We start from the raw sequence: 115343 nt of genomic DNA, 5'->3' as shown, positions 1-115343 counted from the left end.
TAGCCTCAAGATGCCTCCAAATCCAACTGAAATTTCTAATGGCATAATATCCGACTAGATTGTAGGCATTTTGAACCCATACACCGATATCCCTTAAGGTTTCTACAAATAACTCTTCACTCAGTCCTCTTTCAGCATACGTCTTTTCGGCAAGAGGCAATCTTTGCAATGCTGCATGCAGATAAAACAGGGAAGCCGAATTTCCGAGCACTTCTTCCACATAAGTATCTATAGCTAGCGGTTCCCAAACAGTCGTCCAATAGCCACTTTCAATATTTTTCTTATAAAATTCCATGTAAATATCCAAAAGTTTTGGATCATTATTTATTTGATCTACGATATTCATCAAGATTTCGGTTGCGCCTTCGGGCATCAAAATTTTTCGGCAGTACTGCTGTGTCACGTCTTTCTTTAATAACAAAAATTCCATTCTTGTACTCCTTTCAGATTAAACAATTGCTACCTAAACAATTATAACCGATTGTCTTACGGATAGTAATTCCGTTCACATATTCAGCGCCGCGGATTGTTATTTGCTAACCATTCTTCCAAGTTTTTATTAGACTTTTCAGCTCATCTACGGTGTCATTAATAAACAACTTCACAATGTCATCCGTGATATAAATGGGTACAATACAAGGTTCTTTTTCTTCATTTCTAAGATTCTGCATGATGTGTGCACGATACTGCGTAATTTCTTTGATAGTGAGTAGGTCAGGAACTGAATATTCTCTAGCTTTTAGCAAAGAATCGAAAATCTTATTTGACCAAGCTTCATTCCTATACAAATTATAATCAATTTGACAAACCTCTATATTGTATCGACTTTTAATAGATTCATTTTGTCCGTCTATCACAGGTTTCATTTTATCGACATAATCATTCCAAACGGTCTCCGTCCATTTTAAATCAGCATACAGATGTGAGACATATCCAAGTATAAATTGATCATTATCATGGTCATTGTGCGTTATATGTCGTTTACAAAAATCAGAGAAGGTTTGAAGATTGGGCATCGTGCCGTTATCCTCACACAAATGAGTTCTACCTTTATCTTTCCTAGTCGTATTCGCTCTCATATGAATGGCATCAGGTGCGATACTCCCAAGCAAAAATTCTGGCGATGGATCATGATCAAAACATTTTTCCGCAATGCTAAAATGTACCATTGGCCAAGGCATGATAAATCACTCCACGTATCAGTTTCACAACATTCAAGCATCATAAAGACGCCAGAAAGTGGAAATTAGTTCAGATGTACTTGTATTATCGCTTTGTACGCGGGAAGAGGCTATATCACCATTAATATTTGATTTTTATGATGATTGTCATGATCGTTAAATTCGTGAATGATGTACAACAATGAATAAGGTGTGCCGGTGTGTGGGCAATTTTCAATGCCATTCACGGTAACATGTTTAGCAACAATTTCGGTCTCTGCTAACAAAATGTCAACCAGCTTAAGACGCGTCTGCTTGAATTCCTCGAGCAAGCGGTCTATGGAAATCCCCGATCTGGCATATTCATAAGCTAATCTGTTGAACGAATCGAAATCCGGAAACATCATACCTTCACCATTTGTAATTGCTGGGATAATCGTCGAGATTAAGTAAGAATCCCAGTTTTGAAGATGCGATACGATTTCTCCTATGGATGCTTTTCCTTCAGCAATAGGCTGTAACCACATACTCTCGGGGACTTCGCGTAACGTATCTGTCCAGTTTGTAAATTCTTTATATCGAAGAATCGTACTTGTACCCAAGCTACTCATATTGGAATCTCCCATTTCATTATGAAATATTACCCTATTCCAATAATACCGAATACACGTTCGTAAGTGAAGGTGCAATTTTAATATGTGCAAGTCCCTCACATACACGGAATCTTAACGATCACCGTGGTTCCGTAACCAATCTCACTTTCGATCCCTACCCCATAACCTTCTCCAAACAGCAGCTGTATCCTGTTATTTATATTGGAAATCCCGATACTATTCCCAACAAAGCTGTTTTCCACTCTCTCCGAATAGGCCATATTCAGCTTCGCTTTCATGCTTTCGAGCTGATCTTTACCTATGCCTTTTCCAGAATCCGATATTTGAAAACAGACATCGCCACTCGCATCTATCTGTCCGCTCACACGAAGATGTCCTCCGGCGTCCATACTTTCAAGTCCATGATAGACTGAATTTTCAACAATAGGCTGCAAGATCATTTTAGGCGTTTTCATTTCCAGAATCTTTTCATCCACATCTATTTCCATATCAAACTTGTTTTCATACCGAATTGAAATAATTTTCAGATAGGCCTGGATGCATTGAATTTCTTCACTGATCATCACAAGATCGTCTTTTTTAATACTATATCGAAAAATCTTTGACATCGATGAAGTGATCATCGCTATTTCCTTGCTGCCATATTCAAGCCCGATACTGCTTATACAATTCAATGTATTATAAAGGAAATGCGGATTTATTTGACTTTGTAAGGCTGAGAATTCAGCCTGTTTTTTGCTGAGCTCAGACTCATATAATCTTGCCTGTGTGTGGAATATATTGCTTGTCATCTCTTCCATTTTGTCAATCATGCTATTGATATCATAAGCCAACACGCCGACTTCATTGGTTGAACGCACCTTCACTCTAAACCCTACATCTCTTTTACCAATTTTCTTCATATCTGCTATAAGACCCATAACAGGTCGTGTCAGGTTATTTAAGAAGAAATAACCCAGAATAATCATACTCAGAATGATACCAATGCCAGCTATAATGCTAATGTTTTTAATAGCATACATATCAGTTGTCAACTCTTGCACCGGAATAATACTTACAATACGCCAGCCATCAGCCTGTTCCAAATCTTTTTCCTGGACGATTACCTCTTCATCATTAATTGTCGTTTTTACCCCATTAGTTAAACGGTTCCGATCTACAGAAAGGATATCCTCGTACAAAATACCGCGGAAATTTGCATTATTGGATACAATAACCTCATTTTGGCTGTTTAAAATGTATAACGTTGAGTTAGGCGTTAATTCCGTATTCTCAACCAGTTCTTTCAACTTTTCCGTGTTCACCATAATAGAACAATAGCCTGTCCTCTGAGAGAATTGAACCCCGCCAATCGATTCAATAATGGGTGCTATATAAAAGAAATAATCGTTTCCTGTTTTTTCGTCTTTTAGAAGGTTTGTAAACTGTCCTGTTTCAACTGAATCCCCATCATTTTTATAGCTACTAATAAATTCTTCGTATTTTTTCGAATAAAAAATATCACCGTTTCCAGTACTATGGACTCGTCGTCCTTGATTATCATTAATAACAATGCCATTCACATAGGAATTAAAGGATCTCATATATTCCATAAGTTCAATTACATAGGTACCTATATCAAAACTCCGCTTATAATCATCATCAGCGATCGTAAATTCTTGTATCTTTTTATTATCAACAGCTATTTTGGTACTAACTTTTATATCGTTAAAAACGGAATTTATCTTTTGGCTTGTTTGTTCAATGATCTTATTCCCATAATTCGCAGCTCTGTTCTGCGTCAGATTATAGAAACTATAATAGGAATAAAACTCCATAATTGAGAAAATGATAACCGAAAATAAAAATATCAGTAAGATCTGATGCTTTAGTTTCAGTCTACTAATCTGCAAATTCCTCACCCCGACCCTCAACTCTTTCTGAACTTCGTAGGCGTAATCCCACTTTGTTTCTTAAATACTTTGTTGAAATAATAGTAATCCATATAACCTACTTTTGCTGCAATTTCATCAATTGACAATTCGGTATGTTTCAAAAGCTCACAAGCTTTCTTAATCCTCAAATCAGTGACATATTCTGAAAAGGTTTTACCCAAATTCTTCTTGAATAGTTGGCAACAATAGACTTGATTGATTAGAAACTTCGCAGATAAATCTTTGAGGTACAGTTCACTCTGAAAATGAGTGTCAATGTATTTCACCATTTGGGCAAAATAGAAGTTTTTATCCCCTTCATTCGCAGATTGATGGTTCAGTTGCTTTACGTACGTCATAATGTCAGTTAAAAAACTGCACAATGACTCAAAAGTTTCAAAACGCTCCTTCAGTTCAGAGTAATTCAGGAAATCAAGTTCCATATATTGCAGCTCTTCGTAATAGCTGCCCACTAAGCTACTCACCAGTTGATTCCATAAATAAACCACCTCTCCCATCCCTAAATGATGTTGATGAAAGAAAACCATGAGTCTATCCATGATGTCATTCATTTCTTCAAACTTTTTCTCTTGAATAATAGAACAAATACCATCTATATACGGTTTAGCCAAATTAAGCTTTTGTTCATACTCAAAGATACCATTGGCTTCATTTATAAATACGGTTGACGCAGCGATATCTGCTTCTTTAATAAGCTTTGTCATATGATCATATTGATTCGAAATGCTACTGATTCCTACCGCTTTTATATCTAAATCACTGAAAACAGCTGAATCAAAACGAACATCCAAATCCATTCTATTCTCACTTTTGAGAATATATAGCGTCTTTCTTGATCCCAAATCAACTGTCAATGTAGGTTTAAAATTGAAAGCACTTATGTCATGATCATGCTTTTTCTCACCATTTGAATACATGATAATTACACGGAAGTAGTAGTCCGTTGAATGATCAAATAACTGAGTTAAACGATTCAATTCACTTTTATCCGATGAGGTTAGCGCCTCTAAGATCTGGTTATTTTTTATACCTCTCTTCGTAGAAAAGTGCAACGCCAGTTTCTCTATTAATGGATCTGCCATCTCAATATCTAAAGGTTTTAGGCAATAATCCAGCGCACCATACCTTAGGGCTTCCTGCGCATAAGCAAACTCAGCGAAACCGCTTACAACAACAAATTCAACATCCAATCCCATGTCTTTGGTCTTTTTCATAAGATCAAGGCCAGAAATCTCAGGCATTCTTATGTCTGTAAAAACCAGATCAGGACGATCCTCACAAATAAAATCAAATGCTTTATGGACACTGGTAAATTGGCCAGTAATTTCAAACCCGTATTTCGTCCAGTTAAATGCGTTCCGTATTCCTTTTATCGCCCATGGTTCGTCATCTACAATAATAACACGATTCATAAGTACCCCCTGTGTCAGCTTATTTGATCGTTATAAAATTTTAACTCTTTGGTAGCGAGATAACAAGTTGACAACTGTAGACGTTCCATAATAAGAGCCTATGGATATAACGCCGTTATGTCCATAGGCTTTGTACGCTATAAAGCAAATTTATTATTTCTTAGTTGTTTGCATAGCCTTGTAGATCTTCACATTCTCATCCATAACGGCCTGCCCGCCTGCTGCCATATATTCTGCAACGAGCTTATCGTACAAACTATCGAATTCTGCTGGCTTACAGACGATTAGCTTATCCGTCATTTGTTTGTTCATATCCCCAAGCGTTTTGCCAAACTTAATATTGGATTCACTTGGTGTATCAAAGAAGTAACCCGTGTACGTGTCCGTCGTATTTATTTTGTAGGATTGTTCTGCAACAGCTTCGAGTCCCGGAGCCGATGCAGCTAATGCTTTGATATTCTTCTGCTGATCACCAAGCTCCACACCATTTACAATCAATGTAAGATCTAGATTTAGATAGCTGGTTTGCATATTGTCACCTGTTTGATTGATAACCTGTGGAATACCATCTACCATCTTATGATTAACCCCTTCTTGACCGTATTGCAGAAAGAATAATACTTTGGGGTCGGACATCCAGTTTAGATATTTAATAGCCAATTCTGCATTTTTACTGCTCTTAGGGATAAACACATTCACGCCATTTTCATTGTACGCAATTTTCTTATATTTCCCTTCATAATTCTTGAAAACATCAATAGGTACAAAGTTTGCGCTAGGCACATTTGTTTTTAAAGGTACACTGATATTTTGACGTAATGGATAATCCCAGTTTGCACTGAAGAATCCGACTTTACCGTTCGTAACATCTGCATCCGCTTGCTTGGCTGTTTTGTCTAACGCAAAATCAGGGCTAATTAATTTTTCATTGTAGAGCTTGTTAAGAAACTTAAGTGCATCCTTATTTCCAGGTTTTAACCAGTTCGGAGCTGTAACGAATTCTTCCTCTGATTGTTTCCCCCAGTAAGATTCACTTAGATTTCCAGTGTTGTAATTAAAACCTGTTGCTGCCAATCCCCATGGAATCACACCATTCACGCCGCCTGGATTTTTATCTCGGAACGCAATTAGCGTATTATATAACTCATCCCTCGTAGTAGGAATCGGCATCCCTAATTTATCTAGCCAATCCTTTCTAATAAACATACCACCCCATGCCAGTGAAGTTCTTTTAGCAGGGATCGCCATCTGTTTCCCATTAAAGAGTCCATAAGAAAGAACCGTCTTACCTAGATAATTCGTTAGTTCCTTACCCTGCTTAGCCAACAAATCATCCAATTGAAGAATACCATTCACCTTAGCGTATCTTGAGACGGTCGGACTGTCATAGGTAAACGAAATATCTGGTGCCTCATTGGCTGCCATCAATACATTGAGCTTATCAATTTCCTGGTTCCTAGGAACTGGTATAAATTTAACAATAGCATTATTTTGCTTGCCAAAATTATCATTAATATACCTTGTCCACGTATTATTGTTTAGATCAGGCTGCCCCTGAATGCCTCTATCAAATATTTCAACCGTTAGTGTAGTCGGTGGACCTGAAGGCTTAGCAGATGGGGCTTCTGATGTAGTCGCCGCTGACGTTGCTTTGCTTTCATTTTTAGTATCGCTGCTACATCCGGCCAATGCACTTGTTAGGAGTGTTAATACTGGTAATATAACCAACATTTTTTGTATTTTCATTGTTCAACCTCACCTTTATCTTATAATTATTTCGAGTTTCGTTCACATAATGATCTAATCGTAGCTGATCGGTAACTGAATCACCACCTTTCATGCTTTTCAAAAAATAACTTGCTTGAGCAACCTATTTCTCAACCTTTAATGGCCCCCGTCATGACACCTTCAACAAAATATTTTTGAAGTTTAGGGTACACCACTAAGATAGGAACTGTAGCAAACATGACACTTGCAGCTTTCAAGGATTCCGGAACAATATAAGCACCAACACTACCTTCACCTTGCTGGGTATCTAACTGTTGATTTGCCGTAATGATTTGGTATAGCTTTAATTGCATGGGATACAAATTCTTATCGGTTATGTAAAAGAGAGCATCCTGGAATCCATTCCATCTGTCTACCGCGTAGAAGAGGCTTAAAGTTGCGATCGACGGCAAAGAAAGCGGAAGAACAATTCGAAAGAGTATCCCTAGTTCGTTACAACCATCTATAGAGGCCGATTCTTCCAAACTTTCTGGAAGTGATGAGAAAAATGTTTTTAGAATAATCAAATTGAACACACTCATCGCACCAGGCAATAGTAAGCTCCATATGGAATTCATCATTCCTAAATTTTTCACCAACAAATAACTTGGAATTAATCCACCGCTGAAGTACATGGTAATGACCAAAATCGATAGAAAAAAGCTTCTTCCCTTCAATCTCTTTTTTGTAAGCGGATACGCAGCACATATCGTTAAAAACATACAAATGAGTGTATATACAATGGTAAGCACAATGGAATACCCCAGCGTATAGATCATTTCTACATCACTTAAGATCGTTTTATAGGTCTCAAGTGTGAATTCTACCGGCCAAAGTGTTACCTTCTGTGAAACAATGGCACTATTGGAACTCAGAGAAAGCGCAATCATATATAGAAATGGAACAAGGCATGTAATAGATACACCTATAATGAATACGATAATAGCCATATCAACGAAATTAAATCTCATCTTCTTGCTCAACACACTCACACTCCCTACCAAATTCCCTGCTCACCAATTTTTTTGGCAATAAAATTCGCTGTCACTAAAAACACTAACCCTACAACCGATTGAAACAATCCAACTGCTGTTGCTTGCGAGAAATCCCCAGACCCAATTCCTATTCGATATACAAATGTACTGATAACATCGGAGTATTCACTTACCAAAGAATTCCCCATGACAAAGGGTCGATCAAACCCAATCGAGAGCATCCTTCCAATTTGCAAAATAAGTAAAATAATAATGGTCGGTTTTATGCCAGGCAAAGTAATATGCCATATTTTACGAAGCCTGCTGCACCCATCCATATCTGCAGCCTCATATAACTCCTTATTGATGCCAATGATGGATGCTAAGTAGATGATTGTACCCCATCCTGCACTTTGCCACACCCCAACCGCTAGATACATGATTAGCCAGTTGTTTTTTTGTGAAAGAAACTCCATGTGACCAATACCAAGGCTAGATAAGACGCTATTCGCCATGCCTCCGGAAGAAAACATCAGGTAGACCATACCGCCAATAATGACCCAGGATAAAAAGTGCGGTAAATATAGAATGGTTTGAGTCACTTTTTTAAATCTGACATGCCGAATTTCATTCAACAAAATAGCCAGTATAATGGGTGCCGGGAAACCTGCTACTAAATCCAGAAAGTTTAAAACAAGTGTGTTTTTAAGCGCACGGTAAAAACTACTTTGTTCAAAAATGAATTTGAATACGTCAAGCCCAACCCATTCGCTCCCGCTAATTCCTCCGAAAATGTTATAATCCTGAAATGCCATCACTACACCGTATATTGGCGCATATTTAAAAATGAATAAGTAAGCCATTGGTAATAGTAAGAGCAAATATAGTAGAAAATCTCTTTTTAAATAATATACGATACTGTTCTTTCTTCTTAGATTCATGTTGTCCTGATACTTTCCTAAAACCGCTTTCAACGATATCATCCCTCCCACTACAAAGTTGTTTTCTCCAGCAATTTGCGCTACAAATCAGGATATCTCATGTAAAAAATTATACTCGCCAGAATTTTTAATAAAATGTATTAATTTAAATTAATTTTGTAATAATTTAATCTCTGGAAATTCGCATAAAGAATGCGTCAAATAGCCCCCACCACGTTGCCGTGTTGGGGGCCGTAATATATCGAAATGGATTATTCACATTTTTTGGAGATTCCTTCTCTCAACAAACTGTCTCGGGCTGCAGCCGAAATGCCTTTTAAACAACTGATAAAACTGGGCAGGGCTTGTAAACCCGACTCTACCGCTTATTTCTGTTACCGACCATGTCTCTGTCAACAGGAGTTGTTCCGCTCGTTTCATTCTACGCATTTGCACATAGGACGTAAACGTCATCCCCATTCCTTTCTTAAACAGCTTGGCAAAATAACTGCTATTGTAGTTCAACTTAGAGCTAATATCTGTGATCTGGCAAGGCGATTCTAACAGCTGCTCAATATAGGCTAACGCTGGGCGCAATTTGAGGGCTAGTTGATGATCCATCGGTTCAATAATTTGCTCATCGTCAATTTGAATCAGTGTGTATAGGAGCTTTTTCAAACTAGCATTTACGGCAAGCTCGTAACCTCTCCCTTTATCCGTTATTTCTCGAAGCATCTGAATAAGGAGCTCATGAATGAGTTGAATGCTTAACGGATATTTCCTCAACGCGTCACTCAACCGTGTTAAATTGGCTGATCTACCAGTAAATGCGGCCAGATAGGATAGCAACGATGGGTCCATGAAAGCGGACATATCGACATGGCAAACAATATATCAGAGGAGATTGTCCGTATTTGTGAGATCGATGAAGCTCGTTCGAGCCTAACATCACCACATCGCCGGCTTGCAACATGTATGTTTGCTGTGTCGTCTCAATGGTCATCGTCCCCTTCAGAACCGTGATCCACTCCACTTCCTCATGGTAGTGCCAGGGACCATATTGAATGGTCGCTTGAATTGGATGACAATTAGTCCATATTTTAATCCGGAAATTCGGGTCTGCATAATCGACTTGTTCGTTATCGTAAGCGGTCAAATTTACGGCCATTTTGTTATTGTCCTTTCTTTCATATACTCCTGCTATCATATCACGAATGTCCGTATTCAAGATAAATTGATCCGCTATCAAGAGGCTTTTCGACTTCATTTATTTTAAAATAAAGAGAATATGACATCTGTTAAAGGAGCGATACTTCATGCACGAATTTGACAACCTCACCACTGATCATGACCTTAGACTCCCTGCTTGGGGACCTTACACCAAACAATACATGGGTATCTCTCATATTAGTGATCCAGCGAGAGGGTTACGATTTGATCTGAGTTTTATGCCTGGGTTCTATCGAAGAAAAATAGATATTCCAAGTGTCTTGTGGGAATCCGGCTATCATCCTTGGGAAGCTACACCGGATTACAGCTTCTTTTCCCACCGCCATGAGCTGGAGTGGAAGGATCGTGTCTACGCTGATATTTCGTTCAGTCGGATTGACGATCATAGCCGTCTCATCCGTGCTGCCTTGGCCAATCACACGGAGCATCCACAGAATCTTGTGCTGCACTGGATGGCTTCCCTTCAGCCGCCTCGGCTTCCAGGACATGGTGAAGTTCATGTATACGCGGATGCACAGCTTCCTGAGGATGTAGCGTGGGTGGATGCGTTAGATTACAGCGAATTGACATTCGCCCAACCGCGACCATCCGATGGATTGGTCTATGACGGATTTGCACGTGGAGAGATTCGTGGACAGCATTATACAGGCGGATCGGCAATCGGATGCCAATTCGGAGATGATGTTGGTGACATGCTGCGATATGAAGTAAATGTCACAACCCCCTTACAAGATGGTGTGCTTCTGTTACGCTATCAAGCGGCGCAAGGCGGGGAGCTTGAGATTGGACTTGAACAGGTGAGACATAGTCTTCTCTTGGAGCCGTCAGGCACATTGATCGTTGCAGAACTTCCCGTGGGGAAACTTTCTGCTGGCAAGGTCACTCTTAGCTTGCACAACACTTTGGGCTCTAGTCCAATGATCATTGACGGATTCGCACTCCTTGAGCGCAGCGCATGCAAAGATGTCGCTTTCATTGATCGTCCTTGGCATATTAAGCCTGAATTACTACCAGGTCCCGTTCCAAGAAGTCTCATTCTTCGATATCCAGACAGTCCCTGTCATTATGGCCTCCTGTGGAATTATTCAAATGCCCAGATTCGTCAGATCAGCAATGACGAATTGGATCGCTTTGCCCGCCATACCGTGCATAATCATGTCGATGACATTTTGCAGGGTAATGGAAAGGGTCATTACACAAATGTGTTTATGCGTCCTATTCATTTACTCCCGGATTCAACCATGATACTTCACGGCATGGTTTGCTCGGGGACTTACGAAGAAGTGCTTGGCTATATGTCCAACTTTACACTTGACTATGGGAAGTGCGAGTCGATCTATCAAGCTGAACGTACCAAGTTGAATCCGCCTCCTTCCTATCCATCCGGTGATCGCTATGCGTTCAGCCAGCAGCTCATGCGTGCTACTTTGCTAACGAATACCGTCTATCCCGTCTATACGAAACGAACATATATAAGGCACAGTACACCTGGCCGATGGTGGGATTCGCTGTATACATGGGATTCTGGGTTTATCGGACTCGGCTTCTCGGATATCGATACTCAGCGAGCAATGGATTGCTTGAATGCTTATATGACGGAACCTGGTGACCCTCAAGCCGCCTTCATACATCACGGCAGCCCCGTACCTGTGCAGCATTATGTGTTCCAAGAGTTGTGGAATCACGGACAATCTCCTGACTTCCTGCAACATTTTTACCCGCGATTGCGGCAATATTACTTGTTCTTCGCTGGCAAAACCAGCAGTTCAACGACCAATACACTACGTACCGGCCTACTGAAAACATGGGATTATTTCTACAACTCAGGGGGCTGGGACGACTATCCACCACAGAAATACGTGCATGAGCACGATTTGGAAGCTACAGTTGCTCCCATCATTACAACGAGCCAAGCGATTCGAATCGCCAAGATACTTAAGATGGCAGCGGCAATGTCTGATGATTGGCAAATGGATATTCGGGGATACGAAGAAGATATTCGGCTATGGAGCGAAGCGTTGGAAGCCCATGCATGGGATGAAAAAGCAGGCTACTACGGTTATGTTGTACATAATCAGCAGGGCGAATCTGTGGGCCATTTGCGTCATCCCTCTGGTGCCAATTACAACATGGGAATGGACGGCCTCTACCCGCTGGTTGCCGGTGTCTGTGACAGCGATCGTGCAAACCGTTTAATTACCGCACTGTTTGATGAAGCACGCTTATGGACATCAATTGGCTTATCAACCGTTGACCAAAGTGCACCTTATTATCGAGCGGATGGTTATTGGAACGGTGCGGTCTGGATGCCGCATCAGTGGTTTTTCTGGAAAACAATGCTCGACTTGGGTTTCCCTGATCATGCTTTCCGCATAGCCAATACCGCTCTAGAATTATGGAAACGCGAGACCGAGGCTACCTACAATTGTTACGAACATTTTATCGTACAGACAGGGCGTGGCGCTGGATGGCATCATTTCGGCGGTTTATCGGCCCCTGTCATCAATTGGTTTGCTTCCTACTATCAATTAGGTAAAGTTTCTACTGGCTTCAACGTGTGGATGCTGCAACAACACTTCAATAAAGAATTCACGGAATACCGTGCGGAATTTCACTATGCCGGGGAAGCTGAACAGACATTTAGCATGCTTATCAATTTAACTGAGGGAGTACCATATATGGTTGTTGGCACGGGGTGTAACGTACAAAGCTCGCTTCAAACCAGCGGAGGATTGGCGTTGATAATAACTGACTGCTTGCCACGTGCGGAGATATCGATTCAACCTGTTCAATCATAATGGATAGGCAACGCGGAGAATCTGGTTCACAGGTTCTCCGTTTTAACCACTCCCTAGCAAATGCTATATATCATCTTTTCTAATATTTGTGCAACGCCGTCATTATCATTGGTTTCTGTTATTTCATTTGCTAATTCCTTTAGCTCCTCAACCGCATTCATCATCGCAACAGAATACGCAGACATCTTAAACATTTCGAGGTCATTGTAATCATCGCCAAATACCACAACGTCAGCCATATGTATGCCATAGAACTGAATTAATTTCATTACGCCAGTGGCTTTGGATACGGACTTATTCATCATCTGAATGAGTTTGCCTTGATCTGTTAATACAAAATGCACATTACCTTCAAAAAATATCCGTAATTCCTCAGGAATTCTTATCCGAGTTCAGTAGCGTTCCATCAAGATCAAGTACAATTGCTGACAATCCTAACCCGTCTACCTCCATTCAATAATAAATACTAGTATTCGATCTGAAATGATCCACTTTTGAATCTCAAGAAATTAACTCATTTCCTCTAAAAATTCCACACAAAATGGATGATTTTCTTCATGTAAACAAAACGCTATTCTCTGCCTGAAATTTAGAAAAGTTACCATTTCCAATGCTTGTTCAATTGGGAAAAAGCCTACTTCGAGAGACTCAGAACTCGTTGTTAACTCTCCTCCGACTGGTCTACCTAAAAACAAAGTGTTACAAATAGACTGCGTGACATTCTGGAAAACACCACAAAATTTGGTCACTTCTATATCAATACCACTCTCTTCCTTCGTTTCTCTAATCGCTGCGTGTATCAATGATTCGCCTTCTTCAACCACGCCACCGGGCATTTCCCAACCTCGTTCAGGGCCTTTGATTAATAAAATTTCGTTACGCTCATTAAGTACAATGGCTGCTGCTGAAAGAAAATGTTTTGGCATCATCTTCGTGTCCTCCTATGGATTTCATAAATTGAAATTATCATCATTGACCCCTAACCGTAGATCTCTCTCACCTATGTCGAGATCTATTTTCCCTAATCATCCATATACCCGAAATCAGGTACATAACTGAAGTAATACCAAAAATTTTAAACATACTCGGGGTCATTGCGGTGTATAGACTTATAGGAAGTGACCAAACAAATGCAATAAACATAAGCGAAGGCCTTTTAATAACGGCCCCTAGCAGTGCTACACAAGCTGGAATAAAAAGCGTAAATAATGTATTTATTAAAACGTCATTGTCGACACGCTCATGAGTGTATGGATTGAACAAAGCAAATATGATCCAAAGTATCATTGAACCAGTTGAAGCGAGTACACCAATGAGTTTTGGTAATTTCATCTTTCATTTACCTCCATGATAAACCTCATTATTAGACTTCACTAAAATATTGCTCAATCATCTTCACCTTTATGTCTTTTCCAAACTACGTTATCTAATTCATAGTAGGGTATGCTGTGTTTTCGTGATAAATTTCTAGCAAGGGTGGTTTTATTGATTCCGACTGAGCCTATGATATGTATTTCCTTCGGAATATTCACGTTCAGATGGAGCACCCCACTTTTGTAAAATGTGATATTCCTTAATTCTCTCTAGCAGCTTCTAATTCCTTCCATCTGTTCATACGACTACCGGTAATCATACATCCTGATAACTATAAGGGGAATGTAGCGCCGCTATTTCGTCTCAAATGATCCGTTCCCCTTCGACCACAAACACGCCATTTCTAAACAAAAAGTCCATACCGGAGTATGGACCATGGTTAAACATATTTCTAGACTAAGTTCGAATCACCAAACTCATTTATTATAGATTCTATAGATGATTACAGCTGCTTCGGCTCTTGTTGCATGACCATTTGGATTTAACAAACTTCCGTTGCCTTGAATAATACCTTCCTTGCTCATTGCTGCTAGATCTTCAACGGCATATGCAGATACATCGGACTTATCTGTAAACGCATTAAGATCAGCGCTTGTGCCGACGGTATTAAGCTTCTTCGCTGCTCGCATTGCTCTAGCCGCAATAACCATCATATCCTGCCTGGAAATCGCAGTATTCGGGTTAAATTGGTTACCTCCACTACCCTGGGTAATGCCGAGGTTTTTCGCAATAGCCACAGCATCATAATAGTATGAAGCCTTGCTGACATCCCCAAAATTACCATCGATATTTGCCGTCAAACCTAACGACTTAACCAAGAGTAACAAGAAGTCTGCCCGAGATATGTTTGCAGCAGGCTCAAATGTTTTCTCGCTTGTTCCATTAATGATCCCTTTGGCTGCCAATACTTCAATGGCATCTTTAGCCCATCCATATTGGGCTAGGTCATCATAATTTTTGATCACATATGCTACGGCATATAAGCTAAAATGTGTTGTAGTAAAGCTAATCGTTCCAGTTTCTGCGTTGTATCGACTATTTGGAACAGCCAACGCTTTACCAGAACCGTCAATGTACCAGATCACAAGGTGCTCAGGATGTCTTAGTTCTTCCGCAGTAGGTGTGTAAGGGATGGTTACCTCAACAACTGCATCTGGATTATTGAACGCTATTCGTTTCCCATCCGCCGTAGCATGCAGCTCAATAACAGGTCTGTTTCCCGTCTGCGCCTTCACGGCATCAGGCAGTGTAACAGGGTCTACAACGCCTATCGTCAATCCGATTTCCTTCACACCGTCCGTATTGACATGAGCAAACATATTGGTAGGAACTACAACATTGGCCGCGTCCGTTTTAAACTCAAGTTTCTGAGTCGTTTTATCATCCGTTAGTACCGCTGATGGAAGAAGTATCGTGTAAGCCGTTGCACCTTCCACCTTCGGAACATCGATCGATATACGTTTCGTACCCGTCGTATCTGCCTTCATCTGTTCCAACACATTAAGAATAACTTTCGGCTCCATGGTTATCTTGGCCTCACCGGTCTTCGTGTCAAGGATCGGCTTTTGAATGATTGAATCACTTGGCCTTGGTCCCGTTATTGTACCAGGATTTTGTGAATTCCCCGAATCGTCGTCCTCATCGTCTGGAATAGTCACAGGATTCGTTGGCACCGTATACGCCACTGTCTCACTCGCTGTTGATAGGTGTCCCCAGTTATCATAGGCCACAATCGTATAGTGATAGGTTGTACCAGCTTCAAGCCCATTATCTGTAAATGCGGTAGTAAAGGTTCTGCCTACTTCCAGACCATCCCGATAAACGATGTAACCCACTTGTCCGGGATCTTCGTCTGTCAATGCTGACAGAATGTGCACTTCATTCTTCAGGCTTTTCGATTCCATCACTGCTACAGGCGTGCCAGTTGTAGATGCAGTCACTTGATTGGAGGCATCGGAAGCTGCCGTACCTTTTACCGCAGCAACTTTATAGTAGTACGTTGTTCCGCTAGTAAGCCCATTATCGGTAAAAGTCAGATCTGTACCCGCATACACCTGCTTGTAGCCTTTGTCTGGACTAAGGGACCGGTACAGCTTGTAGCCAGCAGCTCCAGCGGAAGCCCCCCAAGTCAATTTAATACTTGAAGCCGTATTTGCACTTGCTGTCAGAGACGTTGGTGCAAAAGGCTTGAAATACGCTTTGACATTGTCAAAATCCACGCTGCTCACATTATCAGTTGCTACCTTCACGCCGTAAACGGAGGATGTGGCTGTTCTAAAGCCAAACTGACTCGCGGATGCTGTTGATGAATCATTGACAAATAAGTCGAATTTATTCGTGTTGGTATTCAGAACAATTTTGGTTTTATACCATGTTCCATCGAAGACAACCGGAGAGAAGACCGATGTCTTAGAGCTGCTGCTAGAGGACTTATAGGCAAAAATTTGGCTGGCACTAAAATAGGTGTGTACAGCTGCAGCGCCGCCAGGTGCAGTAATAACAGGTATGTTTTTCCAATTAGAATTTGTAGGCAGGACATCTGTTTCTACCGTTACGATCCCTTGAACCCCTTGGGCATCGCCAAAGGTTCTTATCGCACTTGTCTCTTGAGCATTGCCGCCAGTAAGTCGAACTGCGTGACCAGGTGCTGCAGCATAAGTGGCATTTACAACTGTCACTGGCCTTCCTGTATCTTCCACAATCGTCCAACCTGCTGGATCCGCACCGAGCGCATCGCTATCAAAATTGTCGTTGATCAGTGTTTGCACAACATTGAACGAAGATGAAACGGGGTTTGAATCCGGTGATTCTCCCTCTTCGTTAACGGCAACGACCTTGTACGTATAGCTTGTGATCCCATCAAGTCCCGTATCCAGAAAGGATGGACTGTTCGTCGTACCAACAAGTTCAAACTGATCGCCACTTACCGTGGATCTGTAAACGGAATAGCTGGCAGCATCCTTGCTTGCCTTCCAGCTTAACTTGATTGAAGTGCCCGTGTTATCGCTGGCAAACAGAGCTTCCGGTGCTAGTGGTAACGTCAGACCCGATGCATTTGTTGTGGCTGATGTTAGCAGGCTTGACTCTGCCGAAATCGCACCGCCGCTTAAGGCTACCATTTTGTAATAATAAGTTGTTTTGGCAAGTAAACCACTGTCCGTATAGGAATTGCCTGAGGGCACCTCTACCGCTAATTTAAAGCCCCTGTCTGGTGCTTGAGAACGATAAATTCGGTAACCTGTAGCTCCTGCAACCGGCGTCCAGGATACTTTTAAACCTGACCCAGATTGTTCGCTTGCTGTTAGATTCGTCGGAGCAAGCGGTACATAAGAGATCTTGACTTGATCCAACTTCATAGAGCTGGCCGTACCGCCTAATGCAAATATGATGGTATTGAGATTGTTAACCGGACTTTCTCGGAAGTTCCACTGGTTGCCTACAAGTTGATCATCGACATACATATCGAATTTCTTGGTTGCCACATTAACAACCGCTTTCAACTTATAAGACTTGCTTAAATCCATCGGATTCAAAAGATCAACTTTGGAAGAACCGCTGTACCCCCATATCTTGTTGCTCTGCATAATGATGTTGACGGCGCGTTTGTTTGTAGCGCTATCTCGAAGATCAAGCACGGTCTTGTACTGAATGTCATCCGCTTTCACCGTAACTTCCGCCGTCACAATGGCGCCGGCAGGTATACTCAACGCGTGGCTTACGGAGGGATCCCCTTGATAATTGCTATTTTTCTTTATATAAACATAGGCGTGCGTCGGTGTCTCTTCCTCCACCGTTGCCTCTGTTCCCGTTGGAAGGGTTGTCACCCAGTTTCGTTGGCCGTTCAGTTCACCTCGATTGAAGTCATCGAAATTATCATCAATGGCAGACGCCGGTACGTTAAAGATGGTTGAAAGCGGAGCAGAAGAAGCAGATTCACCGCCTGGATTTAATGAAACAATCTTGTAATAGTAATTCGTCCCTTCTTCCAAACCGGAATCCGTATAACTAGTTGATGTGATGCTCGTACCTGCACCTGTCACCAACTCGAAATCACCTGTTAATGAAGCTGACCGATAGAGCTTATATTCCGTAGTGCCCGGTACTTCATTCCAAGTTAATGTTAGCGTAGTACCCATATTATTTAAGACTCTCAGTCCAGTTGGCGGTACAGGCACTGTCCAAGCTGAAGTGATCTCTGAATAAGCAGATATCCCTTTATTGTTTACAGCTATAACTTTATAGAAGTACTGCATGCCGCTACCCAGATTTGTGTCTGTATAGGTCGTGTCTCCAGGTTGAAGATCAAGAATAGAGTAGTAATCTCCATCTTCCGAATTAGACCGGTAAAGCCTGTAGTCCGCTGCACCTTCTACCGCATCCCAATTAACAGTCAGGCTATTCACAGTGTTCCCGCTGATCGTTAGGTTAGTAGGAGCCACTAGTGGAGCATCCGCTCTGTCTACGGCATGCCAAGTTAATTGAACACCATTGGCACCTGATTTGGCGGCTGTAAGTCCAGTTGGCGCAGCAAGTGCCTGCTTTTTCCCGGGCAAGCGGAATTTAACTTGAAACGTCTTTCCTTTTGCCTCTTTGACATTAACGGAAATTTTGGCTTTACCATCTGCATGGTTCAAGGAAACGCCTGGATCAATCGTAACGATATCGCCGAAATCCGTATCTAAAACAAGATCAATTGTCCCTGTATTAGCCATCGTAGGATCGGAGACGGATATTTCCATATCCTCTTCCGTCTTCTTTAGCATGACCGAAGCTTTTTTGTTACTCGTAACCTGATCCACAGTCTTCAATCCATCATTCCAGAAATTAATCCCTGTAATTCCTAATTTCGTTTCTTTGACAGCTTGCGCTTGCGGGGAGTTCTCAATGACCTCGATATCGGGATGCGTAGAATAATTCCCTACGTCCTCGCTGGATTTACCCGGCAAGAGCACATAGGAATAGTTCTCATCCTGCGGATTCGTGCCATGATCAAACCATAAATTCATATAAGAACGGGTGGAATTGGTTTGAGTTCCTCCTACATTCGTACTGAGCCATTGATCCGTACGGCTCTCACGCAATACGTTAACAGATCCTGCAACCGGGAAGTAGTAACCAACGTCTGAACCCGGCACTTTACCTTGCAAGTGAGCCCAACTCACATTTGGCAACGTTTCACTAACGCCAAGATTCTCTGGATGTTGTTGGCCGTTAATTGTGAGGACATTGTCTCCGTTATCATTTAACTTGCGATTCTCAATGATCGTCTCAACATCCTTATTGTCGTTGGATGAAATACCTGCACCGAGCGCAACGATTTCATCATCGAACATAAACCAAGACTTATTGGCTTCAAGTGTAGCCCCTGGGCTTCTGAACTGCATGCCGGATACACCGTACAGTCCGGAGATTTCAGTTCCACCTACCCAGTTATGAGGACTTAACTGACCTGATGTATTCTCCGAGTCATGATTTACCGTTGTTCCCGGAAGTCGGTAGCTGTTCACTGTCGGCCAGAAATCATCATCGAATTGACTAGCATCTGCGTTGTATAGATAGGTCATGCCATCACCGGTGTGCCAACCCTTCAAATTTTCACCATTAATCGATTCATAGTTCGCAATACGGTTCGAAAACATGCTGATGCCAAATCCATAGCCGTTACCCAGATGCACCGTACGATCCATGCTCGGGTACTGTTTATGCGTAATGAGCTCGCCTCTCGGATTAACCGAGTTGTCCTGCATCAGCTTCTTGAGTTCAACAATGAGGGAAATTGAAGACAACGTCGGATAAATGTCATCATACGTGTCTTGCTCAACCCAATACTTCACCATACTTTTATACGCTGCCGCTTCTTCAGCAGGAGCAAGGATAGCTAATCTTACCAGGGATCCGATGACGTTATGTCCAGCGTGCCCGTTCCCTCTGGATATATATCTGCCTCTGACCATGTCCATCATCTCGCCGTCATAAACAAAGGTCTCGAAGCCGTCAGACACATGTTTATAAAATACAGTTAAATTCGGGTCAATGATCTCCCATGTGGATTGGCTAAGTACATAAATCATTTTCGATAAATTATCGAGCATGCTTATTCCGTAACCGCCATTATACGCATACGTGTGATGCTGGATAAAGGAACCGTCCGAGTAGAAGCCATCGTCAGTCTTTACATCCGCCAGCACTCTGCTAACGCCATTTCTGGCATTGAAGAGAACCGCGGAATTTTTACTAAGCACGCCATGTATCATCGTAATATTACAGAATGAGATTTGATTAGCACCGGTAGAAGCCGGATTGTTCAAATCAGGCAGCATAAACTTCACTTGCTTCAGAATGATAGCAAGCACTTCAGGCGAAAGCGCATCATTGAGCAGAACGCCTATGTTATCTAAGCTTGTTGGCGATGCGATTTCCCAGTCGAACCAGTTATCGTACCGCTGTGTTCGCGTCGGAAAACTTTCGTTATATCGGTTGAAGTACATCCATTCAAGTCCACTTTGAATATCTGCCAATAGCTCCGAGTTCCCTTGAAGACTGGACCCCTTCGTACTGTAGGCGATAGCCATGCTTTCAAGTCGTTGGAAGCTGCCGGATACGTGTGCGGAAATAGGCTTTTCAATTTCAGCAGTACTCGGATCATCAACAGTATCTTTAGAAGAACTTAAATCACTCCATAAATAAGTCCTGTCTGTTTGTTTAGTCATCGTGCTCCAAGCATTTTGAGCGGTTGTTGTGATGATATCAATTTTGGGACGAATATCTGCATCGTCAGGATCAAATGCGGGTCCGCCTGTGATCATATCAAATAGTCTCTGTCTCAGGACATCGAACTCATCTAGTTCAGCTGCCTTGGAATAATTAGGAACCAGCATAAAGCACATTAGCAGTACCATCGCCCATATTCCTGTTTTACGTAAACGCTTTCTTCTCATCATTTACCTCCTTGATTGCACGTTTAATTAGAATGTCTCCCGTTACCTACACAACCTTAATTCGATTTAACCGAAGCCGCAATATACATTTTTTATGATGATTAACATGAATGTTTAACAATTATTTGTTTGATTAACATATCTCTATTTGCAACAAAATGTATCACCATCGCTTGCCTCACATTCTATGAACATAAAATCGGCATTTAATTACGAATTCCCATCAATTTAAGCATTCATTTGCACAAATTTCGCAATGAAAACGATTTCGTTATACCTCAAAATAAAGAAGAGATCCATATCGAGGACTATCGAAGGAGTACCATCCCCATGACGAATCCTAAAAAGTTAAATTTATTTGCTATTACATGGCCTTTATTTATTGAATCGTCACTTCTCGTGTTTATGCGAACCTCTGATACGTTCATCGTCAGTCATGTGTCGGATGAAGCCGTCGCCGCGGTAGGCGTCAGCAACCAGCTTATTATCTTTTTATTCTTGCTGCTCCAGGTGGTTTCAACCGGTTCAGCCATCGTCATTTCTCAATATTTGGGAGCAAATAAGCTTAGAGATGTCAAGAAGTTTGCCGCTGGGGCCATCTCGCTTAATTGTATATTCGGCTTCTTCATAAGTGTATGTATCGTTTGCTTCAGCAAACAGCTGCTGCAGCCCTTCGGCTTGCAACCAGCGACACTGGAGCAGGCGCGCATCTTCCTATCGATCGTTGGTTGTTCCTTATTTATTCAAGCCATCAATCTGACCATTTCGGCCATTACTCAGGTGCATGGTTATACGAGATACACAATGACGGTCAGCTTGGGAATCAATCTCGTCAATTTGACCGGCAGTATTTTATTTATTTTCGGTCCTCTCGGCTTTCCTAAGCTCGGCATACCAGGTGTCGCCATATCAGCCGTATTCAGCCAATTACTCGGACTAGTTATTTATAGCATCATTTTAACCAAAATCGTTCGATTGAACTTATCCTTCCGTGACTTTTACAAAGCGAGATTCGCAGAAATAAAAAAGATATTAACCATCGGTATTCCCACTGCCGGGAGCCAGCTCATTTACTCCATCAGTCAACTGATGACGACCTATTTTATCACTCAACTAGGCGCTGAGATGCTTTCCACTCGGATTTACACCCAAAATATCATGACGTTCATCATGGTACTGGCCATTTCCTTGGGACGCGGGACGCAAATCATCATTGGTCGATTGGTGGGTGCAGGAGAAAAGGAAGAGGCCTACAAGCAATTGTTTCGTAGTTTGATACTTAGTTTATTTCTATCACTTGCCGCGGTTACATTGACCGTTTTGTTCAGAAAACAATTGATCGGTATGTTTACGGATAACGTCGAAATTATCACATTAGGTGCGTTTTTATTGACCTACGGTTTCCTTCTAGAGCCTGTACGCTGTTTGAATATTGTCATTGGAGAAGCTCTTCGAGCTACTGGTGACGCGAGATTTCTTCTCTTTGTCGGCTCAAGTGTCATATTGGGACTGTGCGTCCCGCTAACTTATTGGATAGGTGTCCATCTGGGGTACGGGTTGGTAGGGATGTGGTGCGTGTTCATCATGGACGAAGGGGTGAGAGGATTTCTGTTATTATTACGCTGGAGAAGTAGAGCGTGGGAGAAGAAAGTCTTGGTGAGTAGAGAGGAAATGGCTTAGTTTGCAAAAAATCAACATTAGTCTGCTTGAGAAAAGGCAACCAATCCGTCTGGACTGGCTGCCTTTCATATTTTTATTGAAATCTCGTTTCTCGTTACCAAAGCTTGAATCTGAGCAAATGCTCGGTCAAATGTTCTTTCTTTAAGATTTCAATCTGCTTGTTCCCTATTAGATCGTAATGTGGATATTCTTCACGAAAATGTATGTAAGCTGGATTCAAACCATTCGCCAAGCACCATTCCTTCAATCGTTCTAGATCACAGCAGCCCACCTTCGTGATCGTCTTCACTCCTGGAAAACGAGGCTCGACCCAATAATGCGTCAAAAAGGCAATTTCCCCCTGTGAGCATTTGCTTTTCCATTCATTCAGTTCATGTCTGGATATTCCGAAAGCCATGTCATCTATCTCCTATTCGGTGCAGACGTCCGATTGCACTACTATTTATTTTAATTAATATAGCCTGCCTCCAACAGAGCCTGGACATAATAAAGAAATTCTTGATTTTCTAGATTACATTTATCTGAATCGATTCCTTTAAATATAACAAGCTCATTTAATAATTTATTACTTCTTCCTTGAAGTGTAAAACCGCTTATATAAAGGAATACAAATTTGCCTCCATTAAAAATTCTCCTTTTTCACTTAAATTATTCCTATTTGCCATATAGCCCATTGAGAAGTTTATACAATCAATAAAAAAAGCCGCGTATTAAGCGACTTTCGTTTTAACGGTGTTCTTGTCACTCGACAGCATCTTACTTCCATTTGTGGTAAATATCTCTACTTTGCTAATTCGTTAAATTCTCTACTGGTTTATCGCAAAAAGAAAAATCTCAGATACGACTCAAGAGAATCTTAAAGTGGCTAAACGCTCTTCCAAAATTACGCGCAGTTCATCAGGAATCCGCTCGAACTCGACCCCTTGCCCCAAAAATAATAGCCAATCCGCATAATACGCCAGCGCCTCAACATCGTTCACATCCAACTGAACATTGAAAATCCCGCTCGACTGAAACATCCCAGTTAAAGACAAAATTATCCCAGGCGGGTGCATACGCTTAAAGCGCTGAATCCCAATCGTATCAAGTTTCACAACAAGATTGGATTCACGTGCACGAAGCAGTTTCTTATTTAAAATCTCTTGTTCAGTCCACTTCATCTCCTGCTTAGAAATTGCTGAATCCCGCAGCATCTCAACAGGTAGATAAGTAAACTCATCCGTATCAAAATTATAAACCTCGACCAGCCACTGAGCGTTCGAGTTAAATATATGAAGCAAATAAACGTCCAGTAACTGTGGCCAGCCAAGACTCACCTCATAAGTCACACGTAAATGTTTATCCCGCACAGCAAGTGAAATCAGCTGGTTTAGCTCTGCAGGCGCCGCGTCATCGAGCTCCAAAAGATGCGGATTGGCGGGATTCGTATTTTCGAAAAGCAAGATATTATTCAACTCAATCAGCTCGTCTTGCTGGGTTTGCGATGCGATGCCGATAAGTTTCTCAGTGATTGAGCGGCGATTTTGCAGATAAGGCAGCTGTGAATTCTTCGAAGCGATAAAGCTGATAAAAATCGCCTTCAGCTCATCTGGCGTGAAGCGGGCGGCTGGCAAATATTGATTTTGCATGACAAAGTATCCACCACCGCGCCCAAGCTCGGACGTCAGCGGAAAACCCATCGCCTGAATCTCGTTTATGTCGCGGATCGCCGTCGCGCGGGAAATCTTGAACTCTTGTTGAATCTCGGCAATCGTAAAATGTGCGCGGTTATTAATGTAACGCATAATCAGGTTCACTCGTTCTGTTTTCTTCATGATTTTATTATATCAAAAATGTAGCATAAAATGTCAGCACTGACGGATTTACATTTTTGCTTTCCGATAATAAGTATCAATTTTTGATACATTTGAAGAATAGAATCAGTCTTGTAAAGATTAAATCCCACAAAGGAGAGAACAATATGTCTAACTACTCAATCAACACAATCTCAGAAAACTACAAAATGACTGCTTTCGGTGTTTCATTTGACGACTACAACGACTGGGCAGGTAATGCAGCAAAAACAGCAGCGAAAAAAGCTGAAATCACTGAAAATGGCAAGCTTGCTGAACTTCTCGCACTCGCTGACGGGCAAGAATATCAAATCAACTACAACCTCGACCGCAAGCCTTGGCGCGGCTTCGGCGTAATGGGTGAGTTCAACGTGGAAGGCGCGGTTGTCCTCGATTTCCTCGCTGGCGATTACCTCGTCGTGCCTGGTACAGGCGCTGACAAAGACCGCCTTGCTGACGAAATCACAGGCAAAGTTTTCGGTGGCCTGATCCAAGAAATCACAGAATACAAATACGTTGGACCTGGTAACTCTACGTTCGTTAAAGCAAATGAAACAGGTGAATTCTACGGCGAAATGTGGCTTCGTGTAAATAAAGTCGAAAAAAACTAATCCTTGTCAAATCCACCAGAAGTTATACCGATTAAAGGAGCATGCACATGGCAGAATACACACTTGAACACAAAAAATCATTCACATTGACCGCTTATGGTTTTTCAATCCAGTCGAATTTTCAAGACATGCCAGCTTTGCAAAAAGAGAAAACCGAATTTTGGGACAGACTCAAGGCAGACGGTCGTTTTAATAAGCTCAAAGGCGCGGCAAAAGATGATCGCGAATGGTCAGTCAATGAGGTTTATCAAGGAAAACCGTGGAATTATTTCGCTGTAGAAGCTGGCAAATCAGTGGCTGACGCAACGCGCATCATCGAGTTTCCAGAGAGCGAGTACATCGTGGTCGCAGGGAATGGCGACAAGGAAACTTTGTTTGATAAGCTGACTTACCGTGCTTTCGGCGAAGTCCTGACCCAAATCACAGATTATGCTTACATTGGTGGTCCAAATGCGACTTATCGCAAAGATAACGGCGACGGCACTTTCTATGGCGAATTTTGGGTGCCTGTGGTTAAAAAATAAGGGGATTCGGAAGACAAGAAGCCCGATGAACGAATCATCTGCTGCCTCTCTTGTACGAAATTGCGGAATTTTCATCTCATGAAAAATACGACAAAACTATCTCCACAAATGGAAAAGAACCCTGTTAAATCAAGGTTCTTTTTGTGATCTTTATGTCGTTGTACTTTTTTTAAATGTAACCTATAAATGTACTTGTCATTGCAGACATGGTAAAAAACGGCTACTATTCCCCTGTTCGTTTTCATTCCGCTGAATATGAGGAGCAACGGGCTGGAGGTCTAAGTTTATACTTCTTGAATCCGGAACCAAGGGTCGCCCAGAGTCACTTATTTATTATTCAGTTGTTCCGCCAAACCGATTAGAATCCCTTCATTTCCACGAATGTAGCAGAGTCGATACGAGTCCTCGTACTGAACCACTTCGCCAACGAGCTGAGCACCATGCTTAGTGATGAGTCTGGATACCATTTCGTCAATGTCTTCAACAGCGAACATGACGCGAAGATAACCGAGGGCATTTACAGGAGCAGTTCGGTGATCTGATATAGTAGGTGGGGTGAGAAATCGCGAAAGTTCAATTCGGCTGTGGCCATCTGGGGTAACCATCATAGCGATTTCTACACACTGTGTACCCAGCCCGGTTACGCGACCAGCCCATTCACCTTCGACAGTAGCTCGCCCTTCGAGCTTCAAGCCAATCTCCTCGAAGAAAGAGATTGCGTCTTCAAGGGATTCTACAACGATGCCAACATTGTCCATTCTTAGTAATTTGTTTTTTGCCATAGTTTTATCTCCTTATGTGTACCAATTTATTACCTGATCAACTTCATATTTATTCTATCAAGAATTACCGATTCCTTCCAAACGATTAACATCTTGTCACAGTTCATGAGATAAGTCACAGTATAGTAAAATGTGAAATTTGGTTTTCGGATAAAAACTTATATTTCAACAAGGAATGGAAACCCTGACTAGGGAACAGATAATGAAGTCCAAATCTAGGAGGAAACCATGGGAAGAATTGTTCATTTCGAAATTCACGTTACTGATATGGAACGTGCCAAAACTTTTTACGGAGAGATCTTCGGTTGGGTATTTGAGGATTGGAGCCAGTATGCCGGCATGCCTTATTTTGGCGCCGTCACTGGCGATGCGGAGGAAATGGGCATCAATGGTGCGCTTATGCAGCGGCATGGCCCTGCTCCAGATCCCGGCCAGCCATTGAACGGTTTCGCATGCACCATCGGCGTCGGAGACTACGACGCTGCGGAAGTGGCAATTCTCCGTCTCGGCGGCACCATCGCTATACCGAAATACGCGCTTCCCGGCATGGCATGGCAGGGATATTATATCGATACGGAAGGAAACATTTTCGGTATTCATCAACCGGATAAGAATGCCGGATAAGAATGCAAAAAGGCTCCCCGCCTATTTTGCGGAGCAGCCTTTTTCTCTTCAATCGGGCAGCATTTATAGTTAATTAAACATAAGTTATTAAAATATGAATTTCATCTTTCATATCGATCAATGATTTCTGCTATCGCGTTAATGCTGATCGGCTTGCTGATGTATGCATCCATACCTTCAGATAGATATTTCTCACTGTCGCCTTTAATGGCGTGAGCTGTCACTGCCACAATGTACGGGCGTTTCTTACCGTTTAACATGTCATTGATTAATTTCGTAGCTTCTAATCCATCCATCCAGGGCATTTGAATATCCATAAAGATGATATCATAAGGAAAACGCTTAACAGCTTCTACGGCTTCTTTTCCATTATGTACTAAGGTCGTTTTGTGCCCAAGTTTCTCTAACATTTTCTTTATGACAACTTGATTCACTTCATTGTCTTCTGCAATTAAAATTTTCAAGGAGTGTTCCGTTGAATTTTCGACAATGTCATCTTGTTGGGGCCACATCTTATATTGCGATGAGTCTACATGATTCGATTGGACACGCAAGTTAGCCGTGAACAGGAATGTTGATCCTGGTTGATCTTTGGAAGCTTCATGCCAGATTTCACCGTCCATGAGCTCAACAAGCTTTTTACAGATAGCTAATCCTAATCCGGTCCCCTCTGTTCTCCGAGTCATAAAATGATCAACCTGATAAAAGGGTTCAAATAAACGACCTACCTGTTCCTTCGGTACACCGATACCTGTATCCTTGATTGCAAATTGAAGACGCACCGAATTCAGTTCTTGCGACACATTATCAACACTGATCGAAATCGCTCCGTTTGGCGTGAATTTGATGGCATTGCTGAGTAAGTTCATCAATACTTGTCTCAATTTCGTAATATCTCCGTAAACCAAGCTAGGAACCTTAGGACAGACCGATGTCGTGATCTCCAGATTTTTCTCAAGAGCTTTAGACATGACTAAATTAAGCGTTTCTGATAAAATATCTTTCACATTCAAAGGTTCTTCTATTAATTCGGTCTTACCGGATTCGATTTTGGAGAAGTCCAGAATATCGTTGATAATCATGAGCAACGTAGCGCCGCTCTTTTTAATAATTTGTACATATTCGATCTGCTCTTCATCCAATTCCGTCTCTAAAAGTACATCCGTCATACCGATAACCCCGTTCATAGGCGTACGGATTTCATGACTCATCATGGCTAAAAACTCGCTTTTAGCTTTATTCGTCTTTTCAGCGGCTTCTTTCTCAATGATCAACTTCTTCTGTTCCGTCATGTCTTTCGCTATGATGTAAAAGCCCATAGTCTGAGACTGGATGATAATTGGAGCTAGCGTCACCAACACTTCAACGGAATAACCATCCTTGTGTTGAATGAAAGTAATGTCTTTTTCAACTTTTTCAATTTCCAAATGATCGTTTAAAGCAAAAAGCAAATGCGTTGAACTTTTTTCGCCAATTAATTTAGACATTCCACTACCAATTAGCTCTTCAATGAGATATCCAGTCATCTGTTGCACCATATTATTGCCATTGATTATAATGCCGTCCAAACCAAAAGAAATTATAGCATCGTGGTTGTATTTCTTTAACGACGTATACCGTTCGATACTTTCTTGCAGCTTTAGTTCCGCTAGCTTGTTCTTGGTTATATCGATAAATTGGGTAATAAAATACAAAGGCTTCCCGTCGATCTCATCACGAACTAATGAAACATATACGGAGGTCCAAACAACCTTACCATTTTTATTAAAATACCGATTTTCTAATTGAAATGAAGGGATGGCGCCATCCAATAATTCGGTTAGTAACCCCTTAGACTTGTTACAATCCTCTGGATGTCGAATATCTTCAAGTGAAAATTTCATGAATTCTTCTTCTGTATAGCCGAAAATGCTGCAAACCGCCGGGTTAACATTCATCCATTTGCGATCCAAAGAGATTAAAGCGATCCCAATCGGAGCATTTTTATATAAGTGTCCAAATAAGGCTTCGGGGTCAAATAACTTTAGATCCTGCATTAATGCATTCCTCCTTTAGACTTAACGCAACAGCTCCCTCTTGTTTTTCCCTTGGCAGCTACTCCTATATTACCATAAAATGAGTACCTGTCCGTTAGCTTAATCTATGTAGGTCTATCTAGTACCTCAAATACGCATAAAGTTGTGCCCAATGGCCTAGCCCCATTTGTGAGAGTACCCGATATCCGCTCTGTTGCAGCTCCATTCCTCCTGCATTATGTTGGGCAACTCCTGTCAAAATACCATCGGGTGTCAAATAAGAAGATAGCTTCAGGAAATTATGCCGGGCAAGCGTCATGTACCCGTTCGGTAACAAGTGATGACTAGCCGCCAGTGCAAATGCGGCAGAAATCCCTGCCGATCCCGAGGTATCAATTCCTGTAGTGGCATCATCTAGGAAACAAGACCACAACCCGTCAGGCTGCCTCCACTCCACGGCCACCTGAGCAATGCGGATAATTTCCGCCTCTAACTCAGCCACTCCTGCCAGATTCGCGAATTGAGAATCTTTCAGCTCGATGCAAGTCTTGACCAAACCTAAGCAGTACCAAGCAAAGGCCCTCGCCCAGCTGCGAAATGTATGTTCTTGTGAATTCCGATGATAGCGCAGGAACACATGCTGCTCGCGTGCCAGGCAATCTCGACGTAGCTGGATCTGCGCGATGGCTTGATCTGCCATATCTTGACGGTTGAATTGCCTCGCCATAACGGCAAGCGGATACGCCACCGTATACGAGCCTTCTGCTGTGACCACGTCCTCATCAATGACAGCGCCACCGTTCCTGCGACCTGCAGCTTCAAAAAATTCAAGCGCTTTGAGAATCACAGGATGATCCATACGGTATTTCGCAATGACAGCCAGCGGCAGAGTTGCTTCAATCGTTGTAAACGTACCATCGGACTGTTGACCGTGTAAATCCTCATAGAGCAAATCTCCTTGAGCGTTAAAAAACTGGCTGAAATGCAAATCCAGGATGGGATTCACACGGTCTTCCCCCAGAATCGACTGTAAACTATGCACCCCATCCAACACGCATCCCTCCATCCAGCCAAAGGGTTGTAACGAGGATAGGGAAAGCATCGTATTCAAAGCTTCATCGATACGTGAATCTGGTTCTCCCATCAACAAGTGAGGAACGAATAGCACACGTTCCGCCATATCATCCTGAGTATCAAATACCCAAAGCGGCTCCTTACCACCTATGAGCTCCAATCGCACCCCCTCATTCAGCACGGCTGCAGTCTGTTCCGCCGTTAGCAGAAGTTCAAAGGGCTGAAATACATAAGCGTACCGAATATCTATGGCTCCGATTCTTTCATTGGATTGAAGCAAGATCACATCAACCTGCTGGGCATCCCGATAATCTAATGCGACGGTGATCCGCAAACGACTGCATTGTCCAGCTGATTGCTTTAACTGATCCCCTTGCAGCTGCCATGTCAAGGAAAGTTGCTCCTGACCTTCTCCCAGGTGTACCGCACGCCACCCTCTAGCAATATGTTTACCCTCAGGTAATAGAGTCCTCGACTCGCTGATAACGAGGGCCGGAAAATAATGAACTTGTCTCATCTGCGATCCCTCTCCCTATTTGAATTGTTCACGATATTGGCTCGGTGTTACTTGTACAACCTTTTTAAAATTTCGATTGAAGTTTGAAGGAGTGCTGTATTGCAGCCTTTCTGCAATATCCGCAATCTTCATATCTGTCTCTTGCAACCAGCGTTTAGCAACTTCTATGCGGTGGTTCGACACATACTCAGAGAAATTAACACCTGTATCCTTTTTAAACACACGGCTAATATAACTAGGATGGTAATGAAACCGCGCGGCAAACATCTCAACACTTAAATCCTGATCAAAATGTTGCTCAATCTCTGAAATAATCAGATTAGAAATGTTCACATCCTGCTTACGCTGACGCTCCTCAGTCCATGCAAGAAGCGGTTGAATAATCTGTTTCCAGAACCACTCCTCAATCTGCTTAGCCGAATGCATGCGAATTAATATTTCCGAGGTAAAAATCTCCTTTTGGAAAACTTCTTGTACCGATTCACCTGCATCCTGAACAAGCCCAGTTAAATTGTTAAATAAACGTCCGATAAAATGCTGATAATCGTAGTGATTCATCTGGTTTTTCAGAAAATCAGCAATAATAGCCTGTAATCTTTCCTGCGCCTGCTCTTCATTCGACTGCTTGATAGCCTCCATAATCTGAAATTCAAGCTCTTTCGGATAACGGAACATCTGTGCTTTATTAGGCTCCACCTCGTCAATGAACAGAATGGACTCAGACCCCAGTCTAACGCGATACGCCAATGCATCCAGACTTTCTTGATGAGCGAGCGGCGCATACATAAAATTCGAGTACCTCCTGCTAATCCCTATGCTTATTTTCAAATTCAAATATTGCTTAATGCTATTGCGTATTTCTTCCGATTTATTAAAAACCTGCACTTTGAGTGGCGTATCATCTTCTAGACCGCCACCTAAGAACAGAACGACTCCTTGGTTCTGAACAATCGAGCTGAACCGCATGGACTGAGGGACAATCTCTTCGATCATATTATGAATGGCGTAAAGCATGAGATCCATATCCTTTTCGGAATAGCGCGTCCCTTCCAACGTATCAATTTGTAGGGCCAACACACACCAACGATCCCAATGTATTGGAAAATCATGGCGTTCTAATTGATCTTCCATCGACTCCAGCCGAATATCGCCAGATAGCAGCTTAAATACAAAAAATTCACGCGTCTGACTATGCAGAAATACCATTTCCTCTTTTAGCTTCGTACTTGATTTCGTCAAATGATTCAAATGCTCACTGATATAAGTCAACTCATTGTTCTGCCTCTGTTTGTGATCCGGCTGAATAGAGCGATAAATCCGATGAATCGGTGAATACAACTTATGCGAAAAAAAGAACGATGTGGTGATTACAAGCGTGACCAAAATGGCTACAAAAATAATCGTATATAGCTTGATGCCATTCGATTTGCTCATCACATACTCCAAAGGGGTGATCGATGCATAAATCCAATTGTTATATAGCGCATGATTATAATGAATGACAAAATCCTGGCCATCCTGTTTATAGAAGAAAAAACCTTCCTGCTCACCGTTTGTGAGAATTTGCTGATAATAGCTCTCGGCCTTCACATTCGTTCCGATGTCATGTTTGTTCAAACTGGCTACGACAGACCCTAGCTCATCAATAATCAAGGTACGTCCTTTACTGACATCACCAGCGAGACGCTTACTGAGCTCTTGCAAGGGAACATTGATCGAGATAATGCCATCTGGGTTAATCGCATTCAGCGGAATATGCTTAATAAGCTTAAACACATAACCGGATTTCTCATCCTCTGTCATCTTCCAATAAGAACGACGAGAATCATCACGATAGGAGATCAGTAATTTTTGCAAATCATATAAACGTTTATCATGCGTCTCGATCAAGGGACGATCTTTCATCGGATAAACAGCACCACCCTCAACAATCCAATCCTGACGGTAGCTCATCAAATTGACATCTTGAATACCCAATTCAAACACTTGAATATGGACAAGCTCATAGAGCAGTTTCTCGAAGAGATCATGGTATTCGTAGTCAAAAGGCACATCTAATACCGTCTGCATGGAAATCGCATTCGTCATGACAGTTCCGCTAATCGTTTGCGTCGCTAAGGTATCAATGGTTTTAAGTAAATATTCGACTTTCTCCTTGTTCTGCTTCAGGATGAGTCGATTGCTGGCGATGATCTCTTCCTCCAGAATGGCTGAGGATTTATTAAAGGAGAGATAGCCAAGAAGCACAACAGGCAGTATCCCGATAATGCAGCTAAGCAATACCAAGTTTTTGAAAAATCTGGATGTCTGGAATCTACTCATCATAAGCCCCTCGCTCTTCCCCATATTCCTTACACCATTCATCATATCATGGAAGGGAGTAAAGGGGCTGCATCCTTAGATACGCCCCTCTATGCCTTGCTTACTTTTTCTTATAAAGCTCGGAAAGTTCTTTGGCTACTTGATCGCCGCCAACTTTTTTCCATTGTTGGACAGCCGCATCGAAGCCGGCATCATCGATTTTGCCCATAATATACTGTGCCCGCGCATCAATGAGGAGGGTTTTCAACTGCGCATCCTTCTCTGTTTGGGTTGGCGAAATCAGACCCATGGATGGATCCTGAACGCTTGCGGCAGCAAGCTCTGTCATCCGTTTTTTTAATAATACATCGGTATCTGTCGTACCTGTTGGGTACACAATCGCATCCGTTGTAATCAAGTTTTTGAGGTCGTCTACATTAAATTGCTCTGCCGCTGGCTTTTTGTCATTCTCTTGGGAAATACGTACAAATTCTGCTTTTGCTTCATCACTATTCTCTGTATTGAAATAGCGAAGAACTTCACGAAGTTCTTTTTCTGTCTTCACACTCGTTTTCGGAATCAAAGCACCGCCGAAATGGCCAGCAGCCGCATACGATTTACCGTTGATAGGCGGACTTACCGTCATTGGATACTTATTTTTCGTATCTGCCATTTGGAGATAGTAGAACGGCACAACAGCATCAATGGATTCGATACTGAGACCCACTTTATTGTTGTATAAATCTTTTCTAGCTTCATTCCGCACGACGATCGCAAAGTTTTTATTAATTAAATTCTCATTATACAATTTGCGAAGGAAGGTCAAACCTTCACGATACTCTTTGGTTTCTACATCTTTGACGAAATTCCCACTTTTATCTACCATCCAGTTATTCGGTGCACCAAACCATGCGAATATATCTGCTGGGATACTATTTTCATAGAGCATGAGGCCATACGTATCATTAACACCATTTTTATCCGGATCCTTCTCTTTAAATGCTTTCAGCACGTTGTAAAATTCATCGATCGTCTTCGGTTCCGTAAGACCCACATTATCCAGCCAATCCTTGCGGATAATCGTACCTATCCGTACAAGGGGACGTGGACGCGGAATCACATAGTATTTCCCATCAATAGCGAGATTGTTTAAGATGTTCTGATCGTATTTTTTCAAATTTGGAAACTCATTCAAGTATGGTGTTAAATCCCAGAACATGCCGGACCGTACTCCGTTAAGAACCGAGGTAATGAATGGGTTTTCTACCATAATCGTTTGAGGCATCTCACCGGAAGTCATCGTAACATTTAATTTCTCGCTGTATACATTGAACGGTACATACGTAATATCCAGCTTCGCATTCGCGATGCGCTCTGTCTCTTTGACAACAGGCCCATCTGCTTTCGGAGCCGTGTTGGATAAATACACATTCAACATCGACACTTTAGCAGGTCCTGTCGGCGTAGCCGGGCTCGCTGCAGGTCCGGAACTCCCACCTGGACTTGGACTTGATGTCCCCGACGTGTCTGTTGATGTTGTACAGCCCGATAGTATAGCCGAAACAGCTAGAACCATCGTGAGTGAGAGCCCCCATGACTTAACCACTTTTTTGCTTTTCACATTAACTCCTCCTTAGTTGTTGAACATGTCTATTTAAGGCGGCTGTATGTCTAAGTATAGCCGCTTTGACACCCTTATACCCACATATAAATGCCATCTGTCTGTAAATCCAGCTCTGCCTTCTCCAAACTTTCCTGCCCCGCGCTTGTGAAGTCCAACTTTCCTTGACGAAGCTTGGTCTGAGGATCAACCAGGTGCTCGCCTGTCATCAGATCGAATTCCCAACCATGCCAAGGGCATCTGACAATCTCATTTTCACGCCCAAGCTTATACTCGTAGACAAGAGATGGTAGACGCGTCCCCGTTATGACTCCCTTACACACGGGAGCACCGAAGTGCGGGCACGCATTGCGCCATGCGTAATATTCGCCCTTCACCTTATAAATGCCGTATTCGGCATTTTTGACTTTAACCATTTTACAGGTACCTTCCAAGATCTCATCTTTTGCAGCTACCCAAACCTTTTCCATTAGATCGTGTTCCTCCTTTCGACTATCCCTTCACAGAGCCAACTAACGCACCCTTTGCAAAGTATTTTTGTAAAAATGGATAGACGACTAAGATCGGCAAAGTTGCCACCGTGATCACGGCCATTTTCACTGTTTCTGGGGGTATCGCAGATTCCCCGGCTATCGAGCCCTGCTCGACAAATCCTGCCTGAGAAACCATGACAATCTGTCTAAGCAGCACCTGGATGGGCCATTTCTCCGTATCGTTAATATACAGAATGGCATGCATGTAGGTGTTCCATTGAAGCACAGCGTAGAACAAAGTTAGTGTGGCAATCGCCGGTAAGGAAAGAGGAATAATAATTCGGAAAAGCATCCGTAAGTCCCCGCATCCGTCGATTTTGGCGGATTCCTCAAGCTCCTCGGGAATGTTCTTGAAGAAATTAATCATGATAATGAGATAGAAAGCAATAATCGCCCTTGGCAAAATCAGCGACCAATAGGAATTCAGCAGGCCAAGCTCTTTCACGACAAGATAATCCGGAATCATACCGCCTTGAAAAATCATCGTCACAACAATGAGAAACATGATACTACGTCGGAAGTGAAAGCGATTCCTCGATAAGGGATACGCAAACAACGTCGTTAACAATAAGCTTGTCAGTGTACCTGCAACGGTTATCCATACGGTAATCCCTAAACTTTTGGGAAGCGCATTGGTTGTAAAAATGTACGAATAGGCCTTCAGGGAGAACTCCGTTGGAAACAGCAGGAACGATCGTGAGTTATACTCGGCAACAGAGGCAAAGGAACTGGAAATCACATGGATAAATGGCACAACCGTAATTAATGCAAACAAGGTAAGCAGAATGATATTGACTCCATCAAACAAATAATTTCCCCAACGTTTATCCGTCATTTAGTAGAGACCCTCCTCGCCTGATTTCTTTACAAGCCAATTTGCTAACACGACAAGAATGAGGCCAACAACGCCCTTAAATAGGCCAACTGAAGTCGCATAGCTGAGCTGCCCGTTAACTAAGCCCACGCGATACACATAAGTATCGAATACCTCCCCGACATCACGCGTCAGCGAGTTGACAATATTGAAGACATGATCAAAACTTGTTTCCAAGATGTCACTTATTTTTAGCAAAAGCAGGATCACAATCGTACTGCGTATACCTGGCAATGTGATGTGCCAAATTTGACGGAAGCGTCCAGCGCCATCCATTTTGGCTGCCTCATATAACTCTGGACTTATTGCCGCCAGCGCAGCTAGATAAATAACGGTTCCCCATCCGCTATCTCGCCAGATGACTTGCAGAATGTACATGGGACGGAAAAATTCGGGATCCATCATGATCGAGAACTTTTGGAAACCTAGCGATGCAAGCAAGGATTGGAATAAGCTTTGTTCGGATTCAAAGATAACGAAAAACATCGCGACAACAACGACCCAAGACATAAAATGCGGAATATAGACGAGTGTTTGAATCCAGCGTTTGAACCACTCGCGACGCAATTCATTCAGCATTAAGGACAGTATAATTGGCGCCGGGAAGGCAAAGACCAATTGATAGAACGAAAGCATTAACGTATTGCGCAACAGCATAAAGAAATCAGGATCTGAGAATAAGCGATGAAAATGCTTCACTCCTACCCACTCGCTTCCGAAGAAACCAGTGAATGGTTGGAAGTTCTGAAAGGCAATAATGATGCCGCCCATTGGCCAATATTTAAACAAGATAAAATAGAGAATACCTGGCAAGGCCATGATATACAGCCAGTGATCACGTCGTATATCTTTGAGCAATGTTAATCTGATTCTGGATGCCTTCACCGATAATCCCCCTCACTTCAAATTCTCCTTCTTATGCAAACCGTATAAGGCTGCCGCATTTCCGCCTTGAACTTTCTTTCGAAGCTCCTTTGGAAAGGCAGAAAGCACCATCTTGGGATGATCGAAATCCCAATGCGGATAATCACTCGAGTAGAGGATCCGATCCTCCATTTTACACATCTGAATAATTTGCACGAGATGCTCCGGGGCGTCCGGTTCCTCAATCGGCTGCGTCGTTACATAGACATGTTCCCGAATGTACTCCGAGGGCAGCTTTGTCAGCCATGGCGTCGTATCCCGCAGCGCTTTGTAGTTCTTATCCATTCGCCACATCAGATGTGGCAGCCAAGCGATACCGCCTTCGATCGCGACCACTTTTATGCCTGGAAATTTCTCAAAAACCCCTTCGCACACCAAGCTATTCACATGTGCCATATAATTGGTAGGTAAAATATTATGCCATTCCATGTAACGCGATGGATAACCCGAAGGTGTCGGCGCTCCTGTCATACCGCGTCCTTCCGTCCCCGGATGGATGGCGATCGGCAAACCCATCTTCTCTGCTGCTTCATAAATAGGATGAAAGAATCGATTCCCATATAAACGCGTACTGCCGCTGCACATGATGACTTGAATAATATCTGGATGTCCCCCGATTCGCATAATTTCCTTTGCAGCGTACAAGGGATCCGAATGGTTAATCACCATAGCGCCTTTATAGCGATCATCTTTAGATAACCAACGATCAATTAAATAGTCGTTATAGGCGGATATTACCGCATTCCCATAATCGCTATCTGGATTGAGCGACATTTCCAGCACATTTTGCCCCGTTAAAATAACATAATCAAAGCCATAACGTTCAATGTGATCCTTCACCATAAAAACCGGATCACTGCCAGAGCTGCCGCCGTCATCGGGAATTGCATCTCTTCTTAACACACCTACTGGTGAGTAATACGGTTGTCCTACACCAGTCCCAACGCCGATCCACTGCTTATGCCACGGCTTATCCATATAAGGAAGCAAATCGTGAGGGTCTTTAATCCCGTTGTGCACATCGGTATCAATGAGCATCGACTGTGTATGTCCGTGTTGGATATCTTTGTGATCCATCTGTTTTCACCTTTCTTCGTCATTGTTGTGTCCTGCTTGCTATTTATCTTAGCCCGTCGTTTACTTACCGCCTATAATCAATACCTGACAGTCCAGAAACGTAAGCGGCATAAGGTTTTGTAGATGTAAATAATCCCTACCTTCACACAGATAATCATTACGTGACTACATGACATCTAAGGAAATTTATTTTGGACATAACAAAAAGGGCAGCTATAGTCATCTGCCCTTCCGGTTACTTACATAATGAGAGTATGTTATTGAATCACATCCGCCGTCGGCAAGGGAATATAGACAGCAGACCTGGCTAATGGAACTCGCTGCCAGGTCTTTTTCTTATATATCGATAGGCTTTACTTGATTTGTACTTTTTAGAATCATAGACTTTTTATTTGTATCATATCTAAAATGATAGACGTTAATGAAATCCTGTCCCGCACCATATCCGCCAGTTACAATAAATTCGCCATTGGCAACTTTGAATGGATGGTGTGGCAATTGGCTTATAGAAGCCCAATTCACTCCAGGTTCTATCTCAAACGTAATCGGAAAAGCCGTCCTATTACTTACTCCGAAAAGGTAAGTTTCGAGACCATGACAATCGGTGTAACGAGGAACATAAGCGAATATATCCATATCTTCCAAGGTAAATGGCTGCATGATGAAGGGTGAGTCATTTTGCTGTACAATTTCGAAGTCTATTGGAAAAGTACTGATTGGGGTTGCAATTCCCTCAGATTTGGATTCCCATATCGCCTCATAGTCTCCTGTCCAATGGAGATCAGTCTCCATCCCATAACAGCTAGGTGCCCCCAAAGGAGCTACGCTCGCTTTGTTCGCAGGTTTGACGAGTAGTCGTCCATCCAAATGCGTACCTATTGCTCTGATGGAGTCATCTTCTATCGCTGAGTTTGCCTCTGTAACTAGCGGAGACGATACTGGCGTTGAGCTGGGAGGAGACTCAGATGCTGCTGGCATTGGGGAAAGGGACGATACAGACGTATCTGCACCATTTCCCTTATCCCCACATCCAATGAGCATAAGGAGGAGCAATAATAACCCAAGTGGGATCATGTTTTTCATTCTAATAGCCTCCTCTAGCTGCTGGACGCATTCGACCCGAAATAACGCAATATTAATGGACGGTTCCTAAAAACGATACAAACAGTTCTTTCTTCTTGTGGTATTCAGGGGAATCAGAGGGTAATAATCCACATGCATACTCTATAACTACTTTTCGACCCAACAGCGTTTTTTCTGATGTTTTAACACCACAATCTTTGCAGTTAAACCCACATCCGTCCTGTACGTTTTTCCACTGGTCATTATAAGCATTTATAGCCCTCTGTTTTGCAAAACCTTCAGTTACCCACGGTGAAAATAAAAGCCCTGAGACGATAAGAATAAGTCCCGCCACGATAAATATTATTTTTTTCACTGATTCCCCCCCTTACATTATCTGACGTACTCGCTATGTATTTGTTTCGTTAAAATTTAACATTCCTGCACGTTAGATTAAAAAAGCCACCGATCCACCGGCAGCCTTGTTTATGTCATCTCCTAGATACAACTCAAAGAATTTATTACAAATTAATTTGCCAATCCCTTTCTCCTATACTTCACAATCCATTCTCCGTATTCATTTCAAGTATTTCATTAAACTCAGATAATTCATGAAGAAACAAACCTCGTTTTTCATAACCGCCCATTACATAGACTTCAATCCAGAAATTTGGCAAAGCGTTCCGTAATTTGGATGCCTCTGTGCCAATCAGTTCCTCCATCTTCAATCGTCCAGCATGCCTCCAACACACCTCGTGCCACACCCCACATCGCGATCCGGCGAGGGTCAAGACCAAGGCGATCGGCCATTTTCTCTACTCGGTCCCGCAGCACTTGCTCACAGTCACCCCCCCGATCCTCGTAGTTAAGCAGATATTGGATCGTATCAAAATGGATGTCACCGATGATTCCTTTGGGATCAATGACGGCCCATTTATCTCCGTCTTGGCGAAGAATGTTATCATGATGCAGATCGCCATGTAGTAAGACATTCTCATTCGTGGTCGCGATGAGATATTCCAGACATTCTTCCGCATTCTCCACCCAGCTCGGAGGAAGTGGTCCTTCAACTTCCATGTCTTTGATTCGCTCTCGGTATCGCTCAATTGCCGAAAAATGCTGCTTCATTGACGGGTACAGACTCCCCGTTGGTGGCGAAAGGTGAAGGCGGTGAAATACTTCGCAAAAGATATCCGTCGCAAGTGCATCATTCTCAATTGACGACAATGGTATGCCAGGCACGGCACCCTCCAGTAGTGCAACTCCCCATTCCTCGTCTGCATCAAGCACATGAATCGCCCCTCGGCCCTCAAAAGCCCGAAGAACACTAACTTCTCTAGATAGCTCACCCTTCATGAAGGATAATTTAAGAACGACTCGTTTCCCGTCGCTGCGGGTTGCGCGGAGCACAAAGTTATAAGATAAATTAGAAAATGGAACTTCAGGGCTCAAGTCGAAGCGTCTTGCACAGTCGGCGACTAGCCTAGGCAGCGCCTCCAACCAGGCGACACCTTGCTCACCGTGGAGTTCATGCATTCTTTTAATAAATGTATCGGGTATCACAAACATGCCGGAATGGCTCCTTTCAGGTTAATGATGTGTACTAAGCTCGTTAATTATGTCCAATGTCGTACGGTTATTGCAAATTTCTTTCGCGAATGGCTTCTTCCGTGCGTGGTACAAGAAACTCTACGCCAAATTTTGCCGCGCTCGCTTGCACTTCCTCGATAAATGGACGGAAACTCTTATTATATTCTTGGAACGCAAGTTCGAAATCGCCATGGCATTTTTGGAAAGCATCAGCCAAAGCAGCCGCCCCATCTATTGCGAGTGATCCACCCATGCCAGCAGCCGGAGAGGCGCAGTATCCAGCATCACCGACTAGTGCTACCCTGCCTTTTGACCATGTCGCCATTTTCATTTGGCACAGCTTGTCAAAGTAAAAAGTTTTCGAGTTCTTGACTTCTTCCAGCAATTCCGGGGTTCGCCAGCCTAGCCCGGAAAACTGATTCACAATTATATTCCGCTGCTGTTCTTCATTTCGGTAGTCGTAGGGGATTTCCTTCTCTGAGAAAAAACAGAGGACGATATCCGTTTTATTGTTGTAGGCATTCAAGAAGACCGCCTTGCCCGGCTCATTATACATCTGTGTCGTATTCTCCCGGATCAACGACTTATTTACGATCGTGATAGAGAAATAAGTTTTAAGGAAATGCGAAAATTCCGCCTCCTCACCGAAGCAATATTTTCTGACGGCGGAATGAATACCATCGCAGCCAAATACCAGGTCAAACGAGCGCTTTTGCCCCCCTTTGAAAGCCACGTCGACGCCATTACTTTCTTCCTTTAACGATGCTATGCTATCGCCAAAAATAAACTCGACATCATCTTTGACAGCTTCGAGCATCATATTCAGCAATACATCTCTTTCGATTTCGTATTCAGCTTCACCTAGCTGCTCATTGTCATTTTGAATGATGTCCAACCGTTCAGTGACATCATCAGAATTTTTGATTTCCATCATTTCCATGGTTATTCTGTTCGACTGGATTTGGTCGAAGAGCCCCATACGTTTCACGATGTCGATGGTATTTCCACGGATATTTACAGGCGTCCCGCCTTTTTTAAGACCTTCGGCGATCTCAACAACGGTCACGTTGTAGCCCAACTTTTTCATCCAGTAGGCTGTTGAGAGGCCGGCGAAACTCGCTCCGCTTACTAGGATACTTTTATTCATATTCGTTCCTCCCGTGATGGTTATATTCGTGTTTATTAATGACTTTTTGTATAGAATAAAATAACTTTATAAACTGAATATATACACGCCCTTTTCCCCCAATTCATATAGAAAAGCTGCGTAGAATTAAATTCTACGCAGCTTCTCTCATCTGCCTCTCAATATTCATGTTGTATAAATGATGTACAGACTGCTGTTGCTTATTAGGACTCCGCCATTTGCAAGAGCTCACTAACCGTTACAAGTTGATAACCTTGTGCTGTTAATTCCTTTACCAAAATTTGAACAGCCTCTATCGTTTGAGAACGATCTCCAAAGCCATCATGAAAGAGTAAGATGCTCCCGCATCCGACTTGTTCTCGGGTTACCTCAAGAATGTGGTCTACGCCCGGCATCTCCCAATCCCTTGTGCCTCCGTTATTGGATCCAATGACAGGATAGCCCATTTTGTCAGTAATCGCCTGAATCTCCTCATTGAAATCCAAGTAAGGTGGACGCATGACAACTGGCTTAGTTCCTGTTACCTGTGTAATTAATTCGTCCGTAACAAGAAGTTCTCGCTCACATTCCTCTAAGCTAATTTGGGTCATAAAAGGATGAGAGTACGTATGATTCCCAATTTCATGTTGCCTGATGTGCACATCGAGCGCAGTCTCGGGATAAAGTTCGATTTGTTTTCCCATCATAAAAAAAGTAGCACGACCGGAAACCTCATCGAAAATATCTAGCAATTGAGGCGTATACTCAGGGTTAGGGCCATCATCAAATGTAAAAGCAACAGCTTTCTGTGTTGTTGAAACTTGTTGAATGATATTCATGCGTTTAGCCCCCTATCAATTTGATCTCTGAATTTCGTTCGACGATAAAGTTGCTCGATTCATGCAGTCGCAGTTATGGCAATACCAGCTTCAACTCTCCAAATGCAGACGTGCTCGACCAGTTATTGGATGTTCCTGCCCATACCGTCTGACTATGTCGACCGTTTCCATCGTCCTCGTCATTGTTCGCTATGTCGAAGCCGATCATCATACCGGCGGATGGCTTAATACCGAGGGAACTCCATGGAATCGCCATTTCTACACTGTATCCAGCCGCCGTCGCAGCCCATGCATGTTGCACCCCATTCGTGAGGCTCCGCGCCTCGAATAGGGAATTGTCGTTCCAACCTTTGATAAACTGCCGGTCAAAGCTATCATAGGTCGCTCCCTGGTTATGATCTCCGTCGATATAAATCTCGACGGAATCATCGGAGTAAGGCTCCGGCGAATTGTTGTACAAATTTCCGTCGGAGACGGTGACCCCGACATATAAGTAAGTATTATCCCATATTACACCAAATTGTGTTGTATTGTTAGAGGTTGCGAGTACGTTTTTGTTCGCTTGATACGTTATGGCCCATACTGTTTCATCCAGCAAGCCATCGACTTGGATGGCTGTATTCGTTTTGGTAACAGGGATCAGCGTGTAGGACGCATCCATCGTGACACTGACCGTGTTGCTCGCTGCCGACACATTGTTTTCCCCATCTTTGGCTTTTACCGTAAAAATGTAGCTAGTTCCCGGCGTTAACCCAGTGACCGTATAGGTCGTCGAAGTTACCGTTGCAACTACATTTCCGCCATGATAAATTTCGTACCCGGTAACACCGACATTATCCGTAGATGCAGTCCAAGACAATACTGCGGTCCTGTCCGTGTGCGAAGGCGATGTCAAATTCATCGGGACTGAAGGCGGCTGCGTATCCCCGATTGAGACGGAGGAAAGTTGCAAGCTCCCGAATGCGGACGTATTCGTCCAGTTATCGTTCGTTCCGGCCCACATCAGCTGGCTTTGCCGGCCATTGCCGTCGTCCGTATCATTGTTCGCTACATCGAAGCCGATGGTAGTGCCAGCGGTCGGTGTTAGACCCAGCGTGCTCCACGGAATCGCCAGTTCCACGCTGTATCCGCCTGAAATCGGGGCCCATCCATGCAGAACACCGTTTGGCATTACTCTCTGCAGCCATAGCGTGCTGTCATTCCAGCCCTTGATATACTGTTGATCATAGCTGTCATACGTCGTACCCTTATTGTTGTTACTGTCGATATAAATCTCGATGGAGTCATCATAATAAGGCTGAACAGAAGTATTATACAGATTACCGTCGATGACTTTGACGCCTACATATAAATAACTATTGTCCCACAACGTGCTGAATTGGGTCGTATTGTTCGGAGTTCCGACAATCCCTTTCTTAATCTGCTTGAACGTGGACCAACCTTGTTCGTCAAGGGATCCGTCAACGGAAATGGCGGCGATTGTTTTCTTCGCTTGAACGAGATACGGGTCTGTCGTGACGCTTAGCAGGGCGCTCGCTCCGGACACGTTGCCTGCTGCATCCCTTGCCTTTACACTGAACGTGTAATTGGTATTCGCTGCAAGGTTGGTCGCGGAATATGTGTTCGACGTTACGGTTCCTATCAAAGTTGAACCATGATACACCTCGTATTGGGTTACACCGGTATTGTCCGAGGATGTATCCCAAGTCAAATCTGCCGTGGTCTCGCTTTTGGACAATAAGCGCAAGTTTCCAGGAGCCGTCGGCGGTGTGAAATCGCGATCATGAACGACTTTCACATTATCAAACTCAACACTCGTTTTGAAGGCATATAGACCTATTTTTCCCGAGGCATGACTTGTATCCGTAACGGTTAATTCCTTAAACCCATTCACATATAATTCGAGTGTGCTGTTGTTTAATACCGCAGTGAACGAGTAAACTTCATTCGTCGTCATCGTATAATTTTTCTGAGTCAGGATCGTGACGGCGTTGTTCACCGACTTGCCAATCTGCAGCTTGCCTGCTTTGATTCGGAAATAGTAAAAATTGTTCGGATCTTGATAACGAGCCGTTATACCAGCTGCTAGGTCGATATCGTTCTGGGTAAGTTTGATATTCGTTTCCACACTATAATTGGTATATGAGCTGGTATCGACTGTGCTGAAAGCATTCGTCGAAAGCCAAGAAGATTGCTTGTAAACCTTGGACCCGCCTGATGTTACGACAGCCCATGTTCCGTTCGCAGGTGTCCAGCCATTCGCCACTCCATCTTGAAAATCGTCACTGAAGACGAGTGTGCCCGGGCCTGCCGCAGTCGTTGCAGCTAGCGTATTGCTAGCTCCCGACGTGCTGCCTGCGGCATCTACTGAACGAATCGTAACCGTGTACGTTCGGTCAGGCAATAAGTTCGTGAGTGTATACGTCGTACCTGAGGCAGCAGCCACCTGCTTGGATCCGACGTAAATGGTATATCCGACTACGCCAGAGAGATTGGATGGCGGACTCCAACTCAGGCTGAGGCTCGTGAGCGTCGCCGATGTTGTTGTCAGATTCGTCGGCGGCGCCGGCGGAGGTGCCGTCGTCACACTCAGCGAATTGCTCACAGCCGAGAGATTGCCCGCTCCATCTTTGGCTTTCACCGTAAACGAATAGGTTGTGCTTGGCGTTAAGCCGTTTACCGTATAGTTTGTACTCGAAAAAGTTGTCGTGGCTCCGACATAGACGCCTCCGTTATAAATGTTGTACCCCGCTACACCGGTGTTATCGGTTGAAGCTGTCCAAGAAAGGTTAACGCTCGTAGATGTATGCGATAGAGTTGACAGGTTCGAAGGAGCTGTCGGAGCTTCCGTATCGGTTCCTTCGCTCATCAAGGTGTCACCGTAGAAAACACCGGTTCCGTTCGTTCCGATATAAACGCGCCCCCATGTTTGACGGTCGCCCTCCATCGTATTGGCTTCAGCGCCAATCGCCGGATCGATGACGTCAATCTTCACCCAGGTCGTGCCGAAATCATCGGACCGGAAAATACCCACACTATTATCCACCTTGCCATAGACGAAGACAGTAGGGTCCGGAGAACCGAGCTTATTTTTACCAAATGCAAACAATGTCGCCTGCTGTACATTCGGCAGCTGCGTCCAAGAATCACCGGAGTTGCTGGAACGCCAGAGGCCTCCCCCATCCAGACTAACCCACACTTCGCCCGCCTTACCCGGAGCTGCCTTGATGCTAAAATACGCGGGAGTTTTTGCCGGAATTGTTGGCATCGTGGACGCAACATTCCAAGACGCCCCTCCGTCTGTACTGCGGAATAGTTTCCACGTGTTACGTTCCAACAGATAGAACGTATTGGAATTGACGCGATCGGACGCTAGCGGCTGGTACCAGACCCAGAAATCGTGAACGGTTCCTGATGGTGCCCCTGTTCCCGGTGTCCATGATTGTCCACGGTCAGTTGAATATAGCGGACTTCCGTGCTGCGGGACCCAGACCATCGTTTCGCTGCCAGCGGATACGGCGATACGGCCTGCGATTCCGGGCGGATTGGGAAACGCCGTCCAGGTTGCCCCGTTGTTGGTGCTGTAGCCGCCGCCCCCTGAGCCGGCATAACGTGTGGAACCGACCCGAGCGATGAAGTTCGGATTACTCTCTTGAAAATCGATGGAAACCGTATCGCCTAGTGACGGACTACCTAATTTGCTGCTTGGATACGTCGTGAGCGAGGTATGACGCATACCATCGACATCCGCATGCCCGCTAAGCAGCGGTGCACCGATCGGCGTACTGCGTAAGGCGAACGTCACCACTTCCTCGTGGCCCTCTTCGTACGTATACCAGTGGGACGGACTTGCCGTTATATCATCTGTGCGCCATGTGCCGTAAAAGTCGGTTAACCAAACCCGATTTGGAAAATGGGGATCGATGGTCAAGGTCGATGTATTAGCAGCAAACCAGTTACTCGTCCACCAGGGAACATTCTGATGTTTGACGAAGGTGATTTGCGACCAATTCAAGCCTCCATTGGTCGACCGGTAGATCGGAGCCGGCGTGTTCGCCCCATCCTCTATGGCTGTCATCACGATGTTCGGGTTTGTAGGGTCTACCGTAATGCCATTGTATCTCCCTACCGCCGGAGGCGAAATGTCGGTCCATACACCGTTTGCAAACTTAGTGACTCCAGATTCATAAGTGACATATAGGGTGCCGCCATCCGCAAGAACAGCCCGACGTGGAGTAAGCGGGCTTCCATTCATCAGCGTCCATGTTGTTCCCCCATTCACACTCTGGTAGATACCGGTGCCTTTGACCCCGACATAGATGGTTTGTGTCGAAATGCCGGGAGATCCTGTACTCTTATCAAATAATACGAAATTGAGTCCAGTCGGAGCGGCACCGATGCTCGGGAAATTAGTAACCTGCTCCCATGAGCCTACGCTGGCCCCTGATGTGCTTTTCCACAGCCCGTCATAACGAGTTCCCATATAAATGATTTGACTATTATTGGGGTCTACCGCAAGCCGTTCACCCAAATCTCGTCCTGACCCGTTACCATAATGCCTGGGAGCAAACCCGGTTGACGTCCATGAGGCTCCCCGATCTGTTGATTTCAGAATATCCGAAGGAGCTCCTACATAGTCGAACTTGCCCGCTGCAACGTAAACCACATTCGGATCCGCCGGATCAAGAGCGATGCTGTCAATGCCGTACAGATTGTATTTTTCTCTTGGAAGCGCATTCAATAGTGGAATCCACTTCTGATTAACCGAGTCCCACCGTAAGGCCCCGCCGACGTCGGTACGAATATAGACGAGATTCGGCTCAGTTGGATGAATGGCGATCCCGGTTACAAATCCGCCTCCACCGATTCGCACATTCTGCCAATTGTAAGGCTCTTGTTGAGCGGCATTGACGGAAGAAGCGGATACTAGAAGCATACCGATCAGAAAGAAGAACATCATGAAACCGAGCAATTTCCACCTTTTCGAAAATTCCAAAGCAATCATCCCTTTTCCCTCCCATAATGGTGTTCATCTTGCTTGACTTGCAGCATTCGCCCCCTCTCATCTTCCTTATACTCGCCTGAAAAGGCACAGCAGTTGCGGCAGCCTGCATCGCCTAAGCGACTTCGTCAGCCTGCCGCATTGTTTTATTTACGTGCTGTCGCGTACCATGCGTTAATTTCGTCGTAGCTGGTTTGGCCACCGGCTTTTTTGAATTTTTCCGTGAAGGCATCGAAACCAGTAAGCTGCTCGCCACCGACGATGATTTTGACGGCATAATCATTGACCATCTGGTTGAGCTGCGCATTTTCCTTGGAGTAATTCGGAAAGTAAGGCGCTAAGCCCAGTGGATTCTGCTTGAACACTTCTGGCTTCTGCAACTTATTCAGAAACTCCCAACCCTTGTAGAGACGATCATCTTTGCGGACGCGAGCCTGCCAATAGATCGGATATTTGGTTTCATCGATGCCGGTCAAATAGTTGCTGGCGGAGCCGCGCTCGTCATTGAAAATCGGCAAAATCGGATAATAATTTCCGTCTTTGACTGTATGGTGCGTGCCCTCTACGCCGATCGCCATGTTTTTGAACGTATCGGGTTCCAACTTGGCATCCATCCATTTGATTGCATCTTCCGGATGTTTGGAAGCTTTCGGAATAAACGTCAACCTATCGAATCCCGATGATTGTGCCAGACCTGCCTTGCCGTCTTTGCCCGTCAGCGCAGGAATGTAAGCATAAGTGGCACCTGGGAAATTTTTCTTCAGCGCATCGTCAATCGACGGAATATCGGCCCAATGCAACACGATGGCACCTGCCTTACCATTTGTAAACTTCTCTTTCACAGTTGCGTCCTTGTTGATCGCAAACTCTTGATCAAGCAGCCCTTGCTTATAAAGATCGGACATATAAGTCAGATATTCCTTAAAAGCAGGATTCATCGCGCGAGGAATCAACTTGCCATTCACATCGTTCCAATCGTTCACCATGCCGAACGCGCCGACGAGGTTGTCGACCAATGGATTGTCACCCTTAATAGAAATCGGAATATTTTTAGCTCCGTTACCCCCAGGATCCTTCTCCTTGAATGCCTTGAGTACAACCAACAGCTCGTCAAGCGTTGTCGGGACTTTCAGACCCAGCTTATCCAACCAATCCTTACGGATCATCAGACTCGTGCCGACTGATTCGAGGGTTCGCGTCGGAATGGCATAGATTTTACCGTCGACTTTAGCCATTTCCAGTGTCTCTTTGGACAACGAGGCTTTGATGTTTTTACCGTACTTCTCAATAAGCGGAGTTAGATCGACCAATGCGCCTTTTTTGGCATAATCGGCATAGATCGCTTTGGAACTGCTGTCCCCAGCTGTCGAGACGATATCATAAGGCTCCGAGGAAGCAATCAGAAGATTGAGTTTGTCCTCCGGCTTATCGACCGGAAGCGCTTCGTAATTGACTTTGTACCCGGTCTTCTCTTCCAGCATCGTAGCGATTGGGTCTTTAGCGAAGTTAGGGCCCAATCGCATAAGCGCTTTCAGTTCAGGCTTGGGGCCGGCAGTCGCTGGCTGTGTGGACGGGGCCGGGGTTGGGGAGCTGCTTTTCTCACCTTCGCTACTTGCGCCACAAGCGGTAAGCAGCATCAGGCTGACTGCAACAGGGAGTGCAGCCCATTTCATCGTTTTCTTCATTTTTAAACCCTCCTATATATGTTGTGAAATTTATCATTAAGCAGCGGTGGATTCCGCCGGCGTTAATGCAGCATTAGCCTTTGACGGAACCAATCAATACACCCTTAATAAAATACTTCTGAAGGAACGGATATACGAGAAGGATAGGCACGGTAGATGCGACTACGGTAGCGGCACGGATACTTTCCGGTGACATATTCATCAGATCGTCTGCCGACTTGTTGAGCGCGTTCGCCGTATCGTTCTCCATCACGATATCGCGCAGATGCAGTTGAAGCGTTTTCAATAATGGATCGCTTATGTAAAGCATCGGACTGAAGTAATCGTTCCAAAAGCCGACGGCATAGAACAAGGCGATCGCAGCGAGCACAGGCATGCTGAGCGGTAGAATGATGCGGAACAAAATCATATACGTTTTTGCTCCATCCATCCGCGCCGATTCTTCAAGTGCTTCGGGAAGACCTTCATAATAGCTCTTGATGACCAGCATATAGAAAACACTGATCATGGCAGGCAAAATGAGCGACCATAAATTGTTTAGCAAATGCAGCTCACGAATTAACAGGTAATTCGGAATGAGTCCTCCGTTAAATAGCATAGTGAAAACGAACAATACCATGATTCCCGAGATACCGGGCAAATGCCGCTTAGATAGCGGATAAGCTGTAATGGCGGTCACCAATATGCTCAATAGTGTCCCAACTACAGTCACGATAACCGAAATGACGAATGCCCGGCCAAATGCGTAGGAGGTGGCGACTTTTACGAGCGTATCCAGCTGAAAGCCTACCGGGAGCAGATTAACCCGTCCCGATACAAGCGCCCAGTCCGAGCTGACGGATTTGGAGAACACGTGGATCATCGGCAATAAGGTAATCAGTCCTAACACGATCATGAAGCCGTAGACGAAACTATCTAATACCCAGTCGCTGAACGTTCTTTTACGAATATGCATGTTAGGCCTCCTTACCAGATGCCACGGTTCAGCAGTCTTTTGCTGAGCCAGTTGCCAGATATGACGAGAATGAAACCGACGACCGAATTGAAAAGGCCGACTGCCGTGCTGAAGCTGTAATCCATTTTTCCGAGACCCATTCGGTAAACAAAAGTACCGATAACATCGCCGGATGCGTAGACAGTAGGGTTATACATCGTCAGGATCTGTTCTGTGCCTGCATCCAGCACCATACCAAGGCGGAGAATGAGCATTAGTATAATCGTCGGCACAATGCCGGGAAGCGAAATATGCCACATCTGCTGCAGGCGATTCGCTCCGTCGATAGAAGCCGCCTCGTACTGTTCCTGCTCGACACTCGCTAAGGCAGCGATGAAGATAATCGCGTTCCAGCCGATCTCCTTCCAGCCTGCCGTGAACACGACGACACTTCTAAATACGTGGTTGTCCATAAAAAATCGTATGGATTCGCCGCCGAACCATTGGATGACGGTATTGACAAGCCCGTCAGAAGGGGACAAGATCGTCATGAACAAGCCAGAGATAATGACCCAGGACAAAAAGTGAGGCATGTAGATAATCGTCTGGATGGTCCGTTTGAACGCTGGGAACCGAATTTCGTTCAACAGAAGAGCGATCAGGATGGGTATCGGGAACAGCAACACAATCTTGTAAATACTGATGAGCAATGTATTCGTAAACACTTGCATAAATTCTGACGATTGCATGAGCTTTCGGAACTGCTCAAATCCGACCCATTGACTTCCTCTGATCCCGTCAAAAATGTTGAACTCCTGAAAAGCGATTAAGACTCCGTACATCGGTGTGTATTTGAACAACAGCAGTAGAAGCAGCCCAGGCACCAGAAGTACATAAGTATCGAGGTTCCGCCATACCCTTCGCCATCTGCCTTCACGCTTGCGAGAAAACTTGGTCTCCCCTGCCTTTCCATTCAAATGTGTGATGATTTCGCTCATATTGTGGTTGCACCTCCTGCACTTATGGCTTTATTGTACCTACAGGAGAGTGCGTCATGTAGTGGGCAATCCGACACTTTCTAGGTGTATCCTACTTAATTTTCTCCTCTTTCATTGCCTTGAGACGAACGATCACGACAGTGCCTTCGCCTAGACGGGAACAGACCGTCAGTCCATATTCGGAACCAGCCATAAGCTTGATTCGCTCGTTCACATTGTATAGACCATACGAGCTGCCGTTTCCTTCAGCATGCAGCAAAGGGCGCGAAGTAGACAACAGACTGGAAGCTAGCTGCTCGTCCATGCCAATCCCATTATCTTTGATGGTAATCTCAAGCACGTCTCCACACAGCTTCGCGTGAATGTTAATGATTCCGATTTTGCTTTTATTTTTGCGTATGCCGTGTAGCAGCGCATTCTCAACGATGGGTTGCAGCGTCAGCTTCGGAATGACGCACCGACTTGCCTCGGAATCCGACTCAATTACGAACTCGAATGTGGAAGGGAACCGGTTCTGCTGAATCTCCAGATATACTCTCGCGAGCTCCAATTCATCCGCCACGCAGACATGGTCCTTCCCCTTGTTCAGGCTGAGCCGGAAATAATCAGACAGACTTTCGATCATATGGCTGATATCGTCGGCATCGCGGGAAATCGCTAGCCAATTAATCGTATCAAGCGTATTGTAAAGAAAATGTGGATTGATCTGAGCTTGCAGCGCACGAAGTTCAGCCTCTCGCTCCAGCATTTTCGAACGGTAGGCCTCCTCCATCAAATCCTTCACGCGATGCACCAAATGATCGACAACTCGCTCAAGCAACCGAAAGTCGCCTCCCGGCTCCTCCAGCCCTTCAACACCTTCCGTACGGATCGTCTTGACCACCGATTTAATTCGCCGGTTCATCCCGTTAATAACGAACGCCAATAACATGAATACGAGAATCAAAAACATGATTGTCATGCCAACGACCGTTGCGATGCCAGACCACTGACTTAACGTGGTTGTGCGATGCGTCAGGCCAGTCTTGGGCACCTCTAGCACGAGACGCCAATCCGCAGCTCGGATGGGTGCACGCACTTCAAACACCTCTACACCGTTTTCAGACCGTTTGATGATTCCTTCATCCGATTCTCTCTCGAGGGCAGTCTTGGTGCCGATTACCGATTGCTCCGCGCTATAAATGATAGTCCCACTGCGATCCACGATATATACACGACTTTGAGCTGGAAAATTAAGCTCGGAGATAATTTCAGTTAGCATCTTCTCGGGAACGTCAAGCATAAGCACACCAAGACTCTGAGCAAAATTTCGCGGATGTCTCAGCAGTCGAGCACAGGAAAGAATCCGTGCAGGTCCCGAGTCCAGATAGTTTTCTTCGTAGATGCCCGTCCACACGATACTGCCGCCAGCGTTCATGACCTCATTGTTCCATGGGCGATCTTTCAAGCTATCTAGCGGAAAAAGATTCAATAAATCAAATCCGTATAAATTCCCCGGATCGGTGAAAACACGCGCCCTGACAATGTCTGGTGCCGTTTGAACCGATTCGAGCAAATTGCGCAGCTCCTTTGACTGAGCGATGCGCTCGATAATCGGAGAAGCGGGATCCAAATTTTCATACAGTTTATTATTCATAAATATAGAATTGGATGAATTCTGCACATAGTTGAGCCGCGAGCTTAAATTAATACCTGCCTGTTTTAACGTCTGCTGCATGGTTTGGGTCACCTCCTCCTGCAAAATCCTGGAGGACTGTTCATAATACACGAACAACATCATACATACTGGCAGGAAAATCATCAGACCGTAGGCGAGCATCCACCTCCTGGCCGCTACAACGCCTTCCCACAAATTAGAGGGACGGATCCTTCTTTTTTGCAAAACCCCTCTCACGGGATCAACTCCTTTTGAATGCTAAACACTTCTTCTCCTATTGTTGGTCCCGATAAGCGCTTGGCGTAAGTCCGGTCATCTTCTTAAACAGCTTGCTGAAATAGCTCGGATCCGTATAGCCGACTAGCTCGCACACTTCGTAGAACTTGATGCGAGGATCTACCAACAATTCCTTCGCTTTCGCAATACGGACTTTCATCAAATATTCATAAATCGTCTCGCCAGTCTCCTGCTTGAACAACAAACTGACGTAAGTTTGGCTGAGGTAAACGCTAGCCGCAATCTCCGCAATTGCAAGGTTCTTAGCATAATTCTCTGATATAAATTTCTGAATATGTTCAATCACATTACTTGATCGTCCGCTCCGCTTTTCCTGAATCCAGCTGCAAACTTCATAAAGGTAATCGCTTACAATGCTTTTCAGCTCTGCCATCGTTTCCAACTTCAGGAGCCGATCCAGCATCCAAGCTTCCTGCTCTTCCTTTTCGTGGGTAAGCAGATTAAGGTCAAGCAGCAACCTACCGGCGAGCGCGATCATTTGCAGCCCTACCTGCCGACCATACTTAAAGCCGTCCTTGCGGATTTGCGCCAACGGTTCGAGGATGCTCTCCATTTCAAGCTCCAATCGGTTCTTCTCTCCTGATTTCAGCACAGACACCAGTCGCTCACTCTGGCTGGCATCGAACCGGATTGGGTTGGCAACTCCAATTTCTAGACTATCCATCGTAATAACTTGGTTCTTGCCCATATACCACTTTTGATCCGCAGCGTCGCGGGCATGCCGAAAGGACACTGGGAGCATATGGATACTTTCGGCGCGTTCGCCTACCCCTATCGTGACACTGATCTGCAGCCAGCGCCGCAGATTGTCGCGGACCGCCTCAGCCAGCAAAAGTAAGGTTGCCTCTGGGTCTTTCATCTGATCGTCAAGCACCAATAGTCCAACGTATTCAGCAGCTCTGTTCTCGAAGGCATACCCATGCAGGTACTGATCGATGAGTTCTTGAACGACGTTCAAGAGCGAATAAGACAACAACTGCTTGTCTCTCTCTGAACGGCTGCCGAGCACCTCCTTGGAATCGTCAATGGTTATGACGAGCACGAGATATGGCGTTTCGAGCGGCAGTTCCAGATTGAGAAACGCCGCCCTTTCCTGCAGTCCCTCTGTCTTTGTGACGCCATCCTGGATCAACGACATTAGAAACTTCTCGCGAAGCAGTGGCATGCTCTGCGTCAGTTTCACCTCCATGTCCTTGAGCCGTTGCCGTTCCTTGTCTTCCGTACGCAAGTCCCGAACGACACCTTCGATGACCTTTTGGAGCTCAGTCCGTTTGACCGGTTTGAAAATATAATCAGCTGCATGAATCTGCAATGCCGAACGCAAAAGGTTGGCTTCATTGTGGCCGCTTATAAATACGATTTTCGTCTCAGGGAGCCGCTCTCGAATCTCCCTCGACATTTGGATCCCGTCCATGACCGGCATCATCACATCTGTCAGTACGATATCGGGCTTTACTCGCTCGATCAGCTCTAGTCCCGTATCTCCATCGTCCGCTGTTCCGGCGAGAATAATTCCATAGTCGCTCCACTGGACGAATTTGCTGAGCCCTCCCCGGACGGCAGGTTCATCGTCGACAATGACCAGTTTATACATAATTTCAGTCTCCTTATCAGAAATTGGCAGAACGATATCGAATAAAAATTAACTTCTATTATAAGAGTTTTTCGGTAAATACTGCAGGGCGAATCCTACTATTTCTAGTCTGATGTGACTGAATATATGATCTTTTTTTCAGGTCAGCTCGTTTACATGGAAAAGGCAGCTGATAGTCAACGACCAGCTACCTCAGTGTCTATATTTAACAATCGTTCTTCGTATGAGGATCTATCATGTAAGTAGCACTTTCCCCTGTCGGCCCGTTTGTTCGGCTATCTGCACCGCTTTTGTAATTTCGATTAACTTGTATCTCGCTTCAGCCTTCCCTAAGATGAGTTGCTTTTGACGAAGCAATGCAAAAATCTGTAAAAAGGAATTTTGCCAATCATCGACTGAGATACTTTGTATCCATTGTCGCAAATGAAAAATTTTCGATTGAATATCAAGTTCAGTTGCGATTTGCTTCCAATCCACTTGCAGCCCTGATAGCAATCCAATGGATATAAAGAAACCACCTTGTCGCACAGCAAGTGCAAGTTCGTATCCTTCTTTTCCACCGATAGAATCAATCGCAGCATGAACACCTTGCCCCTTCGTTAAGTCCATCACAGTTTTATCGACATCGCTCTGTGAACAGTTAATCACATACCATGCACCTAATTGCAACAAATCTTCTGAATACGCTGAACTTCGCACTACGGCTATAAGTCTATATCCAAAAACAACTGATAATTGAGCAAAAATTCGGCCGATTGCAGAATTACACGCATTAACTAGTAGAAAAGAATTATTGGAGCGTTTAAAAAGCTCCTTACATATAATCCAGGCAGTGAGAGGATTGATATATGATTGAGAAGCCTCATCGTCAGTGATGAAATTTGGCACTTCAATAGACAACGAAGAAGATGTTTTTACATATTGCTGCCAAGTCCCCTCTCCACGGAGAGGTAATACACGCTTACCAAGCATGGACTTTTGTACGCTACTTCCAATATCAATCACAGATCCTACGCCCTCATAACCAGGAATACATGGCAACGAGATACGGTGTCTATAAGCACCACGAATAGGAATCAAGTCAGAGGGATTTATTGGACGAACAATCATTTCTACCAAAATCTCATCAGGCTTTAGTGGAGTAACTTCTTGCTGTTTTACTCCTAAAACGTCTTGTGGTTCACCGAATTCATGAAAACAAATTGTTTGTCCATACATATGGCTCATCCCTTTATCTATTTCAGTAGTTTACATATTCTCATTATCTGCTGCACACTACATTCATACATAATAAAGGAGCGCTGCTGTATAACAGGCTCCTCATTCTCATTATTTCTCCCAAAGCTCGATCAATCGACCATCAGGATCTTCTATCCAAACAAACTTTCCATAATCACTACTCTCTTTTTTCTTGGCAAGAGGCACACCAATTTCCTCAAGATGTTTAATAGTCTCGTCTAGATTATCTACTTGGAAGTTTAACATCACTTGTTGATCTGTTGGAAAATAACTGTCATCCTCGGCAAAGAAAGAAAAGATCGTCTCATTTCCTGATTGAGGTTTTATTATAGTCCCATTCCAATTTTCTATTTCAAGCTTCAACACTTCACTGTACCATTTTCTTATTACTTCAAGATTCTTAGTTCGCCAAAAAATGCCTCCGAAACCTTTTATCATCGTATCTAACTTCTGTCTGCCATTAAATTTTTTAACTATTAAGATTACAATAGATATTCGAGATATAAATTTAAGTTCCTTTTTTGACTATTCTGGAATTACGTGGTTTATTAACGATCTCGTTTCTTAGCAAATCTGTTAATCCATTTGGATATCGTATCTTATTCCCAGTTAATAATTCTTCTATCAAAACCCACGTTCTATTGTTCCACCAAGTATTAGCTCTTGGATACATTATAAATGCCCTTCTAAAATGTTTGGTTTTACAACTAAAAAGGATGCCGTATCTTTCCCGGCATCCTTTTTACCATAGAGACTATCTCCTTAAATCAAACTCTTCATGCCTCGCAGCCACTCATAAAAACCATCATCAAAGAAGAGATCAGGGATGTACGTCTGCGTATAATTGCAATTAGGGCAAAGAAGAACCAACCCTTGTTCAAGTACCTTAGGGTATAATTTCTCGTGCTTACTGTTATTACCGCAAATGAGTGGGCGAACTCCATCTGCCTGCTGGTAATCCTTAATACGTTGCTTGATATCCTCTTCGTCCATTATTATCCCCTTTATTAGTTGAGCCCTGCATTCTTCCAAGATATAGTTTGTTCGATATTTATTCCTTGCATGTCAACTCTACCTTACTTGAAAACCATCAAATGCAAGTTAAAGCCCATCGTTACGGTTATAATTATACACGATCTACTCATTCACAACACCAGAATAATCTAAGCGTTGTCATCTCTAATAATCTCTTAAAAACTAGAAAAAAATCCACTTATTCACTAGTATCTAAGTACAAGCACTTGCCAAAATTTTCCTTATACTATATAGATTTAATATCTATTTTTTAGGAGGTGTTCATTTTGTCAAAGCGTTCACTAGTCGAAAGTGTATTGTCCCTACTTGATATCGAAGATATCGAGAAGCTCAAAGCGGAGTATTTTAATGGTAAAGAAGAAAAATTATCATTTAATGATGCCCAGAATGAAGAAGAAAGAGAAGAAATGCTAGAGGAGTGGTTAGATAGCCTCAAATGGAAATTTGTAGAGGAGTTAAAGATTGAACTGTACGACGGAATTAAATATAAAATTAAATTTTGTGACTGAACGGTACCTATATGAAACAAATTTACGTTTTTGATTACAGAGATGGCATAATTGTCATCTCTTTTTGTTCCAATTAGCTTCACCTATTATCCCTACGACTTTAAAACTAGCCTTTCTAACTTTCTCCAATATAAAGCCCCCTAATTAATTAAGAAAAGGCAACCGATCCAATTGGGTCAGCCGCCTTCTTAACTTCATATGCACTTGGCTTCGTTACACATCCAGCAAGTCGTTAAAAATGCCTCTGAACTGATTAGCCACCGCTGAAGTCCCTTCTTCTAGCTCATCGGTACTGAAGTAATAACGGTGATGGGACTCATCCATATCCATCATTTCTGCTAAAAGCCCGCTAAATCCACGCGCTTTGCGGTCGAATTCCATAAGGATTTTAACCCCGTTATTATCCGGGTAAAATACAAGCTCTAGCTCTTCAACAGAGCGGCTATATTCGCTATTTTTATAGGGGACAAATTCAAAATTCTGAATAAATGGCAGGTGATAATTATGTTGCGGAAAATATTCGTTCTCTGCTTTATGTAAATAAAAGCCCAAATCCTCCAACGCTTCAAAAATAGCGGAGGTGTGCGGATGAGCCAATACTTCAATATCATCACGATCTGATGGATCAATAGCGTTGTCAATATCCATGCCTGTACGAATCCAGATCGGGCTTACGCCAATAGAGATAGGTGTCTCATGAGGCAGCACGAATTGAAAAGGAATTTCGATCGATTGTCCTGGTGCAAACTCCAAACTTTCTCCCAACAGAATATTGGCTATATCAACCGATTCTGTCACCATACGATTCGGATCGCTCTCAGAGGGCGAGGGCTTGCGGTATTGTGTTATAATTTTAAAATAAATTTTGTCCACTTTTTGCTCTACACTGCCGCCTTTGGCGATAATGACACCTTCTACCAGCTCGCCCGGAACGAAGGCCTCTGTATGGAATTGCGTATCGATATCAATGTTCCCGATCCCTACTTTAGCCATCATCTTCTTAAAAAAAGACATATTTATTCCACCTCATCTATGTTTTTATTTCCCGAACCGAAACCGATTACATATCCATCTAAATCTTGAACCGAAAAATCCTTCCAAGTTCCCCAATCATACTTTGTTTCTATAGGTTCAGAAACGATAATTGCCCCATTGGTTTTCAGCTCAATGAATAAAGCATCCAATTCATCGTGATTTTTTATATAGGCATATGTATTCCAAGTCCCTTTATTAGGTCTAACATCTTCTATACTGGTTGCTTGAATTAACTTAAAGCCTAATCCGAAATTATCTCGAATAGCCCAAAACTCGTTTACTGCGCATCCAAGGGCATCTTCATAGTACTTCTTAGACTTTTCATAATTGGATACCAACAAGACTGTAAGCGAACTCTCAATCTTCGTTTTGATAATTTCCATATGTATCACTCCCTTGGCTATTGGGAAATCCACCCATATAAACATTAACGAATGTACGTTCGTTTGTAAAGAGCCTTTTCTCTTAAATCCTCTTAAAAATAGTTCATTTTATATCATTGCCTGTAGGCTGAGGGTAGACCCGCAATAGAATGCTTACGTGAAGGCGAAGCCATCTATAGAAATTGCCTGAAAATAGGCGACTACGACTTCACGAAACTCCTGTGCAGCCCGGGAAATGTATCGACTTTTGTGCCATAATAAAGCAATTTCCCGCACCAATTCATGATCTTCGATGTGTAGATAGGCGATCTGTTCCCGTGAGTTTCTTGCAGAACTTGGTAAGAAGGCAATACCGATCTCAGCTTCCACAAGCGCGCTTAATCTGGCAGGTTCATTTCCCTCATACACATACTTGGGTTCAAATCCAACCGAATTACATATGGAGTCAACTAAATCGCGGGTACCATAGCCTTTCTTTACACCAACAAATGATTCATTTCTAAGCTCGCTTAAGGAAACGCGGGTTCTGCCTGCCAATCGGTGCCCCAAAGGAACAGCTAATAGGATTGGGTCCATGCACACGATTTGACATTCGATGTCATCCCCTTGAACTGGCGGTGAGGACAAGCAAAAATCAACCTCCCCACGATGAAGCAGCGTCACCATTTCCTGCGTGGACAGCATTTGTACATGAAATTGGAGATGGGGCCGTTTTTTCCTGAACGCTCGCAGGATATTGGGTAAGGTACTTGCGGCAGTAACCGCCAATTCGAGGGCGCCATGTTCCGGACTGGATAAATCGCTTAACTCCTGCTTCCCCTGTTCCAATTCAAATAAAGCTCTTTCAGCACGCTGTAGGAATCTGGTTCCGAACTCATTCAATCGCAGTTTCCTTCCGATTCGGTCGAAGAGTGGAACACCTAGGTCCTCTTCCAAGCGTTGAATCGTTTTACTCAGGGACGATTGCGTAACATGTAAGCTCTGCGCGGCCTCCGTCATATGTTCCAATCGAGCCACCGTGATGAAATATTGCAATTGAAGTAGTTCCATTTTGTACCGCCGCCTCCGACTCATTCCTTCTAATCAATCAAATCATAACATAAAAGTCATTGGAATAAATGACGAAATTCAAGTACGATGACATCAGTAAACAGGGGGTGTCAGACATGAATAATCGCAGCAAATGGTTGTTGATTTCAGTTGGATTGGGGGTGCTGCTGAACCCGTTAAACTCTTCGATGATTGCTGTTGCAATGGCAAGGCTGCAAAATGTGTACCAACTTGCATTCACAGAGGTGTCCTGGATCATATTTGTATTCTACTTAGCGAGTGCTGTCGCGCAGCCTGTGATGGGAAAGGCAAGTGATTTATTCGGTCGCAAGAAGATATTTCTTGCTGGGCTGATTATCGCCTTCATTGCTTCCTTATTAGCCCCGCTATCGCCCTACTTCGGGTTGCTCCTCGTGTTTCGTATCATACAAGCGATAGGAACAAGCATGATGGTTGCGGTTGGCATGGCCATTGTGCGGATTCATATAACGGAGAAACAAGCGGCTGCTCTATCCGTCATGTCCATATTCCTATCCGGAGCTGCAGCACTTGGCCCTTTCATAGGCGGGATCCTGATTCACTGGTGGGACTGGCAGGCAATCTTCCTCGTCAATATTCCGTTCGTGGTGGCGAGCTTTCTACTCGCGTGGAGGTTCATCCCCAATGACCAACAGGCAACATCTCTTACTCACAAACTATCTTTTCGAAAATGGTTGGCATTGATCGATGCGTCTGGGATTCTGCTGTTCACAGTTGGGCTAGTTGGGCTGCTCGTTGGCGTACTATCAGCCAAATCAGTCGGACACATCTCCATGATGCATGTCATCGTCGGGCTGATTGGCCTCATTTCACTGGGGGCTTTCGTACGCCATGAGTTAAGAACGACAACTCCCTTTATACCTCTGCGCACATTCGCCAAATATCCGGTAATGACAAGGGTCAATATCGAATTCATGCTCGTTAACGTACTATTTTACTCACTTTTTTTCGGGCTTCCGTCCTACTTGCAGATGGTACGCCATGTCAGTGAATTCCACACTGGGCTTCTCATGTTAAGCCTAGGCTTATGTTCACTCATCGTATCTCCCTTAGCAGGCCGATGGATTGATAGTTCAGGACCAAGGCCAGCCTTGCTGCTATCCGCGATCCTGATGACACTTGGGTCCATATGGATTGTGACATGGCAACCAACTTCTCCGATGGTCAGTGTATGTTTAGCTTTAGCCGCGTTCGGAGTTAGCAATGGCTTGAACAATGTCGGGATGCAAGCCGCTTTGTTCCAAAGCTCACCGAAAGAAATGATCGGGGTAGCCTCCGGATTGTTCAATACATCCAGATATTTGGGCACCATTCTCTCTTCTTTATTGATCAGCATCGTAATGGGAGATACGTTCAGCGCGGGTGGTTTGCGATTACTCGGGATTATTCTCACAGTGATTGCTATGTGTCTACTATTCTTGAATCGGAGACGCTTGGCCTCCCCACCACGTGAAGCATCCTTGAATTCTTAAATCAGCCATCATGCTGCTCATTTTTACTTAACGCAAGGTATATTTTGGGTTCCGCAAGATGATAATTAATGAGAAACGGTTGCTTCTTATCTTATTCGTTTCATTCAAATAGTTCCTTAGGGTTTACGGAGGGCTTGTTTATGAAACTAAAGTTAGATAACATTAATTCTTCCATTAGCATTAATTTGCAAAAAATCCAACAAATTTTCTCAAACTGTGATTCTTTAGTTATACGTAATTTCTCAGGAGAAAAAGGAACTATACACGCTTGCATCATCTACTTAGATGTCCTTATCGATGAAAAAAGTTTGAATCAACATATCATTCGTAAAATTAACGAAGACATGCGTCTCATGTCGAAACTTACTTGTGAATCCATACTAGAAACGATTTACTCACTTGGTACTATTCATGCAATGACAGATATTGAAAATATCGTAAGTTTGATTACAGATGCTGGTTTTGTAGTATTAATTGAAGGCCATACTGAAGCTTATGGCATGTTACTTCCAGGATATGAGACTCGTCCTATCGAAGAACCGAAAATCGAGATCAATGTTCGTGGTCCAAGAGAGAGCTTTACTGAAGATCTACATAAAAATTTGAGTATGGTGTATAGGAAGCTTAAGACACCAGACCTAAAATCACAATTGTACGTTCTTGGACAGAAAAGCAACACAAAAGTCATGATTTTATATCTTGAAAACCTTGTCGATTTAGATATTCTTACCTCTCTACAACATAAACTTGAATCCATTCAATTGGATTTTTTAATTGCTAACACTCAAATTGAGGAGTTGATTCAGGGGAGTACGTTTTCCCCCTTTCCTCAGCTTGTCACAACTGAAAGACCAGATAGAGTGGCTACAGCTCTATCTAGGGGTAAAATAGGAATTATAACGGATGGTACACCCATTGCTTTACTTACACCATCCACTTTTTTTGAAATGCTGCACCCCAGTGAAGATCTTTATGAAAGGTTCTATTTCGCAAACTTTTTGCGGATCATTCGTTTGATCAGTCTGTTTCTATCCTTGTTTGGACCTTCCTTATATATCGCCTTGACGACCTTTCATCTCGAGATGATTCCCACCCCATTAATGATGACTTTTATTTCCTCAAAAGCAGGTATTCCATTCCCTACGTTTGTGGAAGCTCTCCTCATGGAAACATCCTTCGAGCTTCTGCGAGAAGCCAGTCTTCGTCTTCCCCGTGCTGTTGGACAATCAGTTAGCATTGTCGGTGCACTTATTATAGGAGAAGCTGCTGTACAGTCTGGTATTGTATCCCGTCCAATGGTGATTGTAGTTGCAATGACAGGAATTGCCTCTTTTGCTATTCCATCCTTTAGCACGGCTATCGCGTTACGTATGCTTCGTTTTCCTGTCATGCTTTTTACAGCTTATTGTGGTGTGTTTGGACTCTCGTTGTCCTTGTTCATACTTATCTTACATCTATGTTCTTTACAATCCTTTGGTGTCCCTTTTTTAGCGGTCACCAATAATGGCAGCAGCTTAAGAAGTAATATCATGAAGTATGTACTCCTTCCAGTCAGATACAGATCTAATATGAAAGGTAAAAACGAAATGACAGGTACTTCTCACAACAAGGAAGGACTACTTTTAGAGGATGTTGAGCAGAATTATGAAAAGGACTAACCTATATTTGATTTTGTGTTCTATCTCCTTATTCCTAGCGGGATGTACACAGGATAGGATAGAAATTAGCGATATAGCTTTAGTTACAGCAACGGGGATAGATTATGATCTCGATAAGAATAGGTATGTATTTACTGCGTATTGCTTGCTTCCATCATCAAAAAGTACCGATAAAACGAGTGGGCTTTCTGAGTGGGTTGCAAGTGCAACCGGCATCTCTATTTTGGATTCTGCCAAAAATTTACGAAGCCGCGCAGGCAAAACATTGACTTGGCAGCACAATAAATATATTCTCGTTGGCGAAAATGCAGCACGTCATTCTTTGTATGAAATACTGGATTTCATAACAAGAAATCGGCAAGTCCGGCTTACCAGTTATCTTTTTATTAATGATGGCAATGCGGCAGACGTATTAAACTTAAAATCGGAAACTGGAGATTTACTTTTCAACGATTTGCAGGGAAAAGTTCGAAATGAAAAAGAGTGGGGAAAAAGTATTAGTCAGATCATACAAGATGTTGCCAATTGGAGTATTAATCCATACAGAGGCTACGTTGTAGGTAGGTTGAGTACTTCGAAGCAAAGTAAATCTAGTGAGGTTCTATATTTTAACGGTGCAGCAGTAATAAACAAGGATAAAATGACGGATTGGTTGAAGGGATCCGATGTGCTAGTTGTTCACTTATTGGCAGAGAAAAAGAAATGGAACAGCCTAATTTTCAACGAAACTATTCCTTATAACTCTAATAAAGTGACTTTATTTTTTAAAGTTAAAAAGAAATTCATCCAAAGCAATTTCGTTGATGGTAAACCCAGCATCGATATTCATTTAGATTTAACTTCAACAATAGGAGAAATAGCTAAACCTCTACCGTTTGCTAATCCGGATACAATCGATCAATTAGAGCAAGAGGCTTCCAAAGTCATAGAAAAGTTGATCCAGAAAAGCTTGAATCACCTACAAAAAGAGTTGAAAGTAGACGTTCTAGGATTCTCTGAGCTATTTAAACAACATCATCCCTATGAATGGAATCGGATAAAAAATAACTGGAATGAGATTTACCCAACAATTCCGATCCAGACAAATGTTCATGTTGCCATTGAAAAAATAGGATTGATTCAAAATCTAGGAGAAAATGGATATGTTGAATAGTATCATCTGTGTACTGACTATAGGTTATGGCATCAAACAATTCCTAAATTCACGAAAGCAAACAAATAATCACGATGCGATAGCCATGCTTCTGCTGTCCGCAGTTATTGTAGGTTACTGTATTCCGATAGGACACTACACCCTGCCAACAGTGGAGTCACTCTACACCAAGTTGTATAAACCAGTCTCGGATTATATGTTAGAACAATTAAAAGTAAGTTAGGGGTCGTCATGAAGTCAGTTAAAATAACTTATGTCCAGTTTGGGTTTTTATTATTCAGCTATTTGTCTGGCTTCTCCACTCTGTTTTTGAACGAAGCTAAGTTCTTAAAACAAGATGTTTGGATTTCCTATACCATAGGGACTACCCTTGCTATTATTATGATGCAGTTGATGTGCTATATACAGAAGCAGTACCCTAACTTAAAAATGGTTGAGATTTTTGATAACCTAGTAGGAAGCAAGCTAGCAAAATTATTAATTTGTATTTATCTGCTCTACATTCTTGAAATTCAGACGGCAGCCTGTCGGGCTTTATCGTTCTTTTATACGACAGTTGTTCTTCCAAATTTACCATCTAACCAAATCGTGCTATTTATTATCTTATGTACGACATATGCCACATTTCTAGGTCTTGGTACGATAGTTCGGTCCACACAAGTGATTATGCCCTTCTTTTTAGTGGGCATTGCAATCATTTGTTTATTTATTATAAGAGAATTGGAAACCAATCCTTTCCTGCCTCAGTTTCAACATAGTATTTTCGAACTTGTCTACGGTGGGTGGCTTTCCTTCTATTTTCCGTTTGGAAAATCTATCGTTTTTGGTTTTATCCTCTATCGTGTGAAGAATTTGGATAAGATATTCACAATTAGCTTAAGTGCCTTAGTTCTCTCATTTCTCTATTTATTACTAGCGACTTATTTAACATTAGGTTCGCTTGGACTAGATTTGGCAGGAACAATTATGTTCCCCTTTTTCTCGTCTATTCAAATGGTTAAATTCGGAGAATATCTGGAAAGAATTGAGATCGTCATCATCGGTATTTGGACCATATTTACCTTATTCGAAATTGTCGTTCTCCAACATATTTTTATCAAGTTGCTCGCTCATACACTACAATTAAAAAATACGCGAAATTTTATTCTCCCAGTTGGGCTTTTATTTTTTGCGATGACACAAAAAAGCTTTATCCGTATGAGCGACCTTTATCTTTATAACACTACAATTGCACTGGTTTCTTCCCTACTTCCGACTGCGATTATTCCCATCCTATTAGTTTTTTTAACCTTGATGAGAAAACGCAAGCGAATATAGCGTATCCCGCGGTTTAAATTCGACGATATTCTTGGCATGGTTCTGCCAACGGATCCTAACGGGACTATATTCTTGTCACCCAACAGAACTACACAAAAGGTTTGCCCACTATGTCCCTAAACATAACAGGCAAACCTTTTCCCTATTCAAGAAGCTGCAGTTTCAATTCTTTCACATTGCCTGTATAGCCTTCTGGCATCCGAACTTGAACAGACACACTTGCCGGATAACTAACGGTAAGTTCCATCGTTTTACTAGCTTCGTTCACCGTCCAGGACACATCGATTCGTCCCCCTGCTGGATGTGGAACGCTCCCCTTCGCCCATGTCAATCCACTCGGTGCTGGCGCAACTTCGATCTCTGACCATCCGGGTGCAAGACTTCTCACACCTAGCACTTCCCTGCCCAAGAAATATGCGGGAGCCGAAGACCAGGCATGACAATGACTACGGGTAAGCATATTCGGATTCGCACGATTTTCAAGGAAATTCGGATACTGTTCCCAACATGTTGTCGCTCCATTGCGAATCATCATCCCATAGTTATGGCGAATATCCGCTAGCACGAGATCAACTTCCCCCAATTTCGCAAGCGCTTCGTAATAGAAGAACGACATAAATGGACTACCAATTTGCACAAAATGAGACGGCGGAGACACGAGGTAACTGTCGATCTTCTGTTTTCGGTCACCGAACGCTACGCCAGTTAAGGAGGCAACTACCTGTGTCTGCATACTCACAACTTGCGAACGTCTTCCATCCGCATGGATGCAATCGATATACGCCAATGCATCCTCATTCCACAAATGGTTGTTGATGGCTGTTTCCAGTCGCAGTGCCGCATCTTCGAATAAAGCAACTCCCTGATCATCGCCTGAAATGCGTGCCATTCGTGCGCCAACTCTTAACGTATGCGCTAGAAACATATTTTGGTGCGTGACAATGCCGTCATTCGGCTGATCAATCGGTGACCAGTCGAGTAGATTCCAGCCTTTAATCGCAAAGAGGCCTTGATCATTAATGTTCGTTAAATAATGCTCGAGTGTAAATCGGATATGTCCATACATCTCCGAAGCAAATGATTCATCTGCCGTCTGATCGTAATATTCTGCACAAGCAATCGCCCAGAAGAACGTCCAATTGGGAATCACACTGCTCCACCCGCTAGGCACTTGGTCTGCGAACAACGGGGTTTGGTGCTTAGAACCGGGTACAAGGCTTAAGCAGCGTTTAACAATATCTTGCACACCATATAAATAGTTACTTACTAAAGCTTCATTCCGACTGTCTCCAACCCAGAATACCTGCTCAAAAGCAGGACAATCTACGAAAGTATCCTCCATACACACCTTCGTTGTGTGGCGGGATATTTCCCAAATATCATTCAAGAGTTCGTCCGAACACGTGAATTGCCCGACTTCTGCAACGGGATAATTACTCTGAATCATCGTGACGTTGTAGAGTTTAATCGACTGCTTAGCTCCTCGTACCGTCATGGACACATATCGAAAACCTCGCCGAATCGGAGTTTCATAGCGCTGGCGGCCCGCTTTGCATACATAACGAAGCGTATGGTCAAGTCCAAACATGTCCTGTCTGTACTCACCAGCCATATACTCGAAGCCATACCAATCTAGGATATCTCCCTCATTGGCTTCCACCTCGAAGGCCAAATAACCGGAATATTCTTTCCCTAAATCAAATAACACTTCCGTATCGTATCCTTCGAAAACAGGTACGCTAGCTGCTTCCGCGTTTGGAATAATCGCATTTTGCAGCTGGGGAGGAACTGCGTAGCGAATGTTTTCTTTTCTCCAAACACTTAGCGCAAATACATCTACCTCAGACACGTACTTAGGATTTACAGGTTGAATCCAATCCTTGTACACGCTTAAATCTTCCACAGTTCTCACGTTATCGTGCAGTTCTAGGTAGCTCGGATGTTCCGACTCCAAGGCGCGAACACGTTGGTGATCAATTAACTCAACGGCATCGAAAGGTCCTATTCTGAGCCAAGCAGATTCCGCATGTTCTCGGTAGTTTGCTGGCGCCTGGAAGGAGACTACTTGATCTTTCTCCGCGTATAAGCCAATCTGTAGCTTGCCTGTATGAATATGACTAGACACATCAATCAGGAGCAGATTATCTCCTGCCTGAAGATCAACGTCCACATATCGTTCTGGCGCCGAACCATAGATGCGATTACTCTCAATCCACTCCCCGTTTAGCGATAGGGCTTTGAAACATTCTCCGCTTTGAAGGAAACCAATCGTCACCTTGCCGGCTTTGCTGGACACAAGGGATGTCGCTGTGTAACCAAGGAAATGAATGCGATTCGCATGAACTTCGCTTCCGTCTATCCAACCGTTCCGGATATCTAGTGTCGCTGTCACCTGAAACGTTTTGATCTTCGCGAGAGATTCGACTCGAACTGGCGTAATGATTTCTTCCGTCAAAAGAGGAATATCACGCGGTTTTACCACCGTCCACGGTTCCATGCCAACAGGCCCAAGCACGACCGATTGCATCCAGTTTATAGGGTCATACTCCCTCTGCATCCATGACGAATCCCAGCGACTTGCATCTATATATTCGGCAAAAGCATGCTGACAAGATGCTCTCGAAGCACGTGGATGATGTCCCACATGCCCAGATGTTAGCCAGGTTGCATCTGTCGCTGCGAGCACATTTCCCTCAGAATCGTTCAATTCCGCCAGTAAGCCCCCGCGCCCCCTTACATAGTAGAAGGTGGAAACACCGAAATGCATAACGAGAACAGCTACAGTGTTCATTTCGCCTGGTTTTAGTAAATGACCGATTTCATACGTATCGTAGGCTAATTCAAAAGGCCAAGAGCGAACCGGCCCTCTCCCCACCTGGGTGCCATTGACCGTGAGAACATATCTTGAATCCGCTGTAATTCTCAGCGAAGCTGTAGGATTACTTAGCCCCTCGCTGTGCGGAACTTCGAACGTTTTGCGAAAACATCTCCATTCATTCCGCGGACTTTCTTCTCCATCTCCCCAAATCCACTGGGCTTGCCAATTCGTCATTGTCATCGCGTTAGCGTCCTCCTTACGTTCCTATCTCTCTTTAATTATAAAAAAAGGGAGGAGCAATGTTATTGGTTGATTACGACATATACTAGGTATATGATGACATTATCCTAATCGAAGTAAGGGAGTTCCTATGCGCAGACCTGATATGCACGTTGAGAAAGGCGAAGAGTTTTTTGAGAATGGATTTGCTATATTCGTCAATAAAGTTTATGAACATTTCGATCTTCCTGAACATTTGCATGATTTCTATGAAATCAGCTATGTATGGGAGGGGAGCGGGTTTCACTATATTGGAGATCAGACGATCCGCGTCAGTAAAGGTGATTTATTTTTCATTCCTATTGGCATCTCCCATATTTTCCGCCCCTCATCTCCCCATCCGAATAAGCCACTGCGGATAGGCAACTGCATCTTCGATGCATCGCTATTTCATTTCCTTACCTCCATTCTGCCAGACCAGTACTACATGTACAGGTTCAATGATCTGGTTGCGCATGGCGGTCAATGGCTGCAAATGAGAGAACAATCGGGAGAGTTCGAACAAGCGATGTCATCTCTATTAAGTGAATTCCAACAGAAGCGGACTGGCTACGAAACCATGATGTGCGGACTTCTCCTCCAGCTGCTCATCGTCATGGAGCGCGCCATAGAACACAAAGAAGCTTCATCCTCTCCCAATCAAGACAGATTGGAAACTGTCCTACGGTCGATTCGAAGCCGATTAGCTGACAAGATTACCTTAGCTAGTTTAGCTAAAGAGGTGGGAATTGGTACAAGACAATTACAACGCATTATTACCGAACATACAGGTACGTCCCTTTCGGAGCTGATCTCTCATGAGCGAATCAACCAAAGCTGCCGACTATTGGCTGATCCTTCCCACCGCGTCCTATCCATTGCAGATATCGCCGCAGCCGTTGGGATTCAGGATCCGAAAAGATTCTATCGACTATTTAAAGAGAAAACAGGTGTAACACCGGCTATGTATCGCAGGAGGAATTGAATGTGATAAACTCGCATCTGATTCATACATCTAGCAATCTTTGGCGGACAAGAGTTGGGAATAGGCTCAGCTTGGAGCCGAGGTGCGGCTTGGGCGTTATATGTTACATCCTCTTATGTCATCCCCCAGTCTGCTTTACTTTCACCCATTGCCCCTTCGCATAACTATCCAATATGGCTTCAGTAATCAACATAGAGCAGTGCCCATCCTCAAAGGTCGCAAAGTTAGGCTGCTCTGTTAACGGATCTTTCCCTTCCCTAAGGAAAGAATAGAAGTGTAACATCATATGTTTGACCGAGTCTGGCCAGCCTTCGTTATGCCCCCCAGGATGATGGATGGTTGAACGTGCTTCTTGTAAAAAGAGGGCTGGGTCAGCTAATAGCACTTCATTAGCTTGGTCTCGATGGCCGATCCACAACTTTTCAGCTTCTTCTTGGTTCCAACATGCAGACTTTTTGCTGCCGTTTAGTTCAAAGCTAAGCTTATTCTTCCTTCCCGCACTCACTTGTGAAACGGAAAAGACTCCTTTGGCGCCATCATCAAAGCGAAGTAAAACAGATGCATAGTCTTCCGTTACAATGGCGGCATCCTCATAGTCAACCGCGGTGCCCCCTTGAGAAGCATATGTCGTTACTTGGTGAATAGGTTTTTTCCTGATCGGAATGACCGTTGCCAAATCGGCAAATACTTCAACCACTTTTTTACCTGTGACATATTGAATGGTATCGCACCAGTGAGAGCCAATATCTGCAACAGCTCTAGATGCACCACCAATTTCCGGAGCAAGTCGCCAATTATAGTCCGTTTCATAGAGTAACCAGTCCTGCAGATAACTGCCATGAATAAGATGAATTGGCCCCAGATCATCCCGTTGAATCATAGAGGCAAGCTGCCGTAGAATTGGGAATTGTCTATAGTTGAAATTGACGCCATGTACAATACCCTTGGATTTCGCTAGAGCCACTAGCTCCGCAGACTCTACACTTGAGATCGCCAGGGGCTTCTCTGACAAAATATGCTTGCCAGCTAAGATAGCCTCCTTATTAATTTGAAAATGAAGATAATTAGGTGTGCAGTTGTGTACAACCTCGATGTCCGGATCCTGTAGCAGTTCTCGATAATCTCCGTAAGCTTTGGGAATGCCTAACCGCTGAGCTTTCTTCTCGGCTGAAGCGAGATTAGATTCCGCGATAGCCACAACTTCTACGAATCCCAGCCTTCTTATCGCTTCGATATGAGCAGGTCCGATAAATCCTGTTCCAATAATGCCTACAGTAATTTTACGCATAAGTTCCTCCTTTCAGCAGATAACACTTCAAAATTTAAACGTTTAGATTTCATTGCGCGATAGCGCATCCAGGATCATTTTGAAAATAACAAGATCTTGCTTATAATCCTCTGGGGTCGTCTTCGGTGTTAAATCCTGCGTGATCACGTCGTACAGGTATTGCAGCTCTAAGGTGTACGAGTCTGTCCAAGTAGGACGAATCACAGATTCAGTATAGGCTTCGCCGACCGTTTCATGCACATGGAGCTTCGTAGGAAGATGGCGAATATAGGGTGTATCGTATTGAACACGGACAGATTTATGCGTCGCATATACTTCCAAATGAGCATCGAAGCGTCCCTGACCGTCTGTACCCGTTTCGAATGTAACTGCAAATTGATCGTAATCGAAGATCGCCGTCAAAAATAAACTGCCATTGTTCGTTACTTTAGCACCAACGATCCCTTTGGGCATACCAAGCGCTTCGCGCATAGCGGAAAGATCATGACTAGATAAGCCGCAAAGTAGGCGATATAACTGACCATTTGGTGATTCCGCGTTCCCCCCCGTCGCTTCCTTCACTAATTTCTCACTTCTATGACGCTTATCCGCCTTCAACGTTTCCGGAATATCATCAAAGGAAACGACATGACTCGTTGGCTTAACGAATAAGCGGTTGGGTCCAATGATATCCCTTACTCTCGCATATTGGATATTCTCAAAGCCGCCAATTTGCTTTACCGCTTCCACGAAGGATGCCGCGTATCTGCGCATATAGCCAACCATGATTTTCACCCCATTGCGTTGTTGGGCTTCAATGATGGCGTCAGCTTCGCTCTCCGTTAAACACATCGGCTTCTCGATCAACACATGCTTCTTATGATTCGCAGCTGCAATCGCACATTCTGCATGGTATTCATCACTATTCAACACGAAAACGATATCCAGATCCGGTTGCTTGACTAGCTCCGCAGCGTCTGTGTATAGATTTTCTACGTTATATTTGTCACCTAAATGGGCTACTAGCTTTGGCGAAATATCGCATAAAGCTGCAATACGGAACTGCATAGGAAGCGTTTCTAGTACAGGTAAATGAATCACTTGCGCGACTTCTCCAAGACCGATAATGCCGACGTTTAACGTTTTCACTGTCATACGTATATCTCTCCTTGAAATTGGGATTTTCGACGATATAATCTAAACGTTTAGATTTCGTGAAAAAGCGATACAGTTAGTTCTTGTATCCGCCTTTTGGGAAGATGGAGCTTTCGCGCACGACCACTGTCATCGGGAATGTAATTTTTCGTGCGATGGATTGCCCATCGGGTTGTTCAATTTGTTCAATGAGTGCCGCAACCACTGAGCCTGCCATCTCACCAATAGGTTGCTTAACTGTCGTTATGGCTGGACTATAGAGCGCAGCCATAGCAATATCATCAAACCCTGCGACAGCCACGTCATGAGGAACGCGAAGTCCCGACTCCTGCAACGCTTTGATCGCACCAATGGCAATCAGATCATTCGCGCCAAATAATGCCGTGAATTCACACTTGTCTGCAACCAGTTGCTTCATTGTTTGATAGCCGTACTGACTGAAATTGTGTACTTCCTCGGATTTCCCGTTTCTAACAAGTGCTTCATCGACTGGTATTTCTGCGATAGCTAACGCATTCCGATAGCCCAACTCGCGTCCAATACCGGTTGACATCGATCCGATGTAGGCAATTTTCGTGTGACCTTGTTGAATGAGATGTTCCACGACTTCTCTGGAGCTGTTCAAATTATCTCCCCACACAGAAGTGACATCTTTATGGATCGGTGCAATCGAAACGAGTGGGATCCTACGATCCATAAACATCTGAATGTAGTGGTCATCAGGATCACTCACGATTCGCCCACCTAGAATAACCCCATCCACGTTTCTTTCAAGCAGCGAGTTGATCGTAAGCTCAGCCGACTTCATCCCTGCCGTGCAAATCATCAGCGTATAACCCCTAAGAATAAGTTCTTCTTGAATTTGTTCAGCAAGCTCCGCCCAGTACTCGTTCGTAAGAAGCGGTACGATTAAGCCAACCGTCTTTGTTTTCTTTTTGATCATCGTTCGAGCAGCTTGGTCTGGGACATAATTCAATTTCTGAATAGCTAGCAGAACGCGTTCTTTTGTATTCTTCTTCACCTTATCGATCCCATTGACGACAAAAGAAACCGTGGCAGTAGATACCTTCGCCTCTCTGGCTACATCCTTGATGGTAGCTTTCATTCACTCACACCTCAACAAATTCTAAACGTTTAGATTATGGTCGCACATTCTTCCTTTGAAGTCAATGATGAGTTTAAAACACACACAAACAAATGCACACTGGGATAGTATTGAATGTCTCAGAAGTCAAAGATGCAAAAGTACACTTATTTTCGGGGAAAATGGCTCAAAGTAGATGAATGCGTGCAAATAGGCAACCTTTTGGACCGAAAAGTGCCAATGGGGTGCGTGTCGGCGGAAATCGTTGCCCTTTCGCAAGCATTTCAGATTGAGAGGCAATTTCGATGAGAAAGGTTGTACTTTTGCACTTTTGCATGCTTCACAGCTGTATACACGACATCAGCAAGGTTCCGATACCTTTTTTCGCTTCGCGATGACCGTCATTTGTCAAATGATCCTCCCTCTATTGCGGTTTATAGGTGATCAGCATTTGATCGACCATCATTTTGAATATCGTCAAATCCTGCTTATAGTCTTCCGGTGTCGTCTTCAGGCTCTTATCCTGCGTGATGGATTCATGGAAAATTTCCATTTCAATGGTGTAGGGATCTTTAAACGTCGGCCGATGGACACGCTCCTCGTAAGCTTCTCCTACCGTTTCACCTACATGTAAGGTCGTTGGCAAATGCCGGATATAGGGTGTGTTGTACTGTATTTTCAACTGTTTCGTGGATCCGAACACCTCGATATGGGCATCGAAACGTCGGTTTTGATCCAGGCCCGTTTCATACGTCGCGTAGAAGCCATCGTATTCAAAGGTAGCTGCCATACACGAACCCCCTTGCCATTGCACAGCGGAAACGACGCGATTCGGGACACCAATAAGCTCGCGCATTGCTGAAATATCATGTGAACCTAAGCCAAGCAGCAACGAATAGGCATTATAGATCTCCTGCGGAACTTCACCAATCGCTTGCTTCATCAATCGTTGATGGATGGTTTTGCGTTCGATAGCCGCTTCAGACGGAATGTCTGTAAAGCGATGCACAGTGCTTGTTTGATTCGTAAAAAAATGATTCATCCCAATAATGCCACGAATTACCGCATATTGAATGCGCCCCATATCTCTGACATCCTGGGCAGCCTGTGTAAATGCCGGTGCATACCGGCGCATATAGCCAACCATAACCTTCACACCATATTCATCTCGTGCTTCTATGATCGCGTCTGCCTCTTGCTGGGTCATCGTCATCGGTTTTTCAATAAACACATGTTTCTTCTGCTTGATTGCAGCAATCGCACATGTCGTATGATACTCGTTGCTATTTAGGATAAAAACAGCGTCAAGATCAGACTGCTTAACAAGCTCCAATGCATCTGTGTACTGCTGGTGGACACCATATCGAGAACCTGCCCACTGCACTAAACGGGGAGATATATCACAGATCGCAACTATTTCATAACATTCGCTTAGTGATTCTAGGATCGGCAAATGAATTATTTGAGCAACCTCACCAAGCCCAATGACCCCAACTTTGAGTTTCTTCATATCAATAACCTACCTCCGATTAACTTCGTAAATTGAACGCTACTTCCACTACAACAAGTAATCGATAGTGGAAGAGCGGCATCTACCTGAACAGTACGATAGTTGAGCGTCGGTGTATATTTCAATTTGCGTCGTTTACTTCGAATCGATGCGCAATCCTATTACAAGAACACTGCAAAATAAGCCGAAATCTTCAAAATCAGTTTGGATAGCCTCCAGGGAGCTCACAGGCCAGTTATTCGTTTGCACGTTGCTCACAGCATCCGCTCTAACAGTTACATCGGCCAATAGAAGATGATACGTATACTCTGCTGAAGCGGTTAATCGGACACTGCGTTCCTTAACGTCATACACCAGTTCAGCGAGATGATTCACAGAGTCTAAATGAAGCTTGAAGTACACCTCATTTTAATTAAAGTAACACACCATCACACTCTGCTATTTGACACGAGATAAGTCTTCCCCCTTGGCATGCCTGATACAATAAAATGTGTCTACATAAATAAAGCCGTCCTAAAGTAGAAGAATCTACTTATGGGACAGCCTCATTTTCATTCCATTATCGTGCCAGAACTATTTACCTCTTTATTTGTCTGAGTGAAACCCGTATAACCGCCAAGGCTTGTGTCCGCCGAAGTAGCGCACAACCTCGTCCCTTCCTCCGACCGGACGTACATGGAAATCAGGAACCTCTTCACCTGGGTAGAGAAAAGCCTCTTCACCCTTCTTCAACTCCAGTGATAGTTCATCGTGGATAACCGTTTCACCAGACACTCGCTCCGTGCCGTCCACGCCGATGATGTTCCATCGAATCCGTCCATGCCAGCCCGTCTTGATCAGACATGCTTCTCCAGCCAAGCTCTTCACTCTGATCCACTGTGTGGAACTATCCTTGCGGACAGCGCTGACCAAGAAGGCGCCTTCTCCTCGCAAGTCATGGAAGGCCAGCTCTGTCCACGCTTCTGGCACAGCTGGAAATACCCGCAGCTTAGCGCCCCAGCTCTGAAGCAGCATATCCTGGATCGATTCCGCACCGGCCAGCGGCGTTTCGATCACCGGTCCCGCTTCCTTGTACATCGTATTCGGCTTGATGATGAGCAGCAGCGATTGCAGAAGCCGCATCGCCTCATCTCCCCATCCAAGGACTGCAGCAATCGATGCCGCTCCGGTCATACTGAAGCCACGCAGGTCGCCTTCTTTCGCCAGCCAATGACGCAGAGAAGTTGCGATTAAAGCCCGCTCTTCCTCTGTTTCTCCGCTGATCAGATGCAGCGGGAAAATCGCCAGCAAATGACTAAAGTGACGATGCCCGTAAGCAAGTGGCATTTCGCGTCCCACCATAAAGCCAGTCTCATCGACAGGCAGCGGAACCAAACGCGTAAGAATGTCTTCCCATTTCGGATTAAGCGGATCGCTAATGCTCAACCTCTTGCATATCGCAAGCAAGGTCTCACAGCCCCAGCGCAGCAAGGAAAGATCATAATGGCAGTCCGGCACCGTCGTCCGCATGAACGAGCCGTACTCGGGAGATATCGTCGGAGGCAGATGCAAGCAACCGTCCTCTCCCTCCTCCAGCAGATGGATATAATAATTCACACTCCGCTTGAGAATCGGAAATAACACTTCCTCCAACATGCCATCATCCATGGTATATCGGTAGTGCCGCCACACGTTATGACAAATCCACGTTAAATTGCCAATCTCATCCTCTACATTCGTCTGCAAGTCGAAGCTGCAGCTTCGCCCTAAACCAGCCGAATCGTGCTGGAAAGGTCCAGGCACATTGCGAATCAGCTGATGCCTATTCGCATGCAACGAATGAACAAGAGATTCTCCCATCTCCAAACGATTAGCCGTATACACCGGTGAATAACTCATCTGTACATTCATATTGAACCAGACACCTGGCCAAGGCGTCGATGTAAGCCAAGGACCTTGATTATCAATCAAGGGTTTGTCTACGCGCGTAGCTGAAGCCAACTTATACATTTGTATCCAGTAAAAGCTTTCCAATCGTCCGTCCGGCAACGAAACGAAGCTTTGCTGGTAATAGCGGTGCCACCAATCCCTATGTGCTTGCACCCATTCTTCGAAATTCGCTGCTGAAGCCTGCGCCACCGCCTCTACAGCTTCAGCTTTTGTCGCTTCACTATGCCCCTGTGCAATGGACAGCCAGCAGATGCGCCGATTCGGTGAAACCTGCACGTCCTTCCAAGCGGTTACGCAGCCATCTTCGCCCGAATACCGCTGAGTACACACGCGGATGCCATCCTCATCTTCCGTATAGGCTACTTCCGTCTGCGGCACATATTGATTTAAATTCACGCCGTCTGCGTTCTTCAGAACAGGATCGACTTCTGGAAAGGGATACCAGGCAAACCGAGCACCACTTTCTCCTTCTGTCGTCTCGATCTCTATGGCGATCACCGGATCAAGACTGTGAACGAGTGAGCGCAGCTTGACCTCTCCGCTTGTTGTCGTCAGCGTAGCCTTCAATTCAGCGTTCCACAAGCTAATGCGCATCTGTGTGGGATGATAGATCTTCCCTTCCAATTCCAGATCCAGCTCACCAAGCTGAACGCGGGGCGGGAATCCCGGTTTGTCCATGCGGATTGCCGTCACATCCGAACGACCGGTCACCATGCGAAGCACATTTCGCTTACTCGCATGCTCCTCACCATAAACCATCGTGCCGAGCAAACCATTACCGAGAAAAGCTCCTTCGTCCCAGCTAACAGGCTTAACTACCCATTCCATATCGTTATTGGCCATGTAGGCTTCCCAATCAACCTCTAGTTTAACCGCTGAGCTGTTTACTTCTTTCACGCAAAGATCCCTCCTCTATCCTTTGACGGCTCCGATCAGAGCACCTTTCACAAAGTATTTCTGTAAAAATGGATATACGAACAAAATCGGAACCGTCGCAACGATGATCGTCGCATACTTCAAGGTTGCGGCAAGCATGGCGGCATCGTCATCGGAAGCGCCTGAATTGGCATTGGTTTCCCCTTGCAGCAAAATCCCCCGCAGCACTAGCTGCAATGGATAAAGCGAACGCTCCTGTAAGAAAATCATCGCATTAAACCAGGAATTCCAATGGCCCACGCCGTAATACAGCAGCATGACCGCGATAACGGGCATCGAGAGCGGGAGCACAATCCGAAAGAGAATGACGAAATCGTTCGCTCCATCTATTTTGGCCGATTCCTCAAGTGCATCTGGGATCGCTTCGAATGCCGTCTTCATTAGAATCAGATTAAACGTATTGATGGCAGTCGGAATAATAAGCGACCATAAGGAATCGATTAATCCCACACCTTTGACCGTCAAGTAAAGGGGGATCAACCCACCGCTAAAGAACATGGTAAAAATGATAAACAACATGAGCGGCTTGCGGTACTTCAAGCTCTTTCGCGAGAGAGCGTAAGCCCCGAACGCAGTGAGCGTAATGTTCAGCACCAAGCCAGCTAGTACGACAAACAGCGTATTGCCGTAGCCTCTTACAATCATCGGATTGCGGAATACATTCGTATAAGCATCAAGCGAGAAACCGAGGGGTCGCCATAACATGCCCTTATAGCCCATCAAGCTTCCTGCATCACTAATCGAAGCAAACAGCACATAAATAAGTGGATATACGGTAAGCAGCATCATTAGGATCAGCAGCACAACATTGATCGTATCGAAGCATTTTTCTGCAAAGCTCGTCTTGTTCAGCATCATCATGCACTCTCCTTTACCACAAGCTTGTATCGTTAAATTTGCGGCTCAGCCAGTTGGAGGAAATGAGCAGGGCAAAGTTGATGACCGAGTTAAACAAGCCCACCGCTGAACTGTAGCTATAATTGAAATCCTGCAGGCCAACGCGGTACACATAGGAAGAAATGACGTCTGCCGTCTCATACGTGCCCGGATTGTATAGCAAAATAATTTTCTCAAACCCGACATTCATCATCTTGCCAATGTCGAGAATAAGCAAAATAATGATGATGGGCATAATCCCTGGCAGCGTGACGTTTGTCATTTGTTTCCAGCGACCAGCGCCATCGATTCTGGCTGCCTCGTACTGCTCTTGATCGATCCCGGTTAAAGCCGCCAAAAAAATAATCGTTCCCCAACCGATATTTTGCCAGATCCCTGAAGAAACATAAACGGTGCGGAACAGACTCGGTTCAAGCAAGAAAGTCGAGCGTTCTCCCCCGAAGAAGGCAATGATATCGTTGATGACACCATCGCTGGTTGTAAAATCTTTCAAAATCCCGCAAATGACAATCAAGGAAATAAAATGCGGCATATAAGTCACGGTCTGTACCATTCTTTTAAACAAAGCATGCTTTAATTCATTCAGCAGAAGAGCCAAAATAATAGGCGCCGGGAACCCGAACAACAACTGGTAGAAGCTGATCAGAACCGTATTCTTAATCGTTCGCCAGAAGTAGGCTCCGTTAAAAAAATTAACAAAATGCTCGAACCCGACCCAATCACTCCCCCAAATACCGATCCTTGGAGAGTAATCCTTGAAAGCGATCAAGGCGCCATACATGGGTGCATAATGAAAGACAACATAATACAGCAGAACCGGCAGCAACATCACATAAAGCAGTTTGTTTTTACGTATATCCAGCAATAGCCCGAAACGGAATACTTTCCGTTTCCCTTCAACGGCTGTAACCGGCTTCGTTTTGGAAATCATGGTGTTCATCGCATCACCTTCTCCTGCCACGGCCCTATTCTTGCGGAAGGTTAGAACAGTCCTTTCATCCTCCCGCAAGAATTGCCGTAAACTAATTATCGCTTATTGTATCGATCCAGCGCTTGTTGATAAATTTGGGTCACCTTGTCGATACCCATTTCATTAACCCGTTTGACATAGTCATCGAATTTGCTGATCGGCTCTTTGCCCATGACAAATTTAACGAACATTTCTTCTTTATAGCTCGTAATCGCTGTACTCAATTTTGCCAACTCTTTGCTTTCTTCTGTTGTCGGCGTCAAGAAAGGAGGCATCACATGCTTAGCAGCGTCCGTTTGCTCCCAAATCTTGACAGCGTCATCTTGCTCTTTGTACGTATTGAAGCTCTTCCGGCTGTCACCCAAGAATGGACCGTTCGGTTTCGTATATTGGGAAACCATTTGCTGCAGGCTGAATTTCGGATCTTTGGTAATTTTATCAGTAAACGTTGGCACGCCATTGTTCATCGTATAGCTTTCGCCTTCAATACCGAAGTTGAAGAGCAATGCGCCCTTCTCGCCAAACGCATAATCCATCCATTTGACAGCCAGCTCCGCATGTTTGGAATCCCCTGCAACTGCTTTACTTACAGCTGGGTTGTATTTAAAGTCACGTTGACCGATGAAAGCACGTTCGCCTTTGTTCAACGTCGGGTATGGAGCAGCTACTAGCTGGTAGTTCGGGTTCGTCTTCTTGCCCGTATCCATCCATTTACCCACGGCACTGAGTAAGCCAACTGTCGCACCGGAAGCGTTGCTCAGTAATTTCGTATCCTGCGATTTGGAATCCGTATTCAATGCAAAATCTTTATCCAACAATCCTTCCGCATACCATTTGTTCAGCAGAGTGAGCGCATCTTTGAATTGAGGATCGATCGGCCCGTATTTCACCTTACCTTGATCATCAACGTAGAAACGGTTGGCTGTTTTATAAGCGCCAATGAAAGCATCCTGGATATTCAATTCATTGCTGTATTGAGCGGTCAAAGCTGCGGATGCTCCTTTTTTCTCCTTAAACGCTTTCAATACGGTGTACCATTCATCAATTGTTGTAGGCACTTTGAGGTTCATCTCATCCAGCCAGTCTTTGCGAAGCATCGGTCCGCGGAAAACCAGGCCATTGTCCGGACGAATCATTGGAAAAGCGTAGTAGGTGCCGTTGTCCGTTTTAATCATTTTGTCCAGCTCTTTATCCTGTTGCAACAGCTTCTTCAAATTAGGCGCATTCTTATCGATCAAGTCGTTAAGAGGAAGGATGACCTTGTCGGCAATCGCCTTCTCCGGTCCACCTGGATACGCCGCCGTTCCGCCGCCGCCCCAATTATATTCAATCACATCCGGTAGATTATTCGAAGCGATCAGCAAGTTGAATTGTTCCTTCGATTGACCGTCAGCAGGATGCGTATACTTGACCTTAACGCCGGTTTCGCTCTCCAATCGCTTGCCAAACGGGGAATCGCCAAGGTTCGGAAATAACGTTGTCAAGTTCGGGTTAATTTGCTCCCAAGATGTTAGTGTTTCTTGCGTAACAATTGGATATTTGCCTGCTGCGGCAGTTGGTGCTGTCGTTGTAGTAGCTCCCGTTTCACTTGGAGACTTCGTTGCCTCTTTGGAACATGCGGCGAACATACTGGAAGCGACCACAACGCTTAGTGCCAGGCTAATGGATTTTCTTTTTGAACGACTGCTCATGTGGAATCCCCCTCATATTGTCTAGTGCGATTGATTTCGTTGCAGCACTGTACCTTCAGTATGGCTCTTAAAGCACCATTTTGAATATCGTCAAAACTGCAAATCCCTATTTAAAATCCATAGAAAGCAATCATCAGAATCCAAAATCACTGTGCAAAAAATGAAAAGTCGCGCAAGCAAGCTTGTACGACTCCATGTCAAACGGTAACAGTTCACTTTAGTTCTTTGTATTTCCCTGGCGTAATGCCCTCAAACTTCTTGAAGGTTCGATTAAACGTATTGATATCCGCATACCCCACCTTCCGTGCAATCTCCATAATGGAGAGCGATTGTTCGCTTAGCAGCTTCTTGGCCTCTTCCAACCGTGTTCGACTAATAAAATCAAGCAGTGCATCGCCGGTTTGTGCCTTAAATTGTTTGGATAAATAAGAAGGTGTAATTCCAAACTTCTCTCCAATCATCGAAATGTTCAAATTATCTTCCGCATAGTTGGCTTTCACAAATGAGCTTACAAGCTCGCCAAGCGGACTGTACTCCTGTTTGCGCTCAGCTTGGATGGATTGGCAGACCTGCTCAAGAATCGAGAGGATTTCCCCTTTCATTTCTTTCATCGTTTCGCATCCGAAAAGTCGTTCCACAGGATGAAACTGTTCAATAAAGGATGCTTTATTACCTTGCGAGCCGATTTCATTCATCGTTTTCAACATCGTGCTAGCCAGATCAAACATGAGGCACTTGCCGAGTGGGACGGACAACACCGCATTAGATGCATTTGTTTCTATAATTTGCTCAATGATGGAGCTCGACTTCTCATAATCGCCTGTTTTGACAAAATTAATCAATTGCTGCTCCACATGCAACGGGTAATAATAGTTTCCGGCCTGGTGGGCAGCTTCGGAACTCGGTAATTCGTCGTATCGAATGATCTCTCCGCCCCCTACCACAAGTCGATAAGCCATCGCCGACAGCGCTTCTTGATAAGCCCCAGCAATTCCTAACAGCTCGGAATGAATCCCGCTGATGGACACCGTCAAATGGACATGGAAATGGTCAAGCAAGAACAATTTCACCTGCTCGGCAACCCGCCGCAGCTCCTCTGGGTCCTGCCCCGTGCCAAAATTAAAAATACATGCCTGCATGTCATCCATTTCAGTTACGAAACCTCGATGCTGGCTGCCGATCACTTCTTCCACCACATTCATCAGGATGAACTGCATCAACTTCACCTTCTGTGGATCTACCGTGACATCATCCTGGAACTTGCCAAAATGATCGATATGGAACAAGAGTACAGCAAAATGAGGCGAAGACAGCCGAATATCGTGCGCTGAGAGTGATTCATGCACTGGAATGTCCTGCTCCAGATTCCCCTTTAGGAGCCCTTGCAGAAAATGCGAGCGAATAGCATCGCGGTGCTGATGCAAACGGCGATCAACCTGCTCTTTCTCCGCGAATGTATTGTTGAGCGCATCTTGCAGGAAACCATACTCATTCGTTCCCTCGGCAAATGAAATCCCTGCTTTCATTGAGAAGCTGCGGATAAGGAGATTAATCGGATTGTAATTTTTGCGAAGGAACAAGAAAGTGACCACTCCGCCTAGCAGAAGACTGAGTAAAATGCTAGCATACACGAGCCTTTTCATGTATCTCATCTTGTCGTCAAAGCGCTCAGCAGGAATCATCGACATGTATTTCCAACCTGTCCTAGCTGAGGTGGTATAGGATACAGCGACCTGCTCCCCGGCTACATCCCCGTAGAAGAGTCCATTTTCACCAGTAAATTTGTCATAGGTAAGAAATTGCGGCCTTTGCTCAAGACCACTAGAAGCAACAAGTCGGTTTTCTTTATCCAGCAGCGCAACAGATGTCGCTTCAGATGGTGGAAGATTGGCAAGCAGTTTCGTATCTTTCATTACAAATAGGAGCACCGCTCCTGGCTGATCGCGATTCGCCAGTGAAACGGATTTGGCAAATAAAACAGCTTTGTACGAATTGTCATTCTCTTTCATCGTCACTGGCATATAGGCCTGGACATAGCGATCGTCTAGAAATGACTTCCAAGCATCATAACCTCTCAGGGTTTGTCCGTCTAGCATCTGAAACAATTGGCGGCCGTCCGTCCGATTACGAGTCGATATGACCGTATCGCTATTTTTGTAATACAGATAAATTTGTTCAATGAACTCATTCGCTGTCTGGTACACCCGCAAATCATTCGAAATGGTGACTAAATCGTAATAATCGTTATCCGAAAGCGGCAGTGAGGTATTGATAAACGCATTTACCTGTTTATTGAGGGAAATTTCCAGACTTAATCGCTCAATACCTCCCAAACTGTTATCTATTGCCAATTCCATCTGCTTCAATGCGTTCGTATTGGCACGATTTACTTCCGATTCGACCACATGCCATGAAGCCGCGTATAGAATTCCGCTTATGATGATTGGGACGAGCAGTACGGAAATATAAGAAGTAAACCAAGTAAACATTACGCTGCGTTTATTAAACCGGATCCGATTAAACTTCATTAGCACTAACCCCTTATCCCCATTTGTAACTGCTTTCATATATTATAGCGAAAATAGAGGAACCCGTCTCGGATTTAAGTCCCTCATATCCAAAGCAGCGGCTGCTTAATAGCCATATTCCGCCGCAGTTCATCTTCTTTCGGCTTTTGATCTAATTTATGCCATAACGCAAGAAGCCTTTCAGAATCATAAACCAACCCTGCAAACAGTAAAAATGACATAGCTACAGGCCATTGCGCATCATATTCGACATCTCGGCCATAGGGCCAAGTTTGCTTATTTTCTATATAGGGTAATAAAAAGTTGATCCCTTTCTCTATGCCTCTGCCATCTGACAGCTGAAATTTCCACAAATTATCGTTAGGCGTAGAAAGAAGATGCGTAAGCGTAACGAAATTATCGAGTGTAAAAAGAGAGTAGGCATAGGGCTTTGTACGGGACAATTCCCTTGGAAAACTGCCATCTGTGGCCATCTGTTCGACCAGTAGTTTGGTCTTGTATTGTTCTCTGCACCAATCCAGCATCGTATGTTGACAGGTCAACCGTGCGAATGCGGCCGCCTGCACATACCAGCATACCCCATGATTGTTTGGTTCGTTTCTCTCTTCTACCCCTTGCGGATGCTCATTCATCCATTTCAAGTAATCTGTGAACCATGCGGAAACATTTTGTAGGACGAGAGAATCTGCTAAGGACATATGACTGCGTTGTAGAATCTGAACAGCTGTTGCCACATCAATCAAATGCAGCGTATCAATCACACCGATCCCTCTCCCGTCGCAAACGCCAGGCACAGCTTGTGCGTAAAGCAGATGCGGATTCATTCGTGTGCTCTCATTGACAAAGAATGCGTCTAGCAGCCGAACGGCGTGGGAAGCGTACCGCTGCTCACCCGTTATCCGGTATGCGGCAGCCAGACAAGCGACTCGAGATCGCATTCGGCGAAGCAGAATCCGATGTGCATGAAAATTATTTGGATTACTCTCGCCATCACGGCGTACATACGGCAATCCATCTGGCGTATCGGGATTTGGCCACCAATAATCGCCGTTTGAATAATAGTCATGAGCGTTTCCAGGGCTATGAGGGGCTATCTCATCCGTAATCTGTACAGGAAGAGTCGTCAGGCAGGCATCAGCCTGTTGGATTATTGCAGTCAGATCGACGTATAAGCTCCAATGTTCTTTATTTATTTGGCCAAAATGTTCCATCTTTAAATTCTCCCTTCATATAAGCAAACAAAGCACTAAATGCAGCAGGCCAGATCCCCAAAAAAACGGGATGCCAGGCCTACTGCATATGATCTACCCTTTAAGTGAAGTTGTACATGAGATCGAAATGACGTTATCGTTCCAATAACCGCATAATAATCGTTACCGCTTCCGCTCTCGTTGCTCCAGCTAACGGCTCGAACATATTTTGCTCACGCCCGGTTACTAGCCCTAGGGAAACGGCTTGCGAAATGGCTGGCAATGCCCAAGCTGGAATTTGGGAAATGTCGCTAAATGATACTTGGGATGAAACTCCCCCATGTTGATTATAAGCCCTTATTAGCATAGCAACCATTTCTGTTCGGTTGATCGGTTTATTAGGCCGCAAGGACTCGTCTTCATAGCCTTGTAAAATGCCCGCTTTCAGCGCTGCCCCCAATTCGCCGACTGCCCAGGCTGGTATGTCTGCCCCATCGGCAAACTTAGTCGCTGACGTTTCGGCCTTCAAACCAAGAGCTCGAACCAGCATAGCTGCAAATTGCATTCTCGTCATGGGCTCGTCAGGTTTGAAGCTGCCATCTGTGTAACCGTTCACGATGCCTTTGGCAGCAGCGCGAGAGATAACCTCCGACGCCCAGTGATTCGGCACATCAGCGAATGATTGCTGTTTGGACGTATCTGTAGGAATTACAGGCGGTTTACTCGGTTCCGGTATTGGCTTCGGCGTTGGTGTTGGTACAGGCACCGGGGTAGACCCCGATGTGGATCCCGATGAAGATGAACCACTTGCCGGTGGACGCTGTGCCAGTAGTGTGTAGGTTTTATGTACACCGGATGGCATAGACACATCCAACAGAACTACACTGCCTCTGGCGGCAATGGCTAGTGATCTGCTCTCACTGCCGCTAATAACGGACTGCTGCGCACCACCGTCTACGCTCACTTGAATCGCAGCCCCCTGACCGATCGAAGTCGGCGTCAATGTCAAACTGTTAATCCCCGTTGGGACCGTCACGGTGTAGTAAGTGATCTCCGAACTGAATGCCGGTGCGATTGTCAGATTCGAACTAATTTGAAGGCTGCTTAGGGCCGGCTTCTCCTCTTCCACCGGTACGTTCCGTCCTGCGGCTGGCCCAACATCGGCCGACGTTAGCGGTCGCTGCGTCAGCACGCTCGCAGGCACATATTCATCTGCTCCGACGTCGACTGTATTCGTCCGTCTTTGGCCGTCCATATCATCCGCCGGCAGGTACGGTCCTTGGGCTGCATCAACCGCAGGGCTTAACGGCGATAACCGGATCAGTCCGTCGATGCCGCGAACCAACTTCAAGTCACCTTTGTACGTGGCGTTGACAACACTCGCAGTTGCTGACACAGCCGCAAGGCCATCGGTCATGTTGCCAACATAGTTGGGTCTGCCATCAACCGTAATTTTATTGGTCTCATTAAATATGGTTCCCGCATTGCTGAAGATCACATTATTATACACTTGCGTCCCAGTCGGCTCGAATGTCCGTTTGTCCATTTTCAGCGCGGAAGCTTTGCTGGCTAAATTGACGATCGTATTATTAAAAATCTGTACGTTATATTGCCGCCAATGTCCGCGAAGCAATTCCGTCTGTCTTTCCTCTGACAAGCTCCGGAGTGGAGCCACCTCATTCACGCCGATCCCCCAGTGGATCATCGGATTCGCAGAACCATCCGGCCCGGCATCCTCCGTGCCGCCATCAACTGTAACGGCATCGTCGGTCAAGCCCTCCATGTAATTGTTATAAATTTGATGATCATTCCCATAAATACGGAAGCCACTGGTACCTTCTTTTTTCCCGTCTGCAATAATAAAGTTACCATAGAAGCTGTTACGATGACCATGGCGAGCCACCATGCCTCCGAAGGAATTCAGAATCGTGTTGTACCGAATCGTATTGTCGCTGCTTTTCACCGACACGATCTCATCTTCGCCGTTCAAGCCATCAAACAGGTTGTATTGCACGGTCACATGGCCGGGCACCAGAGACAATCCTGAGAGTCCGAGACGAATCGCTTCCATCCCATTGGATACCCGTGGACCCATATCATGGAAATAATTGTACTCAATCACGTCGTATTGCGAAACCATATCTTTGCCATCGTACGTAATTGCAGCGCCAAAGCCAGTCTTCGGTCCAATATCGTTGTAGGCAATCCGGTTATGACTGCCGTTGCCCTCTACCCGGATATAATGCCGATCCGTTCCGCCATCCGTGAGCAGCGTTGAGCCTGGTGTATGCGACGTTTCCCCTGTATAGACGGCGTTGTTAGCGTTATATTCGCTGCCATAACGGCAGCTGTTCTCCACACCGATGACGCACCAGATGATCTTATTCACACCGTTCTCAGTCTTTGAAAACCGGAATTTCTGCCCCGTTTCATCTAAGGCAAACGTGTTGCGCAGGATGGAGACATTGTTGGTGTCATACAGCTCTACACCAGGGTGCAACCCTTTCAAAGTGTCTAAAAAGTTACCGTCAACAACACCTCGGCTTCGCAACGAATCTTCGCTATTCTCCGACCCGCCGCCGGAATGAAACATAAGCCCTTCCACACTGACGTAGCTGGCATTGTGGATATACATATAGCTGTCCCCAGCGATAATCGCCTTCCCTTGCTCCACAGCCACCACCCGAATCGGTTGCGCAGCCGTTCCTTTCTTGTCCTTGATGATGAAAGGCCCTTGCTGCTCGTAGGTGCCATTCTGCAACTCAATTGTCGTGCCTGGAGCAGCCTGATCGAGCGCGGCCTGCAACTCGCTTGCCGTATTCACACGGACAACTTGTACTGGTGGCAACGGCTCTACCGGCTTATCCCCCGCTTGCGGCGGGCCAGTTGGCCCTGTCGGCTCAGTCACTTCTGGTGGTGTTCCCGTGTAAAGCTCAACTTCGGTAATACTATTCCAACTGCTTGAACTTCCTGATGCACTATTGCCATACCCAACCAACCGTAAATAGCGGTAGGCTCCAGGCTGACCCAGTACATAAGGCTGCAAAATACTGTCACCTACACGAAGTGCTCGGGAGCTTCGTTTGGGCAGCAGAACCGTCGATTGCTGGAAATCCGCCTGATTCGAGCCTAAAATTTCAAAGGAAGACACCCGGTCAATCGCATTCAGAAATGCAATGTTCAGATACGTTACTGTCTCCGGCTGACCCATATCGAACTGCAGCCACTCCCCTTGCCCCGAAGCCGACCAACGCACATCGCCATCCCAGATCCCATCCACGACATTGGCCGGAATATTCGTTGTGTTCGGTTGGTACGAACTAGCAGTCACTGTAGTAGCGTTCATCGGTATGCGGCCGTTCGTTCCTTTGGCCGATAACCGATACGCTTGCAAGGCATACGTATTCATCGAGCTGCCGCTGGATGCGTTCACCTTCATCTTATTAATCCCAGGCGTCATGGCAATCTGGTTCATATCCCCAACTGGCTGGTTCGCCACTGCGTTGTTCGTCAGCGTCGCATCCACGGAAATCCCCGCGTCCGCATGCGATTCCAATCGGATCGTGTCGGTATCCGCAGGAACCGTCACCTCATAACCGTCTAGCTTGGTCGGTAAGAAAGATGATGTCATCCCCAGAAGCTGACTACCCGCCCAGACGTTTAAGGCAGATAGCTGAATGTCCGGCAATTTCTCTGCAAAGGTAAAATACGAACCGTTGGCAAGCGTCACATCCGCTGCATAGTAAGTCTCCCCATGCAAGTTAACCTGGGTTAGCGGGAGAGACACGGCATCGCTGAAATCACCGCTGCTGCTCGTTAACAAAAGCCCGCCTGACGGAAGCATCCCTTGCGGAAATGCGACCTGCACAGCGCCAACATTACCCGTGTTCTGAGCCTTCCAAGTTCGCGACAAGCGCTTGAAGCCCGACCCGTATGGTGTCCAAGGAGCGGTGCTGCCGTTATCTCCCCAGAGTAGATACTGTTTATCGACCATCGTTTGTTTGGCGCTTATGATGACCTGTGAAGATGCAGGACCTTCACTGCTTCGGCTCGTGTCCAGCGCCAATGCACCTTCCTCATCCTTAGCAATGCCTGCTACATTATTGTTAAATGCCGCGTTAAGCGTAGACGGCCACACCACTTGTGGAGACACCCCTGCCGAGTCGTAATCCTTCCCTTTCAGCGGTGTTCCGAATTTGAGGGCCATGTACGTTTGAACTTGATTGTGCTGCATCGTGGTCAGTGCACCATTGAATACAATCATTTCGCCCACTTGTCCGTCGTAACCGGAGCCGCCGCTAAGTGCAGAGCCAATTGTCATCGGATTGCTCCCGACTCCTTTCATCGGAAGACGTGAAGCTGTTGAAGTCGCATACGATTGACCGTCCAGCGTAACGGATTGATAGACATTTCCTGTCACTGGCTGCGAATCGAATTGAAATCCCCAACTGTTATATTGACGAAGAGGGACGCTATACCCTGTTGTAAGACGTGGATTGTTACCTGAGGCGAGATCCCCCGCATCCCACAATATTTGGGTGTTAGGATTAGAGTAGAAAGGAATGTATGCTCCCAATTTCCCTTTCCCTTGTAACGTTTCATAGAAAATTTGTGAAGACTTATTCGTTTCCGACAATCCGCCGGCCGTCACATACACACTTGCGCGATCTACGACTTCATCTTGTACGAACAGCCCGTCCCTGTCTACCAAGAGACTGCCTTTGCCTGCGCTGCCTGAACGAATGAATTGCACCGCAGGCTGGTAATTCAGCGAAGAATTAGAGGGAACATACTTCGGGTTCGCCCGGGGACTACTGTCACCCACTGTCCCATCATTAATGAAATCATTCCCGTTCGGACTGCTGTCCTTCCAAACAGTTACTTCCCCGCTCCCATTTACGGTCATACTAGCCGGATCCGCTTTTAACCATAATTTCAGCAAGCTCTCATCTACGCCCCCCGGCGTTCCTGCCACAGCACTATCGGCATGCGCTTTGGAGAACCCTGCAGGCAGTCCGGCTAAAGTTAAAGCGCTTGCAAGCAGCAAGCTGATTATCCGTTTCGCATTTCCCTTCTTCAATTCAACATCACCTCTTCGTTATGATTGCGCTCTTCGGCAACAGGGCAGATTAGCGTACAAGCAATTACACTCATCATATGGAAACCCTTACAATTAGGAAATCGTCAAAACCCAAACTCATCATCAAAATCTGGAATGGCACTGATCATTATGTAGAATGAATCATTAATTTAGGAATCTGAGCACGTGCTCACCATATCTGAGTAAGTTTGCCGAGTTTTAAATTAAGGTATGTATTTCGATATATTGGAATTTACGCGGTTCCTTCTGCGGTTTATCCTTACTACAGGTGGATCTATTCACTGTGCAAGTAATTAACCGATGAGTATGGGAGGAGAATAATTATGTCCATAAAGAGCAAGTATGTCTTACTATCACTCTTGGCATTCGCACTTTTGTTAGCGGTTACATGGAATCCTACACGAAGCCGTGCTGCTGAACCGCCAACTGGCAAAGTTCGGATCAGTCACAACAATGACGCTTATTTCGCAGAGGTAACATCTATCTCGGATTGGAGCAATGTGAATAATTACAGCAAAAACGCCACACAAGGCGGGAGTGTTTGGACAATTACAAGCATAGGAAATGGAAAGTATAAAATCGAGGCGGCTGGCAAAGCTCTAACCTTGAACAGTTCCACCGATTGGGATCCGGTAAAAACGGCCGCTTACAGTGGTTGGACCACACAGCAGTGGACCATTACGGATCTGGGGAACGGGAATTTCAAGCTGGAATGTAATGGGAAAGCGCTGACCGGAGATACCGCCGGCAACGGAGTTGCCGTGAAAAATGTAACGTATAGTGGCTGGACTACGCAGCAATGGAAGCTGACATCGGTGGATACAACCGGGTGGCCCTCAGGTTCATGGAACTGGGTATATCAGAATGTAGACAAAACCACACGTTTGGAAGTTGCATCTCGCGAGAATATTTTGATTATAGGCACCACTATCCATAACGTCAGCAATGATCTAGGTATGCTGATCTCTAATTCCAACAATATTCAAATAAAAAATTCAACTGTGAGGAACATCACCGACAATGGTAATGAATTTGGTATGGGGATGTATTTGTACAGGTCTGATAATATTGTGGTCGACAATTCCGTGATTAAAGAGTTAACCTGGACGGGAACTGACTTTCATGCGCATGCCATACATATTTATGGCGGAAGCAATATCACGGTAAAGAATTCCCAGATCTACAATGTAGACGGTAACGGCATTACGGTAGAAGCCGATAATGCCAATGTACTCATTGACAATAACGATATTTATAATACGGGACGCAATCCTTTCTCCGCCAGCGCTCCTTACCACGGCATCTATGCAAAGGCTCCAGATATGACCATTCAAAACAATCGCATTCACGACAGTCTTGACGGGTCTGCCATTTCGATGCGCAGCACAGGCATCGTTAAAGGAAATACCCTATATAACAACAAACACGCTTCTATTGCCTACTGGCCAGATTATCCAAAAGGCACCAGCAATAAATTGGATATCATCAATAACATTATCTCGCAAGTTTCCTACACGGCAACCAATTCCAAGGCCTCCGGAATTGCTATTAATTATACGAGTGGCAAGCCTTCTGACAATTATTTCAACAATTTCTATATAGATCATAATCAATTAACCATCATTGACGGAAACAGTTACGGCCTGATCACTTGTTTTCAAGCGACTGGCACCTGGTCCATCAGCAATGTCCAAGTTACGAATAACACCATGACCGACGGCCGCGTAACCCCTAATTATTTGGACGGAGAATCATTGATGAGTGTTATATCGGGTAATGTAAACCAATAAAACCAAAGGGCAGCGGAATAATCCGCTGTCCTTTGGTTTAATAGACGGATGCCAGCCTGCGATATTCCCTAGGTGGTATCCCTTCTCTTTGGCTAAACAGCCGACTGAAGTAATGAAGATCAGCATAGCCTATCAAACCAGCGATTTCCTCGACGGAATGAGAAGATTCCCGTAGAAGCCGTTTAGCTTCCCTGAGACGGACTGATTGTACGTATTTATTTGGCGTAATTCCAAATGCTGTTTTGAATAGCTTTGCCAGATAATCTTCGTTCCAATTGACACGCGCCGCCAGAGCAGTGTTTGAACAGTCACTACTGTACCTTTGCTGAATCCACTGGCGTAATTCTTCCAGCTTCACCAAATGCGAAGCTTCCGTCACCTCGCCTGATGGTACCCGCAGCAGCTCAACAACGATTTGAAGCATATAACCCCGCACGATCGCCTCATATCCCGATTGCCTGTGCGTGAACTCTTCGATAACCCTTTCCATGGCAGCGACAATGGAAGCCGGTGGAATCCTCACCGGGATCTCGGAAGGCACAGCCAGTTCCTCGATCTTTGGCTCCGCACAAAACCGCTCCCGTCCGGGATTCGGCTCGACGACAATAATGTCTTCGTCTCGCGACACTTCATGCTCATCGAAATAATCGAAATGAATACCGAGAAAGTTGGCCTCTGTTCCTTTAAGCACCTTGATCCGATGAGGAACACCAGCACCGAAGTACACCAGTGATCCAGTTGTGGCATGATAGGCCTTCCCGTTGACATTCACCTCGATATCGCCAGTCTGCACATACAGAAGCTCATGATCGTAAATCAGCCGTTCTGGATATTCCTTGTTGCGTTTTGTTATATGACGTTGAGCCCAATGAACGCTTGGCGACAAATCCGCCGCCGTGCACTGTTTTCTTCTCGGATAACAAATATCGGAAAAATCCAACTTATTCCCTCCTTAATCTAAATTATAACAACACTTTCTGCGTTATAGTTGAGTTAACAACAAATAAGGAGTGATTCCACATGTACGACAATATTCAAGTTGAGAAAAATCTGAATCAGGATTATAGGCTAACCGAGGAACAAATTACCTCGTATCGGCAGGATGGACATCTGCTTCTGAAAGGCGTGGCTACACAGTCCGTCATCGATCAGTATCGCCCCCTCATCCAGTCCGAAGTGACTCGGCTAAACAATGAAACCCGCCCGCTGCACGAAAGAGACACCTATGGCAAGGCGTTCATCCAGATTAGCAACCTATGGGAGAACAGTGAAGCCGTCCGTCCCCTCGTATTCATGCGCCGCTTCGCCAAAATTGCCGCGCAATTGATGGGCGTCTCCGGTGTGCGAATGTATCACGATCAGGCACTGTTCAAGGAACCGGGCGGCGGCCATACCCCATGGCATCAAGATCAGATTTACTGGCCAATCGATACCGAAAATACGATTACGCTGTGGATGCCGTTGGTCGACATCCCACAAGAGGTGGGCTCCATGCAGTTTGCATCCGGATCCCATAAGCGTGGATACATCAGCAAGCTGGTCATTTCCGATGAATCGCACAAGACGCTTGCCGAGTATATCGAATCGGAGAATTACCCACTTGTTTCATACGGTGCGATGGCAGCCGGTGACGCAACGTTTCACGCAGGATGGACATTGCACAGCGCTCCCGGCAATCCGACGCCTAACACGCGCGAGGTCATGACCATCATCTACGTAGCAGATCGGACGACGGTGCTAGAACCGGATACTAACGCGCGTAAAAATGACCTTGCTCGTTGGATGCCAGGCCTGAAACCAGGAGATCTCCTCAATAGTCCACTCAATCCCTTGATGTATCGAGAAGGTGAGTAGGCCTGCAAATACAGGGATGGCAGAAGAATCTGCCGTCCCTCGTAATTGTTCAGCGTTTATATTGACCAGGTGTAACCCCTTGCATATCTTTAAAGATTTTAATGAAATATTTCGAGCTTTGAAACCCGGTTTTTTCTGCGATTTCTCTGACTTTCAACCGATCTTCCTCCAGATACTCACAAGCCTTCTTAATTCGCATTTCATTTAATAAATGAATAAATGTCCGATCGGTACAGCTCTTGAGAATATGATTGACATAGGTGGTACTTAAGGAAACCTCTTCACACAGCTGTTCCAAAGACAAATCCTTCATATAATTCCCTTCCATATAGGCTATAATTCGATGAAAATATCGATATTGTCGCTCCACGGCTCCCTCTCCTTCATGAAAGAGGCCACAGCCGTTAGATTCCAACTGTGGCGCATTCCTATTCATTCATAAACCCAAGCTTCTGCAGCACCCGCTTCAGCATGACGGCTGCTTGAGCCCGCGAAGCCTCTGTGGGAGGCTGGAATGCAGTAGCGGTCATTCCACTCATGATGTTCATGTTCAATGCTTCACCAACGGATGTGACCGCCCAACTGGATATAGTGTTTCGATCGGTAAATTGGTTAAGTGTGTGTTCACTGTTTACACTTGCTTTCGCTATCCCATTAACCGCTGCCATTGCTCTAACCATCAAAACGGCTAGCTGCTCACGTGTCAAAGTTCCTTCCGGTTGAAATGTTCCGTCTTCGAAGCCATCAATCAGATCTGCCTTTACAGCAGCCCCGACTGAACCGACAAACCAATCATCATTGGAAATATCCGCAAAGTGTGACGCGCTTCGATCCTCCGTAAGGCCAAGCCCCCTTACCAATAAAGTGACAAACTCAGCACGTGTCATACGCTGATCCGGAACAAAAACATCTTTGCTTAGGCCGTTCACAATCATCTTGGCCGCCAGCTGTTCGATATCCGCTTTCGCCCAATGCTGTGCAAGATCCGTGAATGATGTATTCGTTTCAGCGATCGTGTAGATGCTGTTGCCATTGCGGATAATGGTTACTGTCGTTTGGCCATCCTTGACTTTAAAAGTAGCTGGTACGAAAGTCATGCTGCCAGTTGCTGGGTCATAGAGTAGAACCGTCGTCTGATCGATGTTCACAGATCCGTCTATAACAACGGAACGGGATATGTACATACTGCCGAAGTTGTCGATGACTTGCGTCTTCCCGTTGCCTTCTACGCTGACGTGAAAGTCGACAGGTGCTGCCAGAAGCTTAACCCCAGCAACACGTGAGCTGTCTTCAATGGCTTTCCTCTCCGTGTCATCGACCTGCACGACGGAGACAACGATGTTTAAATCTTTGATATCGCTTCCTAGCGATTTCGCCGCATCTGCCAGATGAATCGCATTAACTGGCAAAACATAACCGTATTTGCCAGCTTGGATGGAGATAGCCGCCAATGGGGTATTATTGGCGGCTTGAGCTATCGCCGATGCCGGCAGTACTACGCTCATACCCGCATGCTCGGCATCCACTTGAATCGTAATCGTTTGTTGCGTTTTTTGTCCCTCAATCATTTCAAAGGCTTGAGACAATGTTTCCGTACCGACTTGAAGTTTGGTGATCTTGGTACCGTCTGATCGCGTCTCCGTTTCCCCTGCGACTGTCACCTTCACGCCGTCGGTGTCATTCACAAGCAATGAATTGGATTCGGAAGGTTTGACTGGCGTGGTTTGCGGACTTGGCTCCGAACCTGATTCCTCATCCGGATCATCCCCTCCAGCGCTAGGCAGAGGCGTTGTATCTGTGATAGTTACCACAAGCGATACATCAGCCCCTGCGCTGAATTCAAATTTCAATGCCAAAGAACCTAGCAGCTGCGCAACAAGATATGCTTTTTTCAAGGTAACCCGGTTGCCGACAACCGAGTAGTCCCTTCCCTCCACCAATGTTGTGCTGCCATCACTGATGCTTTCCAGACGATTACCGTTCAGGGATACCGCTATAGCGATATCCTTAAACTCTGCGCTGCCCACATTTTTATCGAAATTTGCTAAAATCGGGTTTATAGCAGCATCATGAACGGTTCCGTCATATGTGTGAGTAACCACTTCGAGATACGGCTGTTTGTTTGTGTTTTCGCTAGAATATACGAACATCTTCCGCCCTACCAGCACTTCCTGAACAAGCGCCAGATCCAGCGTTGATCCGTTCCTCAACTGTTCCCTCGCAAACTCGGTAATATCATAGCTTTTATCGGCTTCTATATTCGTAAATCGATTTTCTCCTGAAATCGCCTGGCCCAGGGACGGCTTGTTTGTATACTTAGCCGAAGCTTCATCCCAGCTATTCAAAACAGGCTTCACAACGGTGTCGACGAAGGTGCCGCCGGTATCTTCCAATTTTCCTATCGCGTGGAACTTAACCGATTCAATCTCTCCAGCAATACCGCTCAGGTCAAATGTAAAATAAGCTTCACGGAAATCGTCTCCCCCGGCGTTCTTCACATACAGTTTCGTATCATTGCCATACGTATCCTCTTGATAAATACCGGAGCGGATAAACGTATCCTTGCCCGGAAACCGTGTCGTTACCGTCGGATTGGCCGAAGGCACCAGCACTTGTACTTTAGCACTCTTCGTGACGCCATTCAGATCAACTACAGCTTCGATCTCAGCTGTGCCGGGACGGATTGCCGTGATGGTTCCTGCTGAATCTGCAACAGCAACTGTCTCATTACTGCTGGAATACGATACGCCTGCCTGACTTAAATCCACCGCACCTTGATCATCCAAGATTGCGGTCAACACCGGAACTGCGGAACTTCCAATTCCGACAACACGGAATTTAGCATCAAATTCTGCCGACGCCAGAACAGGGACCGTAAAGTCAGCGACTTCAGTAGACGGATCGAGCGTGAAACTCACGTTATGGGTTTTTCCTGGGTCAACCGTCGTATCCACCTCGAACTTGATCGTCGGGGATAGCTGAAGTACAGTCACTGTACTATCCTTGCTGATCACGCCAATGCCCTGCTTCTTGATCTCGAAGCTGATTTTGTCCTGCTTGTGGGTCGGATCAGAAACCGATAGCTGCAGTTCATTGCCAGCTTCCTTTACCATGAGGGAAGAGGGATCATTCGCTTTTACGCTGCCCAATATCCCTCGCTTCCAGAAATTCATGCCTGTGATGCCCAATGTCGTATCCGTTGCAGCCTGTACGTCAGAGGTATTCGATAGGATCGTTACATCTGGTGTCACACTATAGGCAGCCACATCTGCGGCGTCCTTCTTGGGCAGTTGAATATAGCTGTATGCCGCATCATGAGGTCTAACATCGTGGTTCAACCATAACGTCATGTAATTCCGCGTATGCCAGATATGGAAGAAGTCGAATCCGGCCAGTGCTTCCATGTCCGTCCCTGTGCCGCTTTGTGCATAGAGCCCCATTTTCACACCCATGTTGAGCCGATCCGTACCCGCCAGTGGGTTCGTGAACGTGTACAGTGGTTCGCCCCAAGACGCTTCGCTGTTGCTGGCATAAACCGTGTATTGATCGCCGCTTTTGTCAATCTTCAGGAATACATCCCCCGTCACTGCTGCTGGGATAGGGAAGTCATCGGCCTGCGCAATGCCCCCGACCTCGTTGATGGCGATAATTCGGTTGCCCTGAGCGGTCATCCCTTTTGCCACAGATACGTAATTATCGTCATCCTTGCGGATGATGATGCCTGCTTCCTGCCCCTGCTGCGTTGGTGAGAAGTCTAGTGACGTTGTTAGATAGAAATCTTCCTTAGGTGCTGCGGTCTGGAACAGGTTCGGAGTGGAATTAGCGCTCTCCCGCAAGGTTCCCTGCTGTGAAGTAATCTGCAGCTCGCTGCCTGTCAGAGCATAATGCGTCCGATCCTCGCGAAGCCATGACCAGTTGGTTGCACGGTTGACACTGTTGAATTCGTCATAGCCGGGGAAGAAGAACTTCTCGTTAATATCTTTCGATTTACCCTCCCGCTCTTCTCTCAACATCTGAACATCCGTACCTCCGGGGAATACGTATCCCCCCGTGCCTTCTAGATGAATCCACTGGGTGTCGTCAAGATTCGCTTGTTGTCCCATGGGTGTAGGATTCACTGTGCCATTGACGGTTAGCGCATTGTCACCGCTCGCATTCAAGGGGCGATTGTCCACGATCGTCTCGATAGGTCTATCAGAGGAACTAGTGATGCCTGCGCCTAACGCGACAATTTCATCATCAAACATAAACCAAGACTTCTTAGCCGAAACATCCATATCCGAATAATTATGCTGTTTGAAGTCCATGCCTGCCGTACCGTATTCACGATCCATCGATACGCCGCCAGTCCAGCTGTTTGTCATCAACTCCCCGTCACCTGCGAACTTGCTTATATCCACGTAGGGACGGTTGGCGGATGTAGCTGCAGGCCGATTCACATCTCGGTCGACAGTTATACCTGGCAAACGGCTTGGATCTACCGTGGTCCAGAATAGAGACAGATAATCCAAGGGATCTAGGTAGAGCTGAGTCATGCCGTCGGCTTCATACCAGCCCTTCAGGTTTTCATTGCTTACGGTCTCATAGTTCGCTATGCGGTCTGAGTGCATCGAGATGCTATATAGCCAGTCGTTGCCTCTGTGAACCACGTTGTCTTGATTGTAAAAATTAAAGTTGCCACTAGGCGGCGTGTAAGCCTGAACCGTCGGGTCATTTAGAATTTTCTTAGCTTTTTGCATACTCCAGATGGTTGATGTGCTCAGAAAAGATCGGACGCTGGCATTTTCAATATGGTATTTGATCGCGCTTTTCTGTCTCTCCACAAATGGGTTTCCGGCTAGTTCAACCTGTGTCAGCAGCGCATTGACGATGCCATATCCCAAGAAGGTATACTCTCTGGATATTTCCCTGCCGTCGATCGCATTGATGATTTGTCCTTTGTACATGTTGGGGTCGAACGCTTCAAAGTACCAGTCGAAAATATTCGACTTCTGTGGGTCTTCGTTATCCCATTCACTGCCGCTTACTAACCATAATGTATCCGTAATGTCCTGTAGAAGCGCTTTGCCGTATCCACCGGCATAAGGGAAATAATCGTGCTGAATGAAAGAACCGTCATCATAGAATCCGTCACCGGACTTCACATTCGGGAACACGTCCGTCAGTCCGCCCGAGCCCATTTGAATTCTGCTGCTGTTCTTTCCCGTAATTCCTCTCAGAATTATAGCCTTGCTAATGTACACACGGTTTGCCCCGGTGTACGAGGCCGAAGGGTCGAACTTATCAATGCCCCGGTTTAACTTATCGATCAGATCGGGATGGGCACTGTATGGAATCGTCTCGTATAAAAGAATCATCGAGTCATTAATATTGTTGGGCACATTGACCCGCCAATCAAACCAATTGTCATACATGGCGATGTTCTCGTTATAGCGCGTCGCATTGAAACGATCCCAGCTCTCGATAATGTCGTGAACCAACGCCTCGTTTTGATAATAAACCGAACCGTAAGTCGCCCATGCCTTAGACATCGCTCTCAGCCGGGACGATGCTGTTGCCAACTCCACCGACTTGGTCGTCGAGGTCAAATCCGCCCATGTGTAGGTCGTTTTATTCAGCGAGTCCCAGTAGTTTTTGGCATCGCCGTCCAAGGAACGGATAATCAGATTGATATCCGGATCCTTCACGTCATACGAATCGTCGGGGTCGTAGCCGGTCAGCTTCTGAACATACTTGAGTCTCAGCTCATCATACTGATCCTGAGCAACAGGGTATACCCGAACCAACACGGGTGATGACTCTTGCGTAATGCCATCCAGCTTAACAATCGCTTTAATATTGGCCGGTCCCGCATAGACCGCGTTCGCCACACTATTTCCTGCACTCGCGAACGCGAGGCTGCCGCTGTTGCTAACATAGGTTACGTTAGCCTGTGACAGATCTGCAGTAGATCCGTCTTTCATCTTTCCGGATACAGTAAACGAAACGGTTTGTCCTGGCTTCACCATATCCGTGCTAGGAGACAGTATTACCTCCTTCAGAATATTCAGATCCTCGTAGACGAACGTGTAGCTTGTTCCCGTCGAGAGGTTACCCGCCAAATCTGTTGTCTTCAAGGTTAACGTATAGGACTGTCCAGCATTCAGATTGACTGCTTGGAAGGCAGCATTGCCTTTGGCGACAGTGCCAAGGAGTGTGCTCCCATTATAAATGCTCACACCTGCATAATCGGCATCCGCTGGATCCGCCCAAGTCAGCGTGTACACACCGTTAACCAAGCTACCTGACAGATTAGTAACTTCGGCAGGTGCAGCTCCATCAGCGGTGAGCAAAATGGCAGCCGTCTTTGTGACACCCTCCAGCGTGACGGATGCTGTGATAGTGGCGGTACCGTTAGAGACGGCCCTAGCTACACCAACAGAGGGGTTATCGATTACGATATGTGGACTATCGCTCGAATACTGGACGGTCGCGCCAGATAAATTCGCTGGCATATTCGTATCCAACATCCCCATTTGTGTGAGGTTTGTCGTTTGGCCCAGCCCGATTGATGATGCGTCGGATTGTAATGTAACTGCCTTCAAAGCAGGCGTACCGTTAATCACAAGATACGGCTTAGCTTTTTGGCCTGTTGTATCATTAACGCTGGTGGTATGGGATTCAAGTCGGATCAACGCATTCGAGCCCGCTACAGCGAACGTGGCAATTTTATTCGCAGTAAGCTCACTTTGGATAAAAGCGGTCACGTCTAAGCTTGCCCAAGCAGAACCAGATAGGTTAGGGGGGAATGTCATGGAACCGATTACATTATTCCCGAGACTAGGCTTCGTATTCCAAGTAATCGTGCCCTCATTCCAATTGTCGGCATTCGGTGTATTCACGCCATATACCTTTGCGGTTACCGTGTTAGGTGCAGTTTCAGAGTTTCTACCGTACAAGTACAAAGTAGCCGACGTGATATGCTCGGGATAATTGCTTAGATCAAATTGCAGATAAGCCTCCCTTGTAGCTTCTTTGACGTTCAGGTATTGCGGTTTATTTGCCCCATCCCCACCATTAATCATATTGCTATAATCGGGACTAGAAACCGTTTTCCTCACAAAGTTATCTTGGGAAGCGATTACATTGTATTGCTGGGTAGAAGCTTTCGCGATAGGAACGCCAAGCCCAGCGAACAAGCTGATCACCATCGTCAAGGCTAGCATAGCCGACAAGCCTCTTCTTGCAAATCTTTCCATCATGAAACCTCCCTTTCTAACATGGAGAGGCAGCCCATGATCGTAGGACTGCCTCTGTGAGAATTCATCATCCGCACTTTATTTTTTTACTTTGGCATACCACTCTCTTGCACGCTTCGTTACTTCTTCACCGCCGGACTTATTCCACTTCTCGACGAATTCATCAAACTTGCTGATCGGGTATTGCCCAAGGATAATCTTAGTTACATACTCGACATACAGTGTACGGTTATTAATATCCGCCAAGCCATCATAGATACTAGCAGGCAAACCGTCTCCCGCAATCGTTTTCACGTATTTCTGATTCTCCGCCATGTTTCTTGTATTTTGCCCTAATGCCCATAGACGCTCAGGTGAAGTCGCATTTTTCAACAAATTGGTTTTGTATTCCAACGTATCTAGATCGTTAAATGGCTGGAACAGCTTATTCTCTTGCGTGCTCTTATCTGGGGCGATGGACACCTTTTTGCCGTCTTTCACTTCATGGTGCATCCCTTCAGCACCGTAGAATAGATTCTCCCATTTGCTCTTGTCATACAGATTATTCAAAAGCTTCATGGTAGCCATCAGCTTCTTCTGATCCTTATTGTTTTTGACAACCCAAATCGGGCTTCCCATCTTCTTCTGTGTATAGAAACCTTTGAATCCTGGCACTTCTGGTATAGGTAGAACGGAGTAGTCACCCTTCACGTTGGTGTTTTTGAAGATTTTCTCCACGTGTCCACCAGCATCCTCAGCCCAGTGATAATATATGCCTACCTTATCGGAATCGATTTTGCCGTCCCATTGCGCCTTGTTATTCAAAAGGGTCTCTTTATCCAATAATCCATCTTTATACAGCTTGGCAATAAACTCCAACGATGCTTTCATATTTGGCGTTACAGCTGCGTAAGTCAACTTCCCATCGTAGATGTCCCAGTCCGGTTTACCTTCATTCATAGCTACACCATACATGGCGAACAGTTCATCCATCCATGCTGCCTGCTCACGACCACCTGTCGGAAGTTCATCTTTCTTGCCGTTACCGTTCGGATCTTTATCCCGGAACGCTTCCAGCACTTTGACAAAATCTTCTTGCGTCTTCGGCATCGGCAAGCCGACTTTATCCAGCCAATCTTTGCGGATCAGTCCGCCCATTCTTCCATAATCCAGCACACCAGGCACATAATAAATGCGACCTTGACCTGTAGGATCGTTAGCCTTCACAATATCCCACACATCTTTGGGAATCGCATTCCATAGATTGGGTGCATATTTGGGAAGGAGTTCCGTCAAATCCGCTATGGCGCCGTTCTTGGCTAGACTTGCTTCCATGCCTTGCTGTGGAAAGAACATATCCGGCATTTCATTCGCTGCAATTTTCAAATTCAACTGATTCAGATAGGATGTCCCGCCGTTCCATTCCACATAAGGGTGGATGACTCCTACACCGAGCTCCTTTTTATAAAACTCATATAGTTTGCTGCCTTTCTCAATTGGCTTAAATCCGAGATTCGAGTACCAGACTTCAAGATCTACCAATTCCTCGGTTGCAGCTGTTGCAGATGGGCTCTTGGATTGACTTTGGCTGCCGGTCTCTTCTTTCTTGGCACAGCCGCTGAATACGGATACCGCCATTGCCGCAGTTAACGTAATTGCACTTAGCTTCTTCCATGACATTTGTGAATTCCCCCTAAATTGGTATTCCTATTTAATAGCCCTTGGGGCTTCTAAACCGAGATGAATTACCCTTTCACAGAGCCGATCATGGCTCCTTTGACAAAGTATTTCTGCACGAAAGGATAGACGAGAACAACTGGGATAATGGCAAATACAACAGTAGCAGATTTCAATGTGCGTTCACTATAATTAATATCCATAATGGACTCGACAAAAGGCATTTCGTTCGGATCGGTTATAAACTGTCTGATTTTCAACTGGAGCGGAAACCAATCCGGATTCTGGATGAAAAAGAGCGGATGTTGGAATTGGTTCCACACAACAACCCCATAGAATAACGCCAGTGTCGCGAGTACAGCTTTGGATAGCGGAAGCACAAAGTAGAACAACATTCGGAAGTAACCGCAACCTTCCATAAAAGCCGCTTCCTCCAGTTCCTTCGGGAACTGTTTAAAGAATGTCCTCATAATAATGAGATTAAAAGGACTTAATATATGGGGGATGACTAGCACCAACGGATTGTTATACAAGCCGATGCTTCGTACCGTAAGAAAATAAGGGACGATTGGCGCCTTGAACACCATCGTAATGACCACCGCAACCATGAGAATACCTGCGGGAAGGAATTCTTTTTTAGATAAAGGATACGCTAATAGTGCAGTGACCAGCAAGGCGAGAAATGTGCTGATAACGGTTGTAAATACTGTCAAGATGAAGGATCTCCACAAATCCCATCGCGCTAGCAAATATGACCATGAGTCAAATGTGAATTCCTTGGGCCAGATCGTCACGAGGTTTAAATCCACGGCCCGGCTCGAACTGAACGAGATCGAGATGACCGACAGGAGTGGAATCAAGGCAATGACCGAGAAGATACAGAGCAATACTAAGATTCCATATCCAAATGCCTTTTCACTTTTGGACAAATGCATAATTACCAAAGCCCCCCATCTGAAACTTTCCTGGACAATCGATTAAACGTGTAGACCAGGATAAATCCGATGATTGACTGAAACAATCCAACGGCTGTCGCAAAACTGTATTGCGCTTGCTGAATGCCCGTCCGGAACACATAAGTATCTAGGATATCTCCGGCACTATACGTCATCGGCGTCAACAGGTTATATACATGATCGAAGCCTAGTTCCATAAAATTCCCTATTTCTAATAGGAACAGTACAAGAATTGTTGGAAGCAGCAACGGGAATGTCACATGTTTCATCTGTTTGAATCTTGATGCCCCATCCATCATCGCCGATTCGTATAGCTGCGGATCAATTGAACTGATAGCCGCCATGTAGACGACCGTGCCCCAGCCAGCATCCCTCCATAGTCCGGTAAGCACATAGATAGGCCGGAAATACGAACTCTCTTGCATGGCCAAGACAGGATCAAAACCGAACCAACCGATAACCATATTGAACAATCCACTCATGGCGAACAAGTCAAATGCGATTCCCGCTACGATAACCCACGATAGAAAGTGCGGGATATATAAAGCAGTTTGAATCCCTTTCTTGAGTGCAGCTTTCCTGACCTCGTTAATCATCAGGGACAACACGATCGGTACGGGGAACACGAACAGAGTCTTCAATATGCCTAAAATGAGTGTATTGGTAAACACCCGATTGAAATCTGGGTAATCCAGCAAAGTCTTAAAGTGCTTGAGACCAACCCAAGGACTGTCCATAAAGCCTTTAAACACCGAATAATCCTGAAAAGCGATAAGTGATCCAGTTAGTGGAATGTACTTAAAAATAATAATAAATGCCATACCAGGGATAGCCATCACATAAAGCGGCCAATAGGTTTTAATATTGTGCCAAAGCATTGAGATTGGACGTACTCCCGTTCGCTTTGCCAACTCCCCCTTGCCAGCAACAGACATTGTGCTGTTCATTTGATTCTCTCCACATCCTTCTTGTTGATCTATCTAATTGAATCCGTTTTCATGAATAAAATATACCGTGATTCTAATAAAAGCTCAAAGGGGGGTTTTTAAGTTTACACTAGGGTACTTTTAAGTTTTCCGACAAAAAACGCCCCTTCTCTCCTTGATTTGGAGAGAAGGGGCATGGCTTCACTGGCTATATTTTACACTTTTTTCTATATTCGGTTGGTGTACAGCCGTTCATCCTTTCGAACAGTTTGCTGAAATGAGTCGTATCCGCATACCCGACCATCTGGCAAATTTCATATATTTTCAAGTCCGTTTCTTCCAACAACGCTTTCGCTTTCTTAATGCGAATTCCCATCACATAACTTAAGTACGTATCCCCCGTCTTTTCCTTAAACAGCTGGCTCAGATAATATGGATTAATAAAGAATCTGGCTGATAAGTCGGCCAAGGTGATATTACTATTATAATGGACCGCTACGTACTCCTTAATATCGGAAATCACATCTTTTTTCTTCGGCGTACTGCGAATCAATTTGTGCTCAATGATGCGTTCAGTCGCTTGTATCAACCATAATTTCAATTCGTCCAGTGTTTTGAAACGGGATATTGCATCCTGGGAAAGCATAAATTTGCCAAGGAAATCGTTCATCTGTAATTGCATAAAAGTCATTCGTTTCATGCTGGATAATAGAATAAGTAAGATTTGATGCTGAAGTTCGGCAAGATTCATACGATTCTCCGCCTCGATGGTCCGGAAGATCCGTTGAATAATCACACTGCTGCCTTCCGCGTCCATATCTTCGATACATTTCTCCAACATGGCCATGTCCTCTTCCGATACGACTTTGCCGGTGTCCGAAATCTGCTCGATCTCCATGTAGGGAACGACTGCGTTGGTACCCTTAATCAACTTATAGCGCAGCGCCTGCTGTGCCTCTTCGAACGAAGTGCTCAATCCGTCTGGAGCTGGGTACGGCCGACCGATTCCCACTGTTACCAGTATCCCCCAGATCTGATTGAACCACTCTTGCAGACTTTTCACATCACGAAGCAGTTTTGCTTCATCGATAAGCTTTTCATTCAGTATTATGACTGCAAACTGAGAGCCTTCATAACGAAATGCTTGAACCTGATTGTCATGTCCTAAGTCTTCCATCAATTTCCCTAGAATGCGCTCTTCCTGCAGTTTGCCTGGTTCACACGCGAATTCCAATAGTGCGCATACACATTGATGCCCAGAAATAGGCATAGGCAATACGTTTAATATTTTGCTCTCATGTGTAGAGGAGTTATAACCAGTCATCAGAATATCTTTTAACACCCATTCATTCCCTTGCCGTGCTTGCACATGCTCCATGTTGATCTCTGCAATGACTTTGGTTACGCATTCTTCGAGTTCATCTTCTTCGACAGGCTTGGTGATGTAAAACTTCACCCCTAGCTCGATCCCTTTTCTGGCATACTCAAATTCAGCATATCCACTCAAAATGATGAATTTGGACTTACAGCCGGAAGATGTCAGATTGCGGATCATCTCTAAACCGTCAGATTGCGGCATTCGGATATCCGTTATCACGATGTCCGGCTGCAACTCCTGTACAAGCTTACAACCCTCGATTCCATTGTGCGCCGTCCCGACCACTTCACATTGCGGCAAATAACTCCTCACAATGGTTTTCAAGCCATCTACAATCCCTTTCTCGTCATCTATAATGACCAGCCTCATATAAATTCCCCCTTTGCATCAATCTGCTGGTTACTCTCGTCTGGGTATACGAAATTCAACAACTGTGCCTTCGCCCTGCAAGGAATTCACCGTCATGTCATACCGATCTCCATACTGCAGCTTGATTCGTTCCGCAATATTTCTCAGACCTATGCTCATCCCCGATGCTTCAATTAAGTCATCCAACTTCAACTTATTCGCTTCCGCTTCACTCAGTTTTTTGTTGAGTTCATCGACTTGTGACGGATCCATGCCTTCACCGTCATCCGAAATTCGGATCCTGAGATCATTCTCTTCCGTAACGGTTCCTTCCAAATAAATATTCATCACCTTGCTATAGTCGTGAAAACCGTGGTTGATGCTATTCTCTACAATAGGTTGGAATATAAGTGGCAGAATGCGGCATTGCAACACGTCTTCACTCATTTGGACATGTAACTTAAATCGGTCGTCGAATCTAATATTTTGAAGCTTTAAATAGTTCATCGTATAATCCACTTCATTGCTGACCAAATGAAGACCTGTTTCTTTCCCCAACGACAGTTTGAACATACGAGCGAGAATCTTAATCATGCCGGCGATTTCATCCTGCTCCTTTACAAGCGCTTTCATTCGTATGGATTCGAGCGTATTGTAAAGCATGTGGGGATTGATTTGGTGCTGAAGCGCCAGAAACTTGGCATGCCTTTGCTTAATTTCTGCCAAATAGACTTCTTCAATCAGCGTCTTAATCGTAATGATCATTTTGTTATAGCTATGAATCAGACTTCCGATTTCGTCATTAGGTATTTTCAGCTCAATCGGATGATATAGCCCTGCTTCCGCTTGCTTCATGCTTCTACGAAGATTCATAATAGGCCTCGTAATATAGGAGCTCATGGCAATCGAGATTAGCATAATAAACAGAAAACTAATAGCAATAACTAGGATAGTCGACACTTTCATATTCCCGATTTTCAGTAACAATTTATCACGAGGAATCTCGGTTCTTACCTCTAGCTGATTAGATGCCATACTACCCGTTAATACAATCATCTTCTCGTCGTTCTTTTCTATTGCAGGGTTGCGCTGACTGGCAGAGAGCTGTTTCCAATTCGTCTTACCACTGGTCAAATCGGAGTGGTACACCATCTCTCCTTTTTTATTGCTAACAATAACTCGCATATCATAACGGTCTCGTGCCACAATAAAATTCTCATTGAGCTTCAATAAATGGGATGGGTCCATATCAATTAACAGGACACCCGCGTAGGAGCCATTGGCATTAAGCAACACTCTGCCCACTGTCAGAACCGCGCCTTCACCTTTATCCTCGTAATAGGATCGATCGTGCAAGGGCGTGATGAACAACGTCTCCTCTGGATCCATACTTTTCCTGTACCAATCCTGCTGCAGCAGAATGCTTTCATTCACCACGCTGGAGGTATTGGAGTAATGATAGACATTATTCCCTTTCGTAATCAACGTCATGTAACTAATTTCCGGCTTGAGTAATGCAATTCTCATTAGAATACGGTTGATCATATTATTATTGACAATCAATTCGGCCATCGGGAGCTTCTCTTCACCTAAACGAGACAGGATGTCGTTGTCTATCAGAACCGTCTTCGTCACCCTGTCATACTCCTGAAGAAAGTCATTCATGGACGATTCAATCTGCGACGTATACAGCGCAGCAAATTCTTGTGAAGCTTCTTCCAAACTATTTGCAGATTGGTAATAAATGATTGTACTTACAATTAATAGCGGAATAATGCAAACTAGTAGATAGCTGGCCAAAAACCTCTGATTTAACTTCATGTTCGGCACAACAGCAATCCACCGATGGATCCATTTCGTTAGGGCCATACGTATTCCCCTTCGGTATGTGATGGTCGTTTCTCCAATAGTAACATACACTTTATTTAAGCAACAATACAGGAAAAAGTATGCTATAACGTTGCTAAAAAGCCTTACGATAAATCGTAAGGCCAAGATAAGTTCCTATATTCCTTTGTAACTTATGCAGAAGTTGTATCCTTTTCATTCTCAAGTACCGCAAAAGGTACGGTAAGGACAGGCTGTTAGCTCAGCTGGACTGGCATAATCAACCTGTTCAGGGGAGTATGCGAAGGGGTTTGACAGAACAAGAAGCAACCGCTCCATCACACGATAGTCTCCTTGATTGACCGCGGATGTTAGTGCTTCTTCTACCCGGTGATTACGTGGGATAATGGCTGGATTATGATTCCTCATGAGTTGATGCGAGTATGCTTTGGTTTCCTGCTGTCTACCGATTCTAGCCTGCCACAGTTCAAACCACTGCCTGAAATCCAATTTGTCATACATGAGCGTATCTTCAGGTTGATCCAAAGTTAATGCACGGAACGTATTTGTGTAATCCGCGCGATACGTCTGCATCAAGTTGAGTAGTCCTTCAATCAGTGATTCATCCTCTAATTCCTCATGAAATATCCCCAATTTGGACCTCATACCCGTTAACCAATTAGCGCGATACTGCTCGGAAAATTGTGCAATCGCATCCGCGATTAGTTGAGCACCCTGCTTTTGATCGTCATGCAGCAATGGTAAAAGTGTTTCAGCAAATCTAGTGAGATTCCAAGCAGCCATTTCCGGCTGTTTACCAAAGGCATAGCGGCCCTCCGTGTCTCTGGTGCTGAATACCGTCGCTGGATCATAGGCATCCAAAAAGGCACAAGGACCATAATCAATGGTTTATCCACTGATAGCTATGTTATCTGTGTTCATTACTCCGTGTACAAACCCAACGAGCTGCCAATTGGCAATTAATTGCGCTTGGCGCGTAATTACCTCTTGCAGCAGCGCTAGATAGCGATTCTCAGCAACATCAGCCTCTGGGAAATGTCGGGTTAACGTGTAATCAGCTAGCGCTCGGAGCTCATCCACCGTGCCAAAATGCGAAGCATATTGAAAGGTTGCAAACCGAATATGACTGGCGGCGACACGGGTTAGAATTGCACCAGATTGTTCCGTTTCACGATGGAAAGTTTCACCTGTTGAAACAACTGCTAAACTTCGTGTAGTTGGAATTCCAAGTGCAAACATAGCTTCACTAATGATATACTCGCGCAGCATCGGTCCAAGTCCCGCTCGACCATCCAAATAGCGGGAGTATGGCGTTTTACCTGAACCTTTCAGCTGAATATCAATTCGTTCCCCTTGCGGAGTCAACTGCTCACCAAGGAGATGGGTTCTCCCATCGCCTAACATGTTAAAAGTTCCAAATTGATGCCCGGCATAGGCCTGAGCAAGCGGCAGTGCACCACTTGGAATCAAGTTACCAGCAAATACGGCTAAGCTCTCACTACTTTGCAACACCTTTTCATCCAACCCCAAAGTTGCTCCCAATGGAGCATTCAGTTTAACTAACTTTGGTGAGCTCACAGGAGTTGGATTGATCTTAGTATAAAAGAAATTAGGCAACCGCGAATAGCTGTTGTCGAAGTTCCATCCCGCATCTTTCTTTGCTTGTTTCTCTGACATCATGTCTCCTTCTCATCTAACTTTTTACAAAGGGTAATGGCAGGCCGTCCAGTGGCCTTCCCTGATTTGCAATAAGGCAGGCTGCTCTTCTTTACACCTTGCGGTTGCTGCTGGGCAGCGCGTGTGAAATCTGCAGCCAGAAGGTGGATTCGCAGGAGAAGGGATTTCCCCTTCGATCTCGATCCACGCTCTCTTTTGAGTGGGATCCGTCGATGGAATAGAAGAAAGCAGGCCCTTCGTGTAGGGATGAGAAGGATGGCGAAACAGCTCCTCACTAGGTGCAATTTCAACCAGTTTCCCCAAATACATCACACCGATACGATCAGATAGATGGCGAACAATGTTTAAACCATGGGCGATAAATAAATAAGTTAATCCCAGCTTTTTCTGCAGATCCTGCATCAAATTTACGATTTGAGCCTGTACGGATACATCCAACGCAGATACAGCCTCATCGGCTAGGATAAACTTGGGATTGAGCGCGATGGCTCTAGCGATACCAATGCGCTGTCGTTGACCTCCCGAAAACTCATGAGGGAACCGATCATACACGGAACGATTCAGCCCAACTAACTCCAATAAGTCTTCTACTTTTCCCCGCTTCTCAGTCTTGCTTAACGATTCATGAATATCAAAAGGCTCACCAATAATATCGCCAACCTTCCAACGAGGGTTCACAGAACCGTACGGATCTTGGAAAATGACCTGCATGTCTCGGCGTGCTTCTTGCAGCCCTTTGCTCGAAAGTTTAGATAAATCTTCTCCTTCGAAAAGAACCTCTCCCACTGTTGCCTTCTCCAACTGAAGCAACACCCGGCCTAAGGTAGACTTGCCGCTGCCCGATTCCCCGACTAAACCAAAGGTCTCGCCCTTCTTTATTGAAAAGGAAACATCTTCAACCGCGCGAATATAGGACTTCGAACGACTGAATGTTCCTTTCCCTATGGGGTAAAATTTACTTAACCCTTTCACCTCGAAGAGCGTCTCGCTAGTTAAAACATGTTCGCCAACAACATCGGAAGATCCGTTATCTATCTTTGTATCTATCTTTGTATCTACAGCCCCTGCATATTGTTGCCAATCTGCACGCTCAACTAATTCTTCCGAGTACCAACATGCCGTAAGACGTTCATTCACGAGCCGTAAGGGAGGACTATCCTTCACACAGCGTTCAGTCGCAAAAGGGCACCTTGGATGAAATCGGCAACCCGATGGCAGATCCGATAGATGGGGAATTGTCCCTTCAATGGAGAACAATCGGGATGACCGATTGCTATCCATCGTCGTAATGGATCGAAGTAACCCTCTCGTATAAGGATGATGGGGCTTAGCGAACAATTGCTCGACACTTGCTTGCTCAACGATTTGTCCCGCGTACATCACGATGATTTTGTCTGCCATCTCAGCTGCAATCCCCAAATCGTGTGTGATGAGAAGGATGGACATATTGAATTCTTCTTTAAGCTCCTGCAGCAGATGAAGAATCTGCGCCTGAATCGTTACATCAAGCGCAGTTGTTGGTTCATCCGCGATAAGCAGTTGCGGACTGCATGTGAGCGCCATAGCAATCATCGCTCGCTGCAGCATCCCGCCAGAAAGCTCGCCAGGATATTGGTTCATACGGATTTCTGGCTCTGGGATGCCTACACGCTTTAATAAATATACAGCCCGTTCCCAGGCTTGTTCCCGATTCCCCTGTTTATGCTGAATAATGACTTCGGTAATTTGACTACCTATGGTAAATACCGGATCAAATGCAGCCATAGGCTCTTGGAAGACCATAGCCATCTTTTTCCCTCGTAATGCCCGAAGATCTTTCTGTGACAACGTCGTTAGATCATCGCCATCGAGAACGATTTGACCACCGGAAATATGACCATTTTCATAATCGATTAAGCGCATGACGGATTTTGAAGTAACCGATTTACCACTGCCGGATTCTCCGACTAGACAGATGGTTTCGCCTACACCAATTGTCAAAGAAACGTCTTGAATAGCCGTGAACGACCCTTTATTCGTTGTGAATTGTACACTTAAATTTTCAATTTCAAGCAGTTGCTTCAACTTGCGCCGCCTCCTAGCTATGCCCTTCTCTGCTTTGGATCTAGCGAGTCACGTAGTTTATCTCCGATTAAATTAACGGATATGACGAATAACGTGATCGCGAGGCCTGGAAATGTACATATCCACCAAGCCACTGTCAGGTAACCTCGTCCTTGCGAAAGAAGCGATCCCCAGTCAGGAATCTCTTTGAGCACGCCTAATCCAAGGAAACTTAGCCCGCTACTAACCAGAATGGATGCACCTAAACCGATCGTGGACATGACCAAGAGTGGGGACCAAGCATTTGTTAAGACATGGCGAAAAAATATACGGAATTTAGAAGCGCCTATTGACCTAGAGGCGGTAATGAAGGACCGATTCTTGATGCTCAGAATCTGACCTCGCATGACCCTTGCGTATTGCGGGATGGAAGCAGCTGCAACTGCAAAGATCAGATTAAATAAATGAGGGCCAAGAGCCGCAGCTATGGCTAGTGCCAATAGAATACCTGGAATCGTCATTAGCACATCGATAATCCGCATGAAGATTGTGTCAATAACGCCGCCAATGTATCCAGATAGTACACCAATGCTTCCTCCAATGATGCCTCCCGCAAGTACAGAGGAGAATCCAATAATGAGAGAATCACGACTGCCATACACGACAAGACTGAACACATCTCTGCCAAAATAGTCCGTTCCAAACAAATGAGATGTACTTGGTGCATGCATAATTTGATCACCGAGCATCTCGGTAGGTGCATAAGGAGCAATCCATTGCGGAAAAAGCGCGCAGCCAATAATAAACAACGCCATGATTGCAGCTAGATAAACAAGAATCTCTGAAGCATTCCATGTTCCAGGTATCTTTGTAATTCGAAGAGGCCACTTATGTCTTAGCCCAATCGTTCTCGCAGAAAGAACATCTTTCATCGTCGCCTTTCTCCTCTCCACCATGCTTACATATCCGAATTATTGAGTTCGACGAACCCGTGGGTCAATAAATACATACGAAATATCAACTAGCAAATTAACAATGACATATATGATTGCTGAGAAAAATACGACACCTTGCACAACAGGCAAGTCTTTGGACATAATCGCGTCCGCGAGAATTCGGCCAATTCCCTGCCTGGAGAAGACGGTTTCGATCACAACGGTGCCCGCCATCAAATCTCCGATATGAATGCCAATGATTGTGATCGCAGGGATTAATGCATTGCGAAGCGCATGGCGATACATCACTAATCGTTCGGATAATCCTTTGGCGCGCAGTGTCACAATGAAGTGCTCATTGATGACTTCGAGCATCGAGTTACGTACCATCCGAACAATAAAGCCAGCTCCCACGAACCCGAGTGTAAGTGAAGGAAGAACAAGTGTAATGAATCCCTTTGATCCCATAGCTGGAAACCAACCTAGAGATACGGAAAAGATGAGGATCAGCAGAATACCAGACCAGAACGTCGGCATGGATATACCGAACAACCCGACAATGCGAGCTAATACATCGATCCATCGATTGCGGTGTACGGCTGAAAGAACACCAAGCCCTACACCGATAATCGTGGATATAAGCGTACTAGCTAAAGTGAGTGCCAAAGTTGCTGGGAGATGTTTAAGAATTTTGGGCAACACAGGTTCACTGTTTAGTAAAGATTTACCGAAATCCCCATGGATCATGGCCATGAAATAATGTCCAAATTGCACATAGAAAGGTTCATTCAAGCCGAGTTGATGCCTTAAATTTGCAATTGCCTCCGGTGACATGGAGGAAGGATCAATCATGGAAAGCACAGGATCTCCCGGCAGCACATACAAAATACAGAAAACAAGGATTAAGGAACCAAGAATGACCAGCAATGAAACTAGTAGCCGCTCCGTTAATATCCTGCTCATACCAATTAGCTCCCTATAGCATTATTTTTGAATAAACGTATCATTAAAGAGCGGATAACCTAACGAGTCAAATTTCAACCCTTTCACGGTCTTCGAAGCGGCTACCGTATAAGGGAATACATAAATAGGAATGATGACCGCATTATCGATAATGGATTTCTGGACTTGTTTATACAGGTCCGCTCTCTTTTTATCATCAGGTTCAATCGCGCCTTGTTCCAGCCACTTATCTACTTGTGGATCTGCAAGTCCTGGAAGCGTTGGTCGAGCTTTCGGATCGCTTGTATGATAGAAGGCATAGAGCGCATTGGGATCCGAGTTCACTTGACTGTTTCCATAGATATCATACTCACCTTTGGTATAAACAACATTGGCTGTATCCTTTGTAATTTCTACTTCAACTACAATACCCACTTGTTTTAACTGTTGCTGAATGATGACAGCAATATCATTGCGTTTCTCACGGTTAGGTGAACCATCTACGTAATGCAGAGTAAGCTTCTTGCCATCTTTTACACGAATGCCATCTGTTCCCTTGAGCCAACCGAGTTCATCTAATAATTTATTCGCTTTCGCAAGATCCGGCTTAACCCCATTTTCTAGGGAAGCATCGTAACTGAACACACCAGGAGATAATGGTGACCAAGCACGTGGATACGTCCCCAGATAAAGTGTTTTGACAATTGCATCCACATCAATCGCTGCTTGAAGCGCTTGTCTGGCCTTCACCTCACCCCAAGGTGCTTTTCGTTGATTAATAAATAACGTATAAGGCAATCCATTGGTATTGACTTGGTGAACTTGGATACTGGAATCCGTCTTTAACGAAACAATATTTTGCGGGGGAATCGTCTCACCAGCAAGAACTTGCTTACTTTGAACACTGCCGATCCGAGTCGCTTCTTCCGGAACAATACTAAAGGTGATTTGATCCAAGTATGACTTCCCTTTGTTTTCCACAATCTCCGGCGCCCAGTTGTAATCAGGACTACGTTTAACTTGAATGGAAGCATTCTCTTCCCATTTCACAAATGAGAATGGACCTGAACCAACCGGATTTTTACCAAATTGATCCCCGTATTTCTTGGCCGCTGTTGGTGAAACAATCCCAAGTAACGCTTGACTCAGGTTACCTAAGAACGCTCTGGATGGTGTCTCCAGATTAATTTTAACCGTGAACTCATCAATGATTTCCGCAGATTTATACGGTTTAAGTAACGCTACTGAATTAGCCGCTTTCGTTGCCGGATCCAGAATCCGATCATAATTGAATTTCACAGCCTCTGCATTAAATGGCGTCCCATCTTGGAACTTGACGTCTTTACGTAATTTGAACGTGTAACTAAGCCCATCAGGAGAAACCGTCCATTCCGTTGCCAGCCATGGTTTAATCGAACCATCAGGTAATTGAACAACCAAACTATCATAGATGGTGCGAAGCACCCTTACTGCTACGGCAAGACCGCTACGATGCGGATCTAGGGAGTCAGGGGAAGTTGCCAGCGCATAAGTAAGCTCTCCGCCAACCACCGCTGTTTGTTTGCCCTCTTGCTTTGGACTCACTGATTGTGAGGCATCCGAACTTCCTTCTTCTGCCGAACCACACCCCGTTAACACAAGTGCAATGG

General features: G+C 44.8%; 79 protein-coding genes and 2 pseudogenes (2 of these 81 running past the window's edge). 13 read left to right on the top strand and 68 right to left on the bottom strand.

Translation table 11 applies throughout. From position 1 onward, the window contains the following. The 10 genes from ASL11_RS22385 to ASL11_RS22340 all read right to left on the bottom strand — a co-directional run. Positions 1 to 430, bottom strand: the 5' portion of a protein-coding gene (locus ASL11_RS22385; RefSeq protein ID WP_056619918.1) for an acyltransferase domain-containing protein. Its footprint begins 722 nt before the window's first position; 430 of the gene's 1152 nt are visible here — the first part of the coding sequence; it begins with the start codon at positions 428 to 430; its stop codon lies beyond the left edge, outside the window. Positions 431 to 536: 106 nt separating this feature from the next. After that, positions 537 to 1181: a zinc dependent phospholipase C family protein gene (locus tag ASL11_RS22380; RefSeq protein ID WP_056619915.1), complete on the bottom strand. Its 645-nt coding sequence runs from the start codon at positions 1179 to 1181 to the stop codon at positions 537 to 539. Positions 1182 to 1291: 110 nt separating this feature from the next. Further along, a complete protein-coding gene (locus tag ASL11_RS22375) occupies positions 1292 to 1771 on the bottom strand; it encodes a DinB family protein (protein WP_056619914.1) in 480 nt (159 codons plus the stop codon). Positions 1772 to 1869: 98 nt separating this feature from the next. Continuing rightward, positions 1870 to 3666, bottom strand: a complete 1797-nt coding sequence (locus tag ASL11_RS22370; RefSeq protein WP_056620255.1) for a sensor histidine kinase — start codon at positions 3664 to 3666, stop codon at positions 1870 to 1872. A 17-nt stretch (positions 3667 to 3683) separates the two neighbouring features. Continuing rightward, complete coding sequence (locus tag ASL11_RS22365) at positions 3684 to 5120, bottom strand: response regulator transcription factor (protein ID WP_056619912.1); 1437 nt, start codon at positions 5118 to 5120, stop codon at positions 3684 to 3686. A gap of 153 nt (positions 5121 to 5273) precedes the next feature. After that, complete coding sequence (locus ASL11_RS22360; RefSeq protein WP_056619909.1) at positions 5274 to 6866, bottom strand: extracellular solute-binding protein; 1593 nt, start codon at positions 6864 to 6866, stop codon at positions 5274 to 5276. A gap of 131 nt (positions 6867 to 6997) precedes the next feature. Beyond that, the gene (locus tag ASL11_RS22355) at positions 6998 to 7858 is read right to left on the bottom strand and encodes a carbohydrate ABC transporter permease (protein ID WP_056620253.1); all 861 of its coding nucleotides are present in this window, start codon (positions 7856 to 7858) and stop codon (positions 6998 to 7000) included. Positions 7859 to 7884: 26 nt separating this feature from the next. Next, positions 7885 to 8802, bottom strand: a complete 918-nt coding sequence (locus tag ASL11_RS22350; RefSeq protein ID WP_056620251.1) for an ABC transporter permease — start codon at positions 8800 to 8802, stop codon at positions 7885 to 7887. Positions 8803 to 9057: 255 nt separating this feature from the next. Then, entirely contained in the window at positions 9058 to 9642 is a 585-nt protein-coding gene (locus ASL11_RS22345; RefSeq protein WP_162261667.1) for an AraC family transcriptional regulator, read from the bottom strand. Beyond that, positions 9599 to 9949 carry a cupin domain-containing protein gene (locus ASL11_RS22340; protein ID WP_162261666.1) on the bottom strand — a complete coding sequence of 117 codons (351 nt, stop codon included), beginning with the start codon at positions 9947 to 9949 and terminating at the stop codon, positions 9599 to 9601. The genes ASL11_RS22345 and ASL11_RS22340 overlap by 44 nt, the downstream gene beginning before the upstream one ends. Before the next feature lie 148 nt (positions 9950 to 10097). Here ASL11_RS22340 and ASL11_RS22335 point away from each other — a divergent pair, with 148 nt between their 5' ends. Beyond that, entirely contained in the window at positions 10098 to 12809 is a 2712-nt protein-coding gene (locus tag ASL11_RS22335; protein ID WP_056619901.1) for an MGH1-like glycoside hydrolase domain-containing protein, read from the top strand. Positions 12810 to 12862: 53 nt separating this feature from the next. On the opposite strand, the gene ASL11_RS22330 is transcribed toward ASL11_RS22335, so the two are convergent. The 5 genes and pseudogenes from ASL11_RS22330 to ASL11_RS22315 all read right to left on the bottom strand — a co-directional run bounded on the left by ASL11_RS22330 (position 12863) and on the right by ASL11_RS22315 (position 21121). Next, positions 12863 to 13153 carry an HAD family hydrolase gene (locus tag ASL11_RS22330; protein ID WP_056619898.1) on the bottom strand — a complete coding sequence of 97 codons (291 nt, stop codon included), beginning with the start codon at positions 13151 to 13153 and terminating at the stop codon, positions 12863 to 12865. Positions 13154 to 13318: 165 nt separating this feature from the next. After that, entirely contained in the window at positions 13319 to 13738 is a 420-nt protein-coding gene (locus tag ASL11_RS22325) for an NUDIX hydrolase (protein WP_056619895.1), read from the bottom strand. Positions 13739 to 13805: 67 nt separating this feature from the next. Beyond that, positions 13806 to 14141 carry a hypothetical protein gene (locus tag ASL11_RS22320; RefSeq protein WP_056619892.1) on the bottom strand — a complete coding sequence of 112 codons (336 nt, stop codon included), beginning with the start codon at positions 14139 to 14141 and terminating at the stop codon, positions 13806 to 13808. A 59-nt stretch (positions 14142 to 14200) separates the two neighbouring features. Beyond that, positions 14201 to 14347 (bottom strand): annotated as a pseudogene (locus tag ASL11_RS37620) (DNA topology modulation protein FlaR); the annotation flags it as partial. A 252-nt stretch (positions 14348 to 14599) separates the two neighbouring features. After that, on the bottom strand, positions 14600 to 21121 hold the full coding sequence (locus ASL11_RS22315) for a polysaccharide lyase family 8 super-sandwich domain-containing protein (protein WP_056619889.1): 6522 nt from the start codon (positions 21119 to 21121) through the stop codon (positions 14600 to 14602). A gap of 330 nt (positions 21122 to 21451) precedes the next feature. On the opposite strand from ASL11_RS22315, the gene ASL11_RS22310 reads away from it, so the two are divergent. Beyond that, on the top strand, positions 21452 to 22801 hold the full coding sequence (locus ASL11_RS22310; protein WP_056619884.1) for an MATE family efflux transporter: 1350 nt from the start codon (positions 21452 to 21454) through the stop codon (positions 22799 to 22801). A 94-nt stretch (positions 22802 to 22895) separates the two neighbouring features. On the opposite strand, the gene ASL11_RS22305 is transcribed toward ASL11_RS22310, so the two are convergent. Both ASL11_RS22305 and ASL11_RS22300 read right to left on the bottom strand, forming a co-directional pair. Next, the gene (locus tag ASL11_RS22305; protein ID WP_056619881.1) at positions 22896 to 23198 is read right to left on the bottom strand and encodes a hypothetical protein; all 303 of its coding nucleotides are present in this window, start codon (positions 23196 to 23198) and stop codon (positions 22896 to 22898) included. 448 nt (positions 23199 to 23646) lie between these two features. After that, the gene (locus ASL11_RS22300; protein ID WP_063795655.1) at positions 23647 to 24615 is read right to left on the bottom strand and encodes a helix-turn-helix transcriptional regulator; all 969 of its coding nucleotides are present in this window, start codon (positions 24613 to 24615) and stop codon (positions 23647 to 23649) included. A gap of 146 nt (positions 24616 to 24761) precedes the next feature. On the opposite strand from ASL11_RS22300, the gene ASL11_RS22295 reads away from it, so the two are divergent. Together ASL11_RS22295 and ASL11_RS22290 are read left to right on the top strand one after the other, a co-directional pair. Further along, positions 24762 to 25244 (top strand): hypothetical protein, encoded by a 483-nt coding sequence (locus ASL11_RS22295; protein WP_056619877.1) that lies wholly within the window; start codon positions 24762 to 24764, stop codon positions 25242 to 25244. Positions 25245 to 25291: 47 nt separating this feature from the next. Next, positions 25292 to 25768 (top strand): GyrI-like domain-containing protein, encoded by a 477-nt coding sequence (locus ASL11_RS22290; RefSeq protein WP_056619875.1) that lies wholly within the window; start codon positions 25292 to 25294, stop codon positions 25766 to 25768. A 326-nt stretch (positions 25769 to 26094) separates the two neighbouring features. Here the strand turns inward: ASL11_RS22290 and ASL11_RS22285 are convergent, their stop codons facing one another. Continuing rightward, a complete protein-coding gene (locus ASL11_RS22285) occupies positions 26095 to 26550 on the bottom strand; it encodes a VOC family protein (RefSeq protein WP_056619872.1) in 456 nt (151 codons plus the stop codon). Between the two features lie 228 nt (positions 26551 to 26778). Here ASL11_RS22285 and ASL11_RS22280 point away from each other — a divergent pair, with 228 nt between their 5' ends. After that, on the top strand, positions 26779 to 27174 hold the full coding sequence (locus ASL11_RS22280; protein WP_056619868.1) for a VOC family protein: 396 nt from the start codon (positions 26779 to 26781) through the stop codon (positions 27172 to 27174). 101 nt (positions 27175 to 27275) lie between these two features. Here the strand turns inward: ASL11_RS22280 and ASL11_RS22275 are convergent, their stop codons facing one another. The 22 genes from ASL11_RS22275 to ASL11_RS22170 form a co-directional block, all read right to left on the bottom strand. Then, entirely contained in the window at positions 27276 to 29210 is a 1935-nt protein-coding gene (locus tag ASL11_RS22275; protein ID WP_056619865.1) for a PAS domain S-box protein, read from the bottom strand. Positions 29211 to 29328: 118 nt separating this feature from the next. Continuing rightward, positions 29329 to 30780 carry a glycoside hydrolase family 88 protein gene (locus tag ASL11_RS22270; protein WP_056619862.1) on the bottom strand — a complete coding sequence of 484 codons (1452 nt, stop codon included), beginning with the start codon at positions 30778 to 30780 and terminating at the stop codon, positions 29329 to 29331. Between the two features lie 15 nt (positions 30781 to 30795). Further along, positions 30796 to 33105, bottom strand: coding sequence for a helix-turn-helix domain-containing protein (locus tag ASL11_RS22265; protein ID WP_162261665.1), 2310 nt, complete (start codon positions 33103 to 33105; stop codon positions 30796 to 30798). A gap of 97 nt (positions 33106 to 33202) precedes the next feature. Next, the gene (locus ASL11_RS22260; protein WP_056619856.1) at positions 33203 to 34702 is read right to left on the bottom strand and encodes an extracellular solute-binding protein; all 1500 of its coding nucleotides are present in this window, start codon (positions 34700 to 34702) and stop codon (positions 33203 to 33205) included. A gap of 74 nt (positions 34703 to 34776) precedes the next feature. After that, the gene (locus tag ASL11_RS22255) at positions 34777 to 35172 is read right to left on the bottom strand and encodes a Rieske (2Fe-2S) protein (protein ID WP_063795654.1); all 396 of its coding nucleotides are present in this window, start codon (positions 35170 to 35172) and stop codon (positions 34777 to 34779) included. A 22-nt stretch (positions 35173 to 35194) separates the two neighbouring features. Beyond that, positions 35195 to 36070, bottom strand: coding sequence for a carbohydrate ABC transporter permease (locus ASL11_RS22250; protein WP_056619850.1), 876 nt, complete (start codon positions 36068 to 36070; stop codon positions 35195 to 35197). Further along, complete coding sequence (locus ASL11_RS22245) at positions 36071 to 36994, bottom strand: ABC transporter permease (protein WP_056619848.1); 924 nt, start codon at positions 36992 to 36994, stop codon at positions 36071 to 36073. It lies immediately after the preceding gene. 12 nt (positions 36995 to 37006) lie between these two features. Further along, positions 37007 to 38110 (bottom strand): amidohydrolase family protein, encoded by a 1104-nt coding sequence (locus ASL11_RS22240; protein WP_056619843.1) that lies wholly within the window; start codon positions 38108 to 38110, stop codon positions 37007 to 37009. 336 nt (positions 38111 to 38446) lie between these two features. Further along, on the bottom strand, positions 38447 to 39193 hold the full coding sequence (locus ASL11_RS22235; RefSeq protein ID WP_056619840.1) for a hypothetical protein: 747 nt from the start codon (positions 39191 to 39193) through the stop codon (positions 38447 to 38449). A 52-nt stretch (positions 39194 to 39245) separates the two neighbouring features. Beyond that, on the bottom strand, positions 39246 to 39548 hold the full coding sequence (locus ASL11_RS22230) for a hypothetical protein (protein WP_056619838.1): 303 nt from the start codon (positions 39546 to 39548) through the stop codon (positions 39246 to 39248). A 281-nt stretch (positions 39549 to 39829) separates the two neighbouring features. After that, positions 39830 to 40741 (bottom strand): aminoglycoside phosphotransferase family protein, encoded by a 912-nt coding sequence (locus tag ASL11_RS22225; RefSeq protein ID WP_056619836.1) that lies wholly within the window; start codon positions 40739 to 40741, stop codon positions 39830 to 39832. 67 nt (positions 40742 to 40808) lie between these two features. Next, positions 40809 to 41909, bottom strand: a complete 1101-nt coding sequence (locus tag ASL11_RS22220; protein ID WP_056619833.1) for an FAD-dependent monooxygenase — start codon at positions 41907 to 41909, stop codon at positions 40809 to 40811. Between the two features lie 203 nt (positions 41910 to 42112). Then, complete coding sequence (locus tag ASL11_RS22215; protein ID WP_056619830.1) at positions 42113 to 42727, bottom strand: polysaccharide deacetylase family protein; 615 nt, start codon at positions 42725 to 42727, stop codon at positions 42113 to 42115. Positions 42728 to 42800: 73 nt separating this feature from the next. Beyond that, entirely contained in the window at positions 42801 to 47732 is a 4932-nt protein-coding gene (locus ASL11_RS37615; protein WP_056619826.1) for a sugar-binding protein, read from the bottom strand. A 143-nt stretch (positions 47733 to 47875) separates the two neighbouring features. After that, complete coding sequence (locus ASL11_RS22205; protein WP_056619823.1) at positions 47876 to 49414, bottom strand: extracellular solute-binding protein; 1539 nt, start codon at positions 49412 to 49414, stop codon at positions 47876 to 47878. Between the two features lie 73 nt (positions 49415 to 49487). Further along, positions 49488 to 50369, bottom strand: coding sequence for a carbohydrate ABC transporter permease (locus ASL11_RS22200; protein WP_056619820.1), 882 nt, complete (start codon positions 50367 to 50369; stop codon positions 49488 to 49490). Between the two features lie 11 nt (positions 50370 to 50380). Then, entirely contained in the window at positions 50381 to 51346 is a 966-nt protein-coding gene (locus ASL11_RS22195; RefSeq protein WP_056619815.1) for an ABC transporter permease, read from the bottom strand. Between the two features lie 91 nt (positions 51347 to 51437). Beyond that, positions 51438 to 53123: a sensor histidine kinase gene (locus tag ASL11_RS22190; RefSeq protein ID WP_268796220.1), complete on the bottom strand. Its 1686-nt coding sequence runs from the start codon at positions 53121 to 53123 to the stop codon at positions 51438 to 51440. Positions 53124 to 53277: 154 nt separating this feature from the next. After that, positions 53278 to 54894, bottom strand: coding sequence for a response regulator (locus tag ASL11_RS22185; protein ID WP_056619800.1), 1617 nt, complete (start codon positions 54892 to 54894; stop codon positions 53278 to 53280). 234 nt (positions 54895 to 55128) lie between these two features. Then, positions 55129 to 56112, bottom strand: a complete 984-nt coding sequence (locus tag ASL11_RS22180) for a zinc-dependent alcohol dehydrogenase family protein (protein WP_056619797.1) — start codon at positions 56110 to 56112, stop codon at positions 55129 to 55131. 111 nt (positions 56113 to 56223) lie between these two features. Next, a complete protein-coding gene (locus tag ASL11_RS22175; protein WP_056619794.1) occupies positions 56224 to 56571 on the bottom strand; it encodes a VOC family protein in 348 nt (115 codons plus the stop codon). A 324-nt stretch (positions 56572 to 56895) separates the two neighbouring features. Further along, positions 56896 to 57126, bottom strand: a complete 231-nt coding sequence (locus tag ASL11_RS22170; RefSeq protein ID WP_056619792.1) for a hypothetical protein — start codon at positions 57124 to 57126, stop codon at positions 56896 to 56898. A 308-nt stretch (positions 57127 to 57434) separates the two neighbouring features. Between ASL11_RS22170 and ASL11_RS22165 the strand changes: the two genes are divergently transcribed. Further along, positions 57435 to 57677 (top strand): hypothetical protein, encoded by a 243-nt coding sequence (locus tag ASL11_RS22165; protein WP_056619784.1) that lies wholly within the window; start codon positions 57435 to 57437, stop codon positions 57675 to 57677. Between the two features lie 213 nt (positions 57678 to 57890). Here the strand turns inward: ASL11_RS22165 and ASL11_RS22160 are convergent, their stop codons facing one another. The 3 genes from ASL11_RS22160 to ASL11_RS22150 form a co-directional block, all read right to left on the bottom strand. Further along, entirely contained in the window at positions 57891 to 58691 is an 801-nt protein-coding gene (locus ASL11_RS22160; RefSeq protein ID WP_056619781.1) for a sporulation protein, read from the bottom strand. Positions 58692 to 58693: 2 nt separating this feature from the next. Then, entirely contained in the window at positions 58694 to 59095 is a 402-nt protein-coding gene (locus ASL11_RS22155; protein ID WP_056619774.1) for a VOC family protein, read from the bottom strand. 153 nt (positions 59096 to 59248) lie between these two features. Continuing rightward, entirely contained in the window at positions 59249 to 60145 is an 897-nt protein-coding gene (locus ASL11_RS22150; protein WP_056619772.1) for a LysR family transcriptional regulator, read from the bottom strand. A gap of 116 nt (positions 60146 to 60261) precedes the next feature. Between ASL11_RS22150 and ASL11_RS22145 the strand changes: the two genes are divergently transcribed. The 4 genes from ASL11_RS22145 (at position 60262) to ASL11_RS22125 (ending at position 65784) form a co-directional block, all read left to right on the top strand. Then, the gene (locus ASL11_RS22145; protein ID WP_056619770.1) at positions 60262 to 61656 is read left to right on the top strand and encodes an MFS transporter; all 1395 of its coding nucleotides are present in this window, start codon (positions 60262 to 60264) and stop codon (positions 61654 to 61656) included. 140 nt (positions 61657 to 61796) lie between these two features. Continuing rightward, positions 61797 to 63314, top strand: coding sequence for a spore germination protein (locus ASL11_RS22140; RefSeq protein WP_056619768.1), 1518 nt, complete (start codon positions 61797 to 61799; stop codon positions 63312 to 63314). After that, positions 63301 to 64467: a Ger(x)C family spore germination protein gene (locus ASL11_RS22135; RefSeq protein ID WP_056619766.1), complete on the top strand. Its 1167-nt coding sequence runs from the start codon at positions 63301 to 63303 to the stop codon at positions 64465 to 64467. The genes ASL11_RS22140 and ASL11_RS22135 overlap by 14 nt, the downstream gene beginning before the upstream one ends. Before the next feature lie 231 nt (positions 64468 to 64698). Beyond that, positions 64699 to 65784, top strand: a complete 1086-nt coding sequence (locus tag ASL11_RS22125) for a GerAB/ArcD/ProY family transporter (RefSeq protein ID WP_056619762.1) — start codon at positions 64699 to 64701, stop codon at positions 65782 to 65784. A gap of 142 nt (positions 65785 to 65926) precedes the next feature. On the opposite strand, the gene ASL11_RS22120 is transcribed toward ASL11_RS22125, so the two are convergent. After that, positions 65927 to 68842 carry a family 78 glycoside hydrolase catalytic domain gene (locus ASL11_RS22120; protein ID WP_056619755.1) on the bottom strand — a complete coding sequence of 972 codons (2916 nt, stop codon included), beginning with the start codon at positions 68840 to 68842 and terminating at the stop codon, positions 65927 to 65929. 130 nt (positions 68843 to 68972) lie between these two features. Between ASL11_RS22120 and ASL11_RS22115 the strand changes: the two genes are divergently transcribed. Further along, the gene (locus ASL11_RS22115; RefSeq protein WP_056619752.1) at positions 68973 to 69845 is read left to right on the top strand and encodes an AraC family transcriptional regulator; all 873 of its coding nucleotides are present in this window, start codon (positions 68973 to 68975) and stop codon (positions 69843 to 69845) included. 118 nt (positions 69846 to 69963) lie between these two features. Here the strand turns inward: ASL11_RS22115 and ASL11_RS22110 are convergent, their stop codons facing one another. From ASL11_RS22110 to ASL11_RS22055, 11 genes are all read right to left on the bottom strand, one after another. Beyond that, entirely contained in the window at positions 69964 to 71133 is a 1170-nt protein-coding gene (locus ASL11_RS22110; RefSeq protein WP_056619749.1) for a Gfo/Idh/MocA family protein, read from the bottom strand. Between the two features lie 42 nt (positions 71134 to 71175). Continuing rightward, positions 71176 to 72267: a Gfo/Idh/MocA family protein gene (locus tag ASL11_RS22105; protein WP_056619746.1), complete on the bottom strand. Its 1092-nt coding sequence runs from the start codon at positions 72265 to 72267 to the stop codon at positions 71176 to 71178. Positions 72268 to 72343: 76 nt separating this feature from the next. Further along, positions 72344 to 73372, bottom strand: a complete 1029-nt coding sequence (locus tag ASL11_RS22100; RefSeq protein WP_056619743.1) for a LacI family DNA-binding transcriptional regulator — start codon at positions 73370 to 73372, stop codon at positions 72344 to 72346. 403 nt (positions 73373 to 73775) lie between these two features. Further along, positions 73776 to 74861 carry a Gfo/Idh/MocA family protein gene (locus tag ASL11_RS22095; protein ID WP_082595682.1) on the bottom strand — a complete coding sequence of 362 codons (1086 nt, stop codon included), beginning with the start codon at positions 74859 to 74861 and terminating at the stop codon, positions 73776 to 73778. 585 nt (positions 74862 to 75446) lie between these two features. Beyond that, positions 75447 to 77687 (bottom strand): glycosyl hydrolase family 95 catalytic domain-containing protein, encoded by a 2241-nt coding sequence (locus tag ASL11_RS22085; RefSeq protein WP_056619738.1) that lies wholly within the window; start codon positions 77685 to 77687, stop codon positions 75447 to 75449. A gap of 15 nt (positions 77688 to 77702) precedes the next feature. Then, complete coding sequence (locus tag ASL11_RS22080) at positions 77703 to 78581, bottom strand: carbohydrate ABC transporter permease (protein ID WP_056620249.1); 879 nt, start codon at positions 78579 to 78581, stop codon at positions 77703 to 77705. Positions 78582 to 78597: 16 nt separating this feature from the next. Further along, complete coding sequence (locus ASL11_RS22075; RefSeq protein ID WP_442953078.1) at positions 78598 to 79563, bottom strand: ABC transporter permease; 966 nt, start codon at positions 79561 to 79563, stop codon at positions 78598 to 78600. Positions 79564 to 79649: 86 nt separating this feature from the next. After that, complete coding sequence (locus ASL11_RS22070) at positions 79650 to 81284, bottom strand: extracellular solute-binding protein (protein WP_056619735.1); 1635 nt, start codon at positions 81282 to 81284, stop codon at positions 79650 to 79652. Between the two features lie 212 nt (positions 81285 to 81496). Further along, on the bottom strand, positions 81497 to 83812 hold the full coding sequence (locus ASL11_RS22065; protein ID WP_056619733.1) for a helix-turn-helix domain-containing protein: 2316 nt from the start codon (positions 83810 to 83812) through the stop codon (positions 81497 to 81499). A gap of 83 nt (positions 83813 to 83895) precedes the next feature. Further along, the gene (locus ASL11_RS22060) at positions 83896 to 85023 is read right to left on the bottom strand and encodes an alginate lyase family protein (RefSeq protein ID WP_056619732.1); all 1128 of its coding nucleotides are present in this window, start codon (positions 85021 to 85023) and stop codon (positions 83896 to 83898) included. Positions 85024 to 85156: 133 nt separating this feature from the next. After that, positions 85157 to 90082 (bottom strand): S-layer homology domain-containing protein, encoded by a 4926-nt coding sequence (locus tag ASL11_RS22055; RefSeq protein ID WP_056619731.1) that lies wholly within the window; start codon positions 90080 to 90082, stop codon positions 85157 to 85159. A gap of 344 nt (positions 90083 to 90426) precedes the next feature. Here ASL11_RS22055 and ASL11_RS22050 point away from each other — a divergent pair, with 344 nt between their 5' ends. Beyond that, a complete protein-coding gene (locus ASL11_RS22050; RefSeq protein WP_056619730.1) occupies positions 90427 to 91893 on the top strand; it encodes a right-handed parallel beta-helix repeat-containing protein in 1467 nt (488 codons plus the stop codon). A 37-nt stretch (positions 91894 to 91930) separates the two neighbouring features. Here the strand turns inward: ASL11_RS22050 and ASL11_RS22045 are convergent, their stop codons facing one another. Beyond that, a complete protein-coding gene (locus tag ASL11_RS22045; RefSeq protein WP_056619728.1) occupies positions 91931 to 92833 on the bottom strand; it encodes an AraC family transcriptional regulator in 903 nt (300 codons plus the stop codon). A gap of 80 nt (positions 92834 to 92913) precedes the next feature. On the opposite strand from ASL11_RS22045, the gene ASL11_RS22040 reads away from it, so the two are divergent. Further along, a complete protein-coding gene (locus ASL11_RS22040) occupies positions 92914 to 93747 on the top strand; it encodes a phytanoyl-CoA dioxygenase family protein (RefSeq protein WP_056619724.1) in 834 nt (277 codons plus the stop codon). Between the two features lie 49 nt (positions 93748 to 93796). Here ASL11_RS22040 and ASL11_RS22035 read toward each other — a convergent pair whose 3' ends face one another. From ASL11_RS22035 to ASL11_RS21980, 12 genes and pseudogenes are all read right to left on the bottom strand, one after another. Beyond that, entirely contained in the window at positions 93797 to 94117 is a 321-nt protein-coding gene (locus ASL11_RS22035; protein WP_056619721.1) for a helix-turn-helix domain-containing protein, read from the bottom strand. Positions 94118 to 94175: 58 nt separating this feature from the next. Then, on the bottom strand, positions 94176 to 100988 hold the full coding sequence (locus tag ASL11_RS22030) for a polysaccharide lyase family 8 super-sandwich domain-containing protein (protein ID WP_082595680.1): 6813 nt from the start codon (positions 100986 to 100988) through the stop codon (positions 94176 to 94178). 75 nt (positions 100989 to 101063) lie between these two features. Continuing rightward, positions 101064 to 102644, bottom strand: coding sequence for an extracellular solute-binding protein (locus ASL11_RS22025; RefSeq protein WP_056619712.1), 1581 nt, complete (start codon positions 102642 to 102644; stop codon positions 101064 to 101066). Between the two features lie 65 nt (positions 102645 to 102709). Next, positions 102710 to 103576, bottom strand: coding sequence for a carbohydrate ABC transporter permease (locus ASL11_RS22020; protein ID WP_056619710.1), 867 nt, complete (start codon positions 103574 to 103576; stop codon positions 102710 to 102712). 2 nt (positions 103577 to 103578) lie between these two features. Next, on the bottom strand, positions 103579 to 104475 hold the full coding sequence (locus tag ASL11_RS22015) for an ABC transporter permease (protein ID WP_442953086.1): 897 nt from the start codon (positions 104473 to 104475) through the stop codon (positions 103579 to 103581). Positions 104476 to 104731: 256 nt separating this feature from the next. Continuing rightward, on the bottom strand, positions 104732 to 106270 hold the full coding sequence (locus tag ASL11_RS22010) for a response regulator (protein WP_056619707.1): 1539 nt from the start codon (positions 106268 to 106270) through the stop codon (positions 104732 to 104734). A 30-nt stretch (positions 106271 to 106300) separates the two neighbouring features. Further along, positions 106301 to 108118: a cache domain-containing sensor histidine kinase gene (locus ASL11_RS22005; RefSeq protein ID WP_056619705.1), complete on the bottom strand. Its 1818-nt coding sequence runs from the start codon at positions 108116 to 108118 to the stop codon at positions 106301 to 106303. A 180-nt stretch (positions 108119 to 108298) separates the two neighbouring features. Further along, a pseudogene (locus ASL11_RS22000) lies at positions 108299 to 109777 on the bottom strand (protein adenylyltransferase SelO). A 21-nt stretch (positions 109778 to 109798) separates the two neighbouring features. Next, positions 109799 to 111838, bottom strand: a complete 2040-nt coding sequence (locus ASL11_RS38030; RefSeq protein ID WP_056619703.1) for a dipeptide ABC transporter ATP-binding protein — start codon at positions 111836 to 111838, stop codon at positions 109799 to 109801. Between the two features lie 17 nt (positions 111839 to 111855). Next, entirely contained in the window at positions 111856 to 112632 is a 777-nt protein-coding gene (locus ASL11_RS21990) for an ABC transporter permease (RefSeq protein ID WP_235550553.1), read from the bottom strand. Positions 112633 to 112788: 156 nt separating this feature from the next. Continuing rightward, positions 112789 to 113715, bottom strand: a complete 927-nt coding sequence (locus ASL11_RS21985) for an ABC transporter permease (RefSeq protein ID WP_056619694.1) — start codon at positions 113713 to 113715, stop codon at positions 112789 to 112791. 21 nt (positions 113716 to 113736) lie between these two features. Beyond that, positions 113737 to 115343: the 3' portion of an ABC transporter substrate-binding protein gene (locus tag ASL11_RS21980; RefSeq protein WP_056619691.1), read on the bottom strand. The gene runs 46 nt beyond the window's last position; the window shows 1607 of its 1653 coding nt (coding positions 47–1653); its start codon lies off the right edge, out of view — the gene reads right to left on this strand; its stop codon occupies positions 113737 to 113739.

The sequence above is a fragment of the Paenibacillus sp. Soil750 genome (genome assembly GCF_001428045.1).
GTDB lineage: Bacteria > Bacillota > Bacilli > Paenibacillales > NBRC-103111 > Paenibacillus_E > Paenibacillus_E allorhizoplanae.
The sequence above is the reverse complement of the archived record's forward strand: the minus strand, read 5'-3'. Positions and strand labels throughout refer to the sequence as shown.

Bases quoted from the DNA above. Each gene is read 5' to 3' on its own strand.
- ASL11_RS22380 (WP_056619915.1), bottom strand. From the start codon at position 1,181: ATGCCTTGGCCAATGGTACATTTTAGCATTGCGGAAAAATGTTTTGAT.
- ASL11_RS22375 (WP_056619914.1), bottom strand. From the start codon at position 1,771: ATGAGTAGCTTGGGTACAAGTACGATTCTTCGATATAAAGAATTTACA.
- ASL11_RS22365 (WP_056619912.1), bottom strand. From the start codon at position 5,120: ATGAATCGTGTTATTATTGTAGATGACGAACCATGGGCGATAAAAGGA.
- ASL11_RS22360 (WP_056619909.1), bottom strand. From the start codon at position 6,866: ATGAAAATACAAAAAATGTTGGTTATATTACCAGTATTAACACTCCTA.
- ASL11_RS22355 (WP_056620253.1), bottom strand. From the start codon at position 7,858: ATGAGATTTAATTTCGTTGATATGGCTATTATCGTATTCATTATAGGT.
- ASL11_RS22350 (WP_056620251.1), bottom strand. From the start codon at position 8,802: ATGAATCTAAGAAGAAAGAACAGTATCGTATATTATTTAAAAAGAGAT.
- ASL11_RS22345 (WP_162261667.1), bottom strand. From the start codon at position 9,642: ATGGACCCATCGTTGCTATCCTATCTGGCCGCATTTACTGGTAGATCA.
- ASL11_RS22340 (WP_162261666.1), bottom strand. From the start codon at position 9,949: ATGGCCGTAAATTTGACCGCTTACGATAACGAACAAGTCGATTATGCA.
- ASL11_RS22335 (WP_056619901.1), top strand. From the start codon at position 10,098: ATGCACGAATTTGACAACCTCACCACTGATCATGACCTTAGACTCCCT.
- ASL11_RS22325 (WP_056619895.1), bottom strand. From the start codon at position 13,738: ATGATGCCAAAACATTTTCTTTCAGCAGCAGCCATTGTACTTAATGAG.
- ASL11_RS22320 (WP_056619892.1), bottom strand. From the start codon at position 14,141: ATGAAATTACCAAAACTCATTGGTGTACTCGCTTCAACTGGTTCAATG.
- ASL11_RS22315 (WP_056619889.1), bottom strand. From the start codon at position 21,121: ATGAGAAGAAAGCGTTTACGTAAAACAGGAATATGGGCGATGGTACTG.
- ASL11_RS22310 (WP_056619884.1), top strand. From the start codon at position 21,452: ATGACGAATCCTAAAAAGTTAAATTTATTTGCTATTACATGGCCTTTA.
- ASL11_RS22305 (WP_056619881.1), bottom strand. From the start codon at position 23,198: ATGGCTTTCGGAATATCCAGACATGAACTGAATGAATGGAAAAGCAAA.
- ASL11_RS22300 (WP_063795655.1), bottom strand. From the start codon at position 24,615: ATGAAGAAAACAGAACGAGTGAACCTGATTATGCGTTACATTAATAAC.
- ASL11_RS22295 (WP_056619877.1), top strand. From the start codon at position 24,762: ATGTCTAACTACTCAATCAACACAATCTCAGAAAACTACAAAATGACT.
- ASL11_RS22290 (WP_056619875.1), top strand. From the start codon at position 25,292: ATGGCAGAATACACACTTGAACACAAAAAATCATTCACATTGACCGCT.
- ASL11_RS22285 (WP_056619872.1), bottom strand. From the start codon at position 26,550: ATGGCAAAAAACAAATTACTAAGAATGGACAATGTTGGCATCGTTGTA.
- ASL11_RS22280 (WP_056619868.1), top strand. From the start codon at position 26,779: ATGGGAAGAATTGTTCATTTCGAAATTCACGTTACTGATATGGAACGT.
- ASL11_RS22275 (WP_056619865.1), bottom strand. From the start codon at position 29,210: ATGCAGGATCTAAAGTTATTTGACCCCGAAGCCTTATTTGGACACTTA.
- ASL11_RS22270 (WP_056619862.1), bottom strand. From the start codon at position 30,780: ATGAGACAAGTTCATTATTTTCCGGCCCTCGTTATCAGCGAGTCGAGG.
- ASL11_RS22265 (WP_162261665.1), bottom strand. From the start codon at position 33,105: ATGATGAGTAGATTCCAGACATCCAGATTTTTCAAAAACTTGGTATTG.
- ASL11_RS22255 (WP_063795654.1), bottom strand. From the start codon at position 35,172: ATGGAAAAGGTTTGGGTAGCTGCAAAAGATGAGATCTTGGAAGGTACC.
- ASL11_RS22250 (WP_056619850.1), bottom strand. From the start codon at position 36,070: ATGACGGATAAACGTTGGGGAAATTATTTGTTTGATGGAGTCAATATC.
- ASL11_RS22240 (WP_056619843.1), bottom strand. From the start codon at position 38,110: ATGGATCACAAAGATATCCAACACGGACATACACAGTCGATGCTCATT.
- ASL11_RS22235 (WP_056619840.1), bottom strand. From the start codon at position 39,193: ATGAAAAACATGATCCCACTTGGGTTATTATTGCTCCTCCTTATGCTC.
- ASL11_RS22225 (WP_056619836.1), bottom strand. From the start codon at position 40,741: ATGTTTGTGATACCCGATACATTTATTAAAAGAATGCATGAACTCCAC.
- ASL11_RS22220 (WP_056619833.1), bottom strand. From the start codon at position 41,909: ATGAATAAAAGTATCCTAGTAAGCGGAGCGAGTTTCGCCGGCCTCTCA.
- ASL11_RS22215 (WP_056619830.1), bottom strand. From the start codon at position 42,727: ATGAATATCATTCAACAAGTTTCAACAACACAGAAAGCTGTTGCTTTT.
- ASL11_RS37615 (WP_056619826.1), bottom strand. From the start codon at position 47,732: ATGATTGCTTTGGAATTTTCGAAAAGGTGGAAATTGCTCGGTTTCATG.
- ASL11_RS22205 (WP_056619823.1), bottom strand. From the start codon at position 49,414: ATGAAGAAAACGATGAAATGGGCTGCACTCCCTGTTGCAGTCAGCCTG.
- ASL11_RS22200 (WP_056619820.1), bottom strand. From the start codon at position 50,369: ATGCATATTCGTAAAAGAACGTTCAGCGACTGGGTATTAGATAGTTTC.
- ASL11_RS22195 (WP_056619815.1), bottom strand. From the start codon at position 51,346: ATGAGCGAAATCATCACACATTTGAATGGAAAGGCAGGGGAGACCAAG.
- ASL11_RS22190 (WP_268796220.1), bottom strand. From the start codon at position 53,123: ATGTTGTTCGTGTATTATGAACAGTCCTCCAGGATTTTGCAGGAGGAG.
- ASL11_RS22185 (WP_056619800.1), bottom strand. From the start codon at position 54,894: ATGTATAAACTGGTCATTGTCGACGATGAACCTGCCGTCCGGGGAGGG.
- ASL11_RS22180 (WP_056619797.1), bottom strand. From the start codon at position 56,112: ATGTATGGACAAACAATTTGTTTTCATGAATTCGGTGAACCACAAGAC.
- ASL11_RS22175 (WP_056619794.1), bottom strand. From the start codon at position 56,571: ATGATAAAAGGTTTCGGAGGCATTTTTTGGCGAACTAAGAATCTTGAA.
- ASL11_RS22170 (WP_056619792.1), bottom strand. From the start codon at position 57,126: ATGGACGAAGAGGATATCAAGCAACGTATTAAGGATTACCAGCAGGCA.
- ASL11_RS22160 (WP_056619781.1), bottom strand. From the start codon at position 58,691: ATGTCTTTTTTTAAGAAGATGATGGCTAAAGTAGGGATCGGGAACATT.
- ASL11_RS22155 (WP_056619774.1), bottom strand. From the start codon at position 59,095: ATGGAAATTATCAAAACGAAGATTGAGAGTTCGCTTACAGTCTTGTTG.
- ASL11_RS22150 (WP_056619772.1), bottom strand. From the start codon at position 60,145: ATGGAACTACTTCAATTGCAATATTTCATCACGGTGGCTCGATTGGAA.
- ASL11_RS22145 (WP_056619770.1), top strand. From the start codon at position 60,262: ATGAATAATCGCAGCAAATGGTTGTTGATTTCAGTTGGATTGGGGGTG.
- ASL11_RS22140 (WP_056619768.1), top strand. From the start codon at position 61,797: ATGAAACTAAAGTTAGATAACATTAATTCTTCCATTAGCATTAATTTG.
- ASL11_RS22135 (WP_056619766.1), top strand. From the start codon at position 63,301: ATGAAAAGGACTAACCTATATTTGATTTTGTGTTCTATCTCCTTATTC.
- ASL11_RS22125 (WP_056619762.1), top strand. From the start codon at position 64,699: ATGAAGTCAGTTAAAATAACTTATGTCCAGTTTGGGTTTTTATTATTC.
- ASL11_RS22120 (WP_056619755.1), bottom strand. From the start codon at position 68,842: ATGACAATGACGAATTGGCAAGCCCAGTGGATTTGGGGAGATGGAGAA.
- ASL11_RS22115 (WP_056619752.1), top strand. From the start codon at position 68,973: ATGCGCAGACCTGATATGCACGTTGAGAAAGGCGAAGAGTTTTTTGAG.
- ASL11_RS22110 (WP_056619749.1), bottom strand. From the start codon at position 71,133: ATGCGTAAAATTACTGTAGGCATTATTGGAACAGGATTTATCGGACCT.
- ASL11_RS22105 (WP_056619746.1), bottom strand. From the start codon at position 72,267: ATGACAGTGAAAACGTTAAACGTCGGCATTATCGGTCTTGGAGAAGTC.
- ASL11_RS22100 (WP_056619743.1), bottom strand. From the start codon at position 73,372: ATGAAAGCTACCATCAAGGATGTAGCCAGAGAGGCGAAGGTATCTACT.
- ASL11_RS22095 (WP_082595682.1), bottom strand. From the start codon at position 74,861: ATGAAGAAACTCAAAGTTGGGGTCATTGGGCTTGGTGAGGTTGCTCAA.
- ASL11_RS22080 (WP_056620249.1), bottom strand. From the start codon at position 78,581: ATGCTGAACAAGACGAGCTTTGCAGAAAAATGCTTCGATACGATCAAT.
- ASL11_RS22075 (WP_442953078.1), bottom strand. From the start codon at position 79,563: ATGAACACCATGATTTCCAAAACGAAGCCGGTTACAGCCGTTGAAGGG.
- ASL11_RS22070 (WP_056619735.1), bottom strand. From the start codon at position 81,284: ATGAGCAGTCGTTCAAAAAGAAAATCCATTAGCCTGGCACTAAGCGTT.
- ASL11_RS22065 (WP_056619733.1), bottom strand. From the start codon at position 83,812: ATGAAGTTTAATCGGATCCGGTTTAATAAACGCAGCGTAATGTTTACT.
- ASL11_RS22060 (WP_056619732.1), bottom strand. From the start codon at position 85,023: ATGGAACATTTTGGCCAAATAAATAAAGAACATTGGAGCTTATACGTC.
- ASL11_RS22050 (WP_056619730.1), top strand. From the start codon at position 90,427: ATGTCCATAAAGAGCAAGTATGTCTTACTATCACTCTTGGCATTCGCA.
- ASL11_RS22040 (WP_056619724.1), top strand. From the start codon at position 92,914: ATGTACGACAATATTCAAGTTGAGAAAAATCTGAATCAGGATTATAGG.
- ASL11_RS22030 (WP_082595680.1), bottom strand. From the start codon at position 100,988: ATGATGGAAAGATTTGCAAGAAGAGGCTTGTCGGCTATGCTAGCCTTG.
- ASL11_RS22025 (WP_056619712.1), bottom strand. From the start codon at position 102,644: ATGTCATGGAAGAAGCTAAGTGCAATTACGTTAACTGCGGCAATGGCG.
- ASL11_RS22020 (WP_056619710.1), bottom strand. From the start codon at position 103,576: ATGCATTTGTCCAAAAGTGAAAAGGCATTTGGATATGGAATCTTAGTA.
- ASL11_RS22015 (WP_442953086.1), bottom strand. From the start codon at position 104,475: ATGCTTTGGCACAATATTAAAACCTATTGGCCGCTTTATGTGATGGCT.
- ASL11_RS22010 (WP_056619707.1), bottom strand. From the start codon at position 106,270: ATGAGGCTGGTCATTATAGATGACGAGAAAGGGATTGTAGATGGCTTG.
- ASL11_RS22005 (WP_056619705.1), bottom strand. From the start codon at position 108,118: ATGGCCCTAACGAAATGGATCCATCGGTGGATTGCTGTTGTGCCGAAC.
- ASL11_RS21990 (WP_235550553.1), bottom strand. From the start codon at position 112,632: ATGGCGTTGTTTATTATTGGCTGCGCGCTTTTTCCGCAATGGATTGCT.
- ASL11_RS21985 (WP_056619694.1), bottom strand. From the start codon at position 113,715: ATGAGCAGGATATTAACGGAGCGGCTACTAGTTTCATTGCTGGTCATT.